General features: G+C 60.1%; 68 protein-coding genes and 1 tRNA gene. 44 read left to right on the plus strand and 25 right to left on the minus strand.

Going from position 1 to position 83,723, the window contains the following annotated elements; all coding sequences use genetic code 11:
* The 3 genes from Q5H33_RS04065 to purT all read right to left on the minus strand — a co-directional run.
* The coding region (locus tag Q5H33_RS04065; RefSeq protein WP_302423163.1) for a phosphoribosylformylglycinamidine synthase at window positions 1–3,134 on the minus strand (3,134 nt) is incomplete at its 3' end.
* Window positions 3,135–3,253: 119 nt separating this feature from the next.
* On the minus strand, window positions 3,254–4,006 hold the full coding sequence (gene purC, locus Q5H33_RS04070) for a phosphoribosylaminoimidazolesuccinocarboxamide synthase (RefSeq protein ID WP_021913716.1): 753 nt from the start codon (window positions 4,004–4,006) through the stop codon (window positions 3,254–3,256).
* Window positions 4,007–4,141: 135 nt separating this feature from the next.
* A complete protein-coding gene (purT, locus tag Q5H33_RS04075) occupies window positions 4,142–5,395 on the minus strand; it encodes a formate-dependent phosphoribosylglycinamide formyltransferase (protein ID WP_033499187.1) in 1,254 nt (417 codons plus the stop codon).
* Between the two features lie 35 nt (window positions 5,396–5,430).
* Between purT and Q5H33_RS04080 the strand changes: the two genes are divergently transcribed.
* Window positions 5,431–6,597: a glycosyltransferase gene (locus Q5H33_RS04080; RefSeq protein WP_046999114.1), complete on the plus strand. Its 1,167-nt coding sequence runs from the start codon at window positions 5,431–5,433 to the stop codon at window positions 6,595–6,597.
* 91 nt (window positions 6,598–6,688) lie between these two features.
* Here the strand turns inward: Q5H33_RS04080 and Q5H33_RS04085 are convergent, their stop codons facing one another.
* Both Q5H33_RS04085 and Q5H33_RS04090 read right to left on the minus strand, forming a co-directional pair.
* Entirely contained in the window at window positions 6,689–7,714 is a 1,026-nt protein-coding gene (locus Q5H33_RS04085; protein ID WP_302423168.1) for a low specificity L-threonine aldolase, read from the minus strand.
* A 108-nt stretch (window positions 7,715–7,822) separates the two neighbouring features.
* Window positions 7,823–7,895 (minus strand) — tRNA-His (locus tag Q5H33_RS04090).
* 264 nt (window positions 7,896–8,159) lie between these two features.
* On the opposite strand from Q5H33_RS04090, the gene Q5H33_RS04095 reads away from it, so the two are divergent.
* From Q5H33_RS04095 to gmk, 11 genes are all read left to right on the plus strand, one after another.
* Window positions 8,160–9,221: a bile acid:sodium symporter family protein gene (locus tag Q5H33_RS04095; RefSeq protein WP_003808596.1), complete on the plus strand. Its 1,062-nt coding sequence runs from the start codon at window positions 8,160–8,162 to the stop codon at window positions 9,219–9,221.
* 735 nt (window positions 9,222–9,956) lie between these two features.
* Window positions 9,957–10,328, plus strand: a complete 372-nt coding sequence (gene rpsL, locus Q5H33_RS04100) for a 30S ribosomal protein S12 (RefSeq protein ID WP_003813881.1) — start codon at window positions 9,957–9,959, stop codon at window positions 10,326–10,328.
* Window positions 10,329–10,333: 5 nt separating this feature from the next.
* A complete protein-coding gene (gene rpsG / locus Q5H33_RS04105) occupies window positions 10,334–10,804 on the plus strand; it encodes a 30S ribosomal protein S7 (RefSeq protein WP_003808603.1) in 471 nt (156 codons plus the stop codon).
* 30 nt (window positions 10,805–10,834) lie between these two features.
* On the plus strand, window positions 10,835–12,964 hold the full coding sequence (fusA, locus tag Q5H33_RS04110) for an elongation factor G (protein ID WP_003808605.1): 2,130 nt from the start codon (window positions 10,835–10,837) through the stop codon (window positions 12,962–12,964).
* A gap of 168 nt (window positions 12,965–13,132) precedes the next feature.
* Window positions 13,133–14,332, plus strand: a complete 1,200-nt coding sequence (gene tuf, locus Q5H33_RS04115; protein ID WP_302423173.1) for an elongation factor Tu — start codon at window positions 13,133–13,135, stop codon at window positions 14,330–14,332.
* A 180-nt stretch (window positions 14,333–14,512) separates the two neighbouring features.
* The gene (efp, locus tag Q5H33_RS04120; protein WP_003808611.1) at window positions 14,513–15,076 is read left to right on the plus strand and encodes an elongation factor P; all 564 of its coding nucleotides are present in this window, start codon (window positions 14,513–14,515) and stop codon (window positions 15,074–15,076) included.
* 21 nt (window positions 15,077–15,097) lie between these two features.
* Entirely contained in the window at window positions 15,098–15,541 is a 444-nt protein-coding gene (nusB, locus tag Q5H33_RS04125) for a transcription antitermination factor NusB (protein ID WP_003808612.1), read from the plus strand.
* A gap of 87 nt (window positions 15,542–15,628) precedes the next feature.
* Window positions 15,629–16,846 (plus strand): glutamine-hydrolyzing carbamoyl-phosphate synthase small subunit, encoded by a 1,218-nt coding sequence (gene carA, locus Q5H33_RS04130; protein ID WP_021913950.1) that lies wholly within the window; start codon window positions 15,629–15,631, stop codon window positions 16,844–16,846.
* Entirely contained in the window at window positions 16,839–20,219 is a 3,381-nt protein-coding gene (carB, locus tag Q5H33_RS04135) for a carbamoyl-phosphate synthase large subunit (RefSeq protein WP_003808615.1), read from the plus strand. The genes carA and carB overlap by 8 nt, the downstream gene beginning before the upstream one ends.
* A gap of 2 nt (window positions 20,220–20,221) precedes the next feature.
* A complete protein-coding gene (gene pyrF, locus Q5H33_RS04140; protein WP_117320337.1) occupies window positions 20,222–21,160 on the plus strand; it encodes an orotidine-5'-phosphate decarboxylase in 939 nt (312 codons plus the stop codon).
* Window positions 21,161–21,220: 60 nt separating this feature from the next.
* A complete protein-coding gene (gmk, locus tag Q5H33_RS04145; RefSeq protein ID WP_003808618.1) occupies window positions 21,221–21,808 on the plus strand; it encodes a guanylate kinase in 588 nt (195 codons plus the stop codon).
* Between the two features lie 87 nt (window positions 21,809–21,895).
* Here the strand turns inward: gmk and ilvD are convergent, their stop codons facing one another.
* Window positions 21,896–23,755 carry a dihydroxy-acid dehydratase gene (gene ilvD, locus Q5H33_RS04150; protein WP_039774917.1) on the minus strand — a complete coding sequence of 620 codons (1,860 nt, stop codon included), beginning with the start codon at window positions 23,753–23,755 and terminating at the stop codon, window positions 21,896–21,898.
* Window positions 23,756–23,969: 214 nt separating this feature from the next.
* Here ilvD and rpoZ point away from each other — a divergent pair, with 214 nt between their 5' ends.
* The 5 genes from rpoZ to fmt all read left to right on the plus strand — a co-directional run bounded on the left by rpoZ (window position 23,970) and on the right by fmt (window position 29,776).
* The gene (gene rpoZ, locus Q5H33_RS04155) at window positions 23,970–24,254 is read left to right on the plus strand and encodes a DNA-directed RNA polymerase subunit omega (protein WP_011742982.1); all 285 of its coding nucleotides are present in this window, start codon (window positions 23,970–23,972) and stop codon (window positions 24,252–24,254) included.
* 173 nt (window positions 24,255–24,427) lie between these two features.
* Window positions 24,428–25,642, plus strand: coding sequence for a methionine adenosyltransferase (gene metK / locus Q5H33_RS04160; protein WP_215641086.1), 1,215 nt, complete (start codon window positions 24,428–24,430; stop codon window positions 25,640–25,642).
* A gap of 58 nt (window positions 25,643–25,700) precedes the next feature.
* Window positions 25,701–27,932 (plus strand): primosomal protein N', encoded by a 2,232-nt coding sequence (locus Q5H33_RS04165; protein ID WP_217717067.1) that lies wholly within the window; start codon window positions 25,701–25,703, stop codon window positions 27,930–27,932.
* A gap of 66 nt (window positions 27,933–27,998) precedes the next feature.
* Window positions 27,999–28,709 carry an HAD family phosphatase gene (locus tag Q5H33_RS04170; RefSeq protein WP_038444285.1) on the plus strand — a complete coding sequence of 237 codons (711 nt, stop codon included), beginning with the start codon at window positions 27,999–28,001 and terminating at the stop codon, window positions 28,707–28,709.
* 104 nt (window positions 28,710–28,813) lie between these two features.
* Window positions 28,814–29,776, plus strand: a complete 963-nt coding sequence (gene fmt / locus Q5H33_RS04175; protein WP_021913944.1) for a methionyl-tRNA formyltransferase — start codon at window positions 28,814–28,816, stop codon at window positions 29,774–29,776.
* 151 nt (window positions 29,777–29,927) lie between these two features.
* Here the strand turns inward: fmt and serB are convergent, their stop codons facing one another.
* Window positions 29,928–30,611 (minus strand): phosphoserine phosphatase SerB, encoded by a 684-nt coding sequence (gene serB / locus Q5H33_RS04180; RefSeq protein ID WP_033499180.1) that lies wholly within the window; start codon window positions 30,609–30,611, stop codon window positions 29,928–29,930.
* A gap of 73 nt (window positions 30,612–30,684) precedes the next feature.
* Here serB and arc point away from each other — a divergent pair, with 73 nt between their 5' ends.
* From arc to pafA, 5 genes are all read left to right on the plus strand, one after another.
* Window positions 30,685–32,232: a proteasome ATPase gene (gene arc / locus Q5H33_RS04185; RefSeq protein WP_011742988.1), complete on the plus strand. Its 1,548-nt coding sequence runs from the start codon at window positions 30,685–30,687 to the stop codon at window positions 32,230–32,232.
* A gap of 71 nt (window positions 32,233–32,303) precedes the next feature.
* Complete coding sequence (gene dop, locus Q5H33_RS04190) at window positions 32,304–33,887, plus strand: depupylase/deamidase Dop (protein WP_033499179.1); 1,584 nt, start codon at window positions 32,304–32,306, stop codon at window positions 33,885–33,887.
* Window positions 33,888–34,021: 134 nt separating this feature from the next.
* The gene (locus Q5H33_RS04195) at window positions 34,022–34,852 is read left to right on the plus strand and encodes an inositol monophosphatase family protein (protein WP_033499178.1); all 831 of its coding nucleotides are present in this window, start codon (window positions 34,022–34,024) and stop codon (window positions 34,850–34,852) included.
* Between the two features lie 94 nt (window positions 34,853–34,946).
* The gene (locus Q5H33_RS04200) at window positions 34,947–35,138 is read left to right on the plus strand and encodes a ubiquitin-like protein Pup (RefSeq protein ID WP_021913941.1); all 192 of its coding nucleotides are present in this window, start codon (window positions 34,947–34,949) and stop codon (window positions 35,136–35,138) included.
* Complete coding sequence (gene pafA / locus Q5H33_RS04205) at window positions 35,138–36,604, plus strand: Pup--protein ligase (RefSeq protein ID WP_302423191.1); 1,467 nt, start codon at window positions 35,138–35,140, stop codon at window positions 36,602–36,604. Before Q5H33_RS04200 ends, pafA begins: the two co-directional genes overlap by 1 nt.
* A gap of 73 nt (window positions 36,605–36,677) precedes the next feature.
* On the opposite strand, the gene Q5H33_RS04210 is transcribed toward pafA, so the two are convergent.
* From Q5H33_RS04210 to Q5H33_RS04275, 14 genes are all read right to left on the minus strand, one after another.
* Complete coding sequence (locus Q5H33_RS04210) at window positions 36,678–37,478, minus strand: dioxygenase (RefSeq protein WP_003808645.1); 801 nt, start codon at window positions 37,476–37,478, stop codon at window positions 36,678–36,680.
* The gene (locus tag Q5H33_RS04215; RefSeq protein ID WP_003808647.1) at window positions 37,475–37,834 is read right to left on the minus strand and encodes a hypothetical protein; all 360 of its coding nucleotides are present in this window, start codon (window positions 37,832–37,834) and stop codon (window positions 37,475–37,477) included. The genes Q5H33_RS04210 and Q5H33_RS04215 overlap by 4 nt, the downstream gene beginning before the upstream one ends.
* 143 nt (window positions 37,835–37,977) lie before the next feature.
* The gene (locus Q5H33_RS04220) at window positions 37,978–38,259 is read right to left on the minus strand and encodes an HU family DNA-binding protein (RefSeq protein ID WP_003808664.1); all 282 of its coding nucleotides are present in this window, start codon (window positions 38,257–38,259) and stop codon (window positions 37,978–37,980) included.
* A gap of 154 nt (window positions 38,260–38,413) precedes the next feature.
* On the minus strand, window positions 38,414–40,849 hold the full coding sequence (locus tag Q5H33_RS04225) for a lysylphosphatidylglycerol synthase transmembrane domain-containing protein (protein ID WP_055680402.1): 2,436 nt from the start codon (window positions 40,847–40,849) through the stop codon (window positions 38,414–38,416).
* A 147-nt stretch (window positions 40,850–40,996) separates the two neighbouring features.
* Window positions 40,997–42,439, minus strand: a complete 1,443-nt coding sequence (gene purB, locus Q5H33_RS04230) for an adenylosuccinate lyase (RefSeq protein WP_033499177.1) — start codon at window positions 42,437–42,439, stop codon at window positions 40,997–40,999.
* A 39-nt stretch (window positions 42,440–42,478) separates the two neighbouring features.
* A complete protein-coding gene (locus tag Q5H33_RS04235) occupies window positions 42,479–44,038 on the minus strand; it encodes an alpha/beta hydrolase (protein ID WP_003808670.1) in 1,560 nt (519 codons plus the stop codon).
* A complete protein-coding gene (locus Q5H33_RS04240) occupies window positions 44,035–44,256 on the minus strand; it encodes a hypothetical protein (protein WP_302423198.1) in 222 nt (73 codons plus the stop codon). Before Q5H33_RS04240 ends, Q5H33_RS04235 begins: the two co-directional genes overlap by 4 nt.
* A 254-nt stretch (window positions 44,257–44,510) precedes the next feature.
* Window positions 44,511–45,083, minus strand: a complete 573-nt coding sequence (locus Q5H33_RS04245) for a DUF6466 family protein (RefSeq protein ID WP_003808675.1) — start codon at window positions 45,081–45,083, stop codon at window positions 44,511–44,513.
* Window positions 45,080–46,099: a VWA domain-containing protein gene (locus Q5H33_RS04250; protein WP_003808678.1), complete on the minus strand. Its 1,020-nt coding sequence runs from the start codon at window positions 46,097–46,099 to the stop codon at window positions 45,080–45,082. The genes Q5H33_RS04245 and Q5H33_RS04250 overlap by 4 nt, the downstream gene beginning before the upstream one ends.
* Window positions 46,096–47,163, minus strand: a complete 1,068-nt coding sequence (locus Q5H33_RS04255; RefSeq protein ID WP_151907293.1) for a VWA domain-containing protein — start codon at window positions 47,161–47,163, stop codon at window positions 46,096–46,098. Before Q5H33_RS04255 ends, Q5H33_RS04250 begins: the two co-directional genes overlap by 4 nt.
* A complete protein-coding gene (locus tag Q5H33_RS04260) occupies window positions 47,164–47,688 on the minus strand; it encodes a hypothetical protein (protein ID WP_003808681.1) in 525 nt (174 codons plus the stop codon). It lies immediately after the preceding gene.
* Window positions 47,685–48,638, minus strand: a complete 954-nt coding sequence (locus tag Q5H33_RS04265) for a DUF58 domain-containing protein (protein WP_302423204.1) — start codon at window positions 48,636–48,638, stop codon at window positions 47,685–47,687. Before Q5H33_RS04265 ends, Q5H33_RS04260 begins: the two co-directional genes overlap by 4 nt.
* The gene (locus tag Q5H33_RS04270; protein WP_033499173.1) at window positions 48,635–49,702 is read right to left on the minus strand and encodes a MoxR family ATPase; all 1,068 of its coding nucleotides are present in this window, start codon (window positions 49,700–49,702) and stop codon (window positions 48,635–48,637) included. Before Q5H33_RS04270 ends, Q5H33_RS04265 begins: the two co-directional genes overlap by 4 nt.
* Before the next feature lie 18 nt (window positions 49,703–49,720).
* Window positions 49,721–50,425 carry a uracil-DNA glycosylase gene (locus tag Q5H33_RS04275; protein WP_011743002.1) on the minus strand — a complete coding sequence of 235 codons (705 nt, stop codon included), beginning with the start codon at window positions 50,423–50,425 and terminating at the stop codon, window positions 49,721–49,723.
* Between the two features lie 152 nt (window positions 50,426–50,577).
* On the opposite strand from Q5H33_RS04275, the gene Q5H33_RS04280 reads away from it, so the two are divergent.
* Both Q5H33_RS04280 and groL read left to right on the plus strand, forming a co-directional pair.
* Window positions 50,578–51,276, plus strand: coding sequence for a LytR C-terminal domain-containing protein (locus Q5H33_RS04280; protein WP_021913933.1), 699 nt, complete (start codon window positions 50,578–50,580; stop codon window positions 51,274–51,276).
* A 274-nt stretch (window positions 51,277–51,550) separates the two neighbouring features.
* Complete coding sequence (groL, locus tag Q5H33_RS04285; protein ID WP_011743003.1) at window positions 51,551–53,167, plus strand: chaperonin GroEL; 1,617 nt, start codon at window positions 51,551–51,553, stop codon at window positions 53,165–53,167.
* Window positions 53,168–53,271: 104 nt separating this feature from the next.
* Here the strand turns inward: groL and Q5H33_RS04290 are convergent, their stop codons facing one another.
* Complete coding sequence (locus Q5H33_RS04290; RefSeq protein ID WP_003808696.1) at window positions 53,272–53,562, minus strand: WXG100 family type VII secretion target; 291 nt, start codon at window positions 53,560–53,562, stop codon at window positions 53,272–53,274.
* Window positions 53,563–53,767: 205 nt separating this feature from the next.
* On the opposite strand from Q5H33_RS04290, the gene Q5H33_RS04295 reads away from it, so the two are divergent.
* The 5 genes from Q5H33_RS04295 (at window position 53,768) to Q5H33_RS04315 (ending at window position 59,089) form a co-directional block, all read left to right on the plus strand.
* Window positions 53,768–54,535 carry a TPM domain-containing protein gene (locus Q5H33_RS04295; protein WP_236836217.1) on the plus strand — a complete coding sequence of 256 codons (768 nt, stop codon included), beginning with the start codon at window positions 53,768–53,770 and terminating at the stop codon, window positions 54,533–54,535.
* Window positions 54,536–54,538: 3 nt separating this feature from the next.
* Entirely contained in the window at window positions 54,539–55,270 is a 732-nt protein-coding gene (locus Q5H33_RS04300) for a response regulator transcription factor (RefSeq protein WP_003808701.1), read from the plus strand.
* Window positions 55,271–55,344: 74 nt separating this feature from the next.
* Complete coding sequence (locus Q5H33_RS04305; RefSeq protein WP_117642958.1) at window positions 55,345–57,126, plus strand: HAMP domain-containing sensor histidine kinase; 1,782 nt, start codon at window positions 55,345–55,347, stop codon at window positions 57,124–57,126.
* A gap of 151 nt (window positions 57,127–57,277) precedes the next feature.
* Window positions 57,278–57,670 (plus strand): cold-shock protein, encoded by a 393-nt coding sequence (locus tag Q5H33_RS04310; RefSeq protein ID WP_039774936.1) that lies wholly within the window; start codon window positions 57,278–57,280, stop codon window positions 57,668–57,670.
* 6 nt (window positions 57,671–57,676) lie between these two features.
* Window positions 57,677–59,089 carry a DUF3027 domain-containing protein gene (locus Q5H33_RS04315; RefSeq protein ID WP_302423216.1) on the plus strand — a complete coding sequence of 471 codons (1,413 nt, stop codon included), beginning with the start codon at window positions 57,677–57,679 and terminating at the stop codon, window positions 59,087–59,089.
* A gap of 77 nt (window positions 59,090–59,166) precedes the next feature.
* Here the strand turns inward: Q5H33_RS04315 and Q5H33_RS04320 are convergent, their stop codons facing one another.
* The gene (locus Q5H33_RS04320; protein ID WP_021913929.1) at window positions 59,167–60,174 is read right to left on the minus strand and encodes a universal stress protein; all 1,008 of its coding nucleotides are present in this window, start codon (window positions 60,172–60,174) and stop codon (window positions 59,167–59,169) included.
* A 139-nt stretch (window positions 60,175–60,313) separates the two neighbouring features.
* Between Q5H33_RS04320 and Q5H33_RS04325 the strand changes: the two genes are divergently transcribed.
* Window positions 60,314–62,908 (plus strand): ATP-dependent Clp protease ATP-binding subunit, encoded by a 2,595-nt coding sequence (locus tag Q5H33_RS04325; RefSeq protein ID WP_039774938.1) that lies wholly within the window; start codon window positions 60,314–60,316, stop codon window positions 62,906–62,908.
* 193 nt (window positions 62,909–63,101) lie between these two features.
* Here Q5H33_RS04325 and Q5H33_RS04330 read toward each other — a convergent pair whose 3' ends face one another.
* Window positions 63,102–64,529, minus strand: a complete 1,428-nt coding sequence (locus Q5H33_RS04330) for a DUF349 domain-containing protein (protein WP_055680404.1) — start codon at window positions 64,527–64,529, stop codon at window positions 63,102–63,104.
* A 114-nt stretch (window positions 64,530–64,643) separates the two neighbouring features.
* Here Q5H33_RS04330 and hisS point away from each other — a divergent pair, with 114 nt between their 5' ends.
* The 9 genes from hisS (at window position 64,644) to Q5H33_RS04375 (ending at window position 75,054) form a co-directional block, all read left to right on the plus strand.
* Window positions 64,644–66,035: a histidine--tRNA ligase gene (hisS, locus tag Q5H33_RS04335; protein ID WP_302423219.1), complete on the plus strand. Its 1,392-nt coding sequence runs from the start codon at window positions 64,644–64,646 to the stop codon at window positions 66,033–66,035.
* A 47-nt stretch (window positions 66,036–66,082) separates the two neighbouring features.
* Entirely contained in the window at window positions 66,083–67,882 is a 1,800-nt protein-coding gene (gene aspS / locus Q5H33_RS04340; RefSeq protein ID WP_003808714.1) for an aspartate--tRNA ligase, read from the plus strand.
* A gap of 148 nt (window positions 67,883–68,030) precedes the next feature.
* On the plus strand, window positions 68,031–69,581 hold the full coding sequence (locus Q5H33_RS04345; protein ID WP_033499166.1) for an ABC transporter substrate-binding protein/permease: 1,551 nt from the start codon (window positions 68,031–68,033) through the stop codon (window positions 69,579–69,581).
* Entirely contained in the window at window positions 69,578–70,318 is a 741-nt protein-coding gene (locus Q5H33_RS04350; RefSeq protein ID WP_003808719.1) for an amino acid ABC transporter ATP-binding protein, read from the plus strand. Before Q5H33_RS04345 ends, Q5H33_RS04350 begins: the two co-directional genes overlap by 4 nt.
* A gap of 134 nt (window positions 70,319–70,452) precedes the next feature.
* Window positions 70,453–71,250 carry an amino acid ABC transporter ATP-binding protein gene (locus Q5H33_RS04355; protein ID WP_038444306.1) on the plus strand — a complete coding sequence of 266 codons (798 nt, stop codon included), beginning with the start codon at window positions 70,453–70,455 and terminating at the stop codon, window positions 71,248–71,250.
* Window positions 71,251–71,316: 66 nt separating this feature from the next.
* Complete coding sequence (locus tag Q5H33_RS04360) at window positions 71,317–72,129, plus strand: glutamate ABC transporter substrate-binding protein (RefSeq protein ID WP_011743019.1); 813 nt, start codon at window positions 71,317–71,319, stop codon at window positions 72,127–72,129.
* Window positions 72,129–72,806, plus strand: coding sequence for an amino acid ABC transporter permease (locus Q5H33_RS04365; RefSeq protein WP_011743020.1), 678 nt, complete (start codon window positions 72,129–72,131; stop codon window positions 72,804–72,806). The genes Q5H33_RS04360 and Q5H33_RS04365 overlap by 1 nt, the downstream gene beginning before the upstream one ends.
* A gap of 6 nt (window positions 72,807–72,812) precedes the next feature.
* Window positions 72,813–73,934 (plus strand): amino acid ABC transporter permease, encoded by a 1,122-nt coding sequence (locus Q5H33_RS04370; protein ID WP_117838771.1) that lies wholly within the window; start codon window positions 72,813–72,815, stop codon window positions 73,932–73,934.
* 160 nt (window positions 73,935–74,094) lie between these two features.
* A complete protein-coding gene (locus Q5H33_RS04375) occupies window positions 74,095–75,054 on the plus strand; it encodes a PPK2 family polyphosphate kinase (RefSeq protein WP_302423238.1) in 960 nt (319 codons plus the stop codon).
* Here Q5H33_RS04375 and Q5H33_RS04380 read toward each other — a convergent pair.
* Window positions 75,036–77,594, minus strand: coding sequence for an RNA helicase (locus Q5H33_RS04380; protein WP_302423221.1), 2,559 nt, complete (start codon window positions 77,592–77,594; stop codon window positions 75,036–75,038). The two genes, Q5H33_RS04375 and Q5H33_RS04380, sit on opposite strands and share 19 nt — an antisense overlap.
* An 83-nt stretch (window positions 77,595–77,677) precedes the next feature.
* Here Q5H33_RS04380 and Q5H33_RS04385 point away from each other — a divergent pair, with 83 nt between their 5' ends.
* The 5 genes from Q5H33_RS04385 to clpX all read left to right on the plus strand — a co-directional run bounded on the left by Q5H33_RS04385 (window position 77,678) and on the right by clpX (window position 83,576).
* Window positions 77,678–79,078, plus strand: coding sequence for a replication-associated recombination protein A (locus tag Q5H33_RS04385; protein ID WP_003808733.1), 1,401 nt, complete (start codon window positions 77,678–77,680; stop codon window positions 79,076–79,078).
* Window positions 79,079–79,216: 138 nt separating this feature from the next.
* A complete protein-coding gene (locus Q5H33_RS04390; protein WP_227561439.1) occupies window positions 79,217–80,728 on the plus strand; it encodes an MDR family MFS transporter in 1,512 nt (503 codons plus the stop codon).
* A gap of 105 nt (window positions 80,729–80,833) precedes the next feature.
* Entirely contained in the window at window positions 80,834–81,454 is a 621-nt protein-coding gene (locus Q5H33_RS04395; protein WP_011743024.1) for an ATP-dependent Clp protease proteolytic subunit, read from the plus strand.
* A gap of 2 nt (window positions 81,455–81,456) precedes the next feature.
* Window positions 81,457–82,158: an ATP-dependent Clp protease proteolytic subunit gene (locus Q5H33_RS04400; protein ID WP_003808740.1), complete on the plus strand. Its 702-nt coding sequence runs from the start codon at window positions 81,457–81,459 to the stop codon at window positions 82,156–82,158.
* A gap of 104 nt (window positions 82,159–82,262) precedes the next feature.
* Window positions 82,263–83,576 carry an ATP-dependent Clp protease ATP-binding subunit ClpX gene (clpX, locus tag Q5H33_RS04405; protein ID WP_033499160.1) on the plus strand — a complete coding sequence of 438 codons (1,314 nt, stop codon included), beginning with the start codon at window positions 82,263–82,265 and terminating at the stop codon, window positions 83,574–83,576.
* Window positions 83,577–83,723: the final 147 nt, after the last annotated feature.

The following is an 83,723-nucleotide window of genomic DNA, read 5'->3' on the forward strand; positions in this document are numbered from 1 at the left end:
CCGGAGAAGCCGCCAGGAATCATGATGATCTGGCTCTTCTTGATCTCCTCGACCAAAGCGGCGGTGGACTCGGCCACTGCGGCCGGAGTGAGGTTGTTCACGATAAGCGTGCTCACGTCGGCGCCCGCACGCTCGAAGGCTGCGGCGGAATCGTATTCGCAGTTGTTGCCCGGGAACACAGGGATGATCACATGCGGCTTGGCCACGCCGGTGCCGGTGTACACGGTCTTCTTCGGAGCGTCGAAGGACATGGTTTCAACCGTCTTGCCCTTCTCCTCGCCCTTGGAACGGTACGGGAACACGGATTCGATGCCGCCCTCCCACGCGTCCTGCAGCTCGGCCAGATCAAGCGTCTCGCCGGCGGCCACGAACGAATACTCCTCGGTGGTTTCGCCGACCTCGCTGACTTCCACCAGGTTGGACACGGCCGGAACCTTCGCATTGTCGGCAAGCTCGATGATGAAGGAGCCATAGGCCGGAGCAAACAGGTCATCCACGGCAATGCCGTCGTCCAGCTTCACGCCGATCTGGTTGCCGACCGTCATCTTGAAGATCGCCTCGGCGGTGGCGCCGTAGCCCGGAGTGGACACGGCCAGAGCGTCGCCGAAATCGGTGAGCTCCTCAACCGCGGAGAACACCTCCAGCAGCGAATCCTTGTCCGGGGTGAGACCGTCGGAATGATAACGCGGGGCGATGCGGACCACACGGTGACCGGCACCCTTGAACTCCGGGGAGGTGGCGCGCTTCATATTGCCCACGGCCACGGCGAAGGAGATAAGGGTCGGCGGGACGTCAAGCTGCTCGAACGTGCCGGACATGGAGTCCTTGCCGCCAATCGCGCCGGCGCCTAGATCGACCTGAGCCATCAGCGCACCGAGCACTGCGGCCATCGGCTTGCCCCAGCGTTCCGGCTCGTCGCGCAGCTTCTCGAAGTACTCTTGGAAGCTCAGATATGCATTCTCATGCTCGAAGCCGGCGGCCACCAGCTTGGACAGCGACTCGACCACGGACAGGTACGCGCCCGTGAACTGGTTCTGCTCCATAATGTACGGGTTGAATCCCCAGGCCATCGCGGAAGCGGTGGTGGTCTCGCCGAACACCGGAAGCTTGGCGACCATGGCCATGTTCGGGGTCAGCTGCTTCCTACCGCCGAACGGCATGAGTACGGTGCCCGCGCCGATGGTGGAGTCGAAACGCTCGGAAAGACCCTTGTTGGAAGCCACGTTCAGGTCGGTGAGCATGGTGTGCATGCGCTCGGAAAGCGTGCCGGAAGTCCACGGCGTCGTGTAGCCGTGCTGCGCCTCGACATGCACCACCTGATGCTTCGGAGCACCATTGGAGGCGAGGAATTCGCGGGAAAGGTCCACGATCGTGTCGCCGTTCCACACCATCGTCATGCGCGGATCCTCGGTCACGGTCGCAATGACCTCGGCCTCGAGGTTCTCCTCCTTGGCATAGCCCAGGAACTCGTCCACATCTTCGGCGGCCACATCCACGGCCATGCGCTCCTGGGATTCGGAGATCGCCAGTTCGGTGCCGTCAAGACCCTCGTACTTCTTGGACACCTTGTTGAGGTCCACGTACAGGCCGTCGGCCAGCTCGCCGACCGCCACGGACACGCCACCGGCGCCGAAATCGTTGCAACGCTTGATCAGACGGCACGCGTCACCACGGCGGAACAGACGCTGCAGCTTGCGCTCAACCGGCGCGTTGCCCTTCTGCACTTCGGCGCCGTCAAGCTCCAGCGATTCGACGTTATGCGCCTTGGAAGCGCCGGTGGCGCCGCCGATGCCGTCACGACCGGTGCGGCCGCCGAGCAGGATGACCTTGTCTCCCGGAGCCGGGGTCTCGCGGCGCACATGATCGGCCGGAGTCGCGGCCACGACCGCGCCGACCTCCATGCGCTTGGCCACATAACCGGGGTGATAGATCTCATTCACCTGGCCGGTGGCCAGACCGATCTGGTTGCCGTAGGAGGAGTAGCCGGCCGCGGCGGTGGTGACGAGCTTACGCTGGGGGAGCTTGCCCTCAAGCGTTTCGGAAACCGGCACGGTCGGATCGGCGGCACCGGTCACACGCATCGCCTGATACACGTAGGAACGGCCCGACAGGGGGTCGCGGATGCAGCCGCCGATGCAGGTGGCCGCGCCACCGAACGGTTCGATCTCGGTCGGGTGGTTGTGCGTCTCGTTCTTGAACAGGAACAGCCAATCCTCGTCATGGCCGTTCACATCCACCTTCACCTTGACGGTGCAGGCGTTGATTTCCTCGGATTCGTCGAGATTCTTCAGAATGCCGTTCTTCTTAAGCCACTTCGCGCCGATCGTGCCCATATCCATCAGGCATACCGGCTTGGCGTCGCGGCCCAGCTCGTGACGCATCTCAAGATACTTGTCGAACGCGGCCTTGACGGTGGCATCGTCGATCGAAACCTCGTCAAGTTGCGTGCCGAACGTGGTGTGACGGCAATGGTCGGACCAATACGTGTCGATCACCTTGATCTCGGTGATCGTCGGGTCGCGCTGCTCCTCGGTGAAGTGCTCACGGCAGAACTGCAGGTCGGCCAGATCCATGGCGAGACCACGGTCCTCGATGAACTGCTCAAGCTCGGCGTCGCTCATAGAACGGAAGCCGTCGATGACTTCCACCTTGCCTGGCACCGGCACCTGGGTCTTCAGCGTGGTCTTGACATCCAGAGAGGCTTCACGGGCTTCCACCGGATTGATCACGTAATGCTTGATGGCCTCGACATCGGCTTCGGAAAGTTCGCCTTCCAACGCATACACCTTGGCGGAACGAACCGTCGGACGCTCGCCTTGGGAGATCAGCTGGATGCACTCGCTGGCGGAATCCGCACGCTGATCGAACTGGCCGGGCAGATACTCCACCGCGAACACGGTGTCGGAACCGAAATCAGGCAGGTCGGCGTAGACGTTGTCCACCTGCGGCTCGCTGAACACGGTCGGCGTGGCCTGGGCGAACAGCTCCTCGCTGATGTCTTCCACGTCGTAACGGTTGACGAGACGGACGTTCTTCAAAGCTTCGATGCCGAGAATGGTGCGCAACTCGTTGGCGAGCTGCTGGGCCGCGACGTCAAAGCCCGGCTTCTTTTCCACGTACACGCGAAAAACCATGGTCAACTCCTTGAAAAAAGAGGGGTTATTGGATTTGGATTGACAAAAGAATGAAGGATTGCGATATAACAAGGAAGCCCGCATCCGGCTTTCGCTTCAGATGCGGGCTTGCAAACGCATTACTCTGCGACTTCGATGCCCTCGGACTTGGCGAGCTCGGCCAAGCGGCTTTCGATCTCCTCGTATGCCGGGATGATGTCGCCCAGGTCGCGGCGGAACAGATCCTTGTCGAGGTGCTCCACCTTGCCGGAGTGATCGCGCTGATCCCACAGACGGCAGGAATCCGGGGTGATCTCGTCGGCGAGCAGCAGCGTGCCGTCGGAAGTGCGGCCCATTTCGATCTTGAAGTCCACGAGCTTGACGTCGATCTTGGCGAAGATCTCGATCAAGGCCTCGTTGATGCGGCGGGCGAGCGGGGCGATCTCGGCCAGATCCTCACGGGTGCACACATCGAGCGCCACCAGATCGTCGTCGTTCACGAACGGATCGTGCAGGTCATCGTTCTTCAGGAAGTACTCCAGCACCGGTTCCTTGAGCTCGATGCCCTCTTCGACGCCCAGGCGGGAGCAGAAGTGGCCGGCCGCGGTGTTACGCAGCACGATTTCGAGCGGGAACATCGTGACCTTCTTGACCAGCTGGGAGGTCTCGCCCACGCGTGCCACCAGGTGGCTGTCGATGCCGCGCTTCTTGAGCAGATCGAAGATCAACGTGGTGATGAGGTTGTTCAGCCTGCCCTTGCCGGCGAAGTCTTCCTTCTTTTCGCCGTCACCTGCGGTAGCGGAGTTCTTGTATTCGACCCAGAGGACCTCCGGATCGTCAGTTGCGTACAGTTGCTTGGCTTTGCCCTCGTAGAGCTTTTCCAACTTCTCCATTACTCGCCTTTCCTGGTGTGTGGGAGGTAGATAGTTTGGTGAACTTGACGGTTAACAAGATACCAACGGGAGGCTACAATCGCGCGACTTTTGGGCGCGTTCCGGCAGCCTCGTCTCAGCATCCGGCGATAGCCGTCAAACGATTGCGATGTCGAGCGATTCGGCCACGTTCCCGGCTTTGGCGCGCGCATCCGCCTCGTTGCCGCCGATGGCCAGCGCGACCGCCATGCGTCGGTGCCCATGCACTTCCGGCTTCGCGAAGATACGCAGGTCGGTACCCGGTTCGGCGAGCGCGGCGGCGACGTTGCGGAATTCCGCTTCGCCATCGCCCTGGACGACGATCGCATGGCTTGCCGCGACGGTGCCTTGCGGAATCGACAGGGCGACATGTTCCTGTGCGATCGGCAGGCCGAGGATCGCGCGCGCGTGCAATGCGAATTCGCTCAATCGCTGGGAAGCCATGGTGACCATGCCGGTATCGTGCGGACGAGGGGAGACCTCGTTGAACAGCACGTTTCCGTCGGTCAGCACGAACAGTTCGACGCCGAACACGCCCCAGCCTTTTTCGCCGGATGCCTTGGCCTTCGCCACCAGACCTTCCACGGCGGTTCGTGCGATGTGCTGGGCCTGTTCGAGCACGTCCGGCGTGAAGGTGGCCGGCTGCCAGGATTCGCGGTAGTCGCCGCTTTCCTGACGTTGTCCGATTGGAGCGCAGGTCACGATGCCGGCGCTGGAGCTGACGGTCAGTACGGTCAGCTCGTAGTCGAGTGGAGCGAGCGCCTCCACGATCACGCGTGACACGTCGCCTTCGTCGTGTGCGCGGCGGCCTTCCTGCGCTTCGGTCCAAGCCGCGTCGATCGCTTCCGCGGAACGTACCACGGACTGTCCGTGGCCGGAGGAGCTCATGATCGGCTTGACCACGCATGGATAGCCGACGATTTGCGCGCCCTCACGTAGTTCTTCCAGAGAGCCGGCGAAACGGTACGGGGTGGTCGGCAGTCCCAGTTCCTCGTGTGCGAGCACGCGCAGGCGTTCGCGATCCATGCAGATCGCCGCGATTTCGGCGCTCGGCACCACCTGCGCGCCACGTGCTGCGGCGGCCGCAAGCTCGGAAGTGGCTATCGCTTCGACTTCCGGCACGATGATGTCCGGCTGGATTTCGTCGAACAGCGCGCGCAGCTGGTCCGCGTTGGCCATGTCGAGCACGCGGTATTCGTGCGCCACCTGTTGTGCCGGCGCACCGGCGTAGGAATCGGCCGCGCACACCCATGCGCCGAGTCTCATCAGTTCGATGGTGACTTCCTTGCCCAGCTCGCCGGAGCCAAGGAACAGAACACGGGTCGGATGCTTGCCAAGCGGAGTGCCGAGGGCACGATTCTCTTCAGTCATGACTTCTATTGTGCCATCGGCGTAGGATAGAACGCATGTCCGAGAATGAGAAGAATGAAACGCAACCCCCCCTGACCATTGCCATGGTGGTCGACACGTCGGGGAATCGGGGCAATGGCACCTCGAATTCGGCGTTGCAGTGGGCGCAGGAGCTGGAGCGCCAGGGGCATCATGTCCGTTTGGTGGGCATCGGCGCGCCCGAATATCCCGCGCGCGTCAATCATGTGCCGTTGGTCAGCTGGGTGGCGAAGAAGCAGCAGATGCAGTTCGCCGAGCCGAGCGACACGCTGTTTCGCAAGGCGTTCGATGGTGTGGACGTGGTGCATATCTACACGCCGTTCCGTTTCGGCCAGCATGCCTGCAAGGTCGCCAAACAGATGGGCATCGCCGTTACGGCCGGCTACCACGTGCAGCCGGAGAACGTCACGTATTCCGCGGGGCCTTTGAAATATGTGCCCGGCATCGACTCGTTCATCTACTGGCTGTTCGACATATGGCTGTACCGCAAGATCGACCATGTGCATGTGCCGACCGAATTGGGTGCGAGCCTGCTGCGCTCGCATGGATACAAGTCGAAGCTGCATGTCATCTCCAACGGCTACGAATCGCGGTTCACGCCGAAGCGGCAGCGCAAGGCGGACGAGCCGTCGCCGGTGCCGTTCCGTATCGTCGCGTCGGGACGACTGACCAATGAGAAGAACCATGTCGCGTTGATCCGGGCGATCGCCCGCTGCCGTCACGCGCAGGACATCGAATTGGTGATCGCCGGCACCGGGCCGCTTAAGAAGAGGTTGCAGCGTATGGCCGGACGGCTGTTGTCTCGTCCGGCTTCGATCGGATTCCACCGGAATGCCGACATGCCGGCGTTGCTGCGTTCCGGCGATCTGCTGGTGCATCCGTCGATCGCCGATCTCGAATCGGTGAGTGTCATCGAAGGCATGGCCGCCGGTCTGGTGCCGGTGATCGCCTCGTCGTCGCTGAGCGCGGCCGGCCAGTTCGCGCTGCTGGACGAATCGTTGTTCCCCGTGGACGATGTGGACGCGCTGGCCCGTCGTATCGACTGGTGGATCGACCATCCGGCGCAGCTCGCCAAGTGGGGCGGCACCTACGCCAAACATACGAAAACCAATTATTCGGTGGAATCGTCCGTACGTAAGTTCGTCGCGATGGAACGTGAGGCGATCGCCGATAACCGTCGCTGAATGGCGCCTGCCGCAATCGCAATACAATCGTTATACATAAGCGAAAAGCCGGGAGCGATTTCCCGGCTTTCCTTGTTTTGCGGACTGTCTTTTACAGCAGTGCGACCAGCTCGTCCACCTGCTTGTCGGTCGTGGCCCAGCTGGTGCAGATGCGCATCACGGTATGCGTGTCGTCCGCCTTTTCCGTGAAGCCGAGACGGACGTCGCGTTGCAGACGTTCGGAGGTCTCGTTGTCGAGCGTGACGAAGATCTGGTTGGTCGGCGCATCGAAAGTCAGCGCGTAGCCACGTTCCACCAGCACCTTGCGGATACGGTCCGCGGCATCGTTGGCGTGGCGGGCGATGCGCAGGTACAGGCCGTCGGTGAACAACGTGTCGAACTGCAGTCCCAGCAGCCATCCCTTGGCCAGCAGCGCGCCATGCTGCTTGACGATCGTCACGAAATGCTTCGGCATGTTGCCGTGCGTGAACACCACGGCCTCTCCGAACATCGCGCCCACCTTGGTGCCGCCGATATAGAACACGTCGGCGAGACGCGCGATGTCCTCGATCGTCACGTCGTTGCCGGAGGCGGTCAGCGCGTAGCCGAGACGCGCGCCGTCGATGAACAACGGCATGTCGTACTTCGTGCAGATCTTGCGGATCGCCTCGAGCTCGGCCAGCGTGTACAGCGTGCCGTATTCGGTGGCCTGCGAAATGTACACGCAGCCGGGGAACACCATATGCGTGTAGTTGCCGTCCGCGTAGAACGTGGCGCAGTATTCGTCGAGTTCATCCGCGTCGATTTTGCCGTCATGGTGGGGGAGCGTGAGCACTTTGTGGCCGGTGAATTCGATAGCGCCCGCCTCATGCACGTTCACATGTCCGGTGGTGGCCGCCACCACGCCCGCATACGGTGGGGTGATGGCGTCGATGACGACCTGGTTGGTCTGAGTGCCGCCGACGAGGAAGAAGATTTCGGCGTCCGGGCATGCGCAGGCCTCGCGGATTTTGGCTTTGGCGCTTTCGCAGACGTCGTCGGTGCCGTAGCCGGGATACTGGTTGGTCGCGGTTTCGGCGAGACGGGCGATGATTTCCGGCGTCGCGGCGCAGGAGTAGTCGTTTTCGAAAGACAGCATGGTCGTTCCTTTTGTTGTGGGTTGCTTGCGATCGGGAAAGTCTGGTTCCGCGTGTTCGGCCTCCGCGGATAGCAAAAAACCTCGGAATTTCTTCCGAGGTTTCATCGGGGTGGCTAACGCGGCTCGAACGCGCGACCTTCTGAACCACAATCAGATGCTCTACCAACTGAGCTATAGCCACCATGTTCTCACTTCCATGCGGAAGCGCAACGAATGGATACTATACACGATTTTTTGGATGTGCGCGCGTCGGCGTGTTGCGCTTTCGGCTGCCATGTGATGTTCATTATGTGAACGAAATGTTACGCACTTGATGGATGGGTGCCTAATTTGTGGGCAATTCCAACGGAAGATGTCACGAGGGGATCGGCAGAAAGCCGGTCCCGTTTTGTTTTCCTCGAAAATGACTTCCATGGAAACGTGATTGAGAAAAGAGGAAACGATAATGCAGAAGATCAAGGCGTTTGGTGATTGGCTCACCAAATGGTTCACCGTGATCGTGATCGTATGGGCCGTGTTCAACTACTTCGTGCCGCAAACCAGCCTGTGGGGCAAGTCCTACACCGGATACTTCCTGGGCATCGTGCTGTTCGGCATGGGCCTGACGCTGACGCTCGACGATTTCAAACGTATCCTCACCCAGCCGCTGATGGTCGTCGTCGGCACGGTGGCCCACTTCGTGATCATGCCGTTGGTGGCCGTGCTGCTGTGCTGGATCTTCCGTCTCGACGGCCCGCTTGCCGTGGGCGTGATTCTGGTCGGCTGCTGCCCGTCCGGCACCTCATCCAACGTGATGAGCTATCTGAGCCGTGGCGACGTGGCGCTTGACGTGTCCATCGGCATCCTGTCCACGCTGTGCGCGCCGTTCATGATTCCTCTGCTGATGCAGTGGCTCGCCTCCCAGTATGTGACCGTGCCGGTCGAGTCCCTGTTCCTCAACGCGGTCAAGGTGGTGCTGTTCCCGATCGCGCTCGGTGTGATCTGCCACGCCATCTTCAAGGAGAAGATCGAGAAGGTCACGGTGGCGCTGCCGATCGTGTCCCAGGTCGCCATCCTGCTCATCATCGGCGTCGTGGTCGCAGCCAATGGTTCGAAGCTGTTCGTGGCATCCTCGCTGCTTGCCATCCCGGTGGTCATCCTGCACAACCTGTGCGGCTACGCGCTGGGCTTCGGCTTCTCCAAGCTCATGTACAAGGTGTATCCGAAGGGCTTCCGCTACGCGCAGCAGAAGGCCATCACCTTCGAGGTCGGCATGCAGGATTCCGCTTTGGGCGCCACGCTGGCCCTGAGCTCCTTCGCGTCCAACCCGCTTGCCGCCGTGCCGTCCACCTTCTTCAGCGTATGGCACAACATCTCCGGTTCGGTGCTGTCCAGCTGGTGGCGCGAGCACGATGACAAGCATCAGATCCACCCGGATTCCGACAATGGCGAGAAGGGTTCCGCGGCCAAGGCTTCGGAAGCCGGGGACGCCGTCAAGGATGAGTCCGAGGAAACGGTCAACGCCTGAATGTGATTCGTGGCATCGGTCAGGCAGCCTCTGAACCGTACAGAACGGTTCAGAGGCTGTTCTGTTTTGACCTGTTTTTCCATGGCGATGTTAGATTGTGTTGCTTTGCGCTGAAGTTCGGTTAAGTATTGAAAATATTGGGATTTAGGGGTGTTTTGCCCCGTGTCATATGTTCGTTTGCGGTATACTAAAGGTGAAGGCCGGAGTTGCAGATCGGTCGAGAATTCGTCAGGTCGCAATGAGGCGCCGATGGCCGTGAGGCCCATGCGCAACGCCTTCAAGATATAACTGAAGAACAACCGAATATAGCGATTCGAGATGGCGGCATAGGCAGTACGGCGAGGGCGCCGGGCCGCATGGGGTTATGAAAAGACTCAGAGGTTTGAAGCGATGCGCGCAAGGTGGCGCGTGGGAGAGTGGCTCCGATGCCAGGATGGCGTCGGAGCCACTCTTCGTATAACGGCCGTTGCTGTCGCGACACGATTATCCAGCATTGTCCGGCAGACCTGTATACTGGTAATTCGTGTGTGCCAACGGCATGCCTTATGTAACAGGCGTGCGGGTTGGGATATCCCGGAACTCGATTGCATCACGCGCAGCAATGCGACGGTGAGAGAGGGATGGGCCATCGGGCCGGTGGACTGTGGCTATCTTCACGATTCAGATGCGTGGAGTGTGGGTGCAGTGCGGCGGTCACACAAAAGCAAGAGAAACCACTGAATCGGAGAATTCAAGTTGCCTACTATTGAACAGCTCGTCCGTAAGGGACGTCAGGCAAAGCCGAAGAAGTCCAAGACTTTGGCCCTGAAGGGAAGCCCGCTGCGTCGTGGCGTGTGCACCCGTGTTTACACCACCACCCCGAAGAAGCCGAACTCGGCTCTGCGTAAGGTCGCTCGTGTGCGCCTGTCCTCGGGCATCGAAGTCACCGCCTACATTCCGGGCGAAGGCCACAATCTGCAGGAGCACTCCATCGTGCTCGTGCGCGGCGGCCGTGTCAAGGATCTGCCGGGTGTTCGTTACCACATCGTGCGTGGCGCCCTCGATACCCAGGGCGTCAAGGACCGCAAGCAGGGTCGTTCCCTGTACGGAGCAAAGAAGGCGAAGTAAGAGATATGTCACGTAAAGGACCTTCCAAGAAGCATCAGCTGCTGCCGGATCCGATCTACGGTTCCACCGTTGTGGCACAGCTCATCAACAAGATTCTGCTTGACGGCAAGAAGTCAATCGCCGAGGACATCGTCTACAGCGCTCTCGACATGGTCAAGGAGAAGACCGACCAGGAGCCGGTCGCCGTTCTCAAGCGCGCTCTGGACAACATCCGTCCGTCCCTCGAGGTTCGCTCCCGCCGTGTCGGTGGCGCTACCTACCAGGTCCCGGTCGAAGTGAAGCCGGGCCGCGCCAACACGCTGTCTCTGCGCTGGCTCACCGACTTCTCCCGCGCCCGTCGCGAGAAGACCATGGCTGAGCGTCTGGCCAACGAAATCCTCGATGCCTCCAACGGCCTCGGTGCTTCTGTCAAGCGCCGCGAGGATACTCATAAGATGGCAGAGGCCAACAAGGCCTTCGCTCATTACCGCTGGTAATTAGTCGAGAACGAGAGTTAAGGAACAATCATGGCACTAGACGTGCTCAATGATCTCAACCAGATCCGTAACATCGGCATCATGGCTCACATCGATGCCGGTAAGACCACTACCACCGAGCGTATTCTGTTCTACACCGGTAAGAACTACAAGATCGGCGAGACCCACGATGGCGCCTCGACGATGGACTTCATGGCTCAGGAGCAGGAGCGCGGCATCACCATCCAGTCCGCTGCTACCACCTGCTTCTGGAACCGTCAGACCCATGACGAGAAGCAGAAGTTCCAGATCAACATCATCGATACCCCTGGCCACGTGGACTTCACGGCCGAGGTGGAGCGCTCCCTGCGTGTGCTCGATGGTGCTGTCGCCGTGTTCGATGGCAAGGAAGGCGTGGAGCCGCAGTCCGAGACCGTGTGGCGTCAGGCTGACAAGTACGGCGTTCCGCGTATCTGCTTCATCAACAAGATGGATAAGCTCGGCGCTGACTTCTACTACTCCGTCGACACCATCAAGACCAAGCTGGGCGCGACCCCGCTGGTCGTCCAGCTGCCGATCGGCGCTGAGAACGACTTCGCCGGCGTCGTCGACCTTATCCGCATGAAGGCCTACGTCTGGAACGACGTTTCCGGCGATTTGGGTGCCCACTACGACACCACCGACATCCCGGCCGACCTGCAGGACAAGGCTGAGCAGTATCGTTCCGAGCTGCTCGACCAGGTCGCCGAGTCCGACGAGGAGCTGCTTGAGAAGTACCTCGAGTCCGGCGAACTGACCGAGGACGAGATCCGCGCCGGCATCCGCAAGCTCACCATCAACCGTGAGGCCTACCCGGTGCTCTGCGGCTCCGCCTTCAAGGACAAGGGTGTGCAGCCGATGCTGGACGCCGTCGTCGACTACCTGCCGAGCCCGGAGGACGTTCCGTCCATCGTCGGCTTCGACCCGCAGGACGAGTCCATCGAGATCGACCGCAAGCCGACCACCGATGATCCGTTCTCCGCACTGGTCTTCAAGATCTCCACCCACCCGTTCTACGGCAAGCTCGTGTTCGTGCGCGTGTACTCCGGTTCCGTCAAGCCGGGCGACACCGTCCTCGACTCCACCAAGGAGAAGAAGGAACGCGTCGGCAAGATCTTCCAGATGCACGCCGACAAGGAGAACCCGGTGGATGCCGCCGAAGCCGGCAACATCTACACCTTCGTGGGTCTGAAGAACGTCACCACCGGTGATACCCTGTGCGACGAGAAGTCCCCGATCTCCCTCGAATCCATGACCTTCCCGGATCCTGTGATCGAGGTGGCCGTGGAGCCGAAGACCAAGGCCGACCAGGAGAAGATGAGCATCGCTCTGGCGAAGCTGTCCGACGAGGATCCGACCTTCCAGGTGAAGACCGACGAAGAGTCCGGCCAGACCCTGATCTCCGGCATGGGCGAGCTGCAGCTCGACATCATCGTCGACCGTATGCGTCGTGAATTCAAGGTGGAGTGCAACGTCGGTAACCCGCAGGTTGCATACCGCGAGACGATCCGCAAGGCCGTCATGAACCAGGAATACACGCACAAGAAGCAGACCGGTGGTTCCGGCCAGTTCGCAAAGGTCCTGATGAACTTCGAGCCGCTCGACACCGAGAACGGCGAGACCTACGAGTTCGTCAACGAAGTCACCGGCGGCCACATCACCAAGGAATTCATTCCTTCCATCGATGCTGGCGTGCAGGAAGCCATGGAATCCGGCATCCTCGCCGGCTTCCCGGTGGTTGGCGTCAAGGCTACCGTCACCGACGGCCAGGTCCACGACGTCGATTCCTCCGAAATGGCCTTCAAGATCGCAGGTTCCATGTGCTTCAAGGAAGCTGCCCCGAAGGCCAAGCCGGTCATCCTCGAGCCGATCATGGCCGTGGAAGTGCGTACTCCGGAAGAGTACATGGGCGACGTGATGGGCGATATCAACGCCCGTCGTGGTTCCATCCAGTCCATGACCGACTCCACCGGTGTCAAGGTCATCGACGCCAAGGTCCCGCTGTCCGAGATGTTCGGCTACATCGGCGATCTTCGCTCCAAGACCCAGGGCCGCGCAATGTTCACCATGCAGATGGACTCCTACGCTGAGGTTCCGAAGAACGTCTCCGAGGAGATCATCAAGGCCCAGCGCGGCGAGTGACACGCGCTGCCACTGAAGTGGAAACTGTCTCCAGTCAGCGCTAGTATTTTGTAGCGCTGACTGGGTTCGGGCTCCAAAGTGGCACAAACCCGTCAAACCCAGTAAAATGTAGCGAGTGCCTTGAAGTGAGTTCAAGGCTTACTACGAGACGTCCAGGAGGACAAACACATGGCAAAGGAAAAGTACGAGCGTACTAAGCCGCACGTTAACATTGGTACCATCGGCCACGTCGATCACGGCAAGACCACCCTGACTGCAGCCATCTCCAAGGTGCTGCACGAGGAGTACCCGGATGTCAACCCGGAGTACGACTTCAACCAGATCGATTCCGCTCCGGAAGAGGCCGCCCGCGGTATCACCATCAACATCGCCCACATCGAGTACCAGACCGAGAAGCGTCACTACGCTCACGTCGACTGCCCGGGCCACGCCGACTTCGTGAAGAACATGATCACCGGCGCTGCCCAGATGGATGGCGCTATCCTCGTTGTGGCCGCCACCGACGGCCCGATGGCTCAGACCCGCGAGCACGTGCTGCTCGCTCGTCAGGTGGGCGTGCCGCGTATCCTCGTCGCTCTGAACAAGTGCGATATGGTCGACGACGAAGAGCTCATCGAGCTCGTTGAGGAAGAGGTCCGTGACCTCCTCGACGAAAACGGCTTCGATCGCGATTGCCCGGTCATCCACACCTCCGCTTACGGCGCGCTGCACGACGACGCTCCGGATCACGAGAAGTGGGTTGAGTCCGTCAAGGAACTCATGAAGGCTGTCGACGAGTACATCCCGACCCCGACTCACGATCTGGACAAGCCGTTCCTGATGCCGATCGAAGATGTCTTCACCATCTCCGGCCGTGGCACCGTGGTTACCGGCCGTGTCGAGCGTGGTAAGCTCCCGGTCAACTCCAACGTCGAGATCGTCGGCATCCGTCCGACCCAGACCACCACCGTCACCTCCATCGAGACCTTCCACAAGCAGATGGACGAGTGCGAGGCTGGCGACAACACCGGTCTGCTGCTCCGCGGCATCAACCGTGACCAGGTCGAGCGTGGCCAGGTTCTGGCTGCTCCGGGCTCCGTGACCCCGCACACCAAGTTCGAGGGCGAAGTCTACGTGCTGACCAAGGACGAAGGCGGCCGTCACTCGCCGTTCTTCTCCAACTACCGTCCGCAGTTCTACTTCCGTACCACCGACGTCACCGGCGTCATCACCCTGCCGGAAGGCGTTGAGATGGTGCAGCCGGGCGATCACGCTACCTTCGGCGTTGAGCTGATCCAGCCGATCGCTATGGAAGAGGGCCTGACCTTCGCAGTGCGTGAAGGCGGCCACACCGTCGGCTCGGGCCGTGTCACCAAGATCATCGAGTAGTTTCTACCCGACATCAAGACACGCTTGAACTAGCGTTTTAAAGAAACCTCCCAAGGATGAGAATCCGAGGGAGGTTTCTTTATATATGGAAGGGCAACGCTCCAAAGTATGCACGCCGTGGCATAATGAGCAAGGCTTTTTGTAAGCTTTTCCGTCAGATGAAGAAATAGGTGAGTTAATTTGGCACAGACTACCAATGACATCAAGAACGGTTCCGTCCTGAACCTCGACGGCCAGCTGTGGACCGTCATCAAGTTCCAGCACGTCAAGCCGGGCAAGGGCCCCGCCTTCGTGCGCACCACCATCAAGAACGTGCTTTCCGGCAAGATCGTCGACAAGACCTTCAACGCGGGCATGAAGATGGAATTCGAAACCGTCGACAACCGCAACCTCCAGTACTCCTATGAAGACGGCGACAACTTCGTCTTCATGGACATGACCACCTACGACCAGATCTTCATTCCGAAGACCCTGGTCGGCGACCAGGCCAAGTTCCTGCTCGAAGGCACCGACTGCGTCGTGTCCTTCCACGACGGCACCCCGCTGTCCGTCGAGCTGCCGGCTTCCGTCGTCCTGACCGTCACCCACACCGAGCCGGGCCTGCAGGGCAACCGTTCCAACGCCGGCACCAAGCCGGCCACCGTCGAAACCGGCGCCGAGATCCAGGTGCCGCTGTTCATCGGCGAAGGCGAGAAGGTCAAGGTGAACACCACCGACGGCTCCTACCTCGGCCGCGAGAACTGAGAGTAAGGACAGCGAAGTTTCATGGCACGTTCCACCGCTCGCAAGAGGGCTCTGAACACGTTGTATGAAGCGGATGAGAAGGGACAGGACATCCTGTCCCTTCTTGCTGAGCGCATCGAGCAGCCCGGCGCTCAGACCCCGCTGCCCGACTACGCCATCGAAATCGTCCGTGGCGTGGCGGAGCATATCGCCGCCATCGACGCCATGCTTGACGAACATTCCACCGGTTGGAAGGTCAAGCGCATGGGCGTCGTCGACCGCAATATCCTGCGCATCGCCGCATGGGAGATCATGTTCAACGATGATGTTCCCAACATGGTGGCCATCGATGAGGCGTTGAGCCTTGCCAAAACGCTGTGCGACGACGATTCGCCGGCGTTCATCCATGGTCTGCTCAGCGCGGTGAGCGCCGATGCGGAAGCCACTGAAGTGGCCGAACAACCGACCGAACCTTCGGCTGAATAAAGCCGAAAGTTAAGCGATTCGGCCGGGTCGCGAGTCCTAACCGGCCGCTATCCTTGGTACGAATACCTTGACTATAAGGGGGTTTTGGTGAACCAGTATGATTCCGAAGCCGTGATGTTTGACCCTCAGGATGCCGTTCTTGTTCTCGAAGACGGACAGGTGTATGTGGGCGAGCCATACGGCGCGATCGGCACGACCAGCGGGGAGATCGTTTTCGCGACCGGCATGACCGGCTACCAGGAAACGCTTACCGATCCCAGCTACGACCGTCAGATCGTGGTACAGACGTTCCCGCACATCGGGGACACGGGAATCAACGGGGAGGATCCGGAATCCTCCAGAATCTGGGTCGCAGGCTATGTGGTGCGCGATCCCAGCCCGAATGTGAGCAACTGGCGCGCCACCGGCAGCCTTGACGACGATCTCGAATCCAACCACATCGTCGGCATCAGCCATATCGACACGCGCAAGCTGGTACGCCACCTGCGTTCCGCCGGTGTGATGCGCGCGGCCATCTTCTCAGGCGACGCGCTGCTCGACGGTGACGGCAAACTGCGCACCATCGACTCCATGCTCGACGAGGTCAAGGCCACTCCGCAGATGAAGGGCATGAGCCTCTACGACGAGGTCAGCACCAAGGAAGCCTATACCATCGAACCCTGCGGCGAATTCGAAGGCAAGGAACCGCTGTTCACCGTGGCGGCCGTCGATCTGGGCATCAAGTCCATGACCCCGCATCGCATGGCCGAACGCGGCTGCCGCGTGCATGTGGTGCCGTCCACCATCACCTTCGACGAGCTCCAGTCCCTTAATCCCGACGGCGTCTTTTTCTCCAACGGTCCGGGCGACCCGGAACAGGCCGATCCTGAAGTGAATCTGCTGCGTCAGGTGCTCGACGCCGGATATCCGTTCTTCGGCATCTGCTTCGGCAACCAGCTGCTGGGCCGCGCGCTCGGCTTCGGCACGTACAAGCTCAAATTCGGCCACCGCGGCATCAACCAGCCGGTCAAGGATATGACCACCGGCAAAATCGAAATCACCGCGCACAACCATGGCTTCGCCGTGGATGCGCCAATCGGCGAAACCGTCGACGCGCCATTCGAGAACGGCAAATACGGCAAGGTGTTCGTCAGCCATATCGATTTGAACGATAACGTGGTCGAAGGCCTGCAGTGCGTCGATATCCCGGCGTTCTCCGTGCAATATCACCCGGAAGCCGCCGCCGGCCCGCACGATGCCGCATACCTGTTCGATCGTTTCGTTGATCTCATGCGTTCCGTCAAGGAGGGAACCCGCAATGCCTAAGCGCACAGACATCAAGTCCGTGATGGTCATCGGCTCCGGTCCGATCGTGATCGGCCAGGCCGCGGAATTCGATTATTCGGGCACCCAGGCCTGCCGCGTGCTGCGCGAAGAGGGCATTAGGGTCATTCTGGTCAATTCCAACCCGGCCACCATCATGACCGATCCGGAAATGGCCGACGCCACCTACATCGAGCCGATCTCCACCCCGATCCTCGAGCAGATCATCGCCAAGGAACGTCCTGACGCGTTGCTGCCGACGCTGGGCGGACAGACCGCGCTGAACGCGGCCATGGCGCTGGGCGAGGCGGGCGTGCTCAAGAAGTACAACGTCGAGCTGATCGGCGCGTCCCTTGACGCCATCGATCGTGGCGAGGACCGCGAACTCTTCAAGAAGGTCGTGGAGGAGGCCGGCGCCGAATCCGCCCGCTCCGACATCGCGCATTCCCTTGAGGAAGTCGACAAGATCGCCGAGAAGTTCGGCTACCCGCTGGTGGTCCGTCCGAGCTTCACCATGGGTGGTCTCGGCTCCGGCATCGCGCACGACGAAGACGAGCTGCACCGCATCGCCGGCGCCGGCATCCACTATTCCCCGACCGACGAGGTGCTGATCGAGGAAGGCATCGAAGGCTGGAAGGAATACGAACTCGAGCTGATGCGCGACAAGAAGGACAATGTCGTGGTCGTCTGCCCGATCGAAAACGTCGACCCGGTCGGCGTGCACACCGGCGACTCCATCACCGTGGCACCGGTCTTCACCCTGACCGACCGCGAATACCAGAAGCTGCGTGACATCGGCATCGCCATCATCCGTGGCGTGGGCGTCGACACCGGCGGCTGCAACATCCAGTTCGCCGTCAACCCGGGCACCGGCCGTATCATCGTCATCGAGATGAACCCGCGCGTGTCCCGTTCCTCCGCGTTGGCTTCCAAGGCCACAGGCTTCCCGATCGCCAAGATCGCCACCAAGCTGGCCCTCGGCTACACGCTGGACGAGATCCAGAACGACATCACCCAGTCCACGCCGGCCAGCTTCGAGCCGACCATCGACTACGTGGTCACCAAGGTGCCGCGTTTCGCGTTCGAGAAGTTCCCGGGCGCCGATCCGACGCTGACCACCTCCATGAAGTCCGTCGGCGAGGCCATGGCTCTCGCGGGCAACTTCCAGGAGTCGCTTGGTAAGGCTATGCGCTCCATCGACAAGCGTCACATGGGCTTCAACTGGGATGGTGACAAGCCGTCCGAGGACGAGGTTTCCCAGCTGCTCGACGCCATCAAGGTGCCGACCGAGCACCGTTATCTGCAGATTCAGCGTGCCCTGTGGGGAGGCGCCACCGAAGAGCAGATCTTCGCGGCCACCAAGATCGACCCGTGGTTCATCCGCCAGTTCGCGCTCATCAACGAGACTGCGCTGGAAGTCAAGAACGCGGAGAAGCTCACCAGGAAGCTGCTGAAGAAGGCGAAGCTCGCCGGCCTGTCCGACCTGCAGATCGCGCACCTGCGCCGTCTGGGAGACGAGGGCGAGAACACCATCCGTGAGCTGCGTTGGTCGTACGACCTCCGCCCGGTGTTCAAGACCGTCGACACTTGCGCCGCCGAATTCGACGCGGCAACCCCGTACTACTACTCCTGCTACGCGGATGAGACCGAGCTGCGTCCTCGCGACCGCGAGGCCGTGATCATCCTCGGCTCCGGTCCGAACCGCATCGGCCAGGGCATCGAGTTCGACTACACCTGTGTGCACGCCGTGCAGGAACTGGGCAAGAACTATGACACGATCATGGTTAACTGCAACCCGGAGACCGTGTCGACCGATTACGACATGTCCGACCGCCTGTATTTCGAGCCGCTCACCTTCGAAGACGTGCTCGAGATCTACGAGGCCGAAAAGAAGATGGGTCCGATCAAGGGCGTCATCGTCCAGCTCGGCGGCCAGACCCCGCTGTCCCTGGCCGCCCGACTGAAGGCCGCAGGCGTTCCGATTCTCGGCACCACGCCTGAATCCATTGATCTGGCCGAAAACCGTGAGCTCTTCGGCGAGGTGCTGAAGAAGGCCGACATGAACGCGCCGCGCTACGGCACCGCGCTGAGCCTGGACGAGGCCCGCGAGGCCGCGCACGCCATCGGATACCCGGTGCTGGTCCGTCCGAGCTACGTGCTCGGCGGCCGTGGCATGGAAATTGTCTACGACGACGCCCAATTGCGCAAGTACGTCGATCGCGCATTGAAGGAAGCCCAGGCCGACACCGTCGTGTCCGGCCGTCTGCCTTCGCCGCTGCTCATCGACAAGTTCCTGCAGGATGCCGTGGAAATCGACGTCGACGCGCTGTTCGACGGCGAGGAGCTGTATATCGGCGGCATCATGGAGCACGTCGAGGAAGCTGGCGTCCATTCCGGTGACGCCGCCTGCACCCTGCCTCCGAGCACGCTGTCCGATGACCAGATCCGTCGTCTGCGTGAAGGCACCTACGCCATTGCCAAGGGCTGTGGCGTGCAGGGCCTGATCAACGTGCAGTATGCCTTCATGGCCAACACTCTGTACGTCATCGAGGCCAATCCGCGTGCCTCCCGTACCGTGCCGTTCGCTTCCAAGGCCACCGGTGTGGCACTGGCCAAGGCCGCCGCCCGCATCATGGTCGGCGAAACCATCCAGCAGCAGCGTGACAACGGCCTGCTCCTGCCCCACGGCGACGGTGGCGACATCCATCGTGGCCAGCAGGTGGCCGTCAAGGAATCCGTGCTTCCGTTCAAGCGATTCCGCACTCCGCTCGGCAAGACCGTCGACGTGCTGCTCGGACCGGAAATGCGTTCCACCGGCGAGGTCATGGGCTTCGACCGCGACTTCCCGCACGCGTTCGCCAAGAGCCAGCTCGCCGCATACGAAGGCGGCCTGCCGACCAGCGGCAACGTGTTCATCTCCGTGAACGACACCGACAAGCGCCAGCTGCCGCTGTTCGCCGCGCGACTGGTCGAGCTCGGCTTCAACATCTGGGCCACCGAAGGCACGGCATCCGTGCTGCGCCGCTACGGCATCGATTCCAAGATCGTCGACAAGATCAGCGTGCGTATGGACTCCGATCCAGACGACCCGATCACCACCTACCATGCGGAGGGCAGCGTCGGCAAGAACGTCGTCCAGCTGATCGAGGAAGGCGCGATCGACCTGATTCTCAACACGCCGAACTCCCGCGGTTCCCGTTCCGACGGCTACGCCATCCGTTCGGCGGCTATCGCAGCCGACCTGCCGCAGTTCACCACCATGACGGAATTCTCCGCCGTGTTGATGGCTATCGAGGCGGTGCGCAATAATGATTATCAGATCATGAGTATTCAGGATCATTCCACGCAGCTGTTCGAATTGGAAAGCCGTGACTAATGATGAGTAGCCCCAGCAGTGAGGAAGTGAATGCCCAGCGTTCGGATTTCGGTCTGCGACTGAGCAATTCAATGGCCAAATACGGCCCGTTGTGCGTCGGCATCGACCCGCATCGGCAGCTCCTCACTGACTGGGGCTATAACGTCGACGCGTTGGGTGCGGAGCTGTATTCCATGCGCATGCTGCAGGCGGCCAATGGCCGTGCCGCAGCTGTCAAATTCCAGTCCTCCATGTTCGAGCGGTACGGTTCCAAAGGCATCGCCGCGCTTGAACGCGTGCTCTATGCGGCACGGCAGATGGGTGTCATCACCATCGTCGACTGCCTGCATGGCGGCCTGCCGACCACGATTTCCGCGTTCGCGGACGCCTATTTCAAGCCGGGCGCGCCATTGCTGGCAGACGCCATCACCCTGCTGCCGTATTACGGCGCACGGTCATTGGGAGGCGTCATCAATGACGCGCTCAACAACGGCAGGGGCGTGTTCATCGCATCGTTGACGTCCAACCAGGAAGGCGCCAGCCTGCAGACGGCGATTCGTCAGGCAGGCGAATACAAGGGCAAAACAGTGGCGTACGGCATCGCCAGCACTGCTCAGAAATTCAATAAGGGCAATGATGGAATGGGTTCCGTCGGCCTTATCATCGGCGCCACCATCGGGCAGTGGATCAACGATTCGGGCGTCGACCCGGCCAAGTTCACCGGACCGATTCTTTCCCCAGGCTACGGATGGCAGGGAGCGGAGACACGCGATCTGAAGACCGTGTTCAAAGGCACCAAGGGCAATGTGCTGGTTACGGTATCTCGTTCCATCGCCACGCACGGTCCCGACATCGCAAAATTGACCGAAGCCACCGCGTCGGTCGCCGGGGATATTCGGCAGGCATTGACCGAGGCTCAAAACGAAAGCGCCGATGATGCGGCTGACGGAGACGCCGAATAAATTCTTTTTCTGAATAGCTTCCTTTTTGGAAAACAAGACATAACCAAGAGTGGGGATGGAATGGCTGATTCTCAACATGGACGTTTGATTGTGCTCTGCGGACCCGCCGGAGTGGGCAAAGGCACTGTTCTGGGGCGCGTACGCGAACAGCACCCCGAAATCTGGCTGTCGGTGTCCGCCACGACACGCCAGCCTCGTCCGGGCGAAGTGGACGGCGTGAACTATTTCTTCATGACCGAACCTGAATTCCTGGCCAAAGAAAAGGCGGGGGAGTTTCTCGAAACCGCCGACGTGTTCGGCCTCGCCCACTACGGCACACCCGTGAAACCAGTCGTGGAACATCTGGAACGCAATATCCCCGTGGTCTTGGAAATCGACCTACAGGGAGCCCGGACGGTCAAACGGCGCGCGAAGGAACTCGGCCTCGAAGTGCTTACCGTGTTCATTGAGCCGCCGTCCTTCGAAGAACTGAAACGTCGTCTGATCGGCCGTGGCACCGAAACCCCTCAGCAGCAGGCCAAAAGGCTTGAGACCGCCAAGGTCGAGTTGGCCGCTGCGCCGGAATTCGACAAACGCATCGTCAATAACGTGGTCGACGAGGCCGCAGACGAGCTTTGGCATATCATCGCCGAAGAGTTCGGCCTGTAATCCGTCAATCCGACTATCCAGCCAATAAAAACCGGCATACGAAAAGGGCCTGCACGATTTCGCGCAGGCCCTTTCCGTATGTTTGAATCAGGCGAGACCGGACAGCTTGTCGATCAGCTCCGGATCACGGGTCGCTCCCTTGTCAGCGGAGCGGGCGAAGGCGGCATAAGCCTTCAGCGCCTGAGAAACCTTGCGATCACGATGGGCGACATAGCCATCGCCGGCCTCCAGCTCGGCGCGGCGCTGAGTCAGCTCCTCGTCGGAAAGCTCGACGTTCACCGTACGGTTCGGAATGTCGATGTTGATGATGTCGCCGTTCTTGATCAGAGCGATCGGGCCCTTGTTCGCGGCCTCAGGCGCGATATGGCCGATGGCCAGACCGGAAGAACCTCCGGAATAGCGGCCGTCGGTGAGCATGGCCACCTGCTTGCCGATGCCCTTGCCCTTCACGAAGGAGGTCGGGTACAGCATCTCCTGCATGCCCGGACCGCCCTTCGGGCCTTCGTAACGGATGACCAGAGCCATGCCCGGCTTCAACGTGTCGTTGAGGATGACCTCGATGGCCTGCTCCTGGGATTCGACGACCAGCGCCGGTCCGCGGAACGTCCAGATCTCCTTCGGCACGCCTGCGGTCTTCACCACGCAGCCGTCAGGCGCGAGGTTGCCGCGCAGCACGGCCAGACCGCCTTCGGTGACCGCCGGATGGTCGATATCGTGGATGGCGCCGTTGACACGGTCACGATCGAGCGAATCGAACAGCGTGGTGTGCGTCCACGGTTCAGGGGAGACGATGTGGCCCGGAGCGGCCAGATACATCTGCTTGGCTTCCTCGGTGCAGGTGTCGCGCATGATGTCCCAGTCGTTAAGCTTGTCTTCCAACGACTTGTAATCAATGGAATGCACGTCGCGGTGCAGCTTGCCGGCACGGTCAAGCTCGCCGAGGATGCCGGTGATGCCGCCGGCGCGGTGCACATCGGAAATCTCCCATTCGCCGGACGGCGACGCCTTGCAGATGCACGGCACGGTGTGGGAGATACGCTCGATGTCATCCAGTGTGAAGTCCACGTCGGCGGACTGCGCCATGGCGAGGATATGCAGCACGGTGTTGGTGGAACCGCCCATGGCCACATCCATGGTCATGGCGTTCTCGAAAGCCTTCTTGGTGGCGATGGAACGCGGCAGCACGGAATCGTCGTCATCGTCGTAATACTGCTTGGCGATCTTCACCACCTGCTCGGCGGCGCGCTTGAACAGGTCCTTGCGGTAGGAATGGGAGGCCAGAATGGTGCCGTTGCCCGGCAGAGCCAGACCGATGGCCTCGGTCAGGCAGTTCATGGAGTTGGCGGTGAACATGCCGGCGCAGGAACCGCAGGTCGGGCAGACGGTCTTCTCGTAGGCGAGCAGATCCTCTTCGTTCAGATTGTCATCGGCGGAGGCGTACATCACGTCGATCAGATCGGTGTTCTTCTTCACGGTGCCGTCGGGCAGCACGGTGGTGCCGGCCTCCATCGGGCCGCCGGAAACGAACACGGTCGGAATGTTGAGTCGCAGCGCGGCCATCAGCATACCCGGCACGACCTTGTCGCAGTTCGGGATGCAGATCAGCGCGTCGGCGCAGTGCGCGTTCACCTGATATTCCACGGTATCGGCGATGATGTCGCGGCTCGGCAGGGAATACAGCATGCCGGTGTGGCCCATGGCGATGCCGTCATCAACGGCCATCGTGTTGAACTCGCGCGGAATACCGCCGGCTTCCTTGATGGCATCGGAAATCAGACGGCCCACTTTGTTCAGGTGCACATGTCCCGGCAGGAACTCGTCGAAGGAATTGGCGATGGCGATGATCGGCTTGCCGAAATCCTTGCCATCCACACCGGCGGCGCGGTAGAGGGCGCGAGCGCCCGCGAATACTCGTCCATTCATTAGTTTTGCAGATCGCATTTCCATGCCTCCTATTGTGCTGGCTAAACGGGACACGTGTTTTGTCAAGAGTCACTATGTGGAAATTTTCGGAAACCCGTGTGATTCCCTTACAGGTTGGATAACTACGCTGGCGGAGAAGGCCTGTGGGAGAGGCAAGGTTGAGGTCCAGTGGATTGCCTATACTAATGATTTTGGAAAAGAAGCTTTTGGCTTATCTGATGATTTGGAGATAATCACTATGGCATTCGGCACTGAGCCAACCCCGACCGGTCTTGCGGATCCGCCGATCGACGATTTGATGGAGCATGCGGACTCCAAGTACGCTCTGGCCATTTTCGCGGCCAAGCGTGCCCGCCAGATCAATTCCTATTTCACCCAGCTCAATGAGGGTCTGCTGCAGAACGTCGGCCCGCTGGTGGAATACCAGAATCAGGAGAAGCCGCTGTCCATCGCGTTCCGCGAGATCAACAGTGGTCTGCTTGAGGAAACCCTCGGCGAGGACGATCTGACCGAAGGCAACTGATCTACACGGTTCCCATAGAGGGACTGGCATCATTTTTCATTCGCCCCGATACCTGAGCGGTGCGCTTTGAATAGTCAACAATTAACTATTGATTGCGTCTGTGAAGGACGGGGCGTTTTTCGTGGGCGATCACAGGATGCGAACGGTTGGGTGTTCGCGAAAGGAGCAGCCGTATGGCTGAATTGAAGTTGATTTCCGCCGAGTCGGTGACGGAGGGCCATCCGGATAAGGTCTGCGACCAGATTTCCGATGCGATTCTCGACGATATGCTCGCGCAGGATCCGCATTCCCATGTCGCCGTGGAGACCTGCGCCACGGTCGGACAGTTCTTCGTGTTCGGTGAGGTGACCAGCGAAGGCTATTCCGACATCCAGAACATCGTGCGCTCCGTGGTGCGCAATATCGGCTACACCAGCTCCCGCGTGGGACTTGACGCCGATTCCTGCGGTGTGACGGTGTCGCTTACCGAGCAAAGTCCGGAAATCAACCAGGGCGTTGCCCGGTTGAGTGGCGAGGAGGAGTCGAAGGCGTCCCGTGAACAGCGGTATGAGGCGCAAGGCGCGGGCGACCAAGGCGTGATGTTCGGCTATGCGTGCGACGAGACCGACGTGCTTATGCCGTTGCCGATTCATCTGGCGCACCGTCTGGCGTATCGTCTCGCCGAAGTGCGCAAGAGCGGCGAGGTGCCGCATCTTCGTCCGGATGGCAAGACGCAGGTGACCATCGAATACGACGACGATGACCATCCCGTGCGTCTCGACACCGTGCTGGTCTCCACCCAGCACGACCCGGAAGTGGACCAGGCATGGCTTAAGGAACAGCTCACCGAACATGTGATCCGTCCGGTGCTGGATGACGTGCTCGCCGACCGTGTGGCCCACGACGAATACCGCGTGCTGGTGAATCCGACCGGCTCGTTCATCCTCGGCGGTCCGGCAGCCGACGCCGGTCTGACCGGCCGCAAGATCATCGTCGACACCTACGGCGGCGCTGCCCACCATGGCGGCGGCGCGTTCTCCGGCAAGGATCCGAGCAAGGTGGATCGTTCCGCGGCCTATGCGGCACGCTGGGTGGCCAAGAACATCGTGGCCGCCGGCCTTGCCCACAAGGTCGAGGTGCAGGTCGCCTACGCCATCGGCGTGGCCGATCCGGTGTCCATCAACGTGGAGACCTACGGCACCGAGATCGGTGCGACCCGCGAGCAGATCCAGCAGGCGGTGCGCAAGGTGTTCGACCTGCGTCCCGCCGCCATCATCGACGAGCTTGACCTGAAGCGTCCGATCTACTCCAAGACCGCGGCCTACGGCCATTTCGGTCGCGAGGATGCCGACTTCACTTGGGAAGCCACCAACATGGTCGACGAACTCAAGGAGGCCATCAAGGCTTGAAAACGCGGCCGACGTCCTACGATGAAACAGGCGTCGGCGCATGCGTTACCCTTGCATTATGACCAATGAGGATGCCGAGCAGCTGGCGCTTGACGGGCTTGCCCCGCGCAAGCGGCGCAAACGCGCGCCCGCCGTCAAAACGCCAGCCGCCGAACATCCCATAGCCCAAGTGGTGCTGGACATCCAGGCCACGCATCTGGGACAGACCTTCGACTATTTCGTCGAGGAAAAATACTCTGCGGCCGCCCAACCCGGCGTGATGGTGCGCGTCCGCTTCGGCGGGCAGCGGGTCAACGGCATCATATGGAAACGCGCCGATACCAGCGCCACACCCGAATCATCGATACGTTACATCGAACGTGTGGTCACCGACCGTGTGCTCGTTCCCGAATCCATGCGCGACGATATGACGCGCATCGCGGACGCGTTCGGCGGCACGCGCGCCAATATCCTCCGCCTGGCAGTGCCGCCGCGCGTGGCAAAAGTCGAAAGCCAGCTGCGCGTCGGCAATCGCGATGCCGCAGGAACCGCGGCGGGCAAACAACGGCTCGCCGCCGTCGACCAGGAGATATACGGCCAGTTGCAACGTCAATACGGCAACATCAATCTGCTGCATGACGCGCTGCAAGGCAGACGTTTCCAATCGTTCGTCTTCGACCTGCTACCCGGTGCCGACCATTGGCGGCGCTGCGCGGCATGGATGGTGGCCGCGGCGCTCGCTCAGAACAAGCCGGCGGTGCTGGTGCTGCCGACCATGCGGGAGATCGCCGACATGACTGAGACCCTACGGTCGGTCGGCTTGAAACCATTCGCTCCGACTGGGGCCGCGAACGGCGTCTATGACGGCGATTTCGCGGTGCTCAACGCGCAGATGGCGCCAGCCGACCGTTACCGGGCATATCTCGCGATCAGCTGCGGACAAGTGCGTTGCGTGCTGGGCACGCGCGCCGCCATGTACGCGCCGGTGGAAGGCAACGCGCTGTTCCTCATCCTTGATGACGTGTGCTACCAGGACGCCGACGGCATGATGCCGTACGCCAACGCGCGCGGTGTGCTTCGGCTCCGCGCGAAATCGCATAACGGCGTGTTCGTCGCGATGGCCAATGCGCGCAGCGCGCAAAGCCAATGGGAAACCGACGCGGCGCACGTCGGAGACACGCAGGTGAGCGGCTTCAGCACGCCCATACACGCGTTGCCGGTCGTGACCAAGGAAGCGTCTCCATGGATTCGCTGGCTCAATCGCGACGAGCTGGCACGACTCGCCGATCCGACCATCGGCGCACGCGTGCCACACACCGCGGTCCGGATACTGTCCAAAGCTTTGGAAACCGGTCCGGTGCTGCTGTCCATACCGCAGGACGGCATCACCGAAGCGTTAAGCTGTTCGAAATGCCACCGCCAAGTACGATGCGCGCGTTGCACGGGACCATTGGAACGGTTGGCGGACGGAACGATTCGATGCCGCTGGTGCGGCGCCGCCACCGTGCAATGGTCATGCCCGACATGCCATAACGAGCGCATGCGCGTGGTCAGGGTCGGCGCCGCCGGAACCGCGATGGAACTGGCCAGACTGTTCCGTGGCGTGCCGATGGTGCTGTCCACGCCAAGCCAGCCAAGAGGCGTCGTGTCCGATATCGGATTCGCTCCGCAACTGGTCATCGCCACGCCCGGCGCGGAGCCGCGTGTGCGCGGGGAGAGTCCGGCACAATGCGAATACCGTGCCGTGGCCATCCTCGACGCGTGGACCAGTTTGTATGCGTCCGGCATCGACGCCGATGTGGACACGTTGACCGGATGGATGCGCGCGGTGTCGCTGTGCGCGCCGCGGACCCGTGGAGGACAGGCGCTGCTGATCGGGGAAACAGATCCCGTGCTCGCACGATCGTTGATGCTGTGGAATTCGCCGATGCTTGCCCAAGTCGAAGTGGAGGACCGCGCCCAGACCGCGCTGCCGCCGGTATTCGCCGCGGCCTGCGTGTGGGGCCGACGAGATGCGGTTGGGACGATGTTGAAACGAATCGGCGCGTTGGCCGGCGGCGACATGGCCACCATCGACACGATCGCCGGTACGATGCCGTCCGTCTTGGGGCCGGTGCCGATTCCGCAGCCACGCACCATCGATTCACGTGAATTGGAAGGCACCGCGGACAGGGTCAAAGCAGTCGTGCGCGTCCCACAGGGCAGACGTGCCGAATTGGCGTTGCGGCTGCGTTCGGCAAGCGCCCGCCACGTGGCTTCACGCGAACCTGGGGAACTGCGATTCCAGATGGATCCGAAGGAACGCATCTGACGGACGTCCCCTCAACGTGAAACACTGGAACGACTGATGACGTTGACGTTAGGAATGGAGAAACGCATGAAAGGCTGGCCGGGAGAGCCGCAAATGGAATATGACGTGCTTATGGCCGACGGCAACGCCGCTGCGAACGCCGGCCGGCAGATCACCGACGTGATCTTCGATTTCGGCAACGTGCTTATCTATTGGGATCCGGCGGCGGTGATGACCCCACGGTACTCGGACGGACTGGTGGAACAGTTCCTCGACAATGACGTTTCCGGCTTCTACGACATCAACAACGAACTGGACGCCGGCATGTCCAATGACGATGGCGTGGCTCTGATGCGTGAACGCCACGGAGACCAGTGGGCCGATATGATGCGGTACTATCTGGACAATTTCGTCGATTCGCTGACCGGCGTGGTGCCAGGCGCGCGCGTGCTCATCAACGATCTGAAAGCAGCCGGCGTCCACGTATGGGGCTTGAGCAACTGGCAGAAGGACTCGTTCCCGATTGCGCTTGATAATTTCGATATTCTGCGCAGTCTTGAGGACCGCGTGGTGTCCGGTTACGTGGGACTGCGCAAACCGCACCGCGATATTTACGATTACGCTCTAAAACAGTTCGGCATCGACGCTTCCGGCGCGCTGTTCGTGGATGACAAGGCGATGAACATCGTCGGCGCGAACGAAGCCGGCATTCGCGGCGTACGGTTCAAGGATGCCCGCGCGTTGCGCACCCTGCTGATCGACGCGGGCGTGGCGATTCCCGCGGTACATGAAAAATAACGACATACGCAGATTAGACAGACGGTTGTGCTTGCGGTCGCTATGCGGGATCGACGCATACGGTCGCATGCATTGATGGATATGAAGGTGAGGAGATTCGTCTCATGTTGAAAGTGCTGTTCGCAGGTACGCCGGATGTGGCGGTGCCGTCGTTGAAACTATTGGCCCAGGATACCGAGCATTTCGAAGTGGTGGCCGTGCTCACCAGGCCGGACGCGCCAACCGGACGAGGTCGCAAACTGGTGGCGAATCCAGTCAAGCAGGCCGCGCTCGAACTCGGTCTGCCGGTCATCGAATCCGATCCGAGCGAGGAAACGTTCGTGTCCGAGCTTGCGGCCACCGGCGCACAGGCCGCCGCTGTGGTGGCGTACGGCAAGATCCTGAAACAGGACGTGCTCGACGCGCTGCCGATGGGCTGGTACAACCTGCATTTCTCCCTGCTGCCCCAATGGCGTGGCGCCGCTCCGGTGCAACGTTCCATCTGGGCCGGCGAAAAGGTGACTGGTGCCACGGTTTTCCGCATTGTGCGCGCCATGGATGCCGGTCCGATTCTGGCGCAATCCACCGTGGAAATCGGCGCGCACGAAACCGCCGGCGAGCTTCTGAGCCGTCTTGCTGAAGATGGATCACGCCTGCTTGCGGCATCGTTGCAGGCCATGGCCAACGATCAGATCGCTCCGGTGGAGCAGCCTGCCGGCGCATATGAGGTGGCTCAGAAGATCACCGTTGAAGACGCGCATATCCGCTTCGACGTGCCGGTATTCGCCGCCGACCGCCAGATTCGCGCATGCACGCCGAATCCGGGAGCCTGGTGCGAACTGCATGCCCATGCGGACGCCGAACCGGCGACCCTGCACGTATTGCGCGCGCAGCCGGCCGACATGTCCAATCCGAACGCACCGGCATCGCTTGAACCCGGCCATATCGTGGCCGGCAAGAAGAACGTGTGGGTCGGCACCTCCACCGAGCCGCTCGAGCTGCTGGAAGTTAAAGCGCAAGGCAAGAAAGCCATGCGCGCCGCCGACTGGGCCCGTGGCGCCCACCTCGATAACGCCTTCTGTGAGTAAGATTTTTGTTTCTACTGTAAGTATGTGAGTAGCTGCGGCGTCCGCGACCGGCGGGCGGCATGCATTGACGACACGCTCCGGGCCGCTCAGGCCAAGTCTTTACGGTCTTACAACGCATGCCGCCCACCGGTCGCTCGTAGGTGCGGAAAAGTTATTTGAGATAATCGAGGATTTTCGCCAGATCACGTTCATTGAGCCGGTGCGGAGCATCCTTCTGCACTTTCGGTTTGGCGCAGAACGCCACGCCAAGACCGGCCGCATGAATCATCGGCAGATCGTTCGCGCCGTCGCCAACCGCAACGGTCTGCGCCATATCGATGCCCATCCGCGCGGCCCACGCGCGCAACGATTCCAGCTTCGTATCCTTCGTGACGATATCGCCCAGCACGTGTCCCGTCAGCCTGCCATCGGCAGCCTCCAAACGGTTCGCAATCCAATAATCGAGATGCGCATCGGCCGCGAGACGGTCCACAACCTCGTGAAAACCACCGGAGACCACGCCGACCTTCCAATCATGCGCGTGAAGCGTGTCAATCAGTTCAAGCGCACCATGCGTGAAATGCACGCGATGGTAGACCTCATCGAAAATCGTGGTCGGCAGACCCTTCAATAACGCCACGCGTGCGCGCAGCGCCTCGCGGAAATCAAACTCGCCGTTCATGGCTCGAGCGGTGACGGACGCTATCTGCTCGCCGACTCCCGCGGCCACGCCGAGCTCGTCGATGACCTCTTCGTCGATCAACGTGGAATCCACATCCATCACCAGCAGTCCGGGAGCGGACAGCGTGGGCAGGGATGCCATGGATGCGATGTTCGGCGTTTCTTGTTCAAGCATGGTTCCGATTGTCGGAAATCATTAGGACAATGGGTATTCTTGAGGGTTGAACGTGTTGGAAAGCGAGGTCGACATGAACGATCATGACGAAGAGACGCTCGCGTCGCTGCAGCAGGCCAACGACCAGCTCATGGCCAAGAACCATGCGCTGGTCAAGGCGTTGAGCCGCGCCACGCAGGAAATGACGAAAACCAAGGCCCAATTGAACCAGCTGGCGGGGCCTCCCATGACTTTCGCCACCATGGTCCGCGTGCATTCAGCCAAAACGGACGGGCAGGGCGTGCAGCATGCCAGCGCCGAAGTGGCTGCCGGCGCGAGACGCATGATCGTGCCGATCGCGGCGAATCTGCAAGCTTCCAGGCTCGAACCGGGACGTACCGTGCTGCTCAACGAGAACATGGTGGTGGTCTCACAGCTCGACACCGACACGCTGGGCGCGGTGCGCTCGGTACGGCAGGTGTGCGATGACGGCCGCCTGCTGGTCGCGGATGGCGGCGGCAACGTGACGTTGGTCCGATGCTCGGGAACGCTTGCCAAACAGGCCATCAGCGCGGGCGATCGCGTGAACGTCGACGCATCTCTGCGGTTCGCGCTTTCGTTGGTTCCCCCCGAAAACGACGACGATTTGGTTCTGGAAGAAGTGCCGGACGTCACCTTCGCCGACATCGGCGGACTGGACGAGCAGATAGAACGTATCCGCGACGCCGTGCAGATGCCGTTCCAGCATCGCGAACTGTTCGAACGCTACGACCTGAAACCGCCGAAAGGCGTGCTGCTGTACGGTCCTCCAGGCAACGGCAAGACACTGATCGCCAAAGCCGTGGCGAACGCGCTCGCCGAAGGCACCGACGCGGGAAGTGGCGTGTTCCTGTCGGTCAAAGGACCGGAGCTGCTTAACAAATTCGTGGGCGAATCGGAACGTCTGATCCGCATGATCTTCAAACGCGCCCGCGAACGAGCGGCCGACGGCAAACCGGTCATCGTGTTCATCGACGAGATGGATTCGCTGCTGCGCACCCGCGGCACGGGCGTTTCGTCCGACGTGGAGACCACCATCGTGCCGCAGTTCCTGACCGAGCTGGACGGTGTGGAATCGCTGGACAACGTCATGGTGATCGGAGCCTCCAACCGCATCGACATGATCGATCCGGCGGTGTTGCGCCCCGGACGCCTCGACGTGAAGATCCGCGTGGACCGTCCGGGCATCCAGCAGGCGACCCAGATCGTCCGCCACTATCTGACAGACAAGCTGCCGTTGTCTCCGAACGTGGATGCGAAGGCGTTGATCGGCGTGCTGGTCAACGACATCTACGCGCAGGACGAGCATCGGCACCTTTGCGACATCTGCGACGACCATGGCCAGTGGCGTCCGGTGTACCTCGCCGACGTGGTGTCCGGCGCGGTGCTCAAGAACATCGTGGACCGTGCCAAAACCTATGCGGTGAAACTGTCCATCACCACCGGACAGGCTGCGGCGATCGGCATCAATCTGCTGGCCAAAGCCGTGGACGAAGAATACGGTGAGACCCGGGACGCGCTGCTGGATGCGGATCCGGAACAGTGGAGCCGCATCAACGGGCTTGAACCCGGACGGGTGACCGGCATCAGACCGGTGGCATGAATGCCGGCCGGCGTATGAATGCTGGACGGTATGGTATGGAACGCAATCTAAATACGGAAAGGAACGGCGCGATGAGCGTTCGCAGGGTCATGGGCACGGAAACGGAATACGCGGTCTCCGCGCCAGGACAAGGCCGCTACAATCCGGTGCAGCTCTCATTCGACGTGGTTGGCGCCGCCTCGGATGCGTCACGCAGCCATATCCGCTGGGACTACCGGCAGGAAGACCCCGTCAACGACGCGCGCGGCACCAGACTGGAACGTGCGGCGGCCCACCCGGACCTGCTCACCGACGCCCCACAGCTCAACATCACCAACGTGATCGCCCCTAACGGGGGTCGTATCTACGTCGACCACGCGCATCCCGAATACTCCGCGCCGGAAACAACCGACCCCTTCGAAGCGGTGCGATACGACCGTGCCGGCGATCTCATCATGCGCGCCGCCGCAGCCAAGGCAAGCGAGACGACGGGACGGAAAATCGTGCTGCACCGCAACAACGTCGACGGCAAAGGAGCCAGCTGGGGCACGCACGAAAACTACATGATGCTGCGGTCGGTACCGTTCGACCTGGTGACACGCCTCATGACCACGCACTTCGTCTCCCGACAGATCTTCATCGGCTCCGGCCGCGTCGGCATCGGCGAACATAGCGAAAACGCCGGCTACCAGCTAAGCCAACGTGCCGACTACTTCCATATGAAAGTCGGTTTGCAGACCACATTCGACCGGCCGATCATCAACACCAGAGACGAATCGCACAGCACCGACGAATACCGCAGACTGCACGTGATCGTCGGCGACGCCAACCGCATGGACGTGCCACAGGCCTTGAAACTCGGCACCACCAGCATGCTGCTGTGGCTGCTCGAACACGCCGACATGGCCGAAATCGACTTGAACGAGGCGCTGGAACCGCTTACGCTCGCCGACCCGGTGGAAGCCATGCACACGGTATCGCACGACCTGACCCTGGCCGCCCCACTACCATTGGAAACAGGTGGAACCACCACCGCATGGCAGATGCAGGTCACTTTGCGTGGACTGGTATATGCGGCCGCGGCAACGGTATACGGCACCGACACATCCGGAGAGCCGGCATGGCCCGACCGCTCCACCCGCAACATCATGGCGATGTGGGGGCAGGCTCTCGCCGACGTCGCCACCGTACGCCATGCCGACGATGACGGACGACTGACGATGCGGGAACAGGCGTCACGTCTCGAATGGCTGCTCAAATGGCAGTTGCTGGAGAAACTACGCCGCAAGACCGGTTCGGATTGGACCGATCGGCGCCTGGCCGCGGTCGATCTGAAATGGGCCGCGCTCGATCCGGCCGATTCGATTTTCACCCGGCTTGCCGGACAGACCGAACGACTGGTGACGGATAAGCAGCTTGCCGAGGCGGTCGGCCAAGCGCCGGCCGACACACGCGCATGGCTGCGCGCGGAGATCATACGACGTTTCCCCGAACAGGTCGTTGCGGCGTCGTGGTCCCACCTTACGGTGCGCGGCGAGTCGTCCGGTGATGAAAACGTGGAGAATTCGATGGTCTCGTTGGACATGTCCAATCCGTTGAAATTCACGGAATCCTTGTGTTCCGAAGCGTTCGAGCATGTCCACACTGCGAGCGGAATCGTGGAATCCCTGCGTTGAATCTCATGTTGTGCGGGTACCATTGCCGTAGGTGATGGCAGAGGCCATACCCATAGTCGATGAACCACACGGCAGGACGCTTGAGGGAGAGGGTGCGTCCAAGCCGGTTATGAGGAAACGAAAAGGCATACTACATGGAATTGAGGCAAGTGGCCCTCGAAGTGGCCCGTATCCTGCAGGATGCAGGCAAGCACGCGTTGAACGATCAAATGAATCCGCGTGATCTGAAAAGTTTTGAAATAACGGACAATCATCTGAGCTTCACCTCCGACATCGATAAGCGGTTGGCGCAATTCATCAGCAACCGCATCACGTATGTGGATGTGTTCGATGGTTTCTGGCAGTTCCGTCCGGAAGAATGCCATCCGGGGGAACGGTATTGGTGCGTTGGCGGCATCGACGGCGCGATCAATTTCGTGCGCAGCATGCCGGAATGGACCATCACCGTCTCACTGTTCGAGTTCAACGACCAATGCTCCGCGCAGCCGATCCTTTCGGTGGTGCATGCTCCGGCGCTTGGCCTGACCTACCTGGCGGTGCGCGGATCCGGAGCCATCCGCATCCGCAAGACGCCGCTTGGAGACAAACGCGAGAAGATCATGCCGTCCACCACCCCGTCCCTTGACTATGCGGTGGTGAGCTTCGGCATGTCCCATGTGCCGGAGGAATCCAAGCGCGCGCTTGAAGTGGTGTCGCGTATCTCCGGCCGTCCGGCCGACATCAAGCGCGTTGGCCCCTCCTCCTTGGATTTGTGCAAGGTGGCGGACGGTACATATGACGCGTATTTCGAAGCGCATCTGCACAAGTGGGACGTTCCCGCGGTTTCCGCCGGAGCCGTCGTGGTCTGGGAAGCGCAGGGGCATCTGAGCCGGTGGAACGGCGATCTTGTCCACTGGCGTCAGGAAAACGACGTACTCGCCACCAACGGTCTGATTACCGATGATCTGCGCCAGTATTTGGCATAAGACTGATTGACTGCCCCACACCTGGGTTAAGGTGTGGGGCAGTATGCTATTCGCAGGAGAACCCGCAAAGACGCTTTCGGAGAAAGGAAGGACCATGCCCCAGAAATTTGAGCAGATGCAATCCGCCGAACAAAAACATGACGAGGATGAGACCATTGCGCAGGCTGGCACCCAGATCGATGACACGGTCGATGCGCTTGACGCGGTGCTGGACGACATCGAATCGGTCCTCGAATCCAACGCCGAGGAATATGTGGGCAGCTTCGTCCAAAAAGGCGGCGAGTGATGCCGCAGCTGCGTGACAGCGGCAACCATTCCACAGCGCCGCTTGACGCCCATACCAAGGACGAAATCCAATCCTTCGCCCGTATTTTCGGCATCGAAACCGAATACGGTGTGAGCGTGACCGGTTCGGACCGCCCATGCGACGCCGGACAGACGGCGATGATGATGTTCCAGCCGATTGTGGCCGAAGCGAGATCCACCAACACATATATTGAAAACGGTTCAAGACTCTACCTTGATGTCGGCTCGCACCCCGAGTACGCCACGGCGGAAGCCCGGGATCCGATGGACGCGCTGGCATTGGATGCGGCCGGCGAATTGGTGATGAGGGATCTTGCCCTGGACGCCCAACGTCGTCTGCGCTCCATCCAGGGAGCCGGCTCCACGGTCCATGTGTTCAAAAACAATGTGGATTCCGCCGGGCATTCCTTCGGCTGCCATGAGAATTACCTGGTGCGACGGTTCGTGCCGTTGAAGACGATCGAACAGGAGCTGCTGCCGTTCCTGATCACCCGGCAGCTGTTCACCGGCGCAGGACGTATGGGGGAGCAGGGCTTCCAGATCACGCAGCGTGCCGATTTCCTCGATGAGGCGGTCTCATCGGCCACCACGCGCTCGCGTCCGATGGTCAACACGCGCGACGAACCGCATGCCGATCCTGACGCGTTCAGACGGCTGCATGTGATCATCGGCGATTCGAACCGGTCCCAGTGGGCCACGATGATGAAGCTCGCCACCACGCATCTGGTGTTGTGCGTCATCGAACAGGCCGGGCGCGAAGGCAAGGATTCCGGGTTCGCCCGATTCTCCTTCGCTGACGCCAGTGCGGCCAACCATAAGGTAAGCCGTGACCTGACGGGCGTCGAAGCGTCCTTCGACATGGCAGACGGCACTGTCATGGAAGGCGGTGCCGTAGCGATTCAGGAACGTTATCTTGAAATCGTCGAACGATTCGTTGGACAACATACCGAAGTGTGCTCCTCGTTGCCGCGCACGGACGTGCATGAGGTGATTCGCCAATGGAGGCGTGTCATAGAGGCGTTCCGCTCGGGGGCTAGCGAAACGTTCGCCGACAAGGTCGATTGGCTTGCCAAACGACGGCTGTTCGACATGCTCCGCAACCGTGCGGGGAGCCGACTCTCCGTCAGCAAGTTGGAACAGTTGGACATGGACTACCATGACGTGGCCAACGGCGCGCTGTACGCCTCGCTGTGCCGTCGCGGAGCCATGCGCACGTTGGTCAACGAGTCACAAGCACATGAGGCCATCGATGTTCCTCCCCACGATACCCGCGCCGCACTGCGTGGACGGTTCATCCAGTCGGCACGATCGCACAACGCGCAATATTCCTGTGATTGGACGCGACTATCGCTGACCTCGCCGAACAGGATGGACGTGACGTTGCTTGATCCGTTCGACGCACAACCGTCCGACCGGTTCCTCACGATACTAGAGGCTTTGCAGTAGCCAAAAGCCTGCGATGGAAGACTCGTCTCCACCGCAGGCTTTTGATATTGGTTGGTCGGATTGTAACTGCCGCTCAGACTTCTCCACGGTATTTGGCCATCATCTGCGACTGGAGTTGTTGCGCGCTTGGCGGCGTCCACGTGATCGCGTCGGCGCCCGCATCAATGGTGGCGAGAATACGGTCTTCACGACCTCCGCCCGAAGCCAGAATCGGGATTTCCGGATGATGCGCGCGGATGCTTGCCACGACTTGCGCGGTTCTTGCACCGGCTGCCACATTGATGATGGCCGCACCGGCAAGAATCTTGCATTCGGTGATTTCATCATCCTCCGTGACCGTGGCGATGACGGGGATGTCCACCATCGACATGGTCGTTTCGATGGTTTCCGCCGGTGCCGGCGCGTTGATGACCACGCCGGCCGCGCCCTGCATCTCCGCCACCATGGCCAGCTCTGCCACACGCGGACCGGTGGTGGTGCCTCCACCCACGCCGACGAACAGCGGCATCTGCGCCACGGTGAGCAGCGCCTGCGTGATCACCGGTTCGCCGGTGAAAGGGTACACCGCGAGGATGGCGTTCGCGTTCGTGTTGCGGATAATCACCGCATCGGTGGTATAGGCGAACGATTTGAGCGTATGACCTTTGACGGTGATGCCGCCGCAACGCTGCGTGATGATTTCCGGAACCCTGGCATTGGGGGAGGTGAGTCTGCCTTCGACCTTCGCCGTACCGTAGGTGCTTCGCGACACGTGCGGCACGGCTGAATGCTGCTCCACAGCCACTGACGCGCTGGGGGTGAATAGCGAACGCTTGTTGAGACGGATGAGATCCGGATCGTCCGCACCGGAATCATGTTCCTGCCCGACGCTCATTCCCGCACCTCCTCATCCGTATGGTTCAGCATGAGGAATTCGTGGATCGCCTTGCGGCGTTCGGAAATCTCCTCATCCAGAAGTTTGGTATCGGTGTTGTCGATGATACGCTGCAGCAGTTCGCCGAGAGTGGAAAGTTCCTCGTCGTTCAGGCAGTCGAGCATATGAACGTCGGCTTCGATGGGTTTGGACGGCTTGGGCCGTGGAACCGTTCCCCGTCTTGCCGCGTCGACGTTCCGCACGTGTGTGGTGGCGCGAGCCACGGTCCGGGCACGTGTCGTTTTGAGCTTGGTGTGGATGAGCAGGATGTTGAGTTTGTGGATTTCGTCGATGATCTGTCTGCGTTGGTCGACCATGACATCCCCCTTTATCTAGTCATATTGTCTAGTATCATAGCGCATAGTGTGGGATGACATTGCCTTTGCCTGTTATAAAAAGAAAAAAGAGAGGTTCCAACCATCCGTGGTTGAAACCTCTCATATAGGTCTGCGTAGTCGACTTACTTGGTGACGGCCTTCTTCAGCAGGGAGCCGGCAGAGATGCGAACGCCGTAGGTTGCCGGAATCTCGATGGTTTCGCCAGTGCGCGGGTTGCGGCCGGTGCGGGCTGCGCGCTTGACGCGCTCGGCGGAGAACAGGCCGGTCAGCTTCAGGCCTTCGCCGGACTGCATTGCCTCGACGAACACGTCCTGGAAAGCGTTCACCGCAGCCTCAGCCTGAGCCTTGGTCAGGTTGGACTTCTGGGCGATCTTCGAGACGAGATCAGACTTGTTGTATGCCATAAAGCATCCTTCTTGAGTCAGGGGATATTCCGCTTATGAACATCCACGTTCATTGCAATGATAGCGCACGCATGTGCCAAAAATGCCATTTTCCAAGGGTTTTGGCCCTTTTGATTCAGTATAGGGGGAGAAAAACCCTAACGGGGGGGTTGGGTTAGATCAAATTATGCCTGTCCAGCCATTTCATAGCCACGGCTCCCATTGGAATTCTCAGCCAATAGAAGGCGATTCGGTAGACGAGAGTAGCGGAGACGGCGATGGTGGAGGGGATGCCCACGGCGGTGAAGGCCACGGACAACGCGGCTTCGACCGCGCCAAGGCCGCCTGGTGTCGGCACTGCGGAACCGAGCGTATTCGCCAGCAGGAAGATGAATGTGGTCTCCACCGGATTGGTGTGGCATCCGAAAGCCATCAATGCAATCCAGAATCCCAATCCGGTCGAGATGTTGAGCACCAATGCGCCGAGGATGCCGAAGGCCAGCTCCTTCGGGTGGGACAACACGTTGACGAGACTGCGTGCGTAGGACTTGACGATGGGCAGGTACTTCTCCGTGACGATGTGCCGCACCGGGGGAATGGCCATGGCCGCGGAAATCACCAATGCGACGATGGTGATCACCAAAATCAGCGTGTTGGTGGGAATCATGCCGGACAGTGTGTTGCGTCCGGTGAAGATGCCGATCAGCAGCAGCAGAATGATGGTGGTGCCGCCCTGCACCGCCCATACGGCGCTCATGATGGCGGTGGCCGCGGTATTGCGGTAGCCGCTCTTGCGCAGGAACTGCAGGTTGACAAAGGCCGGGCCGACGCCGGCGGGCATGGAGACCGCGGTGAAGCCCGAAGCCATTTGGGAACAGTACAAGCCGATCGGATTGCGTTTATCGGCATCCATGAAACAGCCAAGGGTCATGGCCGATCCGAACCAAGCCAGCAGTCCGAACAGCACGCATACCAGAGCCATGGCGATGTTGGCCTCTTTGACCGCCTTGATCATTTCGGCCGGTTGAATCTGGGTGAACACCACATACACGGCGACGACCAGCAGCGCGATCGCGATGAAGGAACGGAAACTGAACCGCGACAGCGTAACCGTTTCCATGGAATCCGCGACCTCTTGCGGAGCCAAAGCCGCGATACGGGAACGCAGCGTGTTGAGCATGTGCTTGTCGCAGGCGGGCAGGGCGCGTATCGCCGCCGGAACCGCCGCCTTCTGGATGAATGGCGCCAGGTCGATCAGTTGCTCGTCGCCCCACGTCCTGCGGGCGCATGCGATCGCACGGTCGATGCCGTTCAGCGCGCCGAGCAGAACCAGCAGCTGTACTTTGTCCAGCGCATAGTTTGGCGGCGCGCTGCCATAGTCGCCATTCTGCCATCCTGCGATCACCGGCTGTCCGTTTTCCATGCGCGACAACGTTTCGGGAGTGATTCGACGATGGGTGAAGCCGTGCCGGTGCGCTTCGGACAGATAGGTCATGAACAATTCCATGTCATGGTCGGACATGGTGTTCGGATTGCATTCCAAGGGCATGTGGTCGCGGTGAAACACCAGAATGGACGATTCGCTGCTGTCTGCGACTCCGTAGACTCCCGGCACCGTCAATCCGGCGTTCTGCAGGCCGAGAATCATCGCGTAATGGTGGTGGATGGCGTCGAAGGAGGAACGGTCACGGCGCATGGAGACCCCGGTCAGCCTGACCCATTGCCATAGCTGGTTGAGATAGCCTGCCATATGCACTTGGTTATCGAGAACGGATACCGTGTATTGGTGGCCGTCGACGTCGATGGCGTCGTAGATGCGTGAGTTCTCGGTCAGATCATCGTCCAATGTGGTCTTCAGCATGCCGGAATCGGTGTAGGTCGCGAGCCTGCGGGAGAGCGACGCCACGTCGATGCCGATGGAACGGAGCGCCTGCGCCACCTGGTTGCCCCAAGCTCCGTTGGTCTGTGTGCCGAGCATGAAACGGATCAGCATGCCCAAGGCACGTCCCGCGGCAAAGGAGACCAGCACGCCGGAAAGCGAATTCCATGACAGCACCACGAACAGCACGGCGACCGTGTAGAGGATGTTCCAGCCCCATTTGGTGCCGGAACGGGTGCGACGCGGTCCGGCGACGGTAAGGAATGAGGCCATCGCCGCATAAAAATCGGGAAGCAGTCCGGTTCCCACGGAAGTGCCGTTGGACATCATGGACATGATGAGGGTGTCATTGCCCGAGCCGCTGATAAGAGCGGATATGCCCCATATCGCAGCGAAACCGAGAATAAGGGCGATGGCGGAAACCACACTTTGCAGCCATTCCTTGGCGATGAGCAGCTGGATAAGCACGCTGACGGTAATGAAAACTATGGCGATCTGCTGCAACAGCGATGTCGGCACATCCATGAGCCAACTGACCACGTGGCCCGCGGAACGCACGTCGGACTCCACTCCGGAGGTGGTGCCATGCAAGTAGATGGAGAACAGGATGACGGCCGCGCCGACAAGCACGGCGAACAGCGCATGGAGCAGATCCGCGAAATCGCGGTTCCGTTTCGGCGGAACATCCTCAATGCGCGTTTCGTGTTTGCTGGTTGGGAAGTCGTGAGACACTATTGACCTGCTTTATAGGTACGTGGGTGAATACGTCCGGGTGACATGCACCTATTATCGTCTCCGATGATACGCCTTGGGGCGGCTGTGTGAAAACACAGCCGCCCCAAGGCGTATCATCCGCAAGATGAGTGTGGCGATGCGTTATCAGCGGTCGAAGTCAACCAGCTTGCTGGCAACTCCGGTGTATGTCGCCGGAGTCAACGCCTTGAGACGCGCCGCAGTGGCTTCGTCGAAGGCCTGCTGGTCGATGAACCGTTCGACGTCATCCTTGGAGATCTCGTGACCGCGCATGAGCTCCTTGACCTTCTCGTACGGCTTATCCATACCCGGCAGTCCTGCAAGCTCGCAGGCGCGCATGGCGGTCTGGATCGGCTCGCCGAGCACCTCCCAATTGGAATCGAGCTCGGCCTGGATGGCAACATCGTTCGGATGGATGGAGTTCAGACCACCCATCAGATTGTTCAACGCCAGCAGCGAATAGCCCAGCGCGGAGCCGATGTTGCGCTGCGTGGTGGAGTCGGTCAGATCGCGCTGCCAACGCGATTCGACCAGCGTCGCCGACAAAGTGTCCAATAGTGAGCAGGAGATCTCCAGATTGGCTTCGGCGTTCTCGAAACGAATCGGATTGACCTTGTGCGGCATGGTGGAGGAACCGGTCGCGCCCTTGACCGGTACCTGCGCGAACACGCCACGGGAGATGTACATCCACACGTCCACACACAGGTTGTGCAGGATACGGTTGGTGTGGCTGATGGTACCGTACAGTTCAGCCTGCCAATCATGCGATTCGATCTGCGTGGTCAACGGATTCCACGTCAGACCCATACGGTTGGTGACGAACTCGCGGGAGACGGCCACCCAGTCAACATCAGGGCAGGCGGCCAGATGCGCACCGAACGTGCCGGTCGCGCCATTGATCTTACCGAGATATTCCTGGGCCTTGACCTTGTTGAGCTGACGGTTCAGACGATACACATAAACAGCCAGTTCCTTGCCCAGCGTGGTCGGCGTGGCAGGCTGTCCATGGGTCAGCGACAGCATGGCCTTGTCGCGGTAGGCGTCGGCCTTCTGTGCCAGATGGTCGACAATGGCCTGGGCTGCGGGCAGCCACACCTGCTCCACACCGTTCTTCACGCAACGGGCGATGGACAGGTTGTTGATATCCTCGGACGTGCAGGCAAAATGCACGAGAGTCTTCAATCCGGTCAGCTGGGTGTCATGACCCAACACATCGGCGGCCTTCTCCAGCTGGTCGTCGATGTAATACTCCACGGCCTTCACATCATGGTGGGTCTTAGCCTCATAAGCGGCATGCTGGGCAATGCCTTCGGCTCCGAAATTCTCCGGAATGGAACGCAGATACGCCTGCTCATCATCGGTGAGCGGCTTGACACCCGGAACGATGGTCTGATTGCCGTTGCCCTCGAAACCGTTGGCAAGCAGAATCATCCACTCGACTTCGACGCGCATGCGCTCGCGGTTCAACGCCGGTTCGCTCATGTATTCGACAAGGGGAGCGGTCTGCTTGTGGTAGCGGCCGTCAAGAGGGGTCAGTGCGATTGCGGGGGAGATGTCAGTAAGCTTCATAGACAACAGCATACGTTCAGCCGTGAACCATTGGTCCCGTCATTTGCTGATGCGTCCCTCATAATACTGGACCTCCTCCAGCTCGCCTTCCACGACCTCTTGGAAATGACGGTCATGGTCCAGCACGGATTTGTTTCCGGTGTCGTAGGCGTACCGGTATCCCGCTTCATGGTATTTCGGGTAGTGCGTGGAGTTCTTCTCCCCAGACGAATCACTGACTTCGGCTCCTGGAAAAGCCCTCTTCGGCGCATCCTCCTCATGGACGGAGCATCGTATGGTGAGCCAGTTCTCCGTATGGGGGTTAGCCTCCCCGTCAAGTGCCGCGATGCCTTCATCATCCATCTCGATGGCGGTGACCCGTGTTTTCTCGGGAATCTCGAAATTCGCTATCGGGGAGCCAAGCGTGGCGATATGTTGGATGTCGTATTTATCTTGGAAATCCGTCGCCGCCGCTGCCGCGATGATGCCGCCCTGCGAATGGCCGACGATTTCCACGGGATCATCCGGCTGGATGCCGGCCTGTTTCATGGTCTCATCCAGGAAACGGAGGCTTTCCGCGGTTCCGCGCTGCCGCTCATCGGCACTCATCAGCTCGAAATTGGTGTACCAGTCCATAGGCGAATCGTGATTGCCGTCGGTCCCGGGAATGATGATCCTCCAAGCATATGTGCCATCGGCTTTGCGGTACTTGCAGCATGCGATGGTTCCGTATTCCAGACCGCTTTCACGTTCGCCGTTGAGAGGTCCTTCGGACAGCCGCCGTTGGTCGGCGATGGCGTCCTTCGTGCTTGTACCGCCTCTGACCACTTTGGTTTTCGGATACACACGGGTTACGGAGAGATTGTCTCCATGGTCTTTGTCGAAGTACGGTATGAGCAGTCTGTCGATTTTCTTAAGACCGCGATTGACCGAGCCTTTGCCGGAAAGCCCCTCTGCTATAGCCGCTCCCGGTTTGGTGACCATGAATAAGGTTTTCGTGATGTATTCCAGGATGGACGTGTCTTTTGAAGGCCGTTCCTGTATGTTCAATCGGCTCGCATGCTCTCCGAGGACGCTCACGAAGCTTTCCTGCATCCATGCGGTGGATTCCACAAGATAGAATTTGTTGAATTTCCCCTCTTTGGCGTAACTGCGTCTTACCCCCATCAGTGCGCTGGCGGTCAAGGCGAGAATCGCGGATTCCCGTGATGACATGAAAAGCCCTCGCAACATGATATTCAGCCCTTTCCTGCTGGCTTCCTCAGCTTGGGCGTATAAGGATTGGGCTTGTGCGATCAATGAGGATAGCTCATTAAGCTGGGATGCCATGGATTGCAGGGCCTCGGCATGCGCTTCGCAACGTCCGAGCAGCTGCCGGTACGGCAATTCGATATGGTCCTGCGCCGTACACCGTGGACTTGCCCCGGTCAAAGCGGACAGGAGCGGTGTGGCGCGAGGGTGGATTTTGAGTTCATAGCCTGCGGCAATGAAGGATCTACGGGAAGTGCCAAGACGATTCGCTTGGTCTCTGAGGATTCTTGAAGCATTGAAGTATTCCCGGTATTCGGCGGTGGTGAATCTCTTTCCGCCAACGATGCGGGCCGTCACTCGTTGGTTCATGCCGCACCTGCCGACCAGAGAAGACGTGACGTGGCGATCATATCATCACGTAGCAGAGCGGATTGCCGTGCGATGCGATCGAGACGGGTGCGGTATTCCTCGGCCGCGGTGCCGGTCCAGTCGGCCAGTCTGTTGGAGGCTATTGCCGCATCAAGTCCATCGAGAAGCCGTGACGCGGTAACAAGTTTCGCATTGATCAATGTTTGGGTGGTCCGCACGCCAATTCGGCAACGACAGGACATTCCCGACAGGGATGCCAACGAATTGAAGGCTGCGACGCCTGGGGCGGCACCAAGAAAAGCATTTGAAACGTTCATGGCAGCCATTTGACCACATTCGGCGTTGACGCCAATCGGAAAACAGAGCTTGTGGTCAAAGAACGAGTCTATGAAAAACCGTCGGCGTGTCGTTATTGGAAAAACAACGAAAACCACGTCGACGGCATGTGGATAACTATATTCGAAAAAGCCCCCTACCAGGGTTTGGTCTGCGAGGATGACGTGCTTGGGTTCTTTTTCGCAGCCGAACCTGAATCGTCATTGGGATCCGATTGCGTGGATTGGGCGTTCTGAGCCAATAGCTCCTCTATTTTCCGACGTTGTTCGTCGGATAGGTTTTCGTCGTTCTTGTGACTTGATTTACCCGATTCCTGAGCGTCGGCGGTGTTTGAATCCGTGGAAGCGGACTGATCGCTCTGCTCGGCTTTGATCTTCTTGGACGCGTGATCCGTAAGCTGGCTGGAAACATGACTGTTATGCTCGATTGATTCGCGCACTTGGGGCAGCAGCAGCGGCTTCATGGCTGATGCCTCGTTGAATTGGGCGTCCGTCTGCTGTTGCCTGGTGTGCAGCTTGTCCCAATCGGCATCGTCTTTTCTGCTGGTCGAGATGTTCTCCTGCAGGCTTTGCGTGGCCTGGTTGTAGCTATTGACGGCTGCGAGATTCACTATGGCCCATAGGGCGGCCATGACCAGCAACGCCGCCATGACGGCCAAAACGATGCGAACCGTCAGCGAGGCACGCGGTTTCATGGTTGTTCTGGTCATAGCAAACTCCTCGACTGAATTATCCAAGCCCCCAATTCGCATGCGAGCAGCAGCAGCGTGACGATGGCCAGTGGCCATACGACGGGCATCGTCCTGGTGCGCTTCTTGGTGGTTTGGGTGACTCGCCACTTATCGGACGCTTCCTTGGACACGCCGTCACGCATGGTGTTGGAGGCGTTCAACACCAGCGCGGTACCGCTCAACTCGTCGGCGATGGACGCCATCTCATCCTTGTTCATGCGTGACACTCCGGGTTTGCCGGTATCAGGGTCGGTGACCCACTGGTCCGCATTTCCATCGACGCCGTCGGCGATTACGGGAATGTTGCCTCCCTGCTCGCTGCCGATGGCTACGGTGAAGGCATCGGATAGGTATCGTCGCAATGATGAGAACGTGCGCCGTGCCTTTGACGAGGTCTGTTCTCCATCGGAAAACAGGTACAGCACGATCGCATCATCGGGATGCTGATCATGAATGGACTTGCAGGTCAGCAGCAGCTGGTCGATAGGGGCATCCAACGTCGAACCGGCCGAAACGGAAGTCGCCTCGGGCGCGAGTGTATCCGCCCAATTGTCGATCGCGTTCGAATCCGGGGTCAACGGCACGTCCAACGTGCCGGAAGCTCCGAATCGCAAAGCGGCGAAACTGGAATTGGGATATAGCGCGGTGACGTCCTTCACGGCTTGTTTTGCCACGTCGAGACGGCTTGACTGTTCGGCTGAACCATATTGCGCGTCTTTGACGGCCATGGAACCGGTCACGTCAACGGCCACCACCACGTCGGTGGCGTTCACCGCACGGCTATTGGTCGGCGCCACGATACTGGGCGTCAATGCCATGACCGACACCGTCAGACAAAGCAATACGCGCCGAACGCATGCCCAAACGGTTTCGTCGCTGTCAGCGCGGCGACGAACATGCAATACGATCTGCGCAATGGCGCAGGCCAGCAGAACCACGGCGACGGCTCCGCCGACAGGCCAACCCAAAGCAGGGGAAAGCGTCAGATGGTTCATCTCCTCAACCTCCAAGCCAATGCCAGCCAGACCATCAAAACGATGGCCAAGGCCAGTGTCCACCATCCGGGAGCATCCACCATGGCGGCCTTGTTGCTCGACTCGTTTTCATGGTTCCGCCGAGATTCGATTTCCTTGACCAGCGAAGAGACGGATGCTCCATTCGATTGGGTGAGAAACACCCCATGATGAGCTTCGATGGCGGATTTGAATTCCTGGGTGGTCTCGTCGGCCTCGCTCTGCTTCGGTCCGGAAAACAATCCATCCACGGTGATTTGGGCCTGCTTGGTCAGGTTCAGCGCCTCGTCAAGCGTATAGGTTGGTTTTCCGGAAACGACGTTGTCCGTGGCAAGCACGATGGATGCGGCGCGTTGACGCTCGGCATTGTCGGCGCTTGCGTTCCCATAGGCGAATCCGGGAAGCATGGCCGCGCAGCTCACCACGCCATCGCCAATCAGCGAAGTGGACTCCTTACGGTTCTGCGTGCCTTCCAGCCAGTCGGAAATCGCCTGATAATCGCTGTCCTTCATCTTGTCGATATCGTCTTGGGACTCGACGCCTGCGAGGATGCTGCTGGCTTTGTCAAGCTGTTTGGACACCAGTTCGTAGTCGTCGGTCAACGGAAAAACGGTACGTGACGTCGAATTGAAGATGCTCAGGCCGATTCTCTCGCCCTTGAAGCTGTCGACGAGTTGACGGTAGGTGTCGATGACCTCGCGGTCGTAGGGGAGCGCCGAGCCGGAAACATCCAAGCACAGCACGATGTCTCGGCTGCTGGCCTTCTCCTCGCCTTCATCCACGGTGCTGGGACGTGCCACCAGAGCCGTGGCGAGTGCCAACGCGACCACTAGAAGAATCACCGCCAAACGTGAAAGAACCCTCCACTGGCGGAATAATCTCGATGCGGATTCCGTGTTGAGGTCATCATCCAGGCTGAAGGTGCGGGCACTCTCGATGCCATCGGTTTTGTGGCGCGCGGCCACCAGCAACGTGACGCCGGCAACGGCCAGCACCACGATGACGCCTGCCAGAAAGGCCCAAGGCCAATGCCATGACAGTTGCATCTATCGCCACCTTTCCACAAGATTGGCCACCCATTCGCCAGCCTGCTCGACCGTGGCCTGCCTGGCGATGTGATTGCGCTCGGCATCCGCGAATTCCGGCGGATACAATGCCTCGATGGTTTGCCTGAGCAAGGTGAGACCCTGCTGGTTCCCCGTGGTCCGAGGCGTCTCTTCGATGTCGGTGAGCGTCTGGTTGCGCACGTCCGTTCCGGTGGCAGTGGAAGCAAAATCCCTGGCGATTGCGGCCAGCTGTGCGAAAGCCTCCTCGCGCTCCAGCTCCCCCCGGGCATGGCGGGACACAACATCATCGATACGCTGATGCCAGACGGTTTTGCCGGCAAGCGCGTCATGTCGGCCGCGATTGACTATTTTTGCGGGCTTCCGGCTCGGCCGGGCAAGCCAGACCACAAGAGCCACCAAAACGACGGCAAGCAACAGACAGACCGCGATGACGACGGCCAAACCGTTCTCAAGATGAATCTGGTCCTTGATGACGAGGTCATCCTCGGCAAGGAAGAGCATCATGCCTTGTCTCCCAACGACAATACGGACGGGGCTCTCAATTGGTTACGTGTGGACTGGGCCAAAGCCGTGGAAACCATGCGCACGAACTCATGGAACATGCGTTCGCTGGAATCGGATCGGATTACCGTCGAGTCACAGCGATTCAGCTCATGGCGAATGGACGCAGCCAGGTATTCGCGATGCGTTCGCACTTGCCCAGCTGTGTTTCCCCTACGCAGGAACGCAGGCACGCGTCGTTTTCCAGCCCCGTCAAGCACCACGCGCGCATGGCTGACATCAAACGGATTGATGGTGGCCACATCGATGAGCACCATCGGATGTGTCCTTGCAATCGTGCGGATGGCGCTCAAATGACGTTCCTCCAACGCATGCTCCTCGGTGGCGATGACGACCAGCGCCTCTTTGTCCCGAATGCGGCGCGCGTATTCCAGCAACGCGTCGATATTGCGGGGCCTGGTCCACTCGCGCTGCAATGCCGTATCCAAGGTTCGTTCGAACTGCGCCAGGCCACCGTTGAACGGCACCCGGGTGATGGAAGCGCTGTCGCCGAACACCATGGACACTTCGTCGCCTCGGCGCAGGCTGAGCGCGGCGAACATGCATAAGGCGTTTGCCGCCACCTGGTACGCCTGTTCCGAGGAAGGGCATGCGGCGGTCATTTCCTGTCCGACGTCAAGCAGCAACCATGCCTTCGAAGTGGAGGGACGCTCACGCTGCACCACCATTGGACGTCCCGCTCGGGCACTGGTCTTCCAATCGATGCGTTTCGCCTCGTCTCCCGGCTCATAGGCGTGGATATCCACGACATCGTCGGCGCCGAAGCGTTTGTTCGATGCGTGCGCGCCTTCGAGTATGCCGAGCGCCTTGCGTACCGTCGGCAGACTCAGCGTGGTTCCAAGCGTCTCGATTTTTCTGCGGATCGGATCGTCGGAACGGATCTGGTCGATCATGGAACGGGGACCGCCTGCACGATCGAATCCACCACCTGGTCGCTGGTGACGCCATCGGCAAGTGCTTCGAACGTCATCAGAATACGATGACGCAACACTTCGTGGGCGAACGCCTTCACATCCTCAGGAATGACGTAATCTCGTCCCTGCAGGAGCGCGTTGGCCTGTCCTATGCGCACCAGCGCGATGGACGCGCGCGGCGAGGCGCCCAGCCTGACGAGCGAGGAAAGTCCTTGGACGGGCTTGGTTCCAGCGCCACGGGAGGTGGCCGCGATATCGACCGCATACTGCATGATCGCATCGGACACGTGCACACGACGTGCCGCGGAACGCAGGAATTCGACGTCGCTGATGGAAACGGTGTCACCGGTGAGCGCGTGCTGGTCTACGGTATCGGAGCCGCGGCGGGTCAGCATGGCGAGCATGCGTTGCTCTTCCTGCGCTGTCGGATAGGTCAGTACGGCCTTCATCATGAAACGGTCCATCTGCGCCTCGGGAAGATTGAAGGTGCCCTCTTCCTCGATTGGATTCTGCGTTGCGATGACCATGAATGGTTTCGGCAGCGCGATGCGTTGGCCTCCGATGGTGGTCGCGCCCTCCGCCATGGCTTCAAGCATGGCGGACTGGGTTTTCGCGTTGGAACGATTGATTTCGTCGAGCAGCACGAAATTGGCGTGGATCGGGCCGATCTGCGTGGAGAATTTCTGCGTGGCGAAATCGAAGACCTGAGTGCCGACCAGGTCCGAAGGCATCAGATCGGGAGTGCATTGCACACGTTTGAACGAGCCGGACACCGAAGTGGCCAAGGTCTGCGCGGCAGTGGTTTTTGCCAGACCCGGGACGGATTCGATGAGGATATGACCGCCGGCCACCAAAGTGGTGATCAGCGATTCACGAAGATTGTCCTGTCCGACCAGGGTCTGCGCGAAACGTCCGCGAATCTGCGAACCGATGTTCCTGGCGCGTGCGATGTCTTCGGCCGACAGCGTGGTTGGTCTTGCGGCTGCGGGCATGGGGATGGGTGCCGGTGCTGGCGCCGGATTCTTTGGAGGGAATAAAGCCATGGTTGCTACTCTAACGGGTCAAGCTGACGGGAGGGTCCAATCCACCGGCTGTTCTCCTGCTTCGATTAGCGCCTGATTGGCGCGGGAGAACGGTTTCGAGCCGAAAAATCCGTAGCGGGCGGACATCGGACTTGGATGGGGGGATTTGATGATGAAAGCGTTGGTGAGCAGGGGCTCCAACGTCTGCGCCTTTCGTCCCCACAGAATCGCGACCAGAGGCTTGACGCTGCCGTCAGGCCGACGGCGATTGTTCAATGCGCTGATGGCCGCGTCGGTGACCACTTCCCAGCCTCGCCCCTGATGGCTTCCCGGCTTTCCCGGTTCGACGGTCAGACATCTGTTGAGCAGCATGACGCCCTGTTTGGTCCAGGGTGTCAGGTCGCCGTTGGCCGGCATGGGCACGCCCAGATCGTCGGTCAGCTCGGTGTAGATGTTCGCCAGACTGCGCGGAATGGGCTTGACGTCCGGTGCCACGCAGAAGCTCAGTCCCACCGGATGGCCCGGCGTGGGGTAGGGATCCTGGCCGACGATAAGCACTTTGATGTCGTCGAATGGAATGGTAAACGCGCGCAGAATGTTCCTGCTGGCCGGAAGGTACTTACGTCCCGCCGCGATTTCCGACCTCAGAAAGTCTCCCATGAGATGTATCTGGGGTTCGACATCGGCGAGGGCCTGGGCCCATCCGGGCTCCACAAGATCCTTCAATGGTTTGATATGAGTCATACTTTCCCACTGTACGACGTGCCCTGTGGATGTCCATGCCGATTCCATGCGGAAACGTGTCGAATACGCGCAAAATCGACGATGCTGATTGTGGGCTGACTGCACGGGCCGGTACACTGGGGCGGTAAGTGTGAGAAATGAGGTTGCAGAAAATGGCTAAGCAGGACAAGGAGACCTACGAATCCTACGCCAAGGATATGTTCGACAATCCTCCGGCGGGACCGATGGGCGTGCACCGTGGCGCACGTTCCATGGCGTCCAGGGCTCTGCCGTATGTGATTGTCGTGATTGTGGCTCTGCTCGCCGGCCTGCTGTTCTGGGGAGTCTATTCTGGTGAGATCAGCAACCTGAGAATGCCTTGGTCGGCCAAGGAGGACTCTTCATCGTCCGTCTCCACGGCGGATAAGGCGGATAAGAAGACGGACGACACGTCCAAAGACGCCAAGACGGAGAACAAGAAGTCCGAGGACGGCAAGAAGACCAGTACTTCGGATGGCCAGTCGAAGGACGCTTCGGACGCCAACCAGAACGCGGAACAGAATAACGATCAGAACAATGGCCAGGATGCGGCTTCTGAGCAGAGCGTGAATCTGGCCACCGAGATCCGCGTGGTGAACGCCACCAGCATCACCGGTTACGCCAAGAGCAAGGCCGATGCCCTGACCCAGGCCGGATACACCAGCGTGACGCCCAGCAATCCGACCGGCAACGTTCCCAGCCAGACGGTTGTCTGGTATCAGAATGAGGCCGACAAGGCGACGGCGGAGAATGTCGCGCAGACGCTGGGAATCTCCAATGTCCAGCAGAGCAGCGGATTGGTCACGCCGATCGTTGTGGTGCTGTTGAACTGAAAAAACGCCGTCCGAACCGGTTTGGAACCTCGCCCGAACATAGGCGAGGTTCTTTTATTTTCTTGGAAATCCGGCGTTTTTCAAGTTGATTCGATGCGACTGACATCTTGCTCACAGCGCAAAGAACGTCATCGGGTTTGGCACTCTCGACGTGAGAGTGCTAATCTGCGAATTAGCACTCGACGAGTGAGAGTGATAACTGGCGGCTGACGGCTGGTTCTGATTGTCGCTCCGAAGGTGGAAATAATACCGTGTAGCCATATGTGGAGGAACAATGGCAAAGATGATTGCATATGACGACGAAGCTCGTCAGGGAATGCTCGCGGGTCTCGACAAGCTCGCTGACACCGTCAAGGTCACCCTTGGTCCGAAGGGCCGCAATGTGGTGCTTGACAAGACCTACGGCGCTCCGACCATCACCAACGATGGCGTTTCCATCGCAAAGGAAATCGATCTGGACGATCCGTATGAGCGTATCGGCGCCGAACTGGTCAAGGAAGTCGCCAAGAAGACCGATGACGTTGCAGGCGACGGCACCACCACCGCAACCGTGCTGGCCCAGTCCCTGGTGCACGAGGGTCTGAAGAACGTCACCGCCGGCTCCAACCCGATCGCGCTGCGTCGTGGCATCGAGAAGGCCGCCGACGCCATCGTCAAGGAACTCGTCGCAGCAGCCAAGGACGTTGAGACCAAGGATCAGATCGCTGCCACCGCAACGATCTCCGCCGCTGATCCGGAAGTCGGCGAGAAGATCGCCGAAGCTCTGGACAAGGTCGGCCAGGATGGCGTCGTGACCGTCGAGGACAACAACCGCTTCGGTCTTGACCTTGACTTCACCGAGGGCATGCGCTTCGACAAGGGCTACATCGCTCCGTACTTCGTGACCAACGCCGAGGACCAGACCGCCGTTCTCGAGGATCCGTACATCCTTCTGACCTCCGGCAAGCTGAGCTCCCAGCAGGATGTCGTCCACATCGCCGAGTTGGTTATGAAGACCGGCAAGCCGCTGCTGATCATCGCTGAGGACGTTGACGGCGAGGCTCTGCCGACCCTGATTCTGAACAACATCCGCGGCACCTTCAAGTCCTGCGCCGTCAAGGCTCCGGGCTTCGGCGACCGCCGTAAGGCCATGCTGCAGGATATGGCCATCCTGACCGGTGCCCAGGTGGTGTCCGATGAGCTGGGCCTGAAGCTCGACTCCGTCGACATGTCCGTGCTTGGCACCGCCAAGAAGGTCATCGTCTCCAAGGATGAGACCACCATCGTGTCCGGTGGCGGCTCCAAGGAGGACGTGGCCGCTCGCGTCGCTCAGATCCGTGGCGAGATCGCCAACACCGATTCCGATTACGATCGCGAGAAGCTGCAGGAGCGCCTGGCCAAGCTGGCCGGCGGTGTCGCCGTCATCAAGGTCGGCGCTGCCACCGAAGTCGAGGCCAAGGAACGCAAGCACCGCATCGAGGATGCCGTGCGCAACGCCAAGGCCGCTATCGAGGAAGGTCTGCTGCCGGGCGGCGGTGTCGCTCTGATCCAGGCTGCCGCCAAGGCCAAGGACGACGTCAAGCTCGAAGGCGACGAGGCCACCGGTGCCGCGATCGTGTTCCGTGCCGTCGAAGCCCCGATCAAGCAGATCGCCGAAAACGCTGGCCTGTCCGGCGACGTGGTGATCGACAAGGTCCGCTCCCTGCCTGACGGCCAGGGCCTGAACGCGGCCACCAACGAGTACGAGGACCTGCTGGCCGCAGGCGTCACCGACCCGGTCAAGGTGACTCGTTCCGCTCTGCAGAACGCAGCTTCCATCGCTGGACTGTTCCTGACCACCGAAGCCGTGGTGGCCAACAAGCCGGAACCGCCGGCAGCCGCTCCGGCAGCTGGCGCCGACATGGGCTACTGATCGAAAGACCGGAAGCTTCCATAAGCTCAAATAGCTGATATGAGGCCCGCTTCCCGATGGGGAGCGGGCCTTTGCTTATCTGGAAGGCGCCTTACGCGCGCTTTCTACTGCGCGAACAAACGCGACGCCTGCATTTCGGTCTCCGAATACAACGTGGAGGCCTGCATCAATGCGCGCTGGATTGATTCAAGCGACTGCTCCATCTGCTGCTGCGCGGCACGCCACTGTTCGGCGACCGCTGTGAACTGCGTCGCAGCCCCGCCGCGCCAAACGCTCTGCAGATTGTTGAGATTGCCGTACATGCCCTGCACGGCCTGTCGGATGGATTGGATGGAGGCGTTGACGGCGGCGCTCGAGGACTGAATCTGCTCGCTGTCGACTTGATACTGTGGCATGTGCCGGTCCTTTCAATGATGATTGGTGTGTTTCTCCATGCGATCGCGGTTGGCGCAACCGGACGGTACAGTGGATGCTATGTCATCAGTGAGCGTGTGCAACGAAAAAAACGGAGCTGTGGTCGGAGAACATATGCATTTGGGTTCCGTCGGCGTGTCGCGAAACGGCGGCAGAACGGCAAAAGGTTGGAATATCGCGATTTGCATGTTGCTGGCGGGCGTGCTGGGTTTGTGTTTGATGCTGTGGATAACTCCGCCGGTCCATGCGGATGACAGTGCCGGATTGGGCATTACAGCCACGGACGACATCACCGACACGCAGAATCTGCTCGGTTCGAATGTCTCGGAGATCACGGACGCCATCAACCAGACGAAAAAGGAGACCGGCGTCACCGTCCGTTTGGTGTATCTGGACAGTTTCAACGCCAAGGGCAAGCCGGATAAATGGGTGAGCGCGCTGCTGGAATCGTTGAACCCGAAACCGAATACCGTGATGTTGGCGGTTGCCTCGAATGACGGTAATCTGGTGGTGGCCGTGTCTTCGAACTCGGAGGAATGGCTGAAGAAGAAGTCGACCGTCGACGCGCTGTCCGATGCCGCGCAAAAACCGTTGATGGAAAGCGATCCGGACTGGGCGAAGTCCGCGACCGACATGATGAATCAGATTTCGGTGCAGAAAAAGACCTCGACTTCGTCGCGGACCATATGGATTGGCGTGGGAGGATTCGCCGGCGCGCTGCTGCTTCTGGTGGTGATTCTGGTGGTGTTCCATATCCTGCGCAAGAAGGGCGTGATCGGGCATCGGCGTAAGGGCCGCCATAGCGGCCGTCATGGTGCGGTCGCCGAACGTATCCAACCGGTCAAAGAGTGGGGCGCCGAATCGGAAAACGAGGATTATGTCAATCCGGATACCGCTTCAACGCAAGATTCAGAATCCGTTCAGGAAACATCCAGTGAAGGGAGCGATGCTTAAGCCATGAGCAAGCCTATTGAAGCATCCATTGTCGTTGTCGATGACGAGCCGTCCATCCGAGAGCTGCTGGTGGCATCCCTGCATTTCGCCGGTTTCGAAGTGAACACGGCCGCTTCGGGATCCGAAGCCATCGAGGTCATCGAAAGGCTGCAGCCGGATCTGATCGTGCTTGATGTGATGCTTCCGGACATCGATGGGTTCACGGTGACCCGACGCATCAGGCAGGAAGGCATCACCACGCCGGTGCTGTACCTGACCGCTCGCGATGACACCCAAGACAAGGTCATGGGGCTTACCGTGGGAGGCGACGACTATGTGACCAAGCCGTTCAGCCTCGAAGAGGTCGTGGCCCGAATCCGCGCCATCCTGCGTCGCACCCAGCAGCAGGTGGAGGACGATCCGATCATCCGTGTGGGCGATCTCGAAATCAACGAGGACTCGCACGACGTGTCCCGAGCCGGACAGCCAATCGACCTGAGCCCCACCGAATACAAGCTTCTTCGCTACCTCATGGACAATGAAGGCCGCGTGCTGTCCAAGGCGCAGATTCTCGATCACGTGTGGCAATACGATTGGGGCGGGGACGCGGCCATCGTCGAATCGTACATCTCCTATCTTCGCAAGAAGGTCGATGGCATCGTCATCGAGGATGAGAACGGCGACAAGCACAAGGTAACGCCGCTGATCGAAACCAAGCGCGGCATTGGCTATATGATTCGCGCTCCCAAGAACTAGATTCAGCCATGAGCAAGAATCCCAATTCGCCGTCCACGGGCCACGCCTCCAATCCTTCGGCCATTCCGGCCCCCATGCAGCCTCCCCGGTCGCTGCCGAAGCAGAACAAGGTATGGAGCCGTTTCAACCGCAGGATTCAAGCGATTCCGCTGAGCACGAAACTGGTCACCTGCATCATCGTGCTGCTGACCATCGGCACCATCGGCATCTCCTTTTCCATACGTACGTTGGTGGGCAATTATCTGCTGCAGAAGACCGATACGCAGCTGATCAACCAAGCCCAGCTGATTTTCAACAGCATGGACTCGCTCAGCAGCGACACCGGCGATGACGGGCGCAGCCTCATGAACACGTATTACGTGGAGGTGCGCGACAGCGAATACAAAAGCACGGGTGCCGGATCGGTGCCCATGCTCCGTGACGGAGTGGTTTCGGAACCAAGCCTGCCGGCCGACGGCAGCATCGACGGCGTCACTCTTGGACAGCCATTCACGACACGTGCGGTGGTGCACATCACCACAAGCCGCACCCCGGATCATTCCATCATGCAGGCCGCGCAGTCGCCATGGCGTGTTGTCGCGTTGCCTTGGAACGAGAAGACACGGACCGGGCAAGTCAAGGACAGTGGCGTCGTGTTCATCGGCCTGTCGCTGAGCGATCAGATCGACACGGCCAACACATTGACGCGATTCTGCGCGATGGTGGGCATCGCGGTGGTGCTGATCGGCGCGATACTCGGCACCATTCTGGTGCAAAGCACGCTCGCGCCCCTGAAGCGGATTGAAAAGACCGCCGCGAAAATCGCCGCGGGAGATCTCAGCCAACGTGTGCCAGACCTGCCGGAAAGCACAGAGGTCGGCTCTCTGTCCATGTCGCTGAACACCATGCTGACACGCATCGAGGAGAGCTTCCACGCGCAGGAAGAGACCACCGAAAAAATGAAGCGGTTCGTCTCGGACGCCAGTCACGAATTGCGTACGCCGCTCGCCGCCATTCACGGGTACGCCGAGCTGTACAAAATGCAGCGCGACATGCCTGGGGCTTTGGAGAGGGCTGACGAATCCATCGAACATATCGAGGCATCCAGCGCGCGTATGACGGTTCTGGTGGAGGACCTGCTGTCTTTGGCTCGTTTGGACGAAGGACGTGGCATCGACATCACGCAGCAGGTGAAGCTGACCTCCGTGGTGCGCGACGCAGCCGATGACCTGCATGCGCTCGACCCCGACCGCGGCATTTCCTGCGGACAGGTCGTGCTCCAACCAGGTACCGATATGGACCATCCCGCCCAATTCGCCTTCCAAAATGGCCAGATGCCCCAGATTGAGTTGAAGGGTGATGCTTCGAGACTGCGTCAAGTGGTCACCAACATCGTGGGCAATATCCACCGGTATACGCCGGCGGACTCGCCTGTGGAGATCTCCATGGGTGTGCTACCCGCGTCGATCAGTCCCGAATCCCTATCCCGTATGCCGTCCAACGAGCAGTCGCTTCGCCATCTGGTCGAAGCCATCGAAGTGGGGCAGTCCATGCAAGTGGGTATGAACTACGCGATTGTGCGATTCAGCGACCACGGTCCCGGCGTGCCGCCGGAGGCACGGTCGAAGATCTTCGAACGTTTCTACACCGCCGACCCGTCGCGTGCGCGTCAGAAGGGCGGTACGGGACTCGGCATGGCAATCGCGCAATCCGTGGTCAAGGCGCATCATGGATTCATCTGCGCATCCGGCAGCGAAGGAACGGGACTGACCCTGACGGTGGTGCTGCCGATCGCCCCGGTCGAACCCAAGCCGCAGCCGATTACGGCGAGCGAGAATCGAAAAAACGAAAAAAAGAATCGCAAATCAAAGAAATAACGCTCTTTTCCGTCGGGAAAGCAGACGCTATCGGCGCGGAAGGATGGGTGCGGCCCACCTCTTGCGCTAAACTGTATCTTTGGTTTGAAAATGGGCGAATGGTTTTACCTATTCGCGTGAAGGTATCTGATCAGCAAAATGTGAGGTGACAATGCCGAGCGGACGTGTTCGTTGGTTTGATGCGAACAAAGGCTATGGTTTCATTCAGACGGGTGAGGGCACGGATGATGTGTTCCTGCCCGCTGCCGCCCTTCCCGAGGGCGTGAAGACGCTGCGTAAGGGCGCCAAGGTCGAGTATTCCGTCATTGATGGTCGTCGTGGGCCGCAGGCGATGGGAGTGACGCTGGTTGCCTCGGCCCCGTCGCTGGTTAAAGCCACCCGTCCGAAGCCGGACGATATGGCCGCCATCGTGGAGGATCTGATCAAGCTGCTTGACTCCGCGGGCAATCAGCTTCGTCGACATCGCTATCCTTCACCGGCTGAAAGCAAGAAGCTCGCCACGCTTCTGCGCGCGGTCGCCGACAATTTCGACGTACAGGAATAGAGTTTCATGTCCGATACCACAATGGATCCCAAGGCAATCGCCCAAGCGGTCGCTGTCACAGTGTCCGACGAGGACGGTCAGGTCGGCGACTTCGTGGAAGCCATCGACCTGGGAGACAACGTCACCGATTTCCGCTTCGAATCCCGAGTACGCGGCTACGAAGGCTGGCAATGGTCGGTCACGTTATACCATGATGTCGAACTGGACCATTGGACGGTCAACGAATCATCCCTGGTCCCGACAGACAAGGCCCTGCGTCCGCCAAAATGGATTCCTTGGAAGGACCGTCTCGAGCCGGGCGATTTGGCGGTGACCGATTCAATCGGCACCGATCCCGATGACCCCCGCATGGAAGAGGGCTTCCGCAAGACGCAGGATGCCGAAACATCGGACGATACGGAAGACAAACCGTCAGTCGCGGATGAAACCGTACAGGAACCGGCGATGGATGGAAACGCTTCGGATGAGTCTGAGAAGACGGACGTTTCGGAGGATTCCGAACAGCCTGTGACGTCCGAAGAGGATGTCGAAGAGGCGGTCGAGGAATTCGACCTGTCCCGCAGGCACGTGTTGACTCCGCTTGGCCGGTCGCAGACCGCAAAACGTTGGTACGAAGGCCCACATGGGCCAAAATCGCTATCCACCAAGACGGCCGACGGCAATCCTTGCTCCACATGCGGATTCTTCATTCCGCTGAAGGGTGAGTTGAACCTGCTGTTCGGCGTGTGCGCCAACAAGTGGAGCCCGGATGACGGCAGAGTCGTGTCCATCGATCATGGCTGCGGAGAGCATTCCGAAATCGATCCACCGGAGCCGTCGCATCTGTGGGTGCAGTCGAAGCCGGCGTTCGACGACATGCATATCGATATCATCGCCCAGGCGCCGCGTGACGAGCGGGGCTCCGTGGAGCTGATCGAACAGCTTTCGTCCGATGACGACCATAATCCGAATGAGGATGAGGAAGGTTCGGACGCGGACATCGAAGCCAACACCATCGACGACGACGCCAGCCAAGAGGATGTGCTTGAGCATGTGGCCTCCGACGATGCGCCTGAAGTAGAGACCACCGTCACCGTGGTCGACGAGAATAAGCCGGAAACGTCGGACGATACCGAATCGGCTGATACGGCTGAGCCGACTGAATCGGACGAGCCAGTCGAACAGACTGAACAGGTTGATTCCGTCGATTCCGTCAATTCCGCCGGGTCGGTTGAGCCGGTTGAACAGATGGATGAGACGGTAGTTGAGCCGACTGCTGAAACCACCGAGCAAACGGAAAACAAATCGATGGAAGACGAATCGGTGGAAACCGAGTCAACAGAAGCCGAATCGGCGGAAACCGAACCGGCGGCGGCTGAAACAACGGAAAGCGAAATGACGGAAGCTGATTCGTCGGCTCAAGCCGAATCCGACAAATAATCGTCATCGTATATGAGAGGGCCACGTACCTGAATGTGTACGTGGCCCTCTCATATCTTGTTTTCTTTTTTATGCGGTCAGTGCACGACGGTGACGGTGCAGTCTGCGAAGTTGATGATTTGCTTGGAAACCGATCCAAGGAAATGCGCGTCCAGACCGGACAAGCCGCGCGAACCGACCACTAGATGACGTGCGTAGCGGGAAGCCGCGATAAGCCCCTTCGAGGCGGGAATATGGAAAGCGTGCGATTCGATTTGGAAATCGTCGGGAATGTTCGCTGATGAAACCTGAACCGAATCGAGCAATTCATCAAGCATGCGTTCCGCCTGCGCCTGGCCGACGGAGATGGGAGCGACGGCGTTCTCATACCCTTTGACCACGCCCAAATCTTTCAGCTGCCAGCAGAACATGACCTGCAGGGGAGCGTGATGCAGGGCCGCGAAATCGATGGCGAAACGCAAAGCGTGTTTGGAGGTCTCCGAACCATCAACGCCTACAACCACCGGACGCTGGTTCCGAGGCAGGGGAGAACCCGGCATCGTGTAGGAGACCGTTTCCTCGGTCGGCGTAAGCGCATTGGCGATGGCGTCCTGCACGGATGCCTCTTCATCATCGAGGATACGCACCACGGTGACGGGCACCTTCGCCTCCTCTGCAAGAGAAGCGGAAAGCGATCCCAGAAACCATCGTGCCACGCGTCCAAGCGAACGACGTCCGACGACGATCTGTTGGGCGTCCTTGCCGATTTCCAGAAGCGCTGCCGTTCCGGTGGCTTTGACGGAGGTGAGTTTGACGCGGTTCTCGTCAATCGTCATGCCTTGCGAGGCCTGGGCCACCCATTCGCGCAGCCGACGGGCGATATCATGACGCATCTGCGCCCATTGCTCCTCATCTTCCGGCTGGGATCCCATATCCCATGAATGGGTCCATGCGTAGACCGCATTCACCTGCTGTCCGGTCAGCGATGCTTCGCCAAGAGCCCAACGCAGGGCTGCGAAGGATTCATCGGACCCGTCGACGCCGACGACGATGTCGCCTCGGCGGGAATCCATCACATCATTCGATTGCAGGATGGTGTCGCTCATTTGGTGACCTCCTTGGTCGTTGCCATAAGTCAAGCATATCCGTTCCTTTGCGTCCATAGCGCAATTTACGCGCCGGCGGAATAAACGTCACCGCGAATCGGTAGAGTGTTGAAGGACTAACAAGAGTGGAAGGACAAGCATGTTCGAACGGTTTACCGACCGTGCGCGACGCGTGATTGTGTTGGCGCAGGAAGAAGCTCGGACCCTCCAGCACAACTACATCGGCACCGAGCATCTGCTGCTGGGCCTGATTCGTGAGGGTGAAGGCGTTGCCGCCAAGGCATTGGCCTCGAAGGGCGTGACCTTGGACGACACCCGCAAGCAGGTCGAAGAGATGATCGGCAAGGGAAATGCGTCGCCGAACGGCCACATTCCCTTCACCCCGCATGCCAGGCAGGTGTTGGAGCTGTCGCTACGTGAGGCGTTGCAGCTGGGGCACAGCTATATCGGCACCGAGCATATCCTGCTCGGTCTGATTCATGAGGGCGAAGGCGTCGGCACACAGGTGCTGATCAAGATGGATGTCAACCTTGGCGAGCTGCGTAGCGCCACCATCGATCTGATCCGAGGCAATTCCAGCGACGGCAAGAACGATGGCAAGGGCGAACTCGCCAATGCCGGTGGCGTGCAGGACCGTCGCAATCAGACCGGTTCCGCGATTCTCGACCAGTTCGGCCGCAACCTTACGGCCGAGGCTGCCGCTGGGAAGCTCGATCCGGTGATCGGACGATCCAACGAGATCGAGCGTGTGATGGTGGTGTTGAGCCGCCGCACCAAGAACAACCCGGTGCTGATCGGCGAGCCTGGCGTAGGCAAGACCGCGGTGGTCGAAGGACTCGCGCAGAAGATCAACGCCGGTGATGTGCCGGAAACGCTGAAAGGCAAGCAGGTCTACTCCTTGGACCTCGGTTCCATGGTTGCTGGTTCCCGCTACCGTGGCGATTTCGAGGAACGCTTGAAGAAGGTTTTGAAGGAGATCAAGACCCGCGGCGACATCGTGCTGTTCATCGATGAGATTCACACCATCGTGGGCGCAGGCTCCGCGGATGGCGCCTTGGGCGCTTCCGATATGTTGAAGCCGATGCTGGCCCGTGGCGAACTGCAGACCATCGGCGCGACCACCACCGACGAGTACCGCAAGTACATCGAGAAGGATGCCGCGCTGGAACGTCGTTTCCAGCCGATCCAGGTGCACGAGCCGACCATCGCCGAGACCATTGAGATTCTGAAGGGCTTGCGTGAGCGTTACGAGAACCACCATCATGTGACGATCACCGATGGTGCGCTGCAGGCCGCGGCGGAACTTTCCAGCCGCTACATTCAGGACCGCCACCTGCCCGACAAGGCCATCGATCTGATCGATGAGGCCGGCGCCCGACTGCGTATCCGCAGGCTCACCGCTCCGCCGGAGCTCAAGGAATTGGACGCCAAGGCTGCCAAGCTGGCCGAGGAGAAGGACCAGGCCATCAAGGACCAGGACTTTGAGAAGGCCGCCGAGCTGCGTGACAAGCAGGAGAAGATCGAGTCCGAGCGCAAGGAGAAGGAATCCGCTTGGCGTGAGGGCGAGTCCGATGTGAAGATGGTGGTGGATGAGGACGTCATCGCTGAGGTGATTTCCCAGACCACCGGCATTCCGGTGTTCAAGCTCACCCAGGCCGAGTCCAAGAAGCTCATGGGCATGGAGAGCGAACTGCACAAGCGCATCATCGGTCAGGATGAGGCTGTGTCCGCATTGAGCCGTTCCATCCGTCGCGCACGCGTCGGATTGAAGGATCCGAAGCGTCCGGCTGGCTCGTTCATCTTCGCTGGCCCGACCGGCGTTGGTAAGACCGAGCTGGCCAAGGCTCTCGCCGAATTCCTGTTCGACGATGAGGATGCGCTGATCCGCGTGGACATGTCGGAATTCTCCGAAAAGTACGCCGCGTCGCGCCTGTTCGGTGCGCCTCCGGGATACGTCGGCTACGAAGAAGGCGGCGAACTTACCGAAAAGGTGCGTCGCAAGCCGTTCTCCGTGGTGTTGTTCGACGAAATCGAAAAAGCCCATCCGGACATCTTCAACACGCTGTTGCAGGTGCTGGACGATGGCCATCTGACCGACGGCCAGGGACGCAAGGTGGACTTCAAGAACACCATCATCATCCTGACCACCAACCTCGGCACTCGTGACATCGCCAAGGCCGCCAACACCGGTTTCAACCTGGGCACGAACACCGAATCGAGCTACCAGCGCATGAAGGAACAGGTCTCCGCCGAACTCAAGCAGCAGTTCCGTCCGGAGTTCCTGAACCGTCTGGATGACATCATCGTGTTCAAGCAGCTCACCGAACCGCAGGTGCGCCAGATCGTCGACTTGGATGTCAAGCAGCTCAACGACCGTCTGTTCGACCGTCACATGTCGCTCGAACTGACCGACGCGGCCAAGGATCTGCTCGCACAGAAGGGCTTCGACCCGCTGCTGGGCGCCCGTCCGCTGCGTCGCGTGATCCAGCGCGACATCGAGGACGCCATTTCGGAGAAGATCCTGATGGGCGACCTCGAAGATGGCCAGCGCGTGAAGGTGGACGCCGAAGGCGAAGGCATTCTGGGTGAGTTCACGTTCACCGGCGAGGCCTTCGAAGAGCCGAACCAGAAGGATAATCCGGCGGAGGCGACCGAAACGGCCGCTGAAACCGATGCCGCCACTGAACCGACGGCATCGACGGAACCGGCTGATTCCGCGCAGTCGCAGAACTGATTTCCAACGTTGCCGGGGTAAGAACCCCGGCAACGCGTATGCAAAAAGACCGGTGGGTTTCATGATGGAATGTCATGAAACCCACCGGTCTTTTTTACATATGCCTATTCGTCCAGCTATCCATCAGCTGGACGGTTGTGGTTCCGCCCGCTTCCAAGCGGAACCACAACCGTATCGCTCTATGGGAGCGTCATTACTTGATGGCGTTCAGCCACTGCTCCTTGGTGGCCTTCTCCGCCTCAAGCTTGGCCTTCTTCTTCGGATCGGACTCAGCGGCGATCTGGGCGTCAAGTTCGGCGAGCTGTGCGTTGAGCTGCTCCTCGAAGGAGGACTTACGGGCGTCGGCTTCCGGATCGGACTGCTTCCAGGCGGCATCCTCAACAGCCTTGATCTGCTTGTCGACAGCATCAAGACGGCTTTCGATGCGGTGCATGTCATCGCGCGGAACGTAGCCGATCTGGTCCCATTCCTCCTGAATGGCGGCCAATGCCTGGCGAGCCTGCTTGGCGGCCTTCTCATCCTTGACCGGCACCAAAGCCTCAGCCTTGGTCAGCAGTTCTTCCTTCTTGGCGAGATTTTCCTTTTCGGACGAGCTAATCTGCTCGCGATCGGCCTGACGGGCGTTGAAGAACGTGTCTGCCGCAGCACGGAAACGTGCCCACAGCGCGTCATCATCACGACGGCCCGCACGACCGGCCTTCTTCCAACGATCCATCAGCTCGTTGAACTTGCGGGAGGTTTCCACCCAAGCGGTGGAATCCTTGATCTCCTCGGCTTCGGCGATGATGGCCTCCTTCGCGGCCTTGGCGTTGCTGCGCTCCTCATCGCGGCCCTGGGCCCACTTGCGGCGGGCGCTGTTGAACGTAGTGCGGGCGGAGGAGAAACGGGACCACAGGGCGTCGGCGTCGGCCTTGTCGAGACGGACGCTATTGTGCTGGTGATCCTGCCACTGCTGGAACAGCGAACGGAACTTGTCCGCGGTGGAACGCCAGTTGGTGTTGTCGCCCAGGGAATTGGCCAGAGCCTCGGCCTTCTCCACAATCGCGGTACGTTCGGCCAGCGCCTTGGCGACGGCGGCCTTGTGGGCCTCGCTCAGCTCGGCCTTCTTGGCCGCTCCGGCCTCCTTCAGTGCTTCGAACTGGGACTTGAGCGCCTCAATATCTCCGACGACGGCCGGCTGCTCGATTTCGGCGGAAAGCGTCTTGATGGACTCGTCGATCTCACGGTTCTTCACATTGCTGGACTTGAGCCTGTTGGCGAACAGGTCGAGCTTTGCCTTCAGATCGAGATAGCGACGGGCATACAGTGCCAGGGCCTCTTCCTTGGAAGCGTCCGGGAACTGTCCGACCTCGCGTTCTCCCTCGCCTTCCTTCACGAACACGGTGCCGTCATCGGCGACACGGCCGAACGCTTCGGTGGCCTTGATATCGGCTTCGGAGAATCCGGTGGAGGTTGCAGGACGCTGCGGAGCCTTCTTGGCGAAGGCCGCGGGGCTCGGCGCATGCGGCTTCATGGCCGCTGGGCTCGGGACGGCCGGTTTGCTGGCCTGGGTTGCGGGCGTCGCTGCCTGCTCGTTGGTTTCAGTGGTGTTCTCGGACGCGGTGATATTCTCGTCGGCCATGGCCAGCTCCTTACGTAAGCTTCATGTAGTGCAGGGGTGACGGTCCGTGACGTGCGCTTCCAAACCTTGAAAAACGCGCGGCATTTTCCGTAACCTCATTTATTATAGAGAACCGTGGCTAAAGGTGCATCTATTTCAGGATTTCCAGAGTGGCTCCCCTCTGAACGTGTTGTGGAGCAGCGTGTCATCGACACGCTCCGTAATGTATTCGAGCTCAATGGCTTCATAGGCATTGAAACCCGTGCTGTTGAGCAGGGTTCCAGCCTGCTCAAGAAAGGCGAGACCAGCAAGGAGATTTACCTGCTGAGCCGTCTTCAGGAGGTCGGACACGAGTCCGACACTCCGATTGAGGATCGTCTTGGTCTGCACTTCGATCTGACCGTTCCGCTGAGCCGTTATGTCGTCGAACATTCCGGCGATCTGGCGTTCCCGTTCAAACGTTGGCAGATTCAGAAGGTCTGGCGTGGCGAACGCCCGCAGGAAGGACGTTTCCGCGAGTTCGTGCAGGCCGACATCGACGTGATCGGCAATGGCGATCTGCCCGACCATTACGAGGTCGAATTGCCGTTGGTCATGGTGTCCGCATTGGAACGTCTGCGCAAGTTCGGTCTGCCGAAGGCCACCGTGCATGCGAACAACCGCAAACTCTCCGAAGGCTTCTACCGTGGTTTGGGCCTTACGGATATCGAAGGCGTGCTGCGTGAGATCGACAAGCTCGACAAGATCGGCGCCGATGAGGTGGCCAAGCTGCTCGTCGAAGGCTGCGGCGCCGACGAAGCCCAGGCCCGTGCCTGCCTCGAACTGGCCGAGCTGACCGCCGCCGACGGCAAGGAACTGTCCGACAAGTTCGACGCATTGTGCGCCAAGCATGACATCGCGTCTGATTCCGACGCCTACGTGTTGGCACGCCAGGGACTCGACACGCTGGCGATGATCGTCGACGAGGCCGCGCGCATCCGTCCGGGCTCCGTGATCGCCGATCTGAAAATCGCCCGTGGTCTTGATTACTACACCGGTTCCGTGTATGAGACGTTCCTCGACGGCGCCGCCGCTTTGGGCTCCATCTGCTCCGGCGGCCGTTACGACAACCTCGCATCGCAGGGCAACAAGAAGTACCCGGGCGTGGGCCTGTCCATCGGCCTGTCCCGCCTGGTCTCCTACATGCTGCACACCGCGGGCGCGCACGCCAACCGTGTGTCTCCGGCATCCGTGCTCGTGGCGGTATGGAATGAAGCCGACCGCTCCGCGTCCAACCTGATCGCCAACCAGCTGCGCTCCCGTGGCATCGCGGCGGACGTGGCGCCGACCGCGGCCAAGCTCGGCAAGCAGATCAAATATGCAGACAAGCTCGGCATCCCGTACGTCTGGTTCCCGGCCGACGCTTCCGAAGAGGGCGCCCAGGACGAAGTCAAGAACATCATCACAGGAGACCAGCGGCCGGCTGACGCACAGTCGTGGGAGCCGGATACTGTGTATGCCCAGCAAACCGTTACCGTTGAAGCCTGAAATCGCAAGACTTCGCAACATACAAGAGGATAAGGAATAGGGGAAGCATGAGCCAGACGGCTTACAGAACACATCATGCAACCGAAGTGACCGAACAGCTCGTCGGTCAGAAGGTGACGCTCGCCGGTTGGGTCGATCGTCGCCGCGACCACGGTGGCGTGGCCTTCATCGATCTTCGCGACAACACCGGTCTGGTGCAGGTCGTCATCTATGACGAGGAGATGGCCCGTCCGCTGCGCTCCGAATTCGTGATCCAGGTCGTCGGCGAGGTTCGTCTGCGTCCGGACGGCAACGAGAACGAGCATCTGGCCACCGGCAAGATCGAAGTCGTGGCCGAAAGCATCGAAGTGCTGGCCAAGTCCGATGCTCTGCCGTTCCAGGTCTCCACCGCTCTTGAGAACGAGTCCGAGAACAAGCTGCCGGGCGAGGACGTGCGTTTGAAGTACCGTTACCTCGACCTGCGTCGTCCGTCCATGCAGCGCAATCTGAAGCTGCGCGCCCAGATGTCGAAGGCCGCCCGCCATGCGCTGGAGGAAATGGGCTTCGAGGAGATCGAAACCCCGACCATGATCAAGTCCACGCCGGAAGGCGCCCGTGACTTCGTCGTGCCGGCCCGTCTGGTGCCGGGTTCCTGGTACGCTCTGCCGCAGTCCCCGCAGCTGCTCAAGCAGCTGCTCATGGTCTCCGGCGTCGAGCGTTACTACCAGCTGGCCCGCTGCTATCGTGACGAGGACTTCCGCGCCGACCGCCAGCCGGAATTCACCCAGCTCGACATGGAGATGGCCTTCGTGGACCAGGAGGACGTGATGGCCATGGCCGAAAAGGTCATCGCCGCCATCTGGAAGTCCGCCGGCTACGACATCAAGCTGCCGATCCAGCGCATCACCTGGCAGGACGCCATGGACAAGTACGGTTCCGACAAGCCGGATCTGCGTTTCGGCAATCCGCTGATCGAACTGACCGATTACTTCAAGAACACGCCGTTCCGCGTGTTCCAGGCCCCATACGTCGGCGCGGTGCTCTTCAAGGGTGGCGCGGCCACGCCTCGCCGTCAGTTCGACGCATGGCAGGATTGGGCCAAGCAGCGTGGCGCCAAGGGCCTCGCCTATGTGGTGTTCGCCGAGAACGGCGAACTCAAGGGCCCCGTCGCCAAGAACCTGTCCGAAGAGGAACGCAACGGTCTGAAGGAAGCCGTCGGCGCCGAAGACGGCGACGCCGTGTTCTTCGCAGCCGGTCGCCGCACCTCCTCCCAGGAACTGCTGGGCGCCGTGCGTGTCGAGCTTGCCCGCCGCGCGGGCCTGCTCAAGCCCGACGATTTCGCCTTCACTTGGGTTGTGGACTTCCCGCTGTTCAAGCCGACCGATGACCCGGACGACGACGATGTGGCAGTCGGCCACTCCAAGTGGACCTCCATGCATCACCCGTTCACCATGCCGTCCAAGGATTGGATCGACAAGTTCGACAAGGATCCGGAACACGCCATGTCCGATTCCTACGACATCGTGTGCAACGGCAACGAAATGGGCGGCGGCTCCGTGCGTATCCACCGCGACGACATTCAGGACCGTGTGCTTGACGTGCTTGGCATCACGCCGGAAGAGGCCGCAGACAAGTTCGGCTTCCTGCTTGAGGCATTCAAGTACGGCGCTCCGCCTCACGCCGGCATCGCTCTCGGCTGGGATCGTACCGCCGCAATTCTGGCTGGCGCCGACTCCATCCGCGACGTCATCGCCTTCCCGAAGGCTGGCGGCGGCCGCGATCCGCTGACCGGCGCTCCGGCTCCGATCTCCGCTGAGCAGCGCGCCGAGACCGGTGTCGATTACGATCCGGATGAGGACGAGGACTGATACGGTTTCGCCCATAGATGAATGAAAAATGTCCGAACATCAATGATGCTCGGACATTTTTTATTATTCGCGTTGTCTATTTTCCGTCGCTGTCATTATAGTGGAGCGTGTTTGATTATCCGGCAACCAGAAAGGGTTGAAGCGCGGTATGAAATCGAAAACACAGGACAAGAAGCGACTGAACGCGGTCGGCATGCGCATATGCGCGCTGTTCGCCGTGCTCGCCGTGGTCTTTGCGGCATTCATGACGACCGTTCCGCATGCGCTCGCCTCCGAAACTGGCAATCCGGCCTCGGTCAAGGGCAAGACATATAAAATCGGCACCGACACCACGTTCGCACCGTTCGAATACCGTGAGAACGGCAAGATGACCGGCATCGACATGGAGCTAATCCGAGGCATCGCCAAGGAAGAGGGCTTTAAGGTCGAGATACAGTCGCTGGGATTCAACGCCGCGTTGCAGGCCCTAAGCTCCAACCAGGTGGACGTCGTCATAGCCGGCATGTCCATCACTGACGAGCGTAAAGCCTCCTATGATTTCTCGAATCCGTATTTCCAATCCGGCATCCAGATGGCCGTCGCGGCCAACAACGACGACGTCACCGGCTATAAGGACCTCAAAGGCCGGACGGTTGTGGCGAAAACCGGCTCGGAGGGCGAATCGTACGCCAAACAGCATGCCGACAAGTACGGTTACAAGGTGACTTCCGTCGACCAATCCTCAACCATGTACGAGATGGTCAAATCCGGCAATGCCGTCGCGGTGTTCGACGATTATCCGGTACTGGCATATGGCGTATCGCAGAACAACGGTCTGAAAATCGTGACTCCGAAGGTGCCGCACGGCGAATACGGCATGGCCGTGAACAAAGGCATGAACGCAGATTTGCTGGCCGCCATCAACGATGGATTGAACAAGATGATTGCTTCGGGAGAATACGAGCGAATCGTCGCACAATATCTTGGCAAGCAAGGCGCGAAAGAGCAGGCCAAATCGATTTCCGGCATGATCACCGACAATGGCGACGACAGCGCCGAACAACAGAAGGTAGGTTTCCTCGGACTGGTCAAACAGTCGATGCCGGCATTGCTGACGGGCTTGAGGAACACGCTGCTGATCACGTTGCTTTCCTTCGCGATCGCATTGGTGCTCGGCGTCGCGTTCGGCCTGATGAAGGTTTCGGAAAGCAAAATCGCCGCAGGATTGGCCAATGTGTACATCGCGGTGTTCCGCGGCACCCCGATCCTGGTGTGGGCGTTCTTCTTCTACTTCGGCGTGCCCCAGCTCATCGGACATAGCGTGAACATCTGGGTCGCCGGCGCATTGACCTTGTCGCTCAACTCCGGCGCGTACCTGGCGGAAATCGTGCGTGGCGCAGTCCAATCGGTCGATTCCGGACAGATGGAGGGCGCACGCTCGCTGGGACTTAACCACAGGCAGGCCATGCGCCGAGTGATTCTGCCGCAGGCCAGCAAAATCGCCATGCCTTCGATCATCAACCAGCTGGTCATCATGATCAAGGACTCCTCGCTACTGCTCGCCATCGGCTTCGGTGAGCTGCTGTACCAGGCGCAGCAGCTGTACGCGGCGAACTTCCGCGTAACCGAAACGCTGCTGATCGTCGGCGTCATGTACTTCGTGGCCATCACCATCCTGACGTGGCTGGCCAACATCGTGGACAGGAAGGTGAACCGATGAACGAGAACGACGTGATCATCGACGTCAAGGATCTGCACAAAAGCTACGGGCAGACCGAGGTCATCAAAGGCGTCGACATGACCGTGCGCAAAGGCGAGGTGATCTGCATCATCGGACCGTCCGGCGCCGGCAAATCCACCATATTGCGTTGCCTGAACGGACTCGAACAGGCCACCGGCGGCAAGATCGTGGTCAACGGACACGATTTGACGGACAGCCATGTGAACATCGACCAGGTGCGCGAGCAGGTGGGCATGGTGTTCCAGCATTTCAACCTGTTCAACAACATGAGCGTGATCGACAACATCACCCTCGCACCGAAACTGGTGCATCATGAAACGGATGAGCAGGCCCGCGCGCACGCCATGGAACTGCTGAAAACCGTAGGATTGGCCGAAAAAGCCGACGCCATGCCGAAATCGCTGTCCGGCGGGCAGAAGCAGCGTGTGGCGATCGCGCGCTCGCTGGCGATGAATCCGAAGGTGATGCTGTTCGACGAGGCGACATCCGCGCTCGACCCGGAAATGGTGGGCGATGTGCTCGAAGTGATTCGCGACCTTGCCGCCAAAGGCATGACCATGGTGCTGGTGACCCATGAGATGGGCTTCGCACGCGAAGTGGCCACGAGGGTCATCTTCACCGATGCCGGCGTGATCGAGGAAGAGGGAACCCCTGACGAGATCTTCAACCATCCGAAGAGCGAACGATTGAAGACCTTCCTCTCCAAGGTGCTGTGACATTGCTCCGGCGGCGATCCGTTTGATGAATATGTTCGTCAAACGGTATGAAATGTCTCATATTCCGGACGAAATGATGTGAACGGGCAGTATAGGAAACATGAATTTCGCATTGCTTTCTTATACTGCCCTTTATGTCTGAAATGAAAGAAACCGAAGCGAAGCGTCCCATCATGCCGGACGCGGGAGCGGATAACAGGCCGCTCGTCGAACTGACCCATGTCGAGAAGCATTATGGCGATCTGCATGTGCTCAAGGACATCAACCTCACCGTACGCAAAGGCGAGGTGCTCGTCATCGTCGGACCGTCCGGCTCCGGCAAATCCACGATGTGCCGCACCATCAACCGTCTGGAAACCATCGATTCCGGCGATATCCGCATCGACGGCAAACCGCTGCCGCAGGAAGGCAAGGAACTCGCCAAACTGCGTGCGGAAGTGGGCATGGTGTTCCAATCGTTCAACCTGTTCGCCAACAAAACCATTTTGGAAAACGTGACATTGGCGCCGATCAAGGTGCGCCACATGGACAAGAAGGAAGCCGAGGACCTGGCCATGGATCTGCTGGGCCGCGTCGGCGTGGCCTCGCAGGCCTCCAAAATGCCGTCGCAGCTGTCCGGCGGCCAGCAGCAGCGTGTCGCCATCGCCCGCGCCCTCGCCATGCAGCCGAAGGTCATGCTGTTCGACGAGCCAACGTCCGCGCTCGACCCGGAAATGGTCAACGAAGTGCTTGACGTCATGGTCGAACTCGCCCACGAAGGCATGACCATGCTGTGCGTGACCCACGAGATGGGTTTCGCGCGCAAGGTGGCCGACAAGGTCGTGTTCATGGCCGACGGACAGATTCTCGAACAGAGCACGCCGGACGACTTCTTCGAACATCCGAAGACCGATCGCGCCAAGGACTTCCTGTCGAAGATCCTCACCCACTGAAGTGACGGAACATAACGACAGAAGAAGGAACCTGATATGAAACCACTTTCGATCACGGCGAAACGCATGTTGCGCAGAGCCGTCGCGGCATTCTGCGCGTGCGCGTGCGTGTTCGCGGTATCCGCATGCGGCGCGGACGAAACCGGCAAGATCCGCATCGGCATCAAATTCGACCAGCCTGGCCTGGGCTTCAAGAAGAACGGCACCTACGTCGGCTTCGACGTGGACGTGGCCAAGTACGTGGCCAAGAAACTCGGCTATTCCGAAGACGAGATCGTATGGAAGGAATCGCCGTCCAAGCAGCGTGAGGCTATGCTGCAGAACGGCGATGTCGATTACATCGTCGCATCCTATTCCATCACCGACGAACGCAAGAAGGTCGTCGATTTCGCCGGCCCGTATTTCGTGGCCGGACAGGATCTGCTGGTACGCAAGGACGAAACCGGCATTGACGGACCTAAGGATCTGAACGGCAAGCGGCTGTGCTCCATGACCGGCACCACATCCGCCGTCAACGTCAAGGAGAAGTTCGCCAAGCAGACCCAGCTGATGGAACAGCCCGGCATGGCGGAATGCGCCACCGCGTTGCTTTCCGGCATTGTGGACGCCGCCACCACCGACGACATCATTCTCGCCGGCCTCGCATCCGCCTCACGTGGACGCCTGCGCGTGGTGGGCAAGCCGTTCACCCAGGAGTATTACGGCATCGGTGTCAAGAAGGGCAACACCGAGCTGAAGAACAAAATCAACAACGCCATCACCGATATGATTCAGGACGGTTCTTGGCAAAGGGCCATTTCCGACAACACCAGGGGAGTGGCCTACACGCCGAACGCCAAGTACAATCCGCCGGTGCCGAATGGAAAGGGGAATAAGTGATGGACGGATTCCTCGCGTTGTTCAGCCAATACAACATTCCCGGCGCGTTTCTGGTGAACATCGAGCTGACCCTGTGGTCGGCGTTGTTCTCCACGATTCTGGGCGTCATCCTCGTGATGATGCGCATTTCTCCGATCGCCTCGCTCCGTACGGTTTCCGGTGCCTACGTCGAACTGTTCAAGAACCTGCCGCTGACCATCATCATGGTGTTCATGGTGCTGGGTGCGTACGCGCAGCTGAAGTTCAGCTTCTCCGACACGTTCGCCACCAACTTCTTCTGGCTGGCCGTGACGGGCCTGAGCCTGTACACCGCGGCTTTCGTATGTGAATCGCTGCGCTCCGGCATCAACACCGTGCCGCTTGGTCAAGCCGAGGCCGCCCGCGCGTTGGGCCTGAACTTCATGCAGGCCGCCACTCAGATCATCCTGCCGCAGGCGTTCCGCGGTTCCGTGGCACCGTTGGGCAACACGCTGATCGCATTGCTGAAAAACTCCACCGTCGCGGCGGCGGCATCCGTGGCCACCGAAACCTCGACGATGATGAGCGAAATGATCGAATACCACGCCGACCAAATCGTACCGATCTTCCTGATCTTCGCCTTCGGCTATGTGGTTCTGATCATTCCGATCGGCATGCTGACCACGTATCTGTCCAACAAGCTCGCGGTGAGGAGGTGACGCGACATGGCAAGCAATGAAAGCGCGGTGCTGTTCGACCAGCCTGGTCCGAAGGGCCGCAAAACCATCCGTATCGTCAATTGGATCGCAGGCATCATCTTCGCGGTGGTGGTCGTGCTGATCCTCATGCGTCTGCACAATCCGCCGGACGGCGAGAACCAGCTGAGCTGGGAACTGTGGAAACCGGCGCTTGACGCCGAAGCATGGACCGACTTCTATCTGCCGGGACTGTGGGCCACGATCCGCGCGTCCGTACTGGCCGTGGTCGGAGCCGTGGTGTTCGGCCTGGTCTTTGGTGTGGGCCGACTGCTGCCGAGCCTGCTGATCCGTACCATTTCCGGCGCGATCGTGGAATTCGCACGAGCCGTCCCCGTTCTGCTGCTCATGATCTTCTTCTGGCGCTGGTTCGCCTTCGCAGGTCTGCCCAGCCCCGCGTATTGGGCGGTGGTGCTCGCGCTTGTGATCTACAACGGATCCGTGGTGGCCGAGCTGGTGCGTTCCGGCGTGGGCAACCTGCCGAACGGCCAGCGTGAGGCCTCGCTCGCCTTGGGATTGACCCGCACGCAGTCGCTGTTGCAGATCGAAGTGCCGCAGGCCATCTACGCCATGCTGCCGGCGGCCGTGACCCAGCTGGTCGTCGTGTTGAAGGACACCGCGCTCGGCTCGATCATCATGTACACTGACCTGCTGCAGGAATCACGTCGACTCGGCTCCATGTATTTCAACATCCTACAGACGCTGGTGGTGGCCGCGGTCGTCTATTTCATCGTCTGCTGGCTGCTAAGCAGGCTGGCCGAATGGCTGCCGTCGCGCATGCAGCAGCATACGGCTGCACCGGCCGAACCGGAACCGGTCGCGCCGATCGCCATCATGGATCCGTCGAACGTGAACCAGATCGCCGTGGCCAAGGAAGGCGTGCCGCTGGGTGGCGCGCAGCGTGTCTACCATGTGCACCATCGCGGCACCAACGCGTCCATCCACCAGTGGCGTCAGACCAGGTACGCCCAAGGCTTCGATGAGACGCATCCGGAAAGCCAGGTCAAATTCGACAAGAATGGACATCCGATCAAGGACAATCCGTTCAAGACGAAGGGCGATGGCAAGGACAAGTCCGAAGCCGACGAATAGCACCGGTATCGCATAACACGCGTAGGGGTCGTTTTTCCGCGAAATACGGGGAAGCGGCCCCTTTCGTGTCTACGATGGACTGCACGCATGTGGTCCGTACCAAGCAGGGAGGCTTGACATGGCGGATAAAACCAAGGATGCGAAAAAAGACGACGCCAGAATGTCGTCGATCGCGAAAACGCTGAACAAAGTGGAAGATCGGCTGGAAAAAAGCGAGAATTGCGATTCCGTCGCCGAAGGATTGGCGAACGCCGCCAAAGCGAGCGAACTACTGAGCTCGGTATGGACGTTGCCGCCGACCCAGCTATTGCGATTCCATCACGACACGAAGGTATCGGACATGGATGGCGATTCCACTCCTGGTTTTGACGGCAACAAGGATGATGCCGAACGATTCATATCCATCAGCTCGTCGGAGATCGCCCGTTACCAGCGGCTTATGTACGCCAATGGCGTGAAAGGCTCGCATCGGCGACTGCTGATCGTGCTGCAAGGCATGGACGCGGCGGGCAAAGGCGGCATCGTACGACATGTGTTCAGCCAAGGCGACCCGATGGGCATGCACTATCACGGGTTCGGCGCGCCGAAAGGCGAAGAACTGGACCATGACTATCTGTGGCGCATCAAACGCGAGCTGCCGAACAACGGATGGATCTCCATCTTCGACCGGTCCCATTACGAGGACATCGTCATGCCGCGCATCTACAAAACGCAGCCGGAAGAAGTGTGGCAGGCACGGTACGACGAAATCAACCGATTCGAATCGCAATTGACGGCCGACGGATGCGCCATCATCAAAATCTTCCTCGTGGTCAGCAAAGACGAGCAGAAACGCCACTTCCTGAGCCGTCTCGATGATCCGACCAAATGCTGGAAGTTCGATCCGAGCGACCTTGAGGCGCGCGCCCGCTGGGACGACTACATGGCTGCATGGCAGGATGTGTTCCTGCGCACCAGCACCGAGCAGGCGCCGTGGTATCTGGTGCCTGCCGACAATCGTTGGTATTCGAGGGCCGTCGTCTCCGAGCTGCTGCGCAACACGCTCAAGAACATGAACATGATCTGGCCGCCGCTCGAAGTCGACGCCGACGAGATGCGCCGTCAGTTGGACACGCTGTAGTCGAAGAAGACAACCTCGCCGCTGGATTGTGTGGTGTCCAGGTCGACGGTTCCGGTGATGGCCCAATCGTGGTCGCCATCGGAATCGTCGATGATCTGCCGCACCTTCCAGGAATGCTCGCTGTTCTCCTTGCTTTCGTTGAGGATGAACAGCTCGCCGCTGCGTGCCTTCGCGTCGATGTTGACGTATTCGTGCTCGTCGTAGTAATCGTCGAGCGTGTCTTCCCATTCGTGCACGCCGTAACCCCAGTCCTTGTCGAGCGCGCCGAGCTCGTCCGGCTTGTCGAGGTCCATGAGCTGCACGCGGCGGAACATGGCGTTGCGTACCAATACGGTGAGTCCGCGACGGTCCTCCACCACGGCCTGCTTCGCGCCGGGCGCGGCGAGGTTGGCGGCCGCCTCGGACGCGTCGGTGTCCGTTCCCGCGTTCTCCCACTCGTCCACCAGCGAGGAATCGATGGAACGGACCACCACACGCAGCCAGGAGATGATGTCGTCGAGCTGTTCGTCGCGCTTCTCCTGCGGAACGGTACGCGCCAGCGCACGGTAGGCGTCGGACAGGTAACGCAGCAACGTGCCTTCGGAACGGGCGATGTTGTAGCGGGCGATGTAGCCGGTGAAATCGGAAGCGGTCTCCACCATGTCGCGCACCACGGATTTCGGGCTCAGCCAATAGTCGTTCGCCCACGGAACATCATGGCGGTATTCATCGAACGCGGCCTGCAGCATATCCTCCAACGGCTTCGGATAGGTGATCTCCTGAAGCCTGTCCATACGCTCGTCATAGTCGAGGCCATCCTCTTTCATGCGGATCATCGCCTCGTCGCGCGCCTGACGTTCCTGCGCGCGCAGCACCTGCTTCGGGTCCTCCAACGTGGCCTCAACCATGGATATCACATCCAACGCATACGTGTCCGACTCCGGGTCGAGCAGTTCCAACGCGGCCAGCAGGAACGGGCTTAGCGGCTGATCGAGGGCGAAATCGTCCGGCATGTCCACGGTCATGAAATAATCCTTGCCGCCATCGTCACGGTCTTCGGTCTCGATGACGTTCGTGTCGAACAAGGTCTGGAAGATCTCGTCCGCGCGGGCGTGCAGGCGCTCCTTCTGCTCCGGAGTCTGCGCCGAATCGTCGATAAGCCGGTCGATGCGGTAGCGGGCGTCGCCGCCCTGCTCCACCTCGTTCAACACCATGGAATGGGTGATCTTCATATGCGGCACCAGTGTTTCCGGAGCCGCGTCGATAAGCTTGTCGAACGTGTTCTCGTTCCACGTTACGAAACCTTCAGGAGCCTTCTTGCGCTTGACCTTCTTCAGTTTCTTCGGATCGTTGCCTGCCTTGGCCAGAGCCTTGGCGTTCTCGATTTCGAATTCGGGGGCTTCGGCTATGACCAGACCCTCCGTGTCGAAGCCCATGCGTCCGGCGCGTCCTGCGATCTGATGGAACTCGCGGGCGCGCAGCTTGCGCATCTTCGTGCCGTCGAACTTGGTCAACGCGGTCAATACCACGGAATGAATCGGCACATTGATACCGACACCAAGCGTGTCGGTGCCGCAGATCACTGGCAGCAGTCCCTGCTGGGCGAGCTGCTCCACCAGACGACGATAGCGGGGGAGCATGCCGGCATGGTGGATGCCGATGCCGGTACGCAACAGACGCTGCAGGATCTTGCCGAACGCGGTGGTGAACTTCGTGCCCTTGATGGCTTCCGCGATCGCGGCGCGCTGCTCCTTGCTGGACACGCCCGTGCTGGCCAGCGCGTTGGCGGTCTCCAACGCGGCATCCTGAGAGAAATGCACCACGTAAATCGGCGTCTCGCCCTTGCCGAACGCCAATTCCACCGTCTTCTCCAACGGGTCGAGTGTGTATTCGTACGTCAACGGTACGGGACGTGGCGCATCGGCGATGATATCCACGTCGGTGTCCGTCATGTCCTCAAGCTTGTCGGCGATTGCGTCGACATTGCCCAGCGTCGCGCTCATCAATAGGAACTGCGTATCCGGCAGCGTAAGCAGCGGCACCTGCCAAGCCCAGCCGCGCTCGGGATCGCCGTAATAGTGGAACTCGTCCATCGCCACGCAGCCGACATCGGCGTGGCGGCCCTCGCGCAACGCCTGATTGGCGAGGATCTCCGCGGTGCAGCAGATGATCGGCGCATCCGCGTTGATATGCGTGTCGCCGGTGATCATGCCGACGTTCTCGCGGCCGAAAACTTCAACCAAGTCGAAGAACTTCTCAGACACCAGAGCCTTGATCGGAGCCGTGTAATAGGAACGGCGGCCCGTGCACAACGCGGCGAAATGCATGCCGAGTGCCACCAGCGACTTGCCCGAACCGGTCGGAGTGTTCAAAATGACATGGTCGCCGGCCAGCAGATCCATGATGGCCTCCTCCTGATGTGGCCACGGTTCCACGCCTTTGACGTCCTCCACCCAGGTGAAGAAACGCTCATAGATCTCATCCGTGTCGATGTTGCGCTCGCCCTCGTCCCAATTCGGCGCCAACGCGCCCAGCGAGCCATAATTCGTATCGTCTGCCATGCTTGCCAGTCTACCGGTTGGGGCGAACGCATGCATCGAACGTGTGTTCGAATTGTTGGGTGTGTTGCGGTACAGTGGAAAGCATGACTGACGATTTGTTTGCCGCGATGGACGCGCCGGATGATGTGACGCGCCCGCTTGCCGTACGCATGCGCCCAGCGAGCATCGACGATGTGGTGGGGCAATCACGGGTATTGGGGGAGGGGTCGCCATTGCGCAGACTCGCCAACCCCGCTTCGAAAGGCTCGCTCACCGCACCGAGCTCCATCATCCTGTTCGGACCTCCCGGAGTCGGCAAAACCACCCTCGCCTATATCGTCGCCAAACAGTCCGGCCGTGTCTTCGAGGAACTGTCCGCGGTCACCTCCGGCGTCAAGGACGTGCGTGACGTGCTCAAACGCGCGCACGAACGTCTCGTCTCCGAAGGCAAGGAAACGGTGTTGTTCATCGACGAGGTGCACCGCTTCTCCAAATCGCAGCAGGATGCGTTGCTGCCCAGTGTGGAAAACCGCGACGTCACCTTCATCGCGGCCACCACGGAAAACCCAAGCTTCTCCGTCATCAAGCCGCTGCTCAGCCGATCCGTGGTCGTCAAACTCGAATCGCTGGAACCGGACGATCTGAAAACGCTGATCAATCGCGCCATCGCAAGCGAACACGGCCTTGACAACGAAATCAGAATCACCGACGAGGCTGTGGATGAGATCATCCGCATGGCCGGCGGCGACGCACGTAAGACACTGACCATCCTCGAAGCCGCGGCCGGCGCGCTCACTGGTGACAAAGAACGCAAAAAAGGCGCGAAACGGCCCATCATCACGCCTGATGTGGTGTCGAAGGTCATGGACGTGGCCACCGTGCGTTACGACAAGGACGGAGACGACCACTACGACGTCATCTCGGCGTTCATCAAATCCATGCGAGGCTCCGATCCGGACGCCACCATGCATTATCTGGCCCGCATGCTGCGCGCGGGGGAAGACCCGCGCTTCATCGCACGACGCATCATGATCGCCGCATCCGAGGAAGTCGGCATGGCCGCCCCGCAGGTCCTGCAAGTCACCGTAGCCGCGGCGCAGGCAGTGGCCATGATCGGCATGCCCGAAGCGCGCATCATTCTTGCCGAAGCGGCGCTCGCCGTCGCCACCGCGCCCAAATCCAACGCCAGCTACAACGCCATCAACGCGGCGCTCGCCGACGTGGACGCGGGGCTTATCGGCCAAGTGCCGCTGCATCTGCGCAATGCGCCGACCGCGCTGATGAAAAGCTGGGGCAACCACGAAGGCTACCGGTACGCGCACGATTGGCCGGGCGCGGTGGCGCCGCAGCAGTACATGCCTGACGAATTGCAGGGGCGCGAGTATTACCATCCGAACGACCGCGGTTACGAGCATGAGGTCAAGCCGAGATTGGAGCGGATTCGGAAGATTCTGCACGAAGAGGACGATAACGGTGACGGCCGTTCCGGCCAGCGCAATGCCTGATGTTCGTTTCCTGCAGGCATTGGGTCAGGGGTTCCGCTAAAATTCTTCGCTGGGGTTGACGCCTGCTTGCTTTGCAAGGCCCATGCGTCAATCGCGGCGTCGCACATGGCCGCAGGAAAAAGTGCGCGGAAAGTGATTATGAAAGAACGGAATACAACGCTCGAAACCACCGACCATAACAATCGGAACAATAGCGAAAACATCAAGGAAACGCCGGACGAACGCATTCCCGGCAAACTCATCGGCGCCATCGTGGCGGTCGGCTCGCTCGCCTTCATCGGCATCCTCACCGAAACCGTGATGACGGTGCTGTTCCCACAGCTCATGCGGGAATTCAACGTGAACACTGCTACTGTGCAGTGGATCACCACCATCTACCTGCTGACGGTCGCAGCCACCATGCCGCTGTCGTCGTATCTTAACCGCAAATTCAAGCATCGCGTCCTGTTCCTCGCCGCGGTGGCGCTTGCGGTGCTTGGCTCGCTGACCATGATCTTCGGCCATGCGTTCCCGGTGATTCTAGTAGCCCGCATCATCCAGGGCATCGGCTCCGGCGTGGCCACACCGCTGATGATGAACATCATTCTCGAACAGTCCCCACGCAGCAAGGTCGGACGACTGATGGGCGTCGGTTCGCTCGTCATCACCGTGGCGCCCGCCATCGGCCCGACCGTGGGTGGCGCGGTGTCGAGCATTCTGCCATGGCGTGCGATTTTCGTCATTGTCATTCCCGTGATTCTGCTGATTTCGCTGCCTGTCGGCCTCAAATGCATCGAACAGCACCGTCCGACGGAAGAGGCGCATCTGAATCCGCTGCAGTTCGCGGCGATTGTGCTGGCGTTGTGCGGTCTAGTGATGTTCCTGAACCAGGCGGGCGTGGCTGTTGCCGCCGCCGTTTCGGGTGGTGTGGCTACAGCGCCGGCGATTTTCGCAGTGATCAGCCTGATCGTCGGCTTGGGATCGCTTTTCTTCTTCGGATGGTCGTCCCGTCGTTCCTTCTCGCCGCTGATTCGCTTGGGATGGCTGCGTGATCCGATGGTGCTGCTGCATCTGATCGCCTACATGCTGCTGCCAATCGTCGGCATCGGCTTCGGCTATGTGATCACCAATCTTGCCCAGCTTTCCCTGGGAACGAACGCGTTCCTGGCAGGCGCGCTGGTGCTGCCGGGCGCGTTGATCGGCGCTTTCTTCGCACCGATCGGCGGCACGCTGTACGACCGTTTCGGCCCTGTCCGCCCGATTCTGGGCGCGTTCTTCCTGGCGATCTGCGGCCCGATCCTGCTGCTGGTCTTCTCCATGCGGCTGACGCCGGCCACGCTTGCCGGTTTCTACTTCATCTTCGGACTTGGCTATGCGCTTGGCTTCTCCAACATCATGACCAATGCGTTGCGCAGCATTGCGCCGCAATTCATGCCGGATGGCAACGCCGTGTTCAACACCTGCCTGCAGTTCGGTGGCGCAGCCGGAACCGCGCTGTTCTCCACGGTGCTGTCCGTGGCCCAGGCCGGCGCTGGCAAGGAAGGAACCGAGGCATTCAGCCATGCCACGGCGGTTGGCGGCAGTTGGACGTTCACCGTCATGATCGTGATTGTCGCCGTTGCAATCTGCTGCCTGATTACCGCCTTCCGCATCGGCGCGAAACGCGAATAACCGTGTTTTCGCCGTCGACTTCTCCACTGTGGGCGCAATTTTGTTCCCCGTCGCTTCGAAGCGGTAGGCTGTGAAACTATAGAGAACACTGGAAAAGGAGACAAGGTGAGCAACCTTAGTGCACCCCTGCCCGTCATGGCTGGCGAAGACATGCCGGCAGGACCCACCGATCCGATTTTCAACCGCCTGCTCAAGGACCGCATCATCTGGATGGGTGAGGAAGTCAAGGACGAGATGGCCAACCGCATTTGCGCGCAGATGTTGATGCTGGCCGCCGAGGATCCGAAAAAGGATATCTGGCTGTACATCAATTCCCCGGGCGGCTCCATCACCGCGGGCATGGCCATCTACGATACCATGCAGCTCATCGAGCCGGACGTGGCCACCGTGGGCTTGGGCATGTGCGCATCCATGGGCCAGTTCCTGCTGAGCTCCGGTACCAAGGGCAAGCGCTTCCTGACCTCGCATGCGCGTGTGCTGATGCATCAGCCGTCCGGCGGCATCGGCGGCACCGCCACTGACGTGCGCATCAACGCCGAGCTGATCATGGACATGAAAAAGACCATGAGCGAGTTGACCGCCGAGCAGACTGGGCACACCGTCGAGGAAATCTACCGCGACAACGAGTACGACCACTGGTTCACCGCCCAAGAAGCGTTGGAGTACGGCTTTGTGGACAAGCTCGTTTCCACCCACGACACGATGAGCGCCACCAAGGGAGAGTGACCATGGCAAGCGAAGAAGCACAGTTTGTAGCCCGCGCCGAACGTCTGGCCGGACCGACCGGTGTGGTCGGCTTCCAGAGGGCTGCGGCGCGTGAGGCCGCGTTCGCACCGCAGAACCGTTACGTTCTGCCGCAGTTCGAGGAAAAGACCCCGTACGGATACAAGAGGCAGGATCCGTACACCCGCCTGTTCGAGGATCGCATCATCTTCATGGGCGTGCAGGTGGACGACACCTCCGCCGATGACATCATGGCCCAGCTGCTGGTTTTGGAAAGCCAGGATCCGAACCGTGACGTGATGATGTACATCAATTCGCCGGGCGGTTCCATGACGGCCATGACCGCCATCTACGACACCATGCAGTACATCAAGCCGGACGTGCAGACCGTATGCCTCGGCCAGGCCGCCTCGGCCGCGGCCATCCTGCTGGCCGCCGGCGCCAAAGGCAAACGTCTGATGCTGCCGAACGCCCGCGTGCTCATCCACCAGCCGGCCATCGACCAGGGCTTCGGCAAGGCCACGGAGATTGAAATCCAGGCCAAGGAGATGCTGCGTATGCGTGAATGGCTGGAGAACACGCTGGCCAAGCATACCGGTCGTGACATCGAGAAGATCCGCAAGGACATCGAAGTGGACACGTTCCTGACGGCCCAGGAGGCCAAGGAATACGGCATCGTTGACGAGGTGCTGGAACATCGCAGCTGAGCCTGCGGTGGAATGATATCTTCACAAATGCAATACCCCTGCCGGGTCGCGGCAGGGGTATTGTGTTTTCTAAACGGCAGATATGTGAAACGAAGAGGTTGCGAATGGGACGCGTGGTCAGCTACAACGATGCGGTGCCGAGATGCACGTTCTGCGGCAAGTCCGAGAGCCAGGTGCGCAAACTGGTCACCGGTTCGGGCGCGGCCATCTGCGACGAATGCATCGAATTGTGCGTGGACATCATTTCCGAGGAACGGGACAAGGACGCCCAGCTCAATATCCTGCAACTGCCCAAGCCGGCACAGATCAGTGCCTACCTCGACAATCACGTCATAGGCCAGGAGTCCGCCAAAAAGACACTTTCAGTGGCGGTGTACAACCATTACAAGCGCGTCAACATGGAAATGCGCGAGTCGTCGCGAATCGGCAAGGAACGGATGCATGGACATGACGATTCGTTCGAGGGTGTGCAAGTGGCGAAATCGAACATCCTGCTACTCGGGCCGACCGGCGTGGGCAAAACATATCTTGCGCAGACGCTGGCCCATGTGATGAACGTGCCGTTCGTCATAGCGGACGCCACCACGCTCACCGAGGCAGGATATGTGGGCGATGACGTCGAAACCGTGCTGCAGCGCCTCATCCAGGCTGCTGACGGGGATGTGGCGCGTGCGCAGCAGGGCATCGTATATATCGACGAAATCGACAAGATCGCCCGTAAAAGCGGCGAAAACACCTCCATCACGCGTGACGTGTCCGGCGAGGGCGTGCAGCAGGCGCTGCTCAAGATCCTTGAAGGCACCGTCGCCTCCGTGCCGGTGGAAGGGACCCGCAAGCATCGTGAAATGGAAACCGTGCAGATCGACACCCGCGACATACTGTTCATCTGCGGTGGCGCGTTCGTGGGACTCGCCGACATCGTGGCGCAACGGTTGGGCGCCAGGGAAAGCGGTTTCGGTGCGGCCTGGCATGACCATGAGGTTCCCAAGCGTGAGCTGCTTGCGCAGGTCTCCGCCGATGATCTGGCTGATTTCGGATTATTGCCGGAGTTCATCGGACGTCTGCCGGTAGTCAGCGTGCTTGAGGAACTTACCGAAGACGATTTGGCCCGAATCCTCGTCGAACCGGAAAACGCGCTGGTCAAGCAGTACCAGAAGCTATTCGCCGTCGATGGGGTGACGTTGACCTTTACCGAAGGGGCGATACGGCAGATTGCGGCGACGTCGATTCGGCGGGGTACGGGCGCACGTGGATTGCGTTCGATTATTGAGAAGACGCTGGAGGACACCATGTTCCGTCTTCCCAGCATGGAAGGCGTCGAAGAGGTGGTCGTCGACGAAGCCGCCGTCACCGGATCGGGCACTCCGAAACTATTCAAGGTGTCGACGCAGAAAATTCCTCGTCTACGTGAGGCGTAAGGCCGAAAACTCCTGCGACACGCCGAGATTTTGCCTGGAGTTCATTTGGGTGTATCTTATTCGAGTTGCCGAAAACAAGACAACGTTGCGCGAGTAGCCCAGCGGATTAGAGCAGCTGACTACGGATCAGCAGGTCGCAGGTTCGAA

Origin of the sequence: uncultured Bifidobacterium sp., assembly GCF_959020145.1 — a bacterium.
Classification (GTDB): Bacteria; Actinomycetota; Actinomycetes; order Actinomycetales; family Bifidobacteriaceae; genus Bifidobacterium.

Excerpts from the sequence above, each read along its gene's own strand:
- purC (WP_021913716.1), bottom strand. The coding sequence starts at position 4,006 with ATGGAGAAGTTGGAAAAGCTCTACGAGGGCAAAGCCAAGCAACTGTAC.
- purT (WP_033499187.1), bottom strand. The coding sequence starts at position 5,395 with ATGACTGAAGAGAATCGTGCCCTCGGCACTCCGCTTGGCAAGCATCCG.
- Q5H33_RS04080 (WP_046999114.1), top strand. The coding sequence starts at position 5,431 with ATGTCCGAGAATGAGAAGAATGAAACGCAACCCCCCCTGACCATTGCC.
- Q5H33_RS04085 (WP_302423168.1), bottom strand. The coding sequence starts at position 7,714 with ATGCTGTCTTTCGAAAACGACTACTCCTGCGCCGCGACGCCGGAAATC.
- Q5H33_RS04095 (WP_003808596.1), top strand. The coding sequence starts at position 8,160 with ATGCAGAAGATCAAGGCGTTTGGTGATTGGCTCACCAAATGGTTCACC.
- rpsG (WP_003808603.1), top strand. The coding sequence starts at position 10,334 with ATGTCACGTAAAGGACCTTCCAAGAAGCATCAGCTGCTGCCGGATCCG.
- fusA (WP_003808605.1), top strand. The coding sequence starts at position 10,835 with ATGGCACTAGACGTGCTCAATGATCTCAACCAGATCCGTAACATCGGC.
- tuf (WP_302423173.1), top strand. The coding sequence starts at position 13,133 with ATGGCAAAGGAAAAGTACGAGCGTACTAAGCCGCACGTTAACATTGGT.
- nusB (WP_003808612.1), top strand. The coding sequence starts at position 15,098 with ATGGCACGTTCCACCGCTCGCAAGAGGGCTCTGAACACGTTGTATGAA.
- carB (WP_003808615.1), top strand. The coding sequence starts at position 16,839 with ATGCCTAAGCGCACAGACATCAAGTCCGTGATGGTCATCGGCTCCGGT.
- pyrF (WP_117320337.1), top strand. The coding sequence starts at position 20,222 with ATGAGTAGCCCCAGCAGTGAGGAAGTGAATGCCCAGCGTTCGGATTTC.
- gmk (WP_003808618.1), top strand. The coding sequence starts at position 21,221 with ATGGCTGATTCTCAACATGGACGTTTGATTGTGCTCTGCGGACCCGCC.
- ilvD (WP_039774917.1), bottom strand. The coding sequence starts at position 23,755 with ATGGAAATGCGATCTGCAAAACTAATGAATGGACGAGTATTCGCGGGC.
- rpoZ (WP_011742982.1), top strand. The coding sequence starts at position 23,970 with ATGGCATTCGGCACTGAGCCAACCCCGACCGGTCTTGCGGATCCGCCG.
- metK (WP_215641086.1), top strand. The coding sequence starts at position 24,428 with ATGGCTGAATTGAAGTTGATTTCCGCCGAGTCGGTGACGGAGGGCCAT.
- Q5H33_RS04165 (WP_217717067.1), top strand. The coding sequence starts at position 25,701 with ATGACCAATGAGGATGCCGAGCAGCTGGCGCTTGACGGGCTTGCCCCG.
- Q5H33_RS04170 (WP_038444285.1), top strand. The coding sequence starts at position 27,999 with ATGAAAGGCTGGCCGGGAGAGCCGCAAATGGAATATGACGTGCTTATG.
- fmt (WP_021913944.1), top strand. The coding sequence starts at position 28,814 with ATGTTGAAAGTGCTGTTCGCAGGTACGCCGGATGTGGCGGTGCCGTCG.
- serB (WP_033499180.1), bottom strand. The coding sequence starts at position 30,611 with ATGCTTGAACAAGAAACGCCGAACATCGCATCCATGGCATCCCTGCCC.
- arc (WP_011742988.1), top strand. The coding sequence starts at position 30,685 with ATGAACGATCATGACGAAGAGACGCTCGCGTCGCTGCAGCAGGCCAAC.
- dop (WP_033499179.1), top strand. The coding sequence starts at position 32,304 with ATGAGCGTTCGCAGGGTCATGGGCACGGAAACGGAATACGCGGTCTCC.
- Q5H33_RS04195 (WP_033499178.1), top strand. The coding sequence starts at position 34,022 with ATGGAATTGAGGCAAGTGGCCCTCGAAGTGGCCCGTATCCTGCAGGAT.
- Q5H33_RS04200 (WP_021913941.1), top strand. The coding sequence starts at position 34,947 with ATGCCCCAGAAATTTGAGCAGATGCAATCCGCCGAACAAAAACATGAC.
- pafA (WP_302423191.1), top strand. The coding sequence starts at position 35,138 with ATGCCGCAGCTGCGTGACAGCGGCAACCATTCCACAGCGCCGCTTGAC.
- Q5H33_RS04210 (WP_003808645.1), bottom strand. The coding sequence starts at position 37,478 with ATGAGCGTCGGGCAGGAACATGATTCCGGTGCGGACGATCCGGATCTC.
- Q5H33_RS04215 (WP_003808647.1), bottom strand. The coding sequence starts at position 37,834 with ATGGTCGACCAACGCAGACAGATCATCGACGAAATCCACAAACTCAAC.
- Q5H33_RS04220 (WP_003808664.1), bottom strand. The coding sequence starts at position 38,259 with ATGGCATACAACAAGTCTGATCTCGTCTCGAAGATCGCCCAGAAGTCC.
- purB (WP_033499177.1), bottom strand. The coding sequence starts at position 42,439 with ATGAAGCTTACTGACATCTCCCCCGCAATCGCACTGACCCCTCTTGAC.
- Q5H33_RS04235 (WP_003808670.1), bottom strand. The coding sequence starts at position 44,038 with ATGAACCAACGAGTGACGGCCCGCATCGTTGGCGGAAAGAGATTCACC.
- Q5H33_RS04245 (WP_003808675.1), bottom strand. The coding sequence starts at position 45,083 with ATGACCAGAACAACCATGAAACCGCGTGCCTCGCTGACGGTTCGCATC.
- Q5H33_RS04250 (WP_003808678.1), bottom strand. The coding sequence starts at position 46,099 with ATGAACCATCTGACGCTTTCCCCTGCTTTGGGTTGGCCTGTCGGCGGA.
- Q5H33_RS04255 (WP_151907293.1), bottom strand. The coding sequence starts at position 47,163 with ATGCAACTGTCATGGCATTGGCCTTGGGCCTTTCTGGCAGGCGTCATC.
- Q5H33_RS04260 (WP_003808681.1), bottom strand. The coding sequence starts at position 47,688 with ATGATGCTCTTCCTTGCCGAGGATGACCTCGTCATCAAGGACCAGATT.
- Q5H33_RS04265 (WP_302423204.1), bottom strand. The coding sequence starts at position 48,638 with ATGATCGACCAGATCCGTTCCGACGATCCGATCCGCAGAAAAATCGAG.
- Q5H33_RS04270 (WP_033499173.1), bottom strand. The coding sequence starts at position 49,702 with ATGGCTTTATTCCCTCCAAAGAATCCGGCGCCAGCACCGGCACCCATC.
- Q5H33_RS04275 (WP_011743002.1), bottom strand. The coding sequence starts at position 50,425 with ATGACTCATATCAAACCATTGAAGGATCTTGTGGAGCCCGGATGGGCC.
- Q5H33_RS04280 (WP_021913933.1), top strand. The coding sequence starts at position 50,578 with ATGGCTAAGCAGGACAAGGAGACCTACGAATCCTACGCCAAGGATATG.
- groL (WP_011743003.1), top strand. The coding sequence starts at position 51,551 with ATGGCAAAGATGATTGCATATGACGACGAAGCTCGTCAGGGAATGCTC.
- Q5H33_RS04290 (WP_003808696.1), bottom strand. The coding sequence starts at position 53,562 with ATGCCACAGTATCAAGTCGACAGCGAGCAGATTCAGTCCTCGAGCGCC.
- Q5H33_RS04295 (WP_236836217.1), top strand. The coding sequence starts at position 53,768 with ATGTTGCTGGCGGGCGTGCTGGGTTTGTGTTTGATGCTGTGGATAACT.
- Q5H33_RS04300 (WP_003808701.1), top strand. The coding sequence starts at position 54,539 with ATGAGCAAGCCTATTGAAGCATCCATTGTCGTTGTCGATGACGAGCCG.
- Q5H33_RS04305 (WP_117642958.1), top strand. The coding sequence starts at position 55,345 with ATGCAGCCTCCCCGGTCGCTGCCGAAGCAGAACAAGGTATGGAGCCGT.
- Q5H33_RS04310 (WP_039774936.1), top strand. The coding sequence starts at position 57,278 with ATGCCGAGCGGACGTGTTCGTTGGTTTGATGCGAACAAAGGCTATGGT.
- Q5H33_RS04315 (WP_302423216.1), top strand. The coding sequence starts at position 57,677 with ATGTCCGATACCACAATGGATCCCAAGGCAATCGCCCAAGCGGTCGCT.
- Q5H33_RS04320 (WP_021913929.1), bottom strand. The coding sequence starts at position 60,174 with ATGAGCGACACCATCCTGCAATCGAATGATGTGATGGATTCCCGCCGA.
- Q5H33_RS04325 (WP_039774938.1), top strand. The coding sequence starts at position 60,314 with ATGTTCGAACGGTTTACCGACCGTGCGCGACGCGTGATTGTGTTGGCG.
- Q5H33_RS04330 (WP_055680404.1), bottom strand. The coding sequence starts at position 64,529 with ATGGCCGACGAGAATATCACCGCGTCCGAGAACACCACTGAAACCAAC.
- aspS (WP_003808714.1), top strand. The coding sequence starts at position 66,083 with ATGAGCCAGACGGCTTACAGAACACATCATGCAACCGAAGTGACCGAA.
- Q5H33_RS04345 (WP_033499166.1), top strand. The coding sequence starts at position 68,031 with ATGAAATCGAAAACACAGGACAAGAAGCGACTGAACGCGGTCGGCATG.
- Q5H33_RS04350 (WP_003808719.1), top strand. The coding sequence starts at position 69,578 with ATGAACGAGAACGACGTGATCATCGACGTCAAGGATCTGCACAAAAGC.
- Q5H33_RS04355 (WP_038444306.1), top strand. The coding sequence starts at position 70,453 with ATGTCTGAAATGAAAGAAACCGAAGCGAAGCGTCCCATCATGCCGGAC.
- Q5H33_RS04360 (WP_011743019.1), top strand. The coding sequence starts at position 71,317 with ATGTTGCGCAGAGCCGTCGCGGCATTCTGCGCGTGCGCGTGCGTGTTC.
- Q5H33_RS04365 (WP_011743020.1), top strand. The coding sequence starts at position 72,129 with ATGGACGGATTCCTCGCGTTGTTCAGCCAATACAACATTCCCGGCGCG.
- Q5H33_RS04370 (WP_117838771.1), top strand. The coding sequence starts at position 72,813 with ATGGCAAGCAATGAAAGCGCGGTGCTGTTCGACCAGCCTGGTCCGAAG.
- Q5H33_RS04375 (WP_302423238.1), top strand. The coding sequence starts at position 74,095 with ATGTCGTCGATCGCGAAAACGCTGAACAAAGTGGAAGATCGGCTGGAA.
- Q5H33_RS04380 (WP_302423221.1), bottom strand. The coding sequence starts at position 77,594 with ATGGCAGACGATACGAATTATGGCTCGCTGGGCGCGTTGGCGCCGAAT.
- Q5H33_RS04385 (WP_003808733.1), top strand. The coding sequence starts at position 77,678 with ATGACTGACGATTTGTTTGCCGCGATGGACGCGCCGGATGATGTGACG.
- Q5H33_RS04390 (WP_227561439.1), top strand. The coding sequence starts at position 79,217 with ATGAAAGAACGGAATACAACGCTCGAAACCACCGACCATAACAATCGG.
- Q5H33_RS04400 (WP_003808740.1), top strand. The coding sequence starts at position 81,457 with ATGGCAAGCGAAGAAGCACAGTTTGTAGCCCGCGCCGAACGTCTGGCC.
- clpX (WP_033499160.1), top strand. The coding sequence starts at position 82,263 with ATGGGACGCGTGGTCAGCTACAACGATGCGGTGCCGAGATGCACGTTC.